The sequence below is a fragment of the Streptomyces sp. NRRL F-5123 genome, assembly GCF_000721495.1.
In the GTDB taxonomy this organism is placed as follows: Bacteria; Actinomycetota; Actinomycetes; order Streptomycetales; family Streptomycetaceae; genus Actinacidiphila.
Genome location: NZ_JOHY01000028.1, coordinates 1 through 80,892, shown reverse-complemented (window position 1 = coordinate 80,892; position 80,892 = coordinate 1). Strand labels below are relative to the sequence as shown.

The following is an 80,892-nucleotide window of genomic DNA, read 5'->3' as shown; positions in this document are numbered from 1 at the left end:
AACGGAAGCTTCCTTCGAGACCGTTTCACCGGCCCCTCCGGGCTTTCCCTTCGTTGTGTTCCGACTCTATCAGAAGACTTTCGGTCGGAATTACCACCCGGCTTCCGAGGACACGACTGTCCCGCTCGGGATTCCTCCCGACTCGGAACGTGGGTGTCTTCATCTGGCCTAATGGCAAGGTTCTACATTGTTCACGGCTGGACGGGCCAGCTCCTGACAACCGTTCTAATCTACCTCCCACCCCCACACGCGTCAAATCAGGGGAAGGTGGACGGCGGGGTGTCGAGGTCTTCCAGTTCGATGCCGGGGGCCGCGAGCACGACGTCGCCGGCGAGGTGGACCTCGTGCTGCTCGCCGGTGGCGAGGTCGGACACCAGGAAGTTGTCCACAGGCAGGAACCCGGTGTCGGCCGGATGTGCTGTCCTGGACACCAGGGACCAGGACTGGTCGACGTTCAGAGGTGCGAGCACGGGGGGCCGGAATGACACGAGACGGACGCGCTTGGCGGGGCCGCCCGGAGCGAGGCGGAGCAGTCTCGCGGTGGCGATCAGGAACGCGGGCGAGGCACCGGTGAACGCGTGCGCGGGAGCGTTGCCCTCCTGCGCGTGCTCGCCGGAGGGGTCGCTGCGGACCCAGGTGACGCCGTCGAGGGCGGCGGCGCGCACCTGCCACGACGCGGCGTGGAGTTCGAGGCGGACGGGTCGGCCGAGGTCGTCGACGGTCAGGTCGACGGAACCGGCGTGGCTGCCGTCCGGGCGCGTGGTCTGAGCGGTGTAGCGCCAGCCGGAGGGGCCGGTGGCGCAGTGGAAGTGCTCTTCTCCCAAGGAGGTGTGGTCATGGGTGTCGTGGAACGAGTAGCGGCCGCGGGGCATGGTGGGTTCTCTGGATCTGGCGAGGCCCCCGCCTCCAGGTGGAGGCGGGGGCCCGCGTGGTGCGGTCCGCCCGGGCGGGGCCGGGCGGCGGGGTGCCGTGGATCAGTAGCGGTAGTGGTCGGACTTGTAGGGGCCCTCGACCTTGACGCCGATGTAGGCGGCCTGCTCCGGGCGCAGGGTGGTGAGCCTGACGCCGAGGGCGTCGAGGTGGAGGCGGGCGACCTTCTCGTCGAGGTGCTTGGGGAGCACGTAGACGCCGATCGGGTATTCCTCCGGCTTGGTGAAGAGCTCGACCTGGGCCAGCGTCTGGTCGGTGAAGGAGTTCGACATCACGAAGGACGGGTGTCCGGTGGCGTTGCCGAGGTTGAGCAGGCGGCCCTCGGACAGGACGATGAGCTTCTTGCCGTCCGGGAAGGTCCAGGTGTGGACCTGCGGCTTGACCTCGTCCTTGACGATGCCGGGGATCTTCGCCAGGCCCGCCATGTCGATCTCGTTGTCGAAGTGGCCGATGTTGCCCACGATGGCCTGGTGCTTCATCCGGCCCATGTCGGAGGCCATGATGATGTCGCGGTTGCCGGTCGTGGTGATGAAGATGTCGGCGGTCTCGACCACGTCGTCGAGAGTGGCGACCTGGTAGCCGTCCATCGCGGCCTGGAGGGCGCAGATGGGGTCGATCTCGGTGATGATCACGCGGGCACCCTGGCCGCGCAGGGATTCGGCGCAGCCCTTGCCGACGTCGCCGTAGCCGCAGACGACGGCGACCTTTCCGCCGATCAGGACGTCGGTGGCGCGGTTGATGCCGTCGACGAGGGAGTGCCGGCAGCCGTACTTGTTGTCGAACTTCGACTTCGTGACGGCGTCGTTGACGTTGATCGCCGGGAAGAGCAGCGTGCCTTCCTGCTGCATCTCGTACAGGCGGTGGACGCCGGTGGTGGTCTCCTCGGTGACACCGCGGATCTCGGAGGCGAGCTGCGTCCACTTCTGCGGGCTGTCGGCGAGGGTGCGGCGCAGCAGCGCGAGGATGTAGCCGTACTCCTCGCTGTCCTGCTCGGTCGTCGCGGGGACGGCTCCGGCCTTCTCGAACTCGACGCCCTTGTGGACGAGCAGGGTGGCGTCGCCGCCGTCGTCCAGGATCATGTTGGGGCCGCCGGTGGCGGTGCCCGGCCAGGTCAGGGCCTGCTCGGTGCACCACCAGTATTCTTCGAGGGATTCGCCCTTCCAGGCGAAGACGGGGACGCCCTGCGGGTTGTCGGGGGTGCCCTCGGGGCCGACCGCGATGGCGGCGGCGGCGTGGTCCTGGGTGGAGAAGATGTTGCAGGACGCCCAGCGGACCTGCGCGCCGAGCGCGACGAGGGTCTCGATGAGGACGGCGGTCTGCACGGTCATGTGCAGGGAGCCGGTGATGCGGGCGCCGGCCAGCGGCTGCGCGGGGCCGTACTCGGCGCGCAGCGCCATGAGACCGGGCATCTCGTGCTCGGCGAGGGTGATCTCCTTGCGGCCGAAGACGGCGAGGGAGAGGTCCGCGACCTTGAAGTCGGTGGCGGTGGTGGTCATTCGGGCTGCTCCTCGGTGCGATCGAGGTGGACAGGGACACGGCGCGGCCGCAGGGCGGCTGCGTGTCGCCCAGGTGCGGGCGCACGTGTCCCCTTGCGGCAGCGCAATCCGTCGGAGGCCCTCTCTCCCTCGGCCGGTCACCGTGGGGCGACCGCCCGACCGCCATCAGCAGCGACGTCTGGCTCCCCACGAATCTACACCGGTGACCCGTGCGCCCGCAGGTGCGCGTGGTCAGCGGCCGCCCGGGGTCTGGTCGGGGTCGGGACCGGCCGCGGCGGCGGCTTCGCTGTAGATGTCGGGTTCGAGGTAGATGACGCGGGCGAAGGGTTCGGCGGCGCGGATGCGTTCCTCGGCGGCGTCGATCGCGCGGGCGACCTCGGCGGCGGTGTCGTCGTGCCGGACGGCGACCTTGGCGGCGACCAGCAGCTCCTCCGGGCCGAGGTGCAGGGTGCGCATGTGGATGACGGCGGTGACGGTGTCGCCGTCCACGGCGGCGGCGCGGATGCGGGCGAGGGATTCGGGATTGGCGCCCTCGCCGACGAGCAGGGACTTGGTCTCGGCCGCCAGGACGAGGGCGATGCAGATCAGCAGGGCGCCGATGCACAGGGTGCCGACGCCGTCCCACACGCCGCTGTCGGTGGCCAGGGACAGGCCGACGCCGAGCAGGGCGAGCACCAGGCCGATGAGGGCGCCGAAGTCCTCCAGCAGGACCACGGGCAGCTCGGGCGCCTTGGCGCGGCGGATGTACTCGACCCAGGACATCGAGCCGCGGGTGTGGTTGGACTCCTTGACGGCGGTGCGGAAGGAGGTGCCCTCGGCGACGAGGGCGAAGATCAGCACGCCGACCGGCCAGTACCAGCGGTCGATGGTGTGCGGGTGGCGGACCTTCTCATAGCCCTCGTAGAGGGCGAACATGCCGCCGACGGAGAAGAGGACGATCGAGACGAGGAAGGCGTAGACGTAGCGTTCCCGGCCGTAGCCGAATGGGTGCTCCTCGTTGGCGGCGCGTTTGGCCTTCTTGCCTCCGATGAGCAGCAGGGCCTGGTTGCCGGAGTCGGCGAGGGAGTGCACGCCCTCGGCGAGCATCGACGAGGAGCCGCTGAACGCGAAGGCCACGAACTTGGACGCGGCGATCGCGAGGTTGGCGCTCAGTGCCGCGACGATCGCCCTGGTTCCGCCTGAGGCGCTCATGTGTGCTGGGTGTCCCTTCCGTCGGCCCTGGGCGGCTGGCTCGCCGTGCCGGGCGTGTGCGGTCGGACATTCTTGCAGCCCGCCCCGCCGTCGGGTGCGTCAGGCGGCCACGGTGGCACGGAAGACCGTGCCCTCGCCGCCGAGTTCGGTGTGCTCGCCGGCGCGGATCCAGCACGATTCGCCGGGGCCGAGGAGCAGTTCCGTACCGGGGCCGGCGGCGCCGGACGGGGTGGCGTCCGGGGTGCGCAGGCGTACCTGGCCGGCGGTGCACAGCAGGATCTGCGGGGCGTCGCGGTCGAGGGTGCGCGGGCCGGAGCCGGGGGCCAGGACGTAGCGGGAGAGCCGGAATTCGTCGATGGGCGCGGCGTACAGCTCCTCCCCGTCGGGGCCGGCCTCGGGGCGCAGGACAGCGGGGTCGTCGGCTTCGAAGCGGACGATGCGCAGGAGTTCGGGTACGTCGATGTGCTTGGGGGTGAGGCCGCAGCGCAGCACGTTGTCGGAGTTGGCCATGATCTCGACGCCGAGGCCGTCGAGGTAGGCGTGCGGGACGCCCGCGCCGAGGTAGAGGGCCTCGCCGGGCTGGAGGCGGACGTGGTTGAGCAGCATGGCGGCGACGAGGCCGCGGTCGCCGGGGAAGTGGCGGGCGGCCCCGGCGTACGCAGCGTAGTCGGCGGCGTACGGGGTGCCGGGGGTGGCGGCGAGGCGGGCAGCCGCCTCGGCCGCGGCGTGCACGGTGCCGGCCATCTCGGCGGGGTCGGCGCCGAGGACGGCGGCGAGGACCTCGCGCAGCGCCCCGTCCTCGGGGTGGGCGCGCAGGATGTCGGCGTAGGGCACGAGGGCGTCGACGCCGAGCGCGTCGATGAGGGCGGCGGCCTCGGTGGGGCGGCGGAAGCCGCACAGGCCCTCGAAGGGCGACAGGGCCACGAGCATCTCGGGCTTGTGGTTGGCGTCCTTGTAGTTGCGGTGCGGGGCGTCGAGGGGGACGCCGCGGGCCTCCTCGTCGGCGAACCCGGCCCTGGCCTGCGCGAGGTCGGGGTGGACCTGCACGGACAGCGGCGCGCCGGCGGCGAGCACCTTGAGCAGGAAGGGCAGGCGCGGTCCGAAGCGCTTGACGGTGGCATCGCCGAGTTCGGCCGCGGGGTCGGCGTCGATGAGGGCGTCGAGGGCCTCGGGCCCGGCGCCGCAGTCGAGCCGGGAGGGGGCGCCGGGGTGGGCGCCCATCCACAGTTCGGCCTGCGGCTCGCCGGTCGGCTCGGTGCCGAGCAGCGCGGGGATGGCCGTGGTGGAGCCCCAGGCGTAGGGGCGGACGGTGTTGAGGAGGCGGTTCATGCCGATCATGGTCTCTCGGTCGAGGCGACGGCCAGGTAAACGGCGGCGAAATCGGTCAGGGCGAGGATGTCCGCGGCAATGTGCAGGTCGCTGCCGCCGGGGGCGGCGATCTCGCTGAGCGGCGTGTCGTGCGCGTAGGCCTGCTCGCGGGCGGCCGGGGCGGCGGAGCCGGGCTGGTCGGGCGCCTCCTGGAGCAGCACGATGCGCAGCCGCAGCCCGTCGGCGTCCTCGACGCGGTCGCGGAAGAAGTCGTCGGCGTCGGCGGTGAGGGCGTGGGTGCCGGCCTGCAGCGGGCCGTGCAGGGCGAGGGCGGCGGGCAGTTCGGCGCTGAGGGCCGGCCGCCCGGCGCGGATGCCGAGGACGGCGGCGAAGCGGCGGGCGCAGGCCGCGGCGACCCGGCCCTGGCTCCACAGCAGCGGGAGGGCGTCGGCGAGTTCGGCGGCCAGCGTCTTGGCGGGGTTGGTGTACGTGGCGACTGCCGGGCCGCAGCGGGCGGCGGTCGCGTCGAGGGTGTCGGCGAGGGCGTGGAGTTCCGCGGCGGGCGCGGTGACCAGGCCGAGCCGGTCGGTGAGGGCGAGCAGCGGGGTGAGCAGCGCCCAGAAGGCGCCGGTGTCGGCGCCCGGGTCGGTGGCGGGGCCCTGGGCGGTGTCCCCCGGGGTGGTGGCCGCGAAGGGCAGCGCGAGGCCGCGGACCTGCGCGACGGCCTCGGCGAGCGGCGCCTTGGCCGGGGTGACGGCCACCGCCGTGCAGCCGCGCCGGTAGGCCTGCTCGACCAGGTCGGTGAGGCCCTGCTCGGTGCCCTGCGGGGAGATCAGCACGAGCAGGTCGAGGGAGCCGGCCCAGCCGGGCAGCGTCCAGCGGGAGCGCTCGGGGCCGGGTCCGGTGGCGGCGAGCTGCTGCACCGGGCAGTTGGCGGACGCGAGCGCGGTGAGGAGGTCGGCGGCGGCGGCGGCGTCGGGCCCGTTGCCGGCGACCAGGACCGTACGGGGCCGCCCGTCGGGCCGCAGCTCGCCCAGCCCGGCCTCGTCGGCGAGCCGCAGCGCGGTGCGGACCCGTGCGCCGGCCGCGGCGACCCCGCGGAGCAGCCCGTGGGTGTCGGCGCGGGCGAGGCTCTCGGGGTCCTCCAGCAGCGACTCGTCGAACAAGGCGATCTCCGTGGGTCGGGTGCGGGCGGGGCCGCCGGCCGGGTGCGCCCCGGGGCGCGCGGCCGGCGGTGCGCCACGGCCGTCCGACTGCTGCGGCGGCGCCCGGGGAACGGCGAGCGGGGCGGGTCAGCCGGGGCGGCGGGCCTCGTCGACCAGCAGCACCGGGATGTCGTCCTTGACCGGGTAGGCCAGACCGCAGTCGTCGGAGGTGCACACGAGTTCCGCGGCGTCCTCGTCCTCGCGGAGCGGGGCGTGGCAGGCCGGGCAGACGAGGATGTCCAGAAGGCTGGCTTCCACGAGCGGCATGGGCGGTGTCCTCCGGGCGGTGTGCGGCCGGCGGTGACCGGCCGGGCCGTGTGCGGGCGCGGGTGCGCGGGTCGGGCGCGTCCCCGCCGCCGGGTAGCTGCCCCGGCCTGTGTCCGCCAGCCTATAGCCGCGCCCCTGGCGGGGACACAGGACGGGTCGCCGACCGCACGGCGTGGCGGGCGGCGGCGGTCGGGTCAGCCGCGGACGAGGGCGAGGACCTGGTCGCGGATGCGGGCGACGGCGGCGGGATCGGCCGCTTCGACGTTGAGGCGCAGCAGCGGCTCGGTGTTGGAGGCGCGGAGGTTGAACCACCAGTCGGCGGCGCTGACGGTGAGGCCGTCGAGGTCGTCGAAGGTGACGCCCTCCTGGCCGGTGAAGGCGGCGCGGACGGCGGCGGTGCGGCCCGCCTGGTCGGCGACGGTGCTGTTGATCTCGCCGGAGGCCGCGTAGCGGTCGTACGCGCCGACCAGGGCGGACAGCGGGCCGTCCTGTCCCCCGAGGGCCGCGAGCAGGTGGAGGGCGGCGAGCATGCCGGTGTCGGCGTTCCAGAAGTCGCGGAAGTAGTAGTGCGCGGAGTGCTCGCCGCCGAAGACGGCCCCGGTGGAGGCCATCTCCTGCTTGATGAAGGAGTGGCCCACGCGGGTGCGCACGGGGACGCCGCCCTGCTCGGTGACGACCTCGGGAACGGTCCGCGAGGTGATCAGGTTGTGGATGATCGTGGCGCCGGGGTGGCGGGCCAGCTCGCGTGCGGCGACCAGGGCGGTGACGGCGGACGGTGAGACGCCCTCGCCGCGCTCGTCGACGGCGAAGCAGCGGTCGGCGTCGCCGTCGAAGGCGAGGCCGATGTCGGCGCCGGTCGCGCGGACGCGATGCTGGAGGTCGACGAGGTTCTTCGGGTCGAGCGGGTTGGCCTCGTGGTTCGGGAAGGTGCCGTCGAGCTCGAAGTACATGGGCACGAGGTCGACGGGCAGCCCCGCGAGCACGGTCGGCACGGTGTGGCCGCCCATGCCGTTGCCCGCGTCGACGACGACCTTCAGCGGGCGCATGCCGGACAGGTCGACGAGCGAGCGCAGGCAGTCGGCGTAGTCGCCGAGCACGTCGCGGTCGGTGACGGTGCCGGGGGTGGCGGCGCCCGCCGGGACACCGGTCTCCAGCCACCGCTCGGCGAGCGCGCGGATGTCGGCGAGTCCGGTGTCCTGGCCCACGGGCGCGGCGCCGGCACGGCACATCTTGATGCCGTTGTACTGCGCCGGGTTGTGGCTCGCGGTGAACATGGCGCCGGGCAGGCCGAGCCGACCGCTGGCGAAGTACAGCTCGTCGGTGGAGCACAGCCCGATGCGGGTGACGTCGGCGCCGCGGGAGGCGGCGCCGCGTGCGAAGGCGTCGGACAGCGCGGGGGACGAGGGCCGCATGTCGTGGCCGACGACGACCGCGTCCGCGCCGGTGACGGTGGCGAAGGCGGCGCCGAAGATCTCCGCGAGCGGGGTGTCCCACTGGTCGGGTACGACTCCGCGTACGTCGTAGGCCTTGACCAGCTGCGACAAATCGGCCACTGCACACCTCTGCTGTACGGGTCACGGACGGTGCGGGTCACGCACGTCGGGCGGCGCACCCGGCGCGGGGCCCGGACGGGCCGCGACGCTGTGCCGCGGTGGCCCCACAACCTACCCCGGCGGACCTGCGGAGGGCGGGTCAGGGGGCGGCGTGCGGGTCTTTGCGGAGCAACGAGCACGGCCCGGTGCTGCACCTGGGAGGTACCCCCAGGTGCAGGGCGGAGGAGGGAGGCAACGCGTGGGGCTCCCGGGCGAAGCCCCTGGGAGAGTTGTCGACCGACGACGACGCCGGGGCGCCTCCCGCCGGAGGCAGGGGGAAGATGCCCCTACCGGGGCACGTGGCGCCGCGGAGACCCGCACGCCGCCCCGTGGAGGGTGCTGGGGGCTATTCCGGCGAGCGCAGGACCCGCAGGTGGCCGCGCCGTGCGACCTCCAGCGGGTCGATGTCGCGGGCGCCGGGCCGGGTGCGCTCCTGCGGGCGGGCGGCCTCGCGCACGGCGTTGGCGAGCGCCTCCAGGTCGTCGCCGCTGGGCCGCACCGGGCCGGTGTCGACGGCGAGCCGGACGACCTCCCAGCCGCGCGGCGCGGTCAGCCGCTCGGAGTGCTCGGAGCACAGGTCGTAGCAGTGCGGCTCGGCGTAGGTGGCGAGGGGGCCGAGGACGGCCGTGGAGTCCGCGTAGACGTACGTCAGCGTCGCGACGGCGGGGCGGCCGCAAGCGGTGCGCGAACAGCGACGTACAGGGCTCACGACGTTGGACGGTACCGCACTCTTGAGCGGGCCGCGACGACTCTCCGCAGGCTCACCCGGTCGTGTCGTGGCGGCGGCCCTCGCCGGGGCACGGGTGCCGCCGCGGCACTGGCCTGCGGCGATACGGCGGCGGCAGGTGGCGGGCGGGGAGACTGCGCGGGGGGCGTGACGGCGGCACGTGCCACCGCGGGGCTCCGGCTGGCGCGTTTCCGTCACATTCATGGCCTGATGCGGTCTGATCCCCGGCGCCCGATGACGATATGAGGGCCGTGGCCGCCCGCGGTGTCCGCGGGCCGCGACACCGGTGCGGACCGGGAGCTAGGCTCACGCTGATGGACAGTACGGTTCCGCCTCCCTCCGACCCGCGTCCGCGGCATCGCGACCGGCACGGCCGCGGCATGCGCGGGCCCATCGCACCGCCGCAGGTGCCGCTCGCGGTGTCGCGCGCCGACGCGTTCGACGACCTGGTCAGGGACGCCGCCGACCGGCTGGAGCGGCGCTGGCCGCAGCTGGCGGACGTGGAGTTCGCTGTGCAGGAGGTGCCCTGGCCGCAGGACGTCCAGGGCAGCGACGGCGAGGCGGTGCCGCTGGGGCGGCTGATCGGCGCGGACAAGGGGCGGCCGAACCGGATCGTGGTCTACCGGCGCCCGGTGGAGATCCGCGCCAAGAGCCGCGACGAGCAGGCGCTGCTGGTGCACGAGGTGGTCGTGGAGCAGGTCGCGGAGCTGCTCGGGCTGTCCCCGGAGAACGTCGACCCGAAGTACGGCGAGGACTGAGGCGCCGCCGCGCGCGACGCGGCAATGTGCCACGACTCGGCTGTGTGCCACGACGTGGCAGTACACCGGGCCGCGGCAGTGCACCGGTCCGCGCGCCCCCTTCCGGGGTGCGCAGCGGGCTACTTGCCGAGGATCTTCAGGTCCGGCGCGGCCTGCGGCACCTGGACCGTGGAGCGGTCGTCCGCCATCGGCTGGACGGTGAACATGGGCACGCCGTCCAGCGGCAGCGCCAGCTCGCGCGAGGCGTAGAGGGTGCCGCCGGAGAGCCGTTCGACGGTCACCGGGAACGAGCCCTTGCCGGGGACGGGGGCGAGGGGCTGCAGGACCGTGGTGGTGCCGGCCTTGACGACGACGGTGCGGGATACCGGCGTGCCGCCCGCGGTGCCCGGCGACGAGGTGACCTTGACCCGGGTCTCCTTGTCGGGGGCGGTCAGCGCGAGCGTGGAGGCCTTGTCGCGGTTGTCGGCGGCGGTGGCGCGGGTGTCGACGGGGGCGGTCGCGGGCAGGAAGGCCAGCTCCTGCTTGCCCGCCTTGCCGCGGGTGATGAGCAGGCCCGCGACCACCGGCACGGGGGCGTGAACCTTGCTGGAGGTGATCACCAGCGAGCCGGCGTCGCCCTTGGTGACGTCGCCGAGGTCGGCGACGGCGGTCATGCCCGCCTTGACGTGCAGCGTCTCGTGGTCGGCCGGGGAGATCATGCCCGTGCTGGTGGCCAGCTTGAGTGTGAGGTCGGCGTCGTCGGTACCGGTCGCGTAGGCGACGAGGCGGACCGAGACGGCGTCGGCGGGGATGCCGGGCATGACCAGCGTGGTGGCGGGCTCGGCGGCGGGCTGCAGCCAGTCGGCGCCCTTGCCGGCGGAGGTGGCCTGGATCGCGGCGCCGACCCGGCCGCTGCGGACGACGACGTGGACAGTGAGGTCCTGGACCTTCTGGGCGATCAGCGTGGACAGCAGCACCGGCTCGGCGCCCTTGCCGGGCACCGTGATGCCGTCGCCGGAGGACGCCTTGACCAGGCCGTCGGGACCGTACAGCTCGACGTCCACGACGGCGGGGGCGTCGTCGGGGTCGACGAGGTGGAGGAAGTCCTGGCGGTCGTCGGCGGTGCTGGCGCCGGCGAACCAGAACTCGCTGTCGGGCGTGACGCAGGAGGTGCCGAGCAGGGCGCGGCCGGGTCCCGCGTCGACGACGGTGGTCTGGCCGACGCTCCAGCCGGGGGCGAGGGGCCCGTCGGCGGTGCCGATCAGGGCGGGCGCGTCGGGCTTGTCGGTGGTGTAGGCGACCGCCCTGCCGGTCTGCTTCAGCGCCGGGGACAGCGGTGCGGGCTTCGTCGCGGTGGTGAGCAGCTGGGCGCTCCCCGGGGTGCCGGCGGTGGTGCCGGCGGGCTGGTCGGACAGCGACGCCGCCTGCGGGGTGAAGGACGCGTAGGTGGTGTCGGCGAACTCCGACGGGGAGGGCGACGGGCACACCGTCGTGGTGCGCTGCACCGGCAGCCGGGTCGAGGCGCCCGCGGGGGCGGCCGCCGGGTCGTCGCCGCCGTTCAGCGAGGCGGCGCCGACGAGGACGGCGAGGACGAGGACGGCGCCGCCCAGGGAGAGGGTGCTGCGGTTCACTGCTGGTCGCTCCCGTCGCGGCGGTGATCGCCTTCTGCGTAGTACGTCCCGTCGTCGTGGTAGCCCGCCGGGTCGGCGCCGTAGCCGGGCTGCTGCCCGCCGTAGGGCGCCTGCTCGCCGTAGCCGCCGTCCGGCTGCTGCCCGTAGGCGTCGTAGCCGGGCTGCTGGGCGCCCTGCTGGGGGTAGCCGTACGGGTCGGCGCCGTAGCCGCCCTGCTGCTCGTAGCCGGCGCCCTGTCCCGCGGGGTAGGGCTGCTGCTCCCACTGCTGCCCGCCGGGGTAGCCGGGGTAGTACGGGTCGGCCTCGGTCGCGGCGCCGGGGGCGGGGACGGCGTACGGGTCGTACCCGGCCTCGGAGGGCTCGTAGCCGCCCTCGGCCCCCTCGTAGCCCTGGGCCGGCTCGTACGGGCCCTGGGCGGGGTCGTACGGCTCCTGCGTCCCGTCGTCGCCCGCGTTCGGGTCGGCGCCCTCCTGGGCGGCCGCGAGCGCGGCGGCCTCCGCCTCGGCGGCGGCCTGCAGGCGGCGGGCGCGGCGGCCGCCCTCGCCGCCCTGTGCGGGGATCTCCGCGGCGGCAGCCGCCGCCTCGGCCTCCGGCAGGTCGTCGTCGACCTCGCGGCGCCTTCCGGGAAGCGCGAGCACGAGCACGACGAGCAGCAGGAAGGCCTGGACGCCCAGCCAGCCGATGTGGGTGACCGGCTCCTTGAACGTGACGTCGAGGCGGCCGCCGGACGCGGGCAGTTCGAAGCCCTGCGCCCATCCGTCGACGGTGGTCGGCGTGAGGGAAGCGCCGTCCAGGGTGGCCCGCCAGCCGGACGACGCGGAGTCGGCCAGCCGCAGCACGCGTCCTTCCGGGCCCGCGGGCACCTTGGTGTGCGCCTCGACCAGGCCGGAGGGGACGGAGACCGGGGCGGCGCCCTTGGCGGTGATGGTCACGCGGGACACGGCGGTGTCGACGCGCCACAGTTCGCTGCCGTCGGCCTGGCTGACACGGGAGAGGCCCGGCGTGCCGTCGAGGACGCGGCCCACCTCGCGCGGGGTCTCCTTCTGCGCCAGGACGTACCGCACGGCGTACTTGGCGAGCCTGCTGCCCTGGTCGGCGCCGGAGCCGGCGACGAGGTTGGCGACGAGCGAGTCGAGGTCACGGTCGCGCGGGGCCTGGGCGGCGATCTCGGCGTCGCCGATGTGCACGCCGGAGCCGCGCACCAGCGCGTACGAGATGTGGCCGGGCGTTCCGGTGAGCACGAGGGTGCGGGCGTGGTCGCTGGTGGTGGACTCCTCGGCGACGAACGCGGGCACCTGCTGCGGGTCGCGGCGGGCCAGCGGTCCGTCGGCGCCGTGCGCGACCCACGTGCCGGCGGCCAGCAGCGGCGCGGCCACCGCGGCCAGCACGACGAGGCCCGCGACAGGCTGCCGCCAGCCGAAGCCGCTCGCGGCGATGCGCTCGTTGGCGCCCTCCGCGCCGACCACCGCGGCGGACAGCAGCGCGAGGCCGTAGACCAGCGTGGCGGGACCTGCCCAGCTGTGGCCGTTCTCGACGACGGCGAAGAGCAGACCGGTCACGGCGGCGGCCCACGCGGCGTGCACCGCGGTGCGGCGGCTGTCGCGCAGCAGCGCGGCGAGGGCGGCCAGCACGATGCCGACCAGCAGCAGGCCACCGGTCGCCTTGGGCCCGCCGGGGCCGAGCAGCGCCAGGTCGAGGCCGGAGACGCTCTTGGTGCCGTAGGGCAGCCCGGCCTCGTCGAGCATCCGCCCGGGGTGCGCGAGCAGCGTCAGCGACCAGGGCGCGAGCAGCACCATCGGGGTGACCAGCAGCGCGGCCGAGCGCAGGACGTGCGGGACGAGCAGCGCGCCGCGGCCCGTCGCCAGCCGCCACGCGAGGACGGCGGCGGCGAGAACCAGCGCGATGGGCCACGTGATCGGGGTGAAGGCCGTGGTGAAGGTGAGCATCAGGGCGAGCGCCCAGGTGGCCCGCCAGCTCGGCCGGGCCCCGCGGTCCAGGGCGGCGGCGCCGAGCTGCAGCCCGGCCGAGGCCACGGCGGCGCGCGCCATCAGCGGTAGCAGGATGGCCAGCACCGCGGTGCCGAGCCGGCCGGTGGCGAGCGCGCCGGTGGCGGCGGGCAGGAACGCGTACGCGACCGAGGCCCAGGCCCGGACCAGCCGGGATTCGGCCAGCGGGCGGGAGGCGAAGTAGGCGGCCACTCCGGCGAGCGGCACGGAGGCGACCAGCAGCAGCGTCAGCGTCAGGCTCGTGGAGCCGAACAGCACGGTCGAGAAGAGCCCGAGGACGGCGAGGTACGGCGGCGCGGACTCGGTGCCGCCGGTGCCGAGGGCGTGCCACGAACCGGCGTAGCTGCGCCACAGGTCGGATGCGCCGGAACCGGCGGGCAGCAGGGCGCCGCCGTAGAGGGTGCCGCCGCCGAGCAGAGAGCGGCAGGCGGCGAGGGAGACGACGAGCAGCACCACGAAGAGCATCGGCCCGGGTTTGCGGGCGATGCGCTTGAGGCGCGCGAACTGCTCGACCTCCAGGAAGTCGCCGTCCTCGTCGCCCGGCCCCGACTCGATGCCGCCGCCGTGCCGGCCGGCGGCCGCGGCGGAGGCGTCGGCCCGGCCGGCGATGTTGCTGACGACCTGGTCGACGGTGGCGCGCACGGTCGCGCCGGGCGGCGGGAAGAGCGGGCGCAGCTCGGCGGGTTCGACGGTGCCGCCGCCGCGCCTGCTGCGGGCGCCGAGCAGCCGTCCGGGGCGCAGCAGGACGCCGAGCAGGCCGACGATCTCGTCGACGGCCTGGCCGGGCACCTTGCCGACGAGGTAGGCGAGGGTGCGCAGCAGGGTGCCGACGACGATGCGCAGCGCCACGTAGGGCAGCAGCGGGCCGCGGGTGTTGGCCAGCAGGGTGTAGACGGCACCGGCCTTGTCGACACGGTGCGGGTTGACGGCCGAGCGCCCGGCGCAGTCGACCGGGCGGCGCTCGCGGGAGGCGGCCTCGGCGTGCCACAGCACGGCGTCGGGTGCGATGTAGACGCTGTGCCCGGCGGACTGGGCGCGCCAGCAGAAGTCGACGTCGTCGCGCATCAGGGGCAGCCGGCGGTCGAAGCCGCCCAGCGCCTCCCACACGTCGCGGCGCACCAGCATGCCCGCGGAGGACACCGAGAGCACCTGGCGGACCTGGTCGTGCTGGCCCTGGTCCTGCTCGCGGCGCTCCAGGGCCGTCCAGCGGCGGCCGCTGCGGGCGATGCTGACACCGACTTCGAGCAGTTGCCTGCGGTCGTACCAGCTGCGCAGCTTGGGGCCGACGACGGCGGCCGACGGGGTGCTGTCGGCGATCCGCAGCAGGGCGGACAGCGCGCCGGGGTCGGGCTCGCAGTCGTCGTGCAGCAGCCACAGCCACTGCACGGGCTCGCCGTGCCGCGGCTGCTCGGCCGCGCCGCCGTCGCCGAACGGGTCGTCGGCGTGGCCGGTGTAGGGGTCGTCGTTCCACTGCCGGCCGACGGGGTCCCAGCCGCTGCCGCGCGGGGCGAGGTAGGGCAGGTCGTCGGCGGTGAGCGGGACGGCGGTGCGGACGCACTCGTCGACGGCCGCGCCGAAGGAGGTGCGCCGGGCGAGGTGCAGGACGCGCTGGTCGCCGAGGGATTCGGCGAGCAGCCGGGCGGAGTCGTCGGCGCTGCCGGTGTCGGCAGCGACGACGTCCTGGACGGGACGGTCCTGGGCGAGCAGACCTGCGAGGGCCTTGGGCAGCCAGCGAGCCCCGTCGTGTGCGACCAGCACGGCGGTGACGACATGGCGCGGGAACTCAGGGGTGCCGGCCGGATGGACGGCCGGTGCTGGGCTGTTCACGGACATCGAGGTTTCGGCCCCGGTTCGCTGGACTGCGGTGGACGCCGGTGCCCGCGATGGCGGGGGTGGCGTCTCGGACGGCCCCCCACACTAACGGCTCACGCGGGCGCCACCGCCTGACGGGAGCCCGGTGTGAGAACAACGGCAGCCCGCCCGGCACGCGTGAGCGGGTGCCGGACGGGCTGCTGAGGGGGTGGTCCCGGCCGCCGGCCGGGGACGGCCCGCGGGCGTCCGGCCGCTGGTCAGGGGGCCGGGACGGGTGCGCGGGCGGGTGCGGGAGCCGTCAGACGACGCCCTTCTTCAGACGGCGGCGCTCGCGCTCGGACAAGCCGCCCCAGATGCCGAAGCGCTCGTCGTTGGCGAGGGCGTATTCAAGGCAGTCGGAACGGACTTCACACGCGAGGCAGACCTTCTTCGCCTCACGTGTGGAACCGCCCTTTTCGGGGAAGAACGACTCCGGGTCGGTCTGCGCACACAGGGCGCGCTCCTGCCAGCCGAGTTCCTCGTCGGCCTCCTCGGCCAGCAGCAACTGGAACTGCTCGGTCATGCGCGCCCCTCGTCTGTCGTGCTTCCCCGTGGTGTGGGCCGTCCGCGCGTGCGGCTGAACGACACGAGTGAAATTACAAGTGCGGCGATCCGGGCGAGTCAAGCCGAGATCTGCTATTGAGCCCGTTATTCACTCCGCTGAACCAAGGCGTGACGGTAAGTGCTGTAATCAGATCAAAAGCCCGGAACCGTCAACCGTCGTCCGGTCGCCCAACCACCACACCCCGTCAGACGCTGCGGCTGGGCGCCGCGTTCCGCCCGTACGGATGAAGGGGTGCGGATCACATTTCGATCACAGGAACACCCGCCCGAGGAGACCGTTCGACCGCGTGCGCGACGGCGTCACGACGGGCGGGCGAATTCCCCCGGGGCCGGTCCGTCCGACAATCGGAATGCCATGGGCGTACGGGGCCACGGTTGTCGCTCCACCTATCCGCGCACCCCCACGCACAAACCTTTCGGCAACACAGGGTGCCTGATCAGGTGAAAGAAGAGCGACAAACCGGACATTCATTTGACAGCGGGTCCCCCCGACAGGTCTCCTTGACGCATGCTTGCCGAGCCCCACGTGACGACCCGGACCCGCCGCCGCGCGTCCTGCCGTGTCGCGCTCGCGCAGAACTGCTGTTGTCCCTGCCGCTGTCGCTGAGCCCCCGCCCGGGGCCGCGCCGCCCGCACCCGCGGCTCAGGCGCCCCGCCCACGCCACTCGCGCACACCTCCAGGGACACCCGTCACATGTATGCCGCGCACCCCGCTCCTCTCCCGTCCGAGCGCCCTGCCCGCACCGCGCTCCCCGCACCCTCCGGTGCCGTTGACGCCGACGGTGCGTACGGCCCCGCGGTGTCCGACGTCGCCATCGCGGGCGACCCGCTCGCCCTGCCGCACCTGCTGCCGCCCGTGCCGGAGCACCCCGCCACGGTGGCCGAGTTCGCCGGGCTCGCCCGCGCCGTCGCCGCCGACCGCGCGCAGTGGGAGCCGCTGGTCCGCTACGACGCCACCACCCGCTGGTACGCCCGGCTGCGCACAGGCCCCGGCTACGAGGTGTGGCTGCTCAGCTGGCTCCCCGGCCAGGGCAGCGGCCGGCACGACCACGGCCCGTCCTCCGGCGTACTGACCGTGCTCGCCGGCAGCCTGCGCGAACGCGCGCGCGGCACGGCCGGCGAGACGGTCCGGGTGCTCGGCGCGGGCGCGCAGCGCGCCTTCGCGCCCGGCTACGTGCACGAGGTCGTCAACGACAGCCTGGAGCCCGCGGTCAGCCTGCACGTCTACTTCCCCGGCCTGACCGAGATGACCCCGCAGCGCTGCAACTCCCCGGCGGCGGCCGCCGTACCGCAGCCCGCCCGCTGAGCCGCGCACCCGGACAGGACGTCACCCGCGACGGTGAGCGCACCGGTGCCCGTCCGGCCGCCGGGCGCGGGCTGCAAGACTGGGGCCCATGCGAATCGTGGTTCTGGCCGGAGGAATCGGCGGGGCGCGCTTTCTGCGCGGTCTGCTGGCAGCGGCGCCGGAGGCGGAGATCACCGTCGTCGGCAACACCGGAGACGACATCCATCTGTTCGGCCTGAAGGTCTGTCCCGACCTCGACACCGTGATGTACACCCTCGGCGGCGGCATCCACGAGGAGCAGGGCTGGGGCCGGGCCGACGAGACCTTCACCGTCAAGGAGGAGCTGGCCGCCTACGGGGTCGGCCCGGAGTGGTTCGGTCTGGGCGACCGGGATTTCGCCACGCACATCGTGCGCACCCAGATGCTCTCCGCCGGCTACCCGCTCAGCGCCGTGACCGAGGCGCTGTGCGCCCGCTGGAAGCCGGGCGTGCGGCTCATCCCCATGTCCGACGACCGGGTCGAGACCCACGTCCTGGTCGAGACCGACGGCGAGCGCCGGGCCGTCCACTTCCAGGAGTACTGGGTACGGATGCGCGCCGCCGTCCCTGCGCACGCCGTCGTGCCGGTCGGCGCGGACGCCGCCAAGCCCGCGCCCGGCGTACTGGAGGCCATCGCCGACTCCGACGTCATCGTCTTCCCGCCGTCCAACCCGGTGGTGAGCATCGGCACGATCCTGGCCGTGCCCGGCATCCGGGAGGCCGTCGCGGAGGCCGGGGTGCCCGTCGTGGGCCTGTCCCCGATCGTCGGGGACGCGCCCGTGCGGGGCATGGCCGACAAGGTGCTGGCCGCGGTCGGCGTGGAGTCCACCGCCGCCGCGGTGGCCGCGCACTACGGTTCGGGCCTGCTCGACGGCTGGCTCGTCGACACCGTCGACGCCGGGGCCGTCGCCGAGGTCGAGGCGGCCGGCATCCGCTGCCGCGCCGTACCGCTCATGATGAGCAGCCTGGAAGCGACCACGCAGATGGCCCGCGAGGCCCTCGCGCTCGCCGCGGAGGTGCGGGCATGAGCGCCCCGCGGATCGAGGTCTTCGCCCTGGACGGCATCGGCGAGGTCAGGGCGGGCGCGGACATCGCCAAGCTCGTCGCCGCCACCGGCGTGCAGCTCGTGGACGGCGACATCGTGCTCGTCACGTCCAAGATCGTCAGCAAGGCGGAGGGGCGGCTGATCGCCGCGGAGGACCGCGAGGCGGCCATCGACGCGGAGATGGTGCGGCTCGTCGCCCGCCGCGGCAGCACGCGCATCGTGGAGAGCCGGCACGGCTTCGTCATGGCCGCGGCCGGGGTCGACGCGTCCAACACCGCGCCGGGCACCGTGCTGCTGCTGCCGGAGGACCCCGACGCCTCCGCCCGCCGCATCCGCGCCGGACTGCGCGCGGAGCTGGGCGTGAACGTCGGCGTCGTCGTGACCGACACCTTCGGCCGGCCCTGGCGGCAGGGCCTCACCGACGTCGCGATCGGCGCGGCGGGCGTCGCCGTCCTCGACGACCTGCGGGGCGCGCAGGACACGTACGGCAACCCACTCGCCGTGACCGTCACCGCGACCGCCGACGAACTCGCCGCCGCCGGCGACCTCGTGAAGGGCAAGGCGAGCGGCCGCCCGGTCGCCGTCGTCCGCGGGCTGGGCAGCGCGGTCCTCGCCGCCGCGCCGGACGACGCGGAGCCCGGCACGGACCCCGGGGCCCGCCCGCTGGTACGGGACGCCGCCAGCGACATGTTCCGGCTCGGCACCTCCGAGGCCGTACGCGAGGCGGTGTCGCTGCGGCGCACCGTGCGGGACTTCACCGACGAGCCCGTCGACCCCGCCGCCGTCCGCCGCGCCGTCGCCCTCGCCGTCACCGCGCCCGCCCCGCACCACACCACGCCCTGGCGCTTCGTCCTGCTGGAGACCCCGCAGGTGCGGACGCGGCTGCTCGACGCGATGCGCGCCGCCTGGGAGGCGGACCTGCGGCGCGACGGCTTCTCCGAGTCGAGCATCACCAGGCGGCTGCGCCGCGGCGACGTCCTGCGCCGGGCGCCCTACCTGGCCGTCCCCTGCCTCGTCGCCGACGGCGCCCACCCTTACCCCGACGCCCGGCGGGCCACCGCAGAACGCGAGATGTTCGTGGTCGCCACGGGCGCGGGCGTGCAGAACTTCCTGGTCGCCCTCGCGGGCGAACAGCTCGGGTCCGCTTGGGTGTCGTCCACGATGTTCTGCCGCGACGCGGTCCGCGAGGTGCTCGGGCTCCCGCCCGAGTGGGACCCGATGGGCGCGGTCGCGATCGGCCGCCCGGCGTCACTTCCTGCGCCGCGCCCGGCGCGGGGGGCGGAGGCGTTCATCGCCGTGCGGTGAGCTCGCCGCACGGCTCGGGGGGTGAGCTTGCGCGGCCGCGAGGTGGGCGTTGGGGGCCGCGTCCGCGGCGCAGGGCGCCCCGCCAGGGGCGCGTGGGGGTACCTCCCACGCGCCCCTGAAAACGCTCGCCCAGCGGCGCAGCCGCACCTTTGTGCCACTCGCCCGGCGTGGCAGAAGGAGCGGGGCCGGCAGGCATCAGGAGTGGCGGGTCGGCGGGTTCGGGGACAGGCGCGGGGCGTGGCGGGGCGGGGACGGGGAGGCCAGGAGGATGAGGCGGGCGGCACGGTGCCGCTGGCCCGCGTACGGCTCGAGAAGCGAGAGCATCGTCGCGTCGTCCGACCGCCGCGCTCCGGTGAGGGCGTACCCGATGTGATGCGGCAGGTGCAGGTCGCCGACGGTCACCGCGTCCGCCGCGCCGTGGCTGCGCTGCAAGGTCTCCGCCGCCGTCCAGGGCCCGATGCCGGGCACCGTCTGCAGGCGGGTGCCCGCCTCCTGCGCGGGCAGCGCGGCGAGCGCGTCGAGGCGGGCGCCGAGGCGTACGGCGCGCATGACGGTGGAGGCCCGCTTGTCGTCGACCCCGGCGCAGTGCCAGTCCCAGGACGGCACCCGCGCCCAGCCGCGCGCGTCCGGCATGACCCGCATGCGGTCGCCCGCGGGCCCCGGAGCGGGTTCGCCGTGCCGGTGGAGCAGCAGGCGCCAGGCGCGGTAGGCCTCGTCCGTCGTGACCTTCTGCTCCAGGACGGAGGGGATGAGCGACTCCAGGACGAGCCCGGTCCTGGTCAGCCGCAGACCAGGGTTCCGGCGGTGGGCGGCGTGCACGACGCGGTGCCGCGGGGTGAACGCCGAGGGGTCGTCGAGTCCGCCGAGCAGCGCGGGCAGCGCGTCCAGCAGCCAGGCCGCGCCGGGCCCCCACGCCTCCGCCTCCAGCAGGGCGGCGCTGCCGCGCAGCCGCAGGGTGCCGGGGCCCGCGGGCGTACGGCTGGCCCGCCACACCGTGCCGTCGCGGTCGATACGGAACGCCGGGTCGGCCGGGCCGCGGCGCAGCGGCATGAGCGTGCGGCGGACGTCGAGCGGGCCCTCCGGCGCCCATGTGCGGCGCAGCCCCGTTTCCTGCCGGGACGCGGGCACGGCGCCGCCGGGACGCGGGCGGGGGAAGGGCGAGGGCACCCGCCGAGGGTAACCGGCCGGGGCGCGGCGTACGGCCGGTAGCCTGGCCGGCGTGACGTCACCCACTCCGGACACCCCCGCCGGCCTGCTCACCGCCGCACTCCGTACGGACCCCGCGCGGCCCTTCCTCACCTTCTACGACGACGCGACCGGCGAGCGCGTCGAGCTGTCGGTCGCGACGTTCGCGAACTGGGTGGCCAAGACCGCGAACCTGATCCAGGACGATCTGGGCGCGCAGCCCGGCGACCGGCTCGCGCTGCTGCTGCCCGCGCACTGGCAGACGGCGGCGTGGGTGCTCGCGGGCTTCTCCACCGGGGTCGTCGTCGCGCCGGGCGCGGACCCCGCGGGCGCGGACCTGGTCGTCACCGGACCCGACACGCTCGACCAGGCGCGGGCCTGCGGCGGCGAGCGGGTGGCCCTCGCGCTGCGCCCGCTCGGAGGCCGCTTCCCGCAGCCGCCGGCCGGCTTCCTCGACTACGCGGCGGAGGTGCCGGGGCAGGGGGACCGCTTCGTGCCGTACGCGCCGGTGGGCGCGGATGCGGAGGCCCTCGAACTGCCCGGCGAGGGCACGCTCACCGCCGGTGAGGTGGTGGAGCGCTCCCTCGCGTACGGGCTCGCGCCCGGGGCCCGGGTCCTCTCCCGCCTGCCCTTCACCTCCTGGGAGGGCCTCGCCGCGGGCCTCCTCGCGCCCCTCGCCGCGGGCGGCTCCGCCGTCCTCTGCCGCCACGCCGCCGCGCTCACCCCGGACGCCCTCGCCGCCCGCGAGGCGAGCGAACGTACGACCCTCACGCTCTGACGAGGGCGCCCCTGACGATGGGCGGTCGGCTTCCCGCCGCGGGGCTGCCCGCACCCACCGCCCGTACGACAAGGACGTCGGCTGACGGCCACCTGTGGGGTGTCTCGCCGTCGGGGGGCGAACCGCAGCCTCTCCAACATCACCCCACCGGCAGGCAGCCGACGACGAGACGTCGGGAGGGGGCCACTCCGGGGGTGCCCCCGCAGGGATGCGCTTCCCAGCCCCTTGGCCATTTCGGGTGACGGTGAACGCGCATTCCGAGGAGGTACTCCCGGAGTGGCACCCGACCCACCCACCGGGCAAGGACCCGATCCCCCGCCGGGTACACCAGGGGCGCGAGGCTGCATCCGGTGTGCGGCCGGCGCCGCGGGGACGCGAGCAGCCCCCGCCGACGGCAGGGTCGCGCAGCACACCGCACCGCCCGCCCCCGAGCAGTTGTGAGTGCAACCAATTCCCGGATTCGACCGTCTGAACGAGTAGCGCGCGTGGATGCGGGCCCGGCATGCCGGTTGTGCGAGGGATGGGCGGGGACGTGACATCGTCAGCAGAGCCTCCGGAGGGAGACGCGGAGGACGCGGCGGAGGCGAAAGCGGAAGCCCGACCCACTGAGGCAGCCCCCGCGGACACCCCCGAAGCCCCGGCCGAAGCCCCGCCCGCGAAGCCGGAGAGCCCGGCGCACGCCGAAGCACCGGCGCACGCCGAGGTCCTGGCGAGCGCGGGCGGTCCCGAGGAGATACCCGCGGGCGCCGAACGCGCCGCGAAGCCCCGGGGGCGTTACCGCTGGCTCAAGGTCGTCGGCGCGGTCACCGCCTTCTTCGTCCTGCTCGGCGCCGCAGGCCTGTGGTATCTGTACCAGCAGCTCAACGGCAACATCACCACCGACCACGTCACCGAGAACGAGCTCCAGGCGCACGCGTCGGAGCGCCCCTCCCAGGGGCCGACGTCCGCCGAGAACATCCTGCTCATCGGTTCGGACAACCGCGGTGACGGCAACGGCAAGTACGGCGAGGACAGCGGCACGCAGCGCTCCGACACGGTCATCCTGCTGCACATCGCGGCGGACCGGCACAGCGCCACCGCGATGAGCATCCCGCGCGACCTGATGGCGCAGGTCCCGGCGTGCACGAAGCCGAAGGGCGGGGAGACCGAGCCGAAGTTCGAGCAGTTCAACTGGGCCTACCAGTTCGGCGGCGCCGCCTGCACCATCCGCACGGTCGAGGACATGACGGGCATCCGCATCGACCACCACCTGATCGTGGACTTCTCGGGCTTCAAGAAGATCGTGAACGCCATCCACGGCGTCGACGTGTGCCTGCCCGAGCCGGTGCACGACAAGCAGGCGCATCTGGACCTGCCCGCCGGGCGGCAGACCCTCAACGGCGAGCAGGCGCTCGGCTACGTACGCGCCCGGCACGGCCTGGGCGACGGCAGCGACACCGAGCGCATGGACCGCCAGCAGGGCTTCCTGGGCTCGCTGTTCTCGAAGGTGACGAGCAACGGCGTGCTGCTGAACCCCACGAAGGTCTACCCCGTGCTGAACGCGGCGACCTCCTCGCTGACCGCGGACCCGGGGCTGGACTCGCTCCCCGAGCTGTACGACCTGGCGCGCGAGGTGCAGGGGATACCGGCCGACAAGCTGAAATTCCTGACGCTGCCGAGGGAGCAGTACGTCCTCGACCGCAACCGCGACCAGCTCCAGCAGCCCGCCGCCAACGAGCTGTTCGCGACGCTGCGCGACGACCTCCCGGTGACGGTGACCGCGGACGGCCACGCGGAAAGCGGCTCCGCGAAGGACTCCCCGACCACGCCCGGCTCGCCCTCTGCCACTCCCACCGGCACCGCCACCACCGCGCCCACCTACCGCGGTACGACCGCGGCCGCCGACATCTGCGGCAAAACCACGAAGTGAGGCGATGAACTAAGGTGAGCGCTCAGCCGGCCGTGGAGGGAGGACCCGACGACCGTGAGCACCGAGGAGTCCGGGTACGTCGACCCGGCTGACCAGTGGGTGCTGGACCCGGAGACGGGGACGTACCAGCTACGGCTCGACGTACCGCAGCAGCCGTACCAGCCGCCGGAGCAGCAGGGGTTCGCGCCCGGCGGCGACACCTACGGGGGCGGCGGCCACGACGGCTACGGCTACGGCTACGGCGGGCAGCCGGTGGCCGCGGGGTACGGCGGCATGGCCGAGCCCCCCGCGCAGGACGCCTACCGTTCCCCCGAGCCGCCCGGCTACACCCCGTACGAGGTACCCGACGGGCCCGCGGCGTACGACGGCTACAGCGGCTACGACACCCCCGACGCCCCACCGGCGTACGGGGATTACCAGGCCCCCGGCGCCCCGGACGCCCCCGACGCGTACGACACCGGCACGCAGCCCCCCGCACCGGAGCGGACCGCGCCCACACCCGCACCGGCACCCGGCGGCAGGCGGGCGGCACGGGAGGCGCAGCGGCGCAGGCCCGCCGGACTGCCGCTCAAGGGCCGGCCCATGGTGTGGGGCGCGGCCGCGGCGGGCGCCGTGCTGCTGGTCGGCGGCATCGTCGGCGTCGCCACGCTCGGCGGCGGGGGCGGCGGCGCCATGCACACCGTCGACGTCGGCTCGGCCGGCAGCAAGGCCCCGACGCACACCGGTGCGATGAACGTCCTGCTGCTGAGCGCGCACCCCGCGGCGGGCTCCGCGGACTCCGCCGTGCTCGTGCACCTCGCGGCGGACCGCGGCAGCGCGACGGCGCTGGCGATCCCGTCCACCCTGCGCACGGACATCCCGGACTGCTCCGGCTCCGGCGGCACGGGCACGGTCGGCGGCGCCAAGGGCCAGCCGTTCTCGGCGGCCCTCGGCGGCGGGCGGGACGCGGGCTGCGCGCTGCTGACCGTACGGCAGCTCACCAAGCTCGCGGTCGACCACGTCGTGATGGTCGACTACACGGCGGCCAAGGGCGTGAAGGGTGTGGCCGCCGGCGACACCTGCGTCGACCGAACGGTCACGGTGCCGCGCACGCTGACCGCGCTCGCGAACCGCAAGCCCGGCGCCCTCACCGCGGACACCCCGATCGGCACCCCGGAGACGCTCAGCAACGTGGCCGCGGCGCTCGGCGCGATCGACCCGAAGAACACCACGTTCCTCACGCTGCCGGTCGTGAACGGCACGCCGGACCCGGACAGGGCACCGCAGGTCTACGCGCTGCTGGCCAACGACGTCTCGCTGACGGCGGCGCCGAAGCCGGCGGCGCCGGACCCGAAGCTGGTGGGGCCGAAGGCGGTGCCGCACGAGACCCGGGTGATCATCTACAACGGCACGGGCGTCTTCGGCGCGTCCCAGGACGTGCTGGCCTGGCTGCAGACCACCCAGGGCGTGGACCGCTCCACCAACGGCGGTGACGCGCACTCCAAGGCGGCGAGGACGACGCTGCAGTACGCCCCCAACCAGGCGGACCAGGCGCGGTCGCTCGCCGCGATGATGGGTCTGCCGGCCTCGGCCCTCGTCGAGGGGACGAAGGACGCGGCGCCGAAGGCCAACATGACGCTCACGCTCGGCGCCGACTACAGCGCGCCCGGCGTCCCGGTCGGCCCACCGACCTCGGCGCCCAAGGGCGTGACCACGACCCCGGGGACCTCCGCGCGCTGCTGAACGCGCCGGTCGCCGGGCGGCCGCGTCCTGGCGGGCACCGCAAGAGGTAGGCCTCGGACGCGAGTTCGGACATCCGGGTAAAGTCTGATGAAAAGCTCCCGAAAAGCCCTACCAATTGCGGCTACATTGCGGGCATTTGCCCGTTTCTTCGGGTAACGGATCTTCCCGTACACCCTGTTCGCGTCACCACAGGCGGCTACTGTAAGCGACTTGGCGGTTACCGGATGGAGGGCCCGAGCGACCGTGGACACGCAAGACCTGGGTGAGATCGATCCGGCGGACCACTGGCGGGCCGACCCGTCAGCGGGCCCCTACCGGCGGCGCCCCGCCGCCCCTGTGCCGGGCAGGCCGCGGGCCCGAGGCCTGCCGCGGCAGACCGGCCGGGCCGCGGGCGTCCCCGCGCGGCCCGCGGCGCCACCGGACCGGCTGCCGGGCCCGCGCGACCGCGGCCCGGCGGCGGCACCGCCCCGGCGCGGCGGACCGCGGCGGGGCAGGGGCGCGGCCGGCCGGGCCCGGTCCGGGCGGCTGTCGCGGCGCAGGAAGGCCCTCCTGTGGGTCGCCGCCTCGATGGGGCTGGTCCTGGTGATCGTCGGCGTCGGCGGCTACCTGGTCTACGAGCACTTCAACGCCAATCTGACCACCGTCGACGTCGGGGACGCGGGCAGCAAGGACGTACTCGGTGACGGCCCGCTCAACCTGCTGGTCATCGGCACCGACAGCCGCCAGGGCCTCGGCGGCAGGTACGGCGACCCGGACGACACCGGGCACGCGGACACCACGATCCTCTTCCACGTCTCGGCGGACCGCAGCAACGCGACGGCCATGAGCATCCCGCGCGACATCGTCACGTCCATCCCCGACTGCCCGACGCGGCAGCCGGACGGCACGGTCCGGACGATCCCCGGCGTCCCCGCGGGGCTGACCACGCCGAAGTTCAACGAGAGCCTGGGCGTCGCCGGCCGGGACCCGGGCTGCACGATGCGGGCCGTACGGCAGCTCACCGGCATCGCCGTCGACCACTTCATGATGGTGGACTTCGAGGCGGTCAAAACGCTGTCGACCGCGGTCGGCGGGGTGGACGTGTGCCTGGCCCGGCCGCTGGTGGACCCCAAGTCGCATCTGGACCTGACAGCGGGCAGGCACCGTATCGAGGGCGAGCAGGCGCTCCAGTTCGTCCGGACGCGGCACGCGCTGCGCAACCAGAGCGACCTGGACCGCATCAAGCTGCAGCAGCGCTTCCTGGCGGCCATGATCCGCAAGATCAAGTCCGGCGGCAGCCTGACCGACCCGCGCAAGCTCTTCACCCTCGCGGACGCCGCGACCAAGGCGCTCACCGTGGACAGGGCGATCGGCAGCGTCTCCCGGCTGACCAGCCTGGCCAGGGGGCTGTCCGGGCTGGACGCCAAGCACATCACATTCGTCACGCTGCCGGTCGTCGACAACCCCAACGAGCGCGTGCACGCCACCGTCGTCGTCGACCGCCCGCGCGCGCAGCGGCTGCTCACCCTCGTCAAGGACGACGTCTCGCTGAGCGGCCACAAGAAGAAGAGGCACCGGACCGACCCGAAGCTCGTGGGCCCCAAGGCCCCGGCGTCCGACGTCCGGGTGCGGGTCTACAACGGCAGCGGCATCCTCGGCGCCGCCCGCGGCACGGTTGACTGGCTGCGCGGCACCCAGGGCGTCGGCGGCCCCGCGAACGGCGGCAACGCCCCCGCCCCCGCCGCCCGCACCACGCTCGTCTACTCCCCCGAGCAGGCCGACCAGGCCCGTACGCTCGCGGCGCTGCTCGGGCTGCCCGGCTCGGCGCTGCGGCCCTCGCCGGGGACGTCCGCGGGCACGGACATGTCGCTCACCCTGGGCGCGGACTTCACCAGGGCCGGCGTGCCCGTCCCCGATCCGGACGCCGACGACCCGGACGACGACGCAGCCATGGACAGGACGCAGGCGGACGACGCGGCCTGCGTGAAATAGCTGCGCTCGGCCGGTGCAGCCCCTCTGCGGGACGGGTGACGTACCCCACGGCACCCCCGCGAAACCCTTCCGTGATCCATGTCGTGTTAACTCAGGGCCCGCGGATGCAACTCCGTACGCCCGGTCGCCGTCTGAGAGGAGGACGACCGAGTTCCGACCGGACAGGGATAGGGGGAGGGTTCACTCATGCGAGACGGGGGAATGGGTGGTGGCGGCCAGGGGGCCGTGCCGAACCCCGGTGACCTCGGCTGGGACGAGGGACTGTACCGGGACGGCCCGCAGCCGTACCCGCCGCAGCAGCCCGCGCCCGGCCGGCAGCAAGGGCAGGTGCCGGGCCCGCGCGGCCCGTACGGCCCCGGTCAGGGTCACGCCCCCGGCCAGGCGCCCGGCCGCATACCCGGCCAGGGCCCCGGCCCCGGCCGTATACCCGGCGGCATACCCGGCAGCCGCGACGGGCGTGACGGCTACGACGACGGCTACCGCGGCCCCGGCGGGGACGACGACGGCTACGGGGGCCACGGCGGCGACGGCCCCGGCGGCATCCCGGAGGAATCCCCCGCGGGGCCCGGCCACCGCGGCAGCGGCCACCGCAGGGGCGGCCCGCGGCGCAAGCAGCGCAGCCGCAAGCGCAAGGTGCTGCGCTGGACGGCGATCGGCCTCGCGGTCGTGGTGCTCGGCACCGCGGGCGCGGCGTACGGCTACTACGAGTACCTGTCCTCCAAGATCCGCAAGGGTGAGCGGATCAGCGGCAAGACGACCGTGAAGAAGCCCAAGGCCAACGCCAACGGCACCTCCGCGATGAACATCCTGATCCTCGGCTCCGACAGCCGGCTCAGCGACGAGGACAAGAAGCTCGGCGGCGCCGCCGACAGCTCGGGCGCCCGCGCGGACGTGATCATGATCGCGCACCTGTCGGCGGACCGCAGCAACATGTCGGTCGTGAGCATCCCGCGCGACACCCGGGTGAACATCCCCGAGTGCGAGGACTCCAAGACCCACAAGAAGTACCCGCCGGTCAACACGATCATCAACGCGTCGCTGGGCCGCGGCGGCCCGGGCTGCACGCTCGCGACCGTGCAGAACCTGACGAACATCTACATCGACCACTGGCTGACGATCGACTTCGGCGGCGTGGTGAAGATGGCGGACGTGGTCGGCGGCGTCGAGGTGTGCGTCCAGCACAGTGTCTGGGACCGCCCCACCAAGTACATCAAGCACGGCGGCTCGGGCCTGAAGCTCACCAAGGGCAAGCACGTCATCCAGGGCAAGCAGGCCCTGCAGTGGCTGCGCACGCGTGACGCCTTCGGCTCCGACGCCGGCCGCGCCGAGGCCCAGCACATGTACATGAGCTCGCTCATCCGCACGCTGCGCGGCCAGAGCCTCTTCACCAACCCGGGCCGGCTCAACAAGATCGCCAGCACGGCGATGGACGCCTTCCAGGTCTCCGACGAGATCGGCACCCCGAAGAAGCTCTACGACCTCGGCATGGAACTCAAGAGCATTCCGCCGGACCGGATGACGATGCTGACCATGCCGCACATCGCCGACCCCGAGGCCCCGGAGGCGCACTACCTCCCGGCCGAGAACGCGAGCACGGTGTGGACGCTGGTGCGCAACGACGTCGCCATGGACGCCAACGGCAAGGCCAAGACGCCCGGCACCGCGAGCGCGAGCCCGAAGCCGACGACCGAGTCCGGGCCTCCCGCGGCGGCGCCGGCGGCCGTCCCGGTCTCGGTGGTCAACGGCACGGCGGGCACCGAGGGCAAGCAGGCGGTCGACCACCGCGCGACCGACATCGCGACGGCGCTCAAGACGGCGGGCTTCACCCAGGCCGCGCCGAGCAAGCACGCGGTCCCGAGCCCCGGCACCTCGGTCGTCTACCCGGCGGCCGACGGCGACCAGGGCAAGGCGGACGCCACGTCGGTCGCCAAGGCGCTGAAGATCCCGGTCAGCAACGTCAAGCCCTCCCCCACCGCGCAGACGGTCACCGTCACGGTGGGCGCGGACTGGACCAAGGGCACGGACTACAGCGCGACGCTGCCGAAGGCGGGCGGCGTGCCCGACAACGCCGACGCGGTGAACGGTGCCGACGACAGCAAGTGCATGCCGATCCAGCCGATCTACCGCTGGGCCGGCTGAGCCGGCCGTACGCGCATGTGCGGGGGGCCCGCCGGAAGCTTCCGGCGGGCCCCCCGCACATGCGCGTACGGTGTCACGCGTCCGCGGGCGCGGACTCCTGCGCGGCGGCCCGGACGGCGGGGCGGCGGCTCGCGATGACCCGGCGGGCCAGCGAGCGCGGGCTGGTCAGGAAGCCGTAGCCCCAGCACATGTGCATGGTGGCCAGCGCGAGCGGGATGCGCAGCCGGGCAGCCGCGGACAGGCCCTTCCCGGCCGGCAGCGAGCCGACGGTGATCGCGGCGAGGTAGCCGGCGGGCACCACGAGCGCCCACGGGGTGAGTGCGGCGCCGACGACGATCCCCGCGGCGTTGGCCAGCAGCGCGGCGGGCGCGGCCAGGTAGCGCAGGTTGACCGAGCCGCGGTGGTAGCGGGCGACCACCCGGCGCCACCGCCCGTAGTCCTTGTACTGCTTGGCCAGGGCGCGCACGCTGGGCCGCGGCCGGTAGGAGACGCGCAGCTCGGGCGAGAACCAGATGAGGTGGCCGGCCTCCCGGATGCGGTAGTTCAGCTCCCAGTCCTGGGCGCGGACGAACTCCACGTTGTAGCCGTCCTGCTGCTCCAGCACCTCGCGCCGGAAGACGCCGAGGTAGACGGTGTCCGCGGGGGCGGCTGCGCCGCCGGTGTGGAAGGCTGCGTTGCCGACGCCGATCTTCGCGGTCATGGCCGCGGCGACGGCCTCCTCCCAGGCGTTCTCGCCCTCGGCGTGCATGATGCCGCCGACGTTGGCCGCGCCCGTCTCGTCGAGCAGCCGGACGGCGGTGGCGATGTAGTCGGGCGAGAGCATGCCGTGCCCGTCGACGCGCACCACGACCGGGTGACGGGAGGCCTTGATCGCGGCGTTCAGCGCGGCGGGGGTGCGCCCGGTCGGGTTGGGCACCGTGTGGACCCGCAGGTCCTCGGCGACCAGCTCGGCGGCGATGGCGTCGGTCCGGTCGGTCGACGGGCCCAGCGCGATGACGACCTCCAGCTCCCCCGGGTAGTCCTGCTCCAGGATGTGCCGCACGGAGTTCCGCAGATGCCGCTCCTCGTTGAGGACCGGCATGATCACGGACACTGCCGGGAGCGCGGGGTCGGGGGACGTGTTCACGGCGTTCATGGCGGCAAACGTTACCGCCAACGGGGGACCCCAGCGCGTGGGGGCAAGGCTTACTGTCCTATTTATCCCTAGCCTGAACGGGTCCTGCCGCCCGTATCGCTGGGGAGGGATTCCCGTGCCGCCGACCAGCCGACACCCCGCCACCGTCCTACGGCCGCAGCCAGGACGGGGGGACGGGCGGGGGGCGGCGCCCGGAGCGCCCCGGAGGCCCACGGCGCGGGGCGGAAGGCCCGCGCGGCGCGGGCGCCCCGGCCGGCGGCCGCCGATCCGGCTCAGCACCCGGATCGTGGGCGGGCTCGCGGTGCTGGTCATCACCGTGAGCGGGGTGGGCCACACGGTCGCCGCCTCGGTGAGCGGTGCGATCGGCCGGGTGGACGCGTTCGGCGGCATGCAGGGCCGGCCGAACGGCAGCAAGGGCACGAACTTCCTGCTGGTCGGCACCGACGGGCGGGACGGCCTCGCGCCGGGCCAGAAGCAGGCCTATCACCTGGGCGGAGCGCCCTGCCACTGCACCGACACGATCATGCTCGTGCACCTGTCGCAGGACCGCTCGCGGGCCGGCGTGGTGAGCATCCCGCGCGACACCTACGTCCTGCTCCCCTCCCCCGCCACCGCCTCCGGCACCGGCCCGCCGCGCGACCCGGCCCGGGCGGCGCGGTCCGGAGACGCCGGCGACCCGCGGCCGCCCGCCGCCCCCGCCGCGACGCACCCCGCCAAGCTCAACCAGGCCTACGCGCAGGGCGGCCCCAAGCTCACCGTGCAGACCGTGGAGCAGCTCACCGGCGTGCACGTCGACCACTACCTGGAAGTGGACTTCACGAGCTTCATGAAGACCGTGGACGTGCTCGGCGGCGTCCCGGTGTGCACCTCCAAGCCGCTCAAGGACGCCTACTCGGGCCTGAACCTGCCGGCGGGCACCACCGTCCTCAACGGCGGGCAGGCGCTCCAGTACGTGCGCTCCCGGCACACCGACCCGGCCGCCGACCTCGGGCGGATGCAGCGCCAGCAGCGTTTCGTCGCCCAGGTGGTGGGCAAGATCACCAGCGAAGGCGTGCTCACCGACCCGCTGCGGCTGAGCAAGGTCGTCTCCACGGTGCTCGGCTCGGTACGCGCCGACCAGGGCCTGGACACCGGTGACATGGTCGGGCTGGCCCGCGCGATGAAGGGCTTCTCGCCGCGCTCGTCGGAATTCGCCACCGTTCCGCTGAGCAGCAGCAGCGTCGAGGTCCCCGGCCTGGGCTCCACGGTGCGCTGGGACGCCGCGAGGGCCGGAAAGCTCTGGGCCGACATCCGGGCGGACCGGCCGCTCACCGCGCCCCGCCCGGCGCATCCCGCCACGCCCGCCGGGACACCCGTCGCGGTGGACCCGGCGACGGTACGGGTCGCGGTGGAGAACGGCACCGATGTGCCGGGCCTTGCCGGGGACACGCAGCGGGCTCTGCACGCCACCGGCTTCGCCACCACCGGCACGCCGACGACGGCGCACAGCCACGTGGCGCACACGGTCGTCCGCTTCGACCCGCGGTGGGGCGACTCGGCGAAGGCGCTCGCCGTGGCGCTGCCCGGCACGCAGCTGGTGCCCGTGCCGAAGCTGGGCCAGGTGCTGAGGGTGACGCTGGGGCCGGACTTCGCGCTGGCCCGGGTGCGGCCGGTCACCGCCCCCCCGCCGGACCCGGGGACGCGCCCGCAGGACGGCGCGCTCACCGGCGACCGGGTGGGGTGCGCGTGACGGGCTGAGGGCGAGGCCCGCGGCCTCGGCGGTACGCCGGGAGCCCCGGTCGGCCGCCCGGGTCGGTCGCCGGCGCGGGTACGCCAGGAGCCCGGCTCGGACGCCCGGCTCAGTCGTCCAGCGCGTCCGCGGCGGCACGCTCGCGGCGCAGCTCCAGGATGGCCTCGCGGCGGGCCAGCCGGTGGGTGCGCCGGATCTCGGCCTCCTGGCAGCGGCGCCGGTCGTCCGCCGTCTCGGGCAGCACGGGCGGTACGAGGCGCGGGCGGCCCTCGGCGTCCACCGCCACGAAGACCAGATACGCGCTCGCGACCTGCTTGGCGGGCCGCCCCGCCTCGTTCCAGCGCTCGGCGACGACCCGGACGCCGACCTCCATGGAGGTCCTGCCGGACCAGTTGACCTGGGCCTTCACCTGGAGCAGGTCACCGACCCTGACGGGTTCGAGGAAGGCCATCTCGTCCATCGCGCCGGTGACCGCGGGACCCTCGGAATGCCGCCCGGCGACCGCGCCCGCCGCGTCGTCGACGAGCTTCATCACGACCCCGCCGTGCACGGTGCCCAGCAGGTTGGTGTCGTGCGCGCTCATGATGTGCGACAGGGTGATGCGGGCGGCGGACGTCGGCTTGCCGGGCAGGACCGGGAGCGGCGGTATGCCTGCGGTCCCCCCGGCACCCCGCGCGACCTGCGGCGGGGCGGGCGGCTCGGGGGTTCCGGAGCCCTCGGATACGTGGATCATGCCACCACTGTATGTCCGTCACGAAACGGCTGCGGCTCGTGGCCGAATGCATCGGGTCTGCTACAGAACCGCCCTGGATTCAGGGTCCCACGCCGCTCCCGGGCACACTGGCCGACATGAGTGGGATGAACGGTTGGAGCGATGAGACCGAGCAGCGCCGGCGCAGCGAGCCGCCGCTGCCGCCCGAACTGTCGCCGCGCCGGGCCGCCGCCGCGGGCGGGGTCCCGCCGCAGCCGACCCGCACCCCGCAGCGCGGCGACCGGCTGCCGCCGGGCGCGATCCCGCGGCCGTCAGGACCGCCGGACGGCGGCGGCTACGGCCCGCCGTCCACCGGTGACGGCGGCTCGGGGAGCGGGCCGCGCGGCCGGCTGGGCTGGATAACCAGGCGCCGGGTCGGCTACACCGCACTCGGCCTGGTCGTGGTGCTGATCGTGGTGTCGGTGTCCACCTACTTCTGGGCCGACGGCAAGGTGCGGCGCGAGGTCGACCTGAGCAAGGTCGAGGACCGGCCGGCCGCGGGCAAGGGCACCAATTACCTGATCGTCGGCTCGGACAGCCGGGAGGGGCTGACCAAGGCGGACGAGAAGGACCTGCACACCGGCGCCGCCGAGGGCCGGCGCACCGACTCGATGATGATCCTGCACACCGGCAGCAACGGCACCACGATGCTCAGCCTGCCGCGCGACTCCTACGTGACCATCCCCGCCTTCACCGGCCAGCGCACCCACAAGCGCTACCCCGCCTCGCAGCACAAGCTCAACAAGGCCTACGCCGACGGCGGCCCCGAGCTGCTGACCCGGACCGTCGAGTACAACACCGGCATCCACATCGACCACTACGCCGAGATCGGCTTCGCGGGCTTCGTCAACCTGGTCGACGCGCTCGGCGGGGTGACGATCCACCTGGACAAGCCGCTGGTCGACAAGGCGTCGGGCGCCGACTTCCCGGAGGCCGGCGACGTCAGGATGAACGGCAAGCAGGCGCTGACCTTCGTCCGCGAGCGGCACCAGGAGGCCGACCAGGACCTCGGCCGGATGCGGCACCAGCAGCAGTTCCTGTCGGCGATCGCCCACCAGGCGGCCTCGCCGTGGACGATCCTCAACCCGTTCAAGCTCTACCCGGTGATCGGCTCCGGCCTGGACACCCTCATCGTCGACAAGGACATGAGCCTGCGGAACCTCGCGTCGATGTTCTTCGCGATGAAGGGCGTCAGCGGCGGCGACGGCCAGTCCCTGACCGTGCCGATATCCAACGCGAACTTCCAGACCGCGAGCGACGGCGACGCCGTGAAGTGGGACATGACGAAGGCCAAGGCCCTCTTCGGCGAGCTGCAGAACGACGACAAGGTGACCGTCACCAAGTAGCACCGCGCCGCGCCCGCGAGCGGCCCGGCGACCGTACGCGACAGCCCCGGACCCCGTCCTGCGACGGAGGGTCCGGGGCTGCGGCGTGTGCTGCCGGGTGGCGTCAGTTGTGCGCGGCGGGCTTGCGGCGGCGCATGAAGAAGACGGTGCCACCGCCGGCCACGACGAGCGCGGCGGCGACGCCGGCGATCATGCCGGTGTTGCTGCCGCCACCGGTCTCGGCCAGGTTGGACTGGCCGCCCGCGGCCGGCTTCGGCGCGTTGGTGTCGTCGACCGCGGCGGCCGGCGCGGTGGTGGTCGCGGTCGGCGCGGCCGAGGCACTGTCGGTCGGCGTGGGCGCGGCGCTGGTCGAGGGCGACGGGTTGCCGCCGCCCTGCTCGGGCGCGGTGCAGGCCTCGGCCGGTGCCGTCACGCCGCCCTGGACGTCCTGGTCGAGGACGTACTTGGGAGCGGTGCCGGCCTTCACGTGCACCGTGTAGGTCGTACCCGCCTTCCAGTCGAACGGGACGTTGACGGTGTTCTCGGTGTGCCTGGCCTCGAACGTCGTCGTGGCGACCACGGTGCCGTTGTCCAGGACGGTGACCGTCGCAGGCTGCGAGTGGTCGAGGTCGGTGATGTCGAAGGAGGCCTTGCCGGTCCCCTTGTCACAGCTGGCCTTGGCGCTGAACTCGCCGATGTTGCACGCGAACGCGCTGCCTGCAACGCCGAGCGCCAGAGCGGCTGCGGCGGAGGCGACGCCGATGGATCGCACCGCTATGGCGGTGCGGCGGTTTATGGACACGTCTTCCCTTCACGGGATCGGATCACAAGCGCGGTGTGAGGCCGGTCAGCTGCTACGACGGCCCCCCGTCCGGCTGATGGCTTCCACAGCTCTACAAGTCCTCGCACAGCCTTGTCAATTGATCGCAAACCGACCACAACTCGACCCCAGACGCACAAAGAGCACCCGGGCAGGGTGCTCTTCACGCCTCTCACGCAACGGCTGTTACAGAGTTGCTACGCGGGCAGGTTCCGCGCCATGACGATCCGCTGGACCTGGTTGGTGCCCTCGTAGATCTGGGTGATCTTGGCGTCGCGCATCATGCGCTCGACCGGGTAGTCGCGTGTGTAGCCGTATCCGCCGAGGAGCTGGACCGCGTCGGTGGTGATCGACATGGCCACGTCGGAGGCGTAGCACTTGGCGGCGGCGCCGAAGAAGGTGAGGTCCTCGTCCTTGCTGCCTGCCGAGGCACGCTCGGAGCGGGCCGCGGCGGAGTAGGTGAGCTGGCGGGCGGCCTCGAGCTTCATGGCCATGTCGGCGAGCATGAACTGGATGCCCTGGAATTCGGCGATCGCCTTGCCGAACTGCTTGCGCTCGGCCACGTAGCCCTTGGCGTAGTCGAGGGCGCCCTGGGCGATGCCGAGGGCCTGGGCGGCGATGGTGATGCGGGTGTGGTCCAGGGTGCGCATCGCGGTCGCGAACCCGGTGCCCTCGGCGCCGATCATGCGGTCGGCTGGGATGCGGACGTTGTCGAGGTAGACCTCGCGGGTCGGCGAGCCCTTGATGCCGAGCTTCTTCTCCGGGGCACCGAAGGAGACGCCCTCGTCGCCCTTCTCCACCACGAAGGCGGAGATACCCTTGGAGCGCTTGTCGGGGTCGGTCACGGCCATGACCGTGTAGAAGTCGGAGACCCCGGCGTTGGTGATCCAGCGCTTGACGCCGTTGAGGACGTAACTGTCGCCGTCGCGCACCGCGCGGGTCTTCATGCCCGCCGCGTCCGAGCCCGCCTCGGGCTCCGACAGGGCGTAGGAGAACATGCCCTCCTTGCGGGCGAGCGCGCCGAGGTAGCGCGCCTTCAGCTCCTCGGAGCCGGACAGCTGCACGGGCAGCGAGCCGAGCTTGTTGACCGCCGGGATGAGTGAGGAGGACGCGCAGACCCGCGCCACCTCCTCGATCACGATGACGGTCGACAGCGCGTCGGCGCCGGCCCCGTCGTACTCCTCGGGCACATGGACGGCGTGCAGGTCGTTGGCCTCCAGCGCGTCCCTGGCCTCCTGCGGGAAGCGGCCCTGCTCGTCCACCTCCGCGGCGAAGGGCGCGATCTTCGCCTCGGCCAGCGAGCGCACGGCGTCCCGCAGCATGTCGTGCTCTTCGGAGGTCCGGAAAAGGTCGAAGTCGGAGGATCCGGCCACAGAGTCTCACTCCCCGAGTGCTAATTACCGTTAAGTAACCTGATTGGTCCTACGATCCTAGGGCCGGGCCCGCAGCCCGGCGTACGTGACCTTCACGACAGCACAAGGCCACCACCGCGCCACTTACCCGTTCCTGGCTCGCGCCACTCGGGGCGCTGGAGTGAGGAAGCAGGAAGGAGGGCCGGTCACACCCCTCTTTCGGCCGGGGCGGTGCCGACTATGCTCGGCCCATGCCTCTCAAGCTGACCGTGATCGGCACCGGATATCTCGGTGCCACGCATGCCGCGGCCATGGCCGAACTCGGTTTCGACGTACTCGCGCTCGACATCGACCCGCGCAAGATCGAGCTGCTCGCGCAGGGCCGGGTACCGATGTTCGAGCCCGGCCTGGAGGACATGCTGGCCCGGCACGTGGCCGGTATCGAGGGGTCCAGCGGGCGGCTGCGCTTCACCATGTCGTGGGAGGAGGTCGCCGACTTCGGCGACGTGCACTTCGTGTGCGTCAACACCCCGCAGAAGCAGGGCGAGTACGCGTGCGACATGAGCTACGTGGAGAGCGCCTTCGGGCAGCTGGCGCCGCTGCTGCGGCGGCCCGCGCTGGTGGTGGGCAAGTCCACGGTGCCGGTGGGCAGCGCGGAACGGCTCGCGGAGACGCTGACCGCCCTCGCGCCGGCCGGCGAGGACGTCGAGCTCGCCTGGAACCCGGAATTCCTCCGTGAGGGCTTCGCGGTGCAGGACACCCTGCACCCGGACCGGATCGTGGTCGGGGTGCGCAGCGAGCGCGCGGAGAATCTGCTGCGGGAGGTTTACGCGACGCCCGTGGCAGAAGGCACGCCGTTCGTCGTCGCGGACTATCCCACCGCGGAACTGGTCAAGACCGCGGCCAACGCCTTCCTCGCCACCAAGATCTCCTTCATCAACGCGATGGCCGAGGTCAGCGAGGCGGCCGGGGGCGACGTGGCCGTGCTCGCCGAGGCGATCGGCTACGACGACCGGATCGGCGCCAAGTTCCTGCGGGCCGGCATCGGCTTCGGCGGCGGCTGCCTGCCCAAGGACATCCGCGCCTTCATGGCCCGGGCCGGCGAGCTGGGCGCCGACCAGGCGCTGACCTTCCTGCGCGAGGTCGACTCGACCAACATGCGGCGCCGCACCCAGATGGTGGACATGGCCCGCGAGGCGCTGGGCGGCGGCTTCCTGGGCCGCCGGGTCGCGGTGCTCGGCGCCACCTTCAAGCCGGACTCCGACGACGTGCGGGATTCGCCCGCGCTCAACGTCGCCGGCCAGATCCACCTCCAGGGCGGCCAGGTCACGGTCTACGACCCCAAGGGCATGGAGAACGCCCGTCTGCACTTCCCCACCCTCGGCTACGCCCCCAGCGCGCAGGACGCGGTCCGCGGCGCCGACGTGGTGCTGCACCTGACCGAGTGGCGGGAATTCCGCGAGCTGGACCCGGCCGCGCTCGCCGAGCTGGCGCGCGGCCTCGTCGTGCTGGACGGCCGCAACACCCTGGACGCCGCGCTGTGGCGCAAGGCCGGCTGGACGTACCGCGCGATGGGCCGCCCGAACGCGTAGTGCCGCACGGCCTTCGCAGGCTGTCGGTGGGTGCCGGTGGGTGCCGTCATGATGGTTCGGGTCGGCGCCGCCCGGGCCCGGGCGGCGACACCTGATGAAAGGACCCGCCATGATCGGCCGGCTGATCTCCGTCGTCCTGGACTGTCCCGACCCCGCCGCGCTCGCCGCCTTCTACGCCGAGGTGCTCGGCGGCGAGGTGGAGGCCGAGGACGAGACGTGGGTCGACCTAAAGAACGCGGACGGCGCGGACCTGTCCTTCCAGCGCGCGACGGACTTCCGGCCGCCGGCCTGGCCCGACCCGGAGCGCCCGCAGCAGTTCCACCTGGACGTGCGGGTGCCGCGTGCCGAGATGGACGAGGCCGAGCGCAAGGTCCTCGCACTCGGCGCCACCCTGCTGCAGGACGACCTCGGCGGCTCCCGCAACTGGCGCGTCTACGCCGACCCCGCCGGGCACCCGTTCTGCCTCTGCGCGGCCGGCTGAGCGGCGCGCGAGGGGGCGCGGGCCGTTGCCCCGTACCCCCTCCGCCGCCGGCGGTCAGCCGTCGAGCTGGGCCGGGGTCGCCGCGGAGGGGCCGCGGCGGGCCTGGATCGAGGTCGCGGCGGATTCCGCGTCGCGCAGCACCCGCACCGCGTTGCCCCAGGTCAGCTTGGCGAGGTCGGCCTCGGACCAGCCGCGCCGCAGCAGCTCGGCGACGAGCCGCGGGTAGCCGCTGACGTCGGCCATGTCCTGCGGGGTGAAGGCGGTGCCGTCGTAGTCGCCGCCGAGACCGATGTGGTCGACGCCGGCGACCTCGCGCATGTGGTCCAGATGGTCGGCGACGGTCGCCGCGGTCGCCATGGGCCGCGGGTGCGCGGCCTCGAAGGCGTGCTGCACGGCCATTCCCGCGGGGGTGGTGTCCAGGTGGTGCAGGCCGTGGTCGCGCATGTTGGCGTCGGCCGCGAGCGTCCACTCGATGGCCGCGGGCAGCACGAACTTCGGCACGAACGTGGCCATGGCCACGCCGCCGTTGCCGGGCAGGGCCGCGAGGACGTCGTCGGGGATGTTGCGGACGTGGTCGCACACCGCACGGGCCGAGGAGTGCGAGAAGATCACCGGCGCCTCGGCCACGCGCAGCGCGGCGTGCATGGTGTCGGCGGAGACATGGCTGAGGTCCACCAGCATGCCCAGCCGGTTCATCTCCCGGACGACCTCCTCGCCGAAGGCGGTCAGGCCCCCCGCGGCGGGCTCGTCGGTCGCCGAGTCCGCCCACGCGGTGTTGGTGTTGTGGGTGAGCGTCATGTAGCGCACCCCGAGCGCGTGGAAGGCCCGCAGGACGCCCAGCGAGTTGTCGATACTGTGCCCGCCCTCGGCGCCCATCAGCGACGCGACACGACCCTGCGCGCGGGCCTTCTCCATGTCGTCGGCGGTCAGCGCGAGGGCCAGGTCCTCGGGGTAGCGCTCGGTCAGCCGCCGGACGACGTCGATCTGCTCCAGCGTCGCGGTGACGGCGTCCGCCCCGGCCAGCTCGACCGACACGTACACCGACCAGAACTGCCCGCCCACGCCGCCGGCCCGCAGCCGCGGCAGGTCGGTGTGCAGCAGGCCGCTCTGGTCGGCCGAGACGTCCAGCCGGTCCAGGTCGTAGGCGACGTGCTCGCGCAGTGCCCACGGCAGGTCGTTGTGCCCGTCGACGACGGGGTGGGCGGCGAGCAGGTCACGGGCGCGGGCGAGGTAGTCCATACCGGCACCTTATGCGGGGCGGTGCCGTACGACCCGGGAAGGCCCCGGCCGCCGGCCGCCTGCTCCTGCTCCCGTCCGCGCCCCCCGCTGCTACTGCCCGAAGCCGAAGCCGCCCGTGCCCTGTACCTTGCCGCGCAGCCGGCGGCCCTTCTCGGTGGCCTGGTCGTTGAGGGACTGCTGGAAGTCGCGCATCCGGTCCTGCAGCTCCGCGTCGTGCGCGGCCAGGATGCGGACGGCGAGCAGTCCGGCGTTGCGGGCGCCGGCCACCGAGACGGTCGCGACGGGCACACCGGCCGGCATCTGCACGATCGACATCAGCGAGTCCATGCCGTCCAGGTACTTCAGCGGCACCGGCACGCCGATGACCGGCAGCGGGGTGACGGACGCGAGCATGCCCGGCAGGTGGGCGGCACCGCCCGCGCCCGCGATGATCGCCTTGAGCCCGCGCCCGGCGGCCTGCTCGCCGTACGCGATCATCTCGCGCGGCATGCGGTGCGCCGAGACGACGTCGACCTCGAAGGGGACGCCGAACTCCTCGAGCGCCCCGGCGGCGGCCTCCATGACCGGCCAGTCGGAGTCCGAGCCCATGACGATGCCGACCGCGGGCCCCGCGGTGCTCCGGCCGGGCGTGGCGGGCGCTTCACTCATCGATCGTCCCTCGCAGGTAGTCGGCCGCGTGCCGCGCGCGCTCGCGCACCGCGCGCAGGTCGGTGCCGTAAGCGGTGACGTGGCCCACCTTGCGGCCGGGCTTCACGTCCTTGCCGTACATGTGGATCTTCAGGCCCGGGTCGCGGGCCATGCAGTGCAGGTAGCCCGCGTACATGTCGGGGTAGTCGCCGCCCAGGACGTTGGCCATGACCGTCCAGCGGGCGCGCGGGCGCGGGTCGCCCAGCGGCAGGTCGAGCACCGCGCGCAGGTGGTTGGCGAACTGCGAGGTGGCGGCGCCGTCGATGGTCCAGTGGCCGCTGTTGTGCGGGCGCATCGCGAGCTCGTTGACGAGGATCGCGGGCTTCCCGTCCGGGCCGCGGGTCTCGAACAGCTCGACCGCGAGGTGGCCGACGACGCCCAGCTCGCGCGCAACCGTCAGCGCGAGCTGCTGCGCCTGCGCCGACAGCTCCTCCGGCAGGTCGGGCGCGGGCGCGACCACGGTGTCGCACACGCCGTCCACCTGCACCGACTCCACCACCGGATAGGCCACGGCCTGCCCGTGCGGGGAGCGCACGACGTTCGCGGCCAGCTCGCGCACGAAGTCGACGCGCTCCTCGGCGAGCACCGCGACGCCCGCCTTGAAGGCGTCCGCCGCGTCGGCCTCGGAGCGCACGAACCACACGCCCTTGCCGTCGTAGCCGCCGACCACGGTCTTCAGCACCACCGGGTAGCCGCTGCCCTCCGCGGCGAAGCGGGTGACGTCCGCGGGGGCGGCGACGATGCGGTTGCGCGGGCAGGGGACGCCGATCTCGGCGAGCCGGGTGCGCATCACGCCCTTGTCGTGCGCGTGCAGCAGCGCGTCCGGGCCGGGCCGGACGACGACGCCCTCCGCCTCCAGCACCCGCAGGTGCTCGCCGGGGACGTGCTCGTGGTCGAAGGTGATCACGTCGCAGCCGCGGGCGAACGCGCGCAGGGTGTCGAGGTCGCGGTAATCACCGACCGTGACGTCGGAGACGACCTGCGCCGCCGAGTCCTGCGGGGTGTCACTGAGGATCCGGAACCTGATGCCGAGCGGGATTCCCGCCTCGTGCGTCATACGGGCGAGCTGGCCGCCGCCGACCATGCCGACTACGGGGAATGTCACGATGCGTCCTGCCGTGGTGCGCGGGGGCGGATCCCCCGGGGTGGGCTCTACCAGGGTATCTGCCGTGCGACGGGCGCCCGCACGCCGGACGGCCCCCCGGTGGCCCGAGGTCGCCCGTTAGCATGAGGACACACACCCGTCACCACGACCCCCACAGACAGGGCCGAGCGATCACCATGACCGGAATCAACGCCCTGCGCGCCCAGCTGGCGCTGATGTACCGCGAGATCGTGAAGTTCGGCGCGGTGGGCGGGGCCGGCCTGCTCGTGAACTTCGGCGTGTACAACCTGCTGCGGCATCTCACCGGCCTGCAGACCGTGCGCGCGAGCGTCCTCGCGACCCTGGTGTCGATCGTCTTCAACTACGTGGGGTTCCGCTACTTCACCTACCGCGACCGCGACCGCGAGGGCCGCGCCCGCGAGATGGCGCTCTTCCTCGCCTTCAGCTGCGTGGGCCTGGTGATCGAGAACGGCATCCTGTACGTGGCGACGTACGGCTTCCACTGGGACAGCACGCTGCAGAGCAACATCTTCAAGTTCCTCGGTGTGGGCCTGGCCACGCTCTTCCGCTTCTGGTCCTACCGCACCTGGGTCTTCCGGGCCGTGCCCGCGAAGAAGGCGATGGCCGAGACGGTGGAGGAGGCCGAGTCGCTGCTGGCCGAGGGCACCGAGGGCGGGGCGCGCTCGGCGCGCTGACCGCCGCGGCCCCGGGGCTCAGCTCACGATGTCCTCACGCGGCGGCGGGGGCTGCATCTCGCGGGCCAGGAAGAGCGCGAAGACCGGCGGGCGCTGCTGGAGCAGTTCGAGCCGCCCGCCGTCCGCCTCGGCGAGGTCGCGGGCCAGGGCGAGGCCGAGGCCGGTGGAGTTGCGGCCGCTGACGGTGCGCTCGAAGACCCGCGCTCCCAGGTCCGGCGGCACCCCGCGGCCCTCGTCGGTGACCTCGACGACGGCCTGGTTGCCGGTCACCCGGGTGCGCAGGGCGACCGTGCCCGCGCCGTGCATGAGGGAGTTCTCGATGAGGGTGGCCAGCACCTGCGCCACCGCGCCGGGCGTGCCGACCGCCCGCAGCCCCGGGGTGCCGGAGCGGACGATGGTGCGCCCCTCGCTGCGGTAGGCCGGACGCCACTCCTCCAGCTGCTGCTTGATGACCTCGTCGAGGTCGAAGTAGACCGCCGAGCCGGTACGCGGGTCGCGGGCGTTGGTGAGCAGCCGCTGCACCACGTCGGTCAGCCGCTCGACCTGGCCGAGCGCGATCGACGCCTCCTCCTTGACCGTCCCCTGGTCGTCGGTGGCGATGATCTCCTCCAGCCGCATCGACAGCGCCGTCAGCGGCGTGCGCAGCTGGTGCGAGGCGTCGGAGGCGAGCCGCCGCTCGGCGGTGAGCATCCGCCCGATGCGCTCGGCGCTGGCGTCCAGCACGTCGGCGATACGGTCCAGCTCCGGCACCCCGTAGCGGCGGTGGCGAGGGCGCGGGTCACCCGAGCCGAGGCGCTCCGCGGTCGCGGCCAGGTCGCTGAGCGGGCTCGCGAGCCGCCGCGCCTGCCACACGGCGAGTCCGACCGCGGCCAGCACGGCGAGCAGCGCGACGGCCAGTATCACCAGCACGTTGCGCCAGATCTCGCGGGTCACCGTGGTACGCGACTGCTCCACGGTGACGGACTCACCGTGGTCGCCGCGCTGGGTGGACGCGATGGCGTCGCCGCGCGGGCGCTTGCCGAGCGGGACGGGCGGGCGGCCCGGCACCCGTACGACGGCGTAGCGGTCCGCGGCGATCTGCCGGTCCAGGCCCTTGGCGTCGATGCTCTCGCCGGCCAGGATGCGGTTCTCCACGATCCCGACCAGCCGCACCGCCTCGGACTCGACGCCGTCCCGCGCGCTGCTCTCGATGGTGCGCGTCTCCACCAGGACCAGGGACAGCCCGAAGACGGCGATGACGGCCAGCACCACGGCGAGCGTGGAGGAGATGAGACGGCGGCGCACGGGTGCCGCGCGTCAGTTCTTCTCGAACCGGAAACCGACCCCGCGCACCGTGGAGATGTACCGCGGGTTCGCCGCGTCGTCGCCGAGTTTCTTGCGCAGCCAGGAGATGTGCATGTCCAGCGTCTTGGTGGACGACCACCACGTGGTGTCCCACACCTCGCGCATCAGCTGCTCGCGGGTCACCACCCGGCCGGCGTCCCGGACCAGCACCCGCAGCAGGTCGAACTCCTTGGCGGTGAGCTGGAGTTCGTCGTCGCCCATCCAGGCGCGGTGCGACTCGACGTCGATCCGCACGCCGTGCGTCGGGGCCTGCGCGGGCTCGGTCGTGCCGCGCCGCAGCAGCGCCCGGACGCGGGCCAGCAGTTCGGCGAGGCGGAAGGGCTTGGTCACGTAGTCGTCCGCGCCGGCGTCGAGCCCGACGACGGTGTCGACCTCGTCGGCGCGCGCGGTCAGGACCAGCACCGGAAAGGTGTGGCCCTCGGTACGCAGCCGCCGGCACACCTCCAGGCCGTCCATCCCGGGCAGGCCCAGATCGAGCACCACCAGGTCGACGGCGCCCAGCAGCGCCGTCTCCAGCGCGCCGGGTCCGTCCTCGCGCACCTCGACCTCGTAGCCCTCGCGGCGCAGGGCGCGCGCGAGGGGTTCCGAGATGGATGCGTCGTCCTCGGCCAGAAGTACGCGGGTCATGGGCTTGATGGTAGTCCGCACCCCGGGGGCGCGAGGGGGTGGTACACCGGCCGCCCCGCCCGCCCGGCGCACGGTCCCCGTACCGTCCCCGCGCCGGGCGTGGCAGCGGCCCCGGAGGTACCGGGGTCAGGCACCCAGCGGCCAGGGGCGTGCGGTGGCGCCGAGCCTGTTCCAGGCGTTGATGACGGTGACGGCCCAGATCAGTTCGGCGAGCTGGGTCTCCTCGAACTCGGCGGCCGCGCGCGCGAAGACCTCGTCGGAGACATGGCCGTCGGCGAGCCGGGTGACCGCCTCGGTCAGCTCCAGCGCGGCCCGCTCGCGCGCGGTGAAGAACGGCGTCTCTCGCCACACCGGCAGCGCGTACAGCCGCCGCTCGCTCTCGCCGCCCTCCCGGGCGTCCTTCGCGTGCGTGTCGACGCAGTAGGCGCAACCGTTGAGCTGCGAGGCGCGGGCCCGCACCAGCTCCAGCAGCGGGGCCTCCAGGCTGACCTCGCGGGCGGCGGCGTCCAGCGCGTTCATGGCGCGGTTGACGTGCGGGACGAGGCTGTCGACGGCGAGCCGGACAGCGGGGACGACGGGCGCGGACGCGGGGGTGGTGGCGGGGGTGGTGGCGGGGGTGACGGTCTCAGTGCTCATGACGTCGACGGTAGGCGTGCAGTGGATCCAGGATAAGGTCCACTTCCATGAACGAATCCTGGCCCACTTCGGGGTTTGAGAAGGAATCCGGCGCAGAGGCGGAGCCGGGCGCGGGACGCGGTACGGGCCGGGGAGCGGGCGCCGGTGAGGCGTGGGCGGCCGGGGTCGATCTGCACCTGGACCTTGCGGCGGGCGGCGGGGCGTACGGGCGGCGCGCGGCGCTGGAGCGGGCACTGCGCGAGGCGGTGCGCGCGGGGCGGCTCGGGCCGGGGAGCCGGCTGCCGTCGAGCCGCCGGCTGGCCGCGGAGACGGGGCTGTCGCGCGGCACGGTCAAGGCCGCGTACGACCAGCTGACCGCCGAGGGCTATCTGACCGCCCGGCAGGGCTCGGGCACGGTGGTCGCGGGCCGCCCGCAGGGCCCGCGGGACGCGCCGCCAGGGCGCTCCGCGGCGGCGCCCCGGCCGCGCCACGACCTGCGGCCGGGCAGCCCCGACGTGACCGCCTTCCCGACCGCGGCCTGGCTGCGCGCCACCCGCCGCGCCCTGGCCGCCGCCCCGTCCACGGGCTACGACTACGGCGACCCGCGCGGCGCCGCGGAGCTGCGCACCGCGCTGGCCGGCTACCTCGGGCGGACCCGCGGGGTCGCCGCGGACCCGGAGCGGATCGTGGTCGTCTCCGGCTACGTGCAGGGGCTCGCGCTGCTGACCCGGGTGCTGGGTGCGGTCGACGGGCGGGCCGGCGGGCCCGCGGTGGGCATGGAGGACCCGGGGCTGCCCTTCCACCGTGAGGTGGTGCGGCGCTCCGGCGGGCGGGTGGTGCCGCTGCCGGTCGACGCGTCGGGCGCGCGGCTGCCGGACGGCGCGGACGCGCTCGACGCGGTGGTGGTCACGCCCGCGCACCAGTACCCGACGGGCGTCCCCCTGCACCCGGACCGGCGGCACGCGCTGACCGCCTGGGCGCGGCGGACCGGCGGCCTGGTCGTGGAGGACGACTACGACGGCGAATTCCGCTTCGACCGGCAGCCCGTGGGCGCCGTGCAGGGCACCGCACCCGAGCAGGTGGTCTACCTGGGCACGGCGTCCAAGACGCTCGGACCCGCCCTGCGGCTCGGCTGGATGGTGCTGCCCGCGCACCTGGTGGAGACGGTCGCGCAGGCCAAGCTCTACAGCGACTACCACACCGGCACGGTCGGCCAGTTGGCGCTCGCGGACATGATCACCGGTCATTCCTACGACCGGCACGTGCGCGCCGCCCGGCTGCGCTACCGGCGCCGCCGGGATCTGCTGGTGGCCCGGCTCGCGGGCGGCGCGGCGGGCGGGGTCCGCGGGGGCATCGAGGTGCGCGGGGTCGCGGCGGGCCTGCACGCGCTGGTGGGCCTGCCGCCGCAGGGCCCCGGCGAGGCGGAGGTGCTGCGCGCGGCGGCCGCGCAGGGGCTCGCGGTCGGCGCGCTGGGCGAGCACTGGCACACCCCTGAGGTCCCGGGCCGCCCGCAGGGCCTGGTCGTCGGCTACGGCACGCCCGGCGAGGGCGGCTACCCCGCGGCCCTGGACGCCCTGGCCCGCGCGCTGCGGGTGTGACGGCGCGGCATATTGCCACGCCGTGGCACACGGCAACGCCGTGGCAGACGGCCGGGTCGGGGCCGCAGCCCCGGGGGCGTGACGGCGGTACGGGCAGCGGCGCGGTGGACGGGCGCGGACCGGGAACGTAAAAAAGCCGCGGGACGGCGGGGGCCGGCGGTGGCGGGGGGATGGAAACCCGGGTATTGCCGCGTCGAGGGTCAGTCGGGGGCGGCGAGTTCGGCCCAGACGGTCTTGCCGGGGCGGTCGGCGTTGCGGATGACGCCCCAGTCGAGGCACAGGCGCTGGACGATGAACATGCCGTGGCCGCCGGGGCGGCCGGCGCGGTGCGGGGTGCGCGGGGCGGGGTCGCCGGGGCCGCCGTCGACGACCTCCAGGCGCAGCGACTTGAGGCTCCGGCGCAGCAGCAGTTCCTCGGGGCCGCCGGCGTGCAGGCAGGCGTTGGTGACCAGTTCGGACACCACGAGGAGGACGTCCTCGGCGGCTGCCCTGCGGTCGCCGGTGGCGGCGGGCAGCCAGCCCCAGTCGTGCAGCGCCTGCCGGGTGAAGTCCCTGGCCCGGGGTACGATCCCGCTCTCGTCGGTCAGCGGCAACCGCCGCGCGTTGTCGGGGTCCACGGTGCCCGTACCCCCGTCCCGGCCGGTTGTGCCCGTCTCCGGACCGTGGTCACCCGCGGCGTAGGGCCGGGTCGTGCTCATCAAGGCCTCACCTCACGGATGTACGTCTGGGTCCGTCCTGTCTTCTGCCCGAAGGATCTCCCGGAACACGTCCGGGGTCCAGGAAAGCTCGGGTGCCGTACGGCAACCCGTCGCGCCCGTCGTCCTCGGCCGCCCCGCCCTACTCGCGGAGCGCCTGGTCCAGTGTCTCGTGCAACGTGAACACCACGTCGGCGCCGGTGATCTCCAGCACCCGGGCGACGGTCGGCCGCATCGCGGCCAGGTGCACCGCGCCGCCCTGCGCCTCGGCCTTCAGCCGCGCGCTCAGCAGCACGTTGAGCCCCGTCGAGTCGCAGAACTCCAGCTGCGAGCAGTCGACCACCAGGCGCCGGGCACCTGCGTCGATGGCCGCGTCGAGCGGCTCGCTGAGCAGGTCCGCGGTGTGGTGGTCCAGCTCGCCCGCAGGCGTGAAGACCGCCGTGCGGTCATGCTGCGCGACCTCGACCCGCAACCGGCCGAGACCTGCGGTGCCGACCGCTTCGCGGTCCATGTGCGCTCCTTCGCCCTACGTGGTGACGCGGTTGACGACCCTACGCGTTTCCCCGGTGGTACGGTAGTCGGCCGTCCTCGCGGGCGCACCACCGTACGGGACGGCACGGGGGGTTTACGCACGATGACGTGGTACATGCACAGCGTGCGCACCCAGAGTCGGACAAAACGCCCGGGACGGACGTAGAACTTGCGACGCCCCGGACAACAGGCGTAGGGGTGGAGGTACGGCAGAGGCACAGCCGACCGCCGCACGCAAGGAGGAGCAGATGGCACCCCGGCTCGGCCTGGATCACGAGAACCCTGCGCTGGAGCAAAGCGAGGGGCTTGAGGGGCTCCCGGACATCCCCCCCTACGACGAGATCGGACCGGTCGACGCGCGCGCCCTGTCCAAGACCCTCTTCGCCCGCCTGCACGGCCTGGAGGAAGGCACGCAGGAATACGCATACGTCCGCAACACCCTGGTCGAACTCAACCTCGCGCTGGTCAAGTTCGCCGCGGCGCGCTTCCGCACCCGCAGCGAGCCGATGGAGGACATCATCCAGGTCGGCACGATCGGTCTGATCAAGGCGATCGACCGCTTCGAGCTGAGCCGCGGGGTGGAGTTCCCGACCTTCGCGATGCCGACGATCGTCGGCGAGATCAAGCGCTTCTTCCGCGACACCAGCTGGTCGGTGCGCGTCCCGCGGCGCCTCCAGGAGCTGCGGCTCGACCTCGCGAAGGCGGGCGACGAGCTGGCCCAGCGGCTGGACCGCACGCCCACCGTGCGCGAGCTCGCCGAGCGGCTGGACCTCCCCGAGGAGGAGGTCATCGAGGGCATGGCGGCGAGCAACGCCTACACGGCCAGCTCGCTGGACGCCCAGCCCGCCGAGGACGACCCGGAGGGCGCGCTCGCCGACCGGATCGGCTACGAGGACCACGACCTGGAGGGCGTCGAGTACGTCGAGTCGCTCAAGCCGCTGATCGCCGGGCTGCCGCAGCGCGACCGGGCCATCCTGGCACTGCGCTTCGTCGGCAACCTCACGCAGGCCGAGATCGGCGAGGAGCTGGGCATCTCGCAGATGCACGTGTCGCGGCTGCTCACGCGCACGCTGTCACGGCTGCGCCGCGGGCTGCTCGTCGAGGAGTAACCGGCCCGTCGGGGAGTGACCGGCCGGACCGTCTGCGTGATCGCGTCCTGTCGCGTCAGGTCGCCTTGGCGCGCGTCGTGCACACGACGGGTACGACGCGCGTCACGTCCTGCGTCGTACCCGTCACGTCACGCGTCGGGCGCGTCACGCACGGAATCCCGTGCCGCCGAGCGCGGGCGAGACGTACCGCAGTGCGCCCGCTTTCCACACCGCCGCCGCCAGCGGTACCCCGGGGCGGTAGGCGAGGTGCACGTGGCTGGGCGCGTCGAGCAGCAGCAGGTCGGCGCGCGCGCCGACGGCGATCCGGCCGACGTCGGTACGCCGCAGGGCGCGCGCGCCGCCGTACGTCGCCGCGTGCACCGCCTCGTCCGGGGTCATGCCCATGTCCCGCACCGCGACCGCGACGCAGAAGGGCATGGACGTGGTGAAGGACGAGCCCGGGTTGCAGTCCGTGGAGAGCGCCACGGCCACGCCCGCGTCCAGCAGCCGCCGCGCGTCCGGGTAGCGGGCGCGGGTGGAGAACTCGGCGCCCGGCAGCAGCGTGGCCACGGTGGTGTCCGCGGCGCTCGCGAGCGCGTCCACGTCGGCGTCCGTCAGGTGCGTGCAGTGGTCGGCCGAGGCCGCGCCCAGCTCCACCGCCAGCCGCACGCCGGGGCCGGGGCCCAGCTGGTTGGCGTGCACGCGCGGGACCAGGCCGCGCGCGGCGCCCGCGGTGAGCACCGCGCGGGCCTGGTCGCCGTCGAAGGCGCCGCGCTCGCAGAAGACGTCGATCCAGCGGGCGTGCGGCGCGCACGCGTCCAGCATCTCGCCGGTGACCAGGGCGACGTAGCCGTCCGGGTCGGCGGCGAACTCCGGCGGGACGACGTGCGCGCCCAAGTACGTGACCTCGTCGGTGTGCCGGGCGGCGACCGCGAGCGCGCGCGCCTCGTCACGGGTCGTCAGGCCGTAGCCGGACTTGGTCTCCTGGGTCGTCGTGCCCTGCCGCAGCGCCTCGCCGAGGAGGCGTTCGAGGGTTGCGGCGAGCTCGGCGTCGTCGGCCGCGCGGGTCGCGGCGACGGTCGTGCGGATGCCGCCAGCGGTGTAGGGGCGGCCGGCCGTCCGGGCCGCGAACTCCGCGCCCCGGTCGCCCGCGAAGAGCAGGTGGGAGTGGGAGTCGACGAAGCCCGGGAGCAGGGCCCGGCCGCCCGCGTCGAGGCGGTTGTCGGTGGGGGGTGCTTTGCTGGAGGGACCGAGCCAGGCGATGCGGCCGCCGTCGATCACGACCGCCGCCGGGCCGGGGAGGAGTCCGAGGGCGGCGAGCGAGCCGTCGCCCGTGGCCGCGGCGAGGGAGGGATCGTTGGTGAGCAGGCTGCCGATGCCGGTGACGAGCGTGCTGGGCGCGGATGCCGGGGCGGGCGCGGCCCCGGGTGCCGCCGGGTGGGCGCTGCTCGCGGGGGTGGCCGCGTGCGCCGGCGTCGCCGGGTCCTCCGCGGTGCCGCTGCTGGTCATCGTGGGTGCTCTCGCCGTCGTCGGGGGCCCGGGTGCCGCCCGGGCCGCGGGGGTTCGGGCCGTACGGGCCGCGGTCAGTGGCGCAGGGCGCCGATCGCCGCGGCGAGGGAGCCGGGTACGTCCTGGACGAGCTGGTGCCGCCCGTCGCGTACGACGTGCCGGCCGCCCACCACGGTGTGCCGTACGTCGGCGGCCGTGGCTGCGAATACGGCCGCCTCGCCGGCCAGCCGGGGCGGCGGGCCCGCGGTCCGCACGGTGTCCAGCGCGATCGTCGTGAAGTCGGCGAGCGCGCCCGGCTCCAGCCGGCCCGCGTCGGGCCAGCCCAGGCTCGCGTGACCGTCGTCGGTCGCCGCGCGGAGCAACTGGGCCGCGGTCCAGTGGCCGCGGGTGCGGGCCTGCAGGCGCTCGTTCATCTCGACCGCGCGCGCCTCCTCGAAGAGGTCGATCACGGCGTGGCTGTCGCTGCCCAGGCTCATCCGGCAGCCGGCGCGGCGCAGTTGCGGCGCCGGGCCGATGCCGTCGGCGAGGTCCCGTTCGGTGGTGGGGCACATGCACACGGTGCCGCCGCCGGTGCCGAGCAGCGCGATGTCGCCCGCGGTCAGGTGCGTGGCGTGGACGGCGGTGGTGTTGGGGCGCCAGAAGCCGTTGTCGGCGAGCAGCCGGGCCGGGGTGCGGCCGTGCAGCAGCGTGCAGGCCTGGTTCTCCGCGGTCTGCTCGGACAGGTGGATGTGCACGGGCACGTCCGCGGTGCGCTCGGCGAAGAGCCGGTAGCCGTCGCGGTCGGAGAAGGCGCGCACCGAGTGCACCGCGGCGCCGACCTTGGCGTGGCCCTCGCCCTTGAGCCGCGACCAGCGGTCGTACCAGCGGTCGGCGGTGCCGTCGCCGAAGCGCCGCTGCACGCCCTCCAGCGGGCGGTATCCGGTGCGGGTGAAGCCGCCGTGCAGGTAGGCGGTGTCGAGCAGGGTGATCCGGATGCCCGCCTCGCCCGCGGCGGCGATCAGCGCCTCGCCCATGGCGTTGGGGTTGGCGTACGGGGTGCCGTCGGGCTGGTGGTGGAGGTAGTGGAATTCGCCGACGCAGGTGATGCCGGCGAGGGCCATCTCGGCGTAGACGGCGCGGGCGAGGGCGAAGTAGCTGTCGGGGTCGAGCGCGCCCGCGACGTCGTACATGACGTCGCGCCAGCTCCAGAAGGAGGTGGGCGCCGAGCGCGCTCCCGTAACGCCCGAGCCGCTGCCCGCGCCGCCGCCGGGTGCCGTGCCGGGGCGGGCGCCGATCTGGGCGACGCCGCGCAGGGCGCGGTGGAAGGCGTGGCTGTGGGCGTTGGCCAGGCCCGGCAGGGTCAGGCCGCGCAGCGCCGTCGCGCCGGCCGGCGGGTGGTCGACGCCGGTGCGGACCTCGGCGATCCGGTCGTCGGCCACGGTCAGGAGGATGGCGGGCGCGGTGTGTGTGCCGAGCCAGGCGTTTTCCAGCCAGTACGTCACCTGCACGCGAGACCTTCCCATACGTCGGCGAGGGCGGACACTCCGGCGGCGCAGTCGTCCTCGGCGGCGTGTTCGGCCGGGGAGTGCGAGACGCCTGTGGGGTTGCGTACGAACAGCATGGCGGTCGGAAGGGCCGCGGAGAGGATTCCGGCGTCGTGTCCCGCGCCGGTGGGCAGAACGGGTACCGGCGCACCCCCTCCGAGCAGGGCGGCAAGCCGGTCGCGCAGCTCGTGTGCGAATTCCACCACGGGGGTGAACGATTCGCGGGTGACGCCCACCCGCACCCCGTCGCGCGCCCCGCGCTCCGCCGCCGCCTGCTCGATCGCGGCGACGACGGCGGCCAGGGTCTCCTCGTCGGGGGCGCGCGAGTCGAGCCAGCCGCGGACGAGCGAGGCGACGGCGTTGACGCCGTTCGGCTCGACGGCGACCTTGCCGAAGGTCGCGAGCGCGCCCGCCAGCCGGGCCTTCTTGCGCGCGGCGAGCACGGTGGTGGCGTACGTCAGCATCGGGTCGCGGCGGTCCTCCAGTCGGGTGGTACCCGCATGGTTGGCCTCGCCTCGGAAGTCGAAGCGCCAGCGGCCGTGCGGCCAGATCGCCGAAGCCACCCCGACCGGCTCGCCCACCAGGTCCAGCGCCCGGCCCTGCTCGACGTGCAGTTCGACGAAGGCGCCGATGCGGGCGAGGCGTTCGGGGTCGGCCCCGATCGCGTCCGGGTCCTGCCCGGCGCGCTCCATCGCCTGCGCGAGCGTCACGCCGTCCGCGCCGGTGAGCGCGCGGGCGTCGGCCGGGGCCAGCTGACCGGCCGCCAGCCGGGAGCCGACGCAGGCGAGCCCGAAGCGGGCGCCCTCCTCGTCGGTGAAGTTGACGATCCCCAGCGGGCGCCGCGGCCGGGCGCCGCGGGCGTGCAGCGCGTCGAGGGCGGCGAAGGCGGAGACCACGCCGAGTGGGCCGTCGAAGGCGCCGCCGTCCGGCACGGAGTCCAGGTGCGAGCCGGTGACGACGGCGTCGCCCGCGGCCGGGTCGCCGAGCCAGGCCCACTGGTTGCCGTTGCGGTCGGTCTCGTACGCCAGCCCGCGCGCGGCTGCCTGCGCGCGGAACCAGGCGCGGCAGTCGGCGTCGGCGGGCGTCCAGGCGTGCCGCCGGTAGCCGCCGGAGGGGGCGTGCCGGCCGATCCGGGCGAGGTCGCGCCACATGGTCTGGAAGCCGTCGCCGGTGCGCGGGCCCGCGTCCGTGCCGCCCGGCGCTGCGTCAGCCCCGCCCGGCGCCGGGTCCGCGCCCGGCTCCCGCGGTCCGCCGGTCACGCGGACGCCTCGCGCATCGGGACGCGCACCCCGCGCTGCCCGGCGACGTCCTCGGCCTGCTCGTACCCGGCGTCGACATGGCGGATGACACCCATGCCGGGGTCGTTGGTGAGCACCCGGCGGATCTTCTCGCCGGCCAGCGCGGTGCCGTCGGCGACGGTGACCTGCCCGGCGTGGATGCTGCGGCCGATGCCGACGCCGCCGCCGTGGTGGATCGACACCCAGGACGCGCCGGAGGCGACGTTGACCATGGCGTTGAGCAGCGGCCAGTCGGCGACGGCGTCGGAGCCGTCGCGCATCGCCTCGGTCTCCCGGTAGGGGGAGGCGACCGAACCGCAGTCCAGGTGGTCGCGGCCGATCACGACCGGGGCCTTGAGGGTGCCGTCGGCGACCATCTCGTTGAAGCGCTCGCCGGCCTTGTCGCGCTCGCCGTAGCCGAGCCAGCAGATGCGGGCGGGCAGGCCCTGGAAGTGGACGCGCTCGCCGGCCAGCCGGATCCAGCGGGCCAGCGACTCGTTCTCCGGGAAGAGGTCGAGGATCGCGCGGTCGGTGGCGTGGATGTCGGCCGGGTCGCCGGACAGCGCCGCCCAGCGGAAGGGGCCCTTGCCCTCGCAGAAGAGCGGGCGGATGTAGGCGGGGACGAAGCCGGGGAAGGCGAAGGCCCGCTCGTACCCGGCGAGTTTCGCCTCGCCGCGGATGGAGTTGCCGTAGTCGAAGACCTCGGCGCCCGCGTCCTGGAAGCCGACCATGGCCTCGACGTGCCGGGCCATCGACGTACGGGCGCGCTCGGTGAACTCGGCGGGCTTCTCGGCGGCGTAGTCCGCCATGTCGGCGAGGTCCACGCCGAGCGGCAGGTACGCCAGCGGGTCGTGGGCGGAGGTCTGGTCGGTGACGATGTCGATCGGCGCGTTCATGGCCAGCAGCCGCGGCAGCACGTCGGCGGCGTTGCCGAGCAGGCCGATCGACAGCGGCCGGCGCGCGTCGCGGGCCTCGGTGGCGAGCCGCAGCGCGTGGTCGAGGTCGTCGGCGCGGACGTCGAGGTAGCGGTGGGCGATTCGCCGCTCGACGGCCCACGGGTCGCAGTCGACGCACAGGGCGACGCCGCCGTTCATGGTGACGGCGAGCGGCTGCGCGCCGCCCATGCCGCCGAGCCCCGCGGTGAGGGTGACGGTGCCGGCCAGGGTGCCGCCGAAGCGCTTGGCCGCGACCGCGGCGAAGGTCTCGTAGGTGCCCTGGAGGATGCCCTGGGTGCCGATGTAGATCCACGAACCGGCGGTCATCTGCCCGTACATGGTCAGGCCGAGGGCTTCGAGGCGGCGGAACTCCTCCCAGGTGGCCCAGTCGCCGACCAGGTTGGAGTTGGCGATCAGCACGCGCGGCGCCCACTCGTGGGTCTGCATGACGCCGACCGGACGGCCGGACTGCACGAGCATCGTCTCGTCCTCTTTGAGGCCGCGCAGGGTGCGGACCATCGCGTCGAACGACGCCCAGTCGCGCGCGGCCTTGCCGCTGCCGCCGTAGACGACCAGCCGGTCGGGGTGCTCGGCCACCTCGGGGTCGAGGTTGTTCTGCAGCATGCGCAGCGCGGCTTCCTGCTGCCAGCCCAGCGCGCTCATCTCCGTACCGCGCGGTGCGCGTACCGGCCTCGGTCCCGTCATCGGTGCGGCCTCCTCGTCACGACACTGCCCACGTCATTGAATATTCACATCCTCGGGTGCTGAATAGCCCTAGTCAACAAGGCGGCGGGGCGCTGGCGGCGGCGGGCCCGGGGGTGGTGGGATGGCGCCCATGACGGACGAGGCGAGGCAGGCCGCCGAACAGGCGGCGGAACGGCGGAGCGGGGCGCTGCGGGCGGCGGTGGCGCGCCGGCTGGTGAGCGAGGAGCAGCCGGTGGTCGGGCTGCTGGACACCGCGGGCGTCCGGCGGTCGGCGACCGCGCTGCACGCGGCCTTCGCCACGCCCGGGGTGGCCGTGCAGCACACCTTCGCGGTCAAGGCGGCGTCCCTGGTGCCGGTTCTGGGCCTGCTGCGGGAGTACGGGCTCGGCGCGGAGGTGGCCAGCCCCGGAGAGCTCGCCCTCGCCCGGGCCGCGGGCATCCCGCCGGCGATGACCGTGCTGGACTCCCCGGCCAAGAGCACCGCCGAGCTGCGCGAGGCGCTGGCGCTCGGCATCGCCGTCAACGCCGACAACCCCGAGGAACTCGCCCGCATCGACGCGCTGCTGGCCGCCGCCCCGTCCGCCTCGCCCCTGGGCCTGCGGGTCAACCCGCAGGTCGGCGGCGGCAGCATCGACGCGATGAGCACCGCGACAGCCACCTCCAAGTTCGGCGTGGCGCTGCGCGACCCGGGCGCCGAGGAGTGGGTGCTGCGCAGCTACGCCGAGCGGCCGTGGCTGACCCGGCTGCACACCCACACCGGCTCCCAGGGCGTGCCGCTGCCGCTCATGGCGGCGGGCGTGCGGGCGGCGTACGACCTCGCCGAGCGCATCAACGCCGCCGCCGGACGGCAGCAGGTCACGACCCTCGACATCGGCGGCGGGCTGCCCGTCGACTTCACCTCGGATGCGACCGACCCCACCTTCGGCGCCTACGCGGACCTGCTGCGCGCCGAGGTGCCGGGCCTCTTCGACGGGCGCTACGGCATCGTCACCGAGTTCGGCCGCTCGCTGCTGGCCAAGCACGGCACGGTGCTGGCCCGCGTCGAATACGCCAAGTCCGCCGGCGGGCGGCCCATCGCCGTCACACACGCGGGCGCCCAGGTCGCCACCCGGACGGTCTTCGCGCCGGACGCGTGGCCGCTGCGCGTCCTCGCCCTCGACCCGCAGGGGCGGCCCAAGACCGGCGAGCCCGTCGTCCAGGACGTCGCCGGGCCCTGCTGCTTCGCGGGCGACCTGGTCGCCCGCGGCCGCGCCCTGCCGCTGCTGGCCGCGGGCGACCACGTCGCGCTGCTGGACACCGGGGCCTACTACTTCTCGACCCACTTCGCCTACAACGCGCTCCCCCGCCCCGCCGTCTGGGCCTACGCCGGCGAGCCCGGCGCCGAGCCCGGCTTCGCACCGGTCCGCGCCGCGCAGACCCTGGACGAGCTACTCGCCGAGAGCGGCGCCGCCCTCCCGCCGCTCCAGCCCTGAGCCCGGCCCGGCCTCAGCGGCGGCGGCCGCCGCCGGGCAGGGCGTCGCCCGCCGCGAGACCGGTCAGCTGGTAGGCGGCGGGGTCGCCGTCGGGCCGCACCCACAGCAGCGCGTCCCGGCCCCGCTCGACCCGGGCTATTCGCAGCGCCCGCGCGAGGAGCCCCGCGCCCGCCCCTGCCAGCAGCATCCCGCCCGCGCAGGGCAGCCCCGCCGACGAGCCCAGCGCGACCACGAAGGCGAGCAGCAGCCACCGGCGGCGGTGCCGCAGCCAGGCCCGCGCGGTCACCTTGCGGTCCTGGAGGAAGACCGTCTTCGCCGCCCGGCTCGCCGCCCGCGCCCGCGCCTCGGCCCGGCCGCCGCGTACGAAGAACACGGCGAACGCGGCCACGACGAACAGCGCCGCCCCGGCCATCACCCCGATCCGCCGCCCGGTGGGGCTGAAGGTCACCGCCGTGCCGGGCGCCGCCGCGACGACCCCCAGCCACCACAGCCACACCCCCGCGGTCCGCACCGTCACGGCCACCCGCGCCAATGTGTAGGCCCCGCGCACCACGTCACACCTCCTCTTCCGCCGGCCCGTCCGCCACGCGCCGTCCGCCGCGGCCGGCCCACGGCGTCGCATGCCAGGTGGACGGGAGATTACTTCGGGATTCTCAGATTTTCGTTAAGACGGATGTTTACGCCCGCGACAGCCACCCCCACCCGGCCGTCCGCACCGCACCGCACCGCACCGCACCGCACCGCACCGCACCGCACCGCACCGCACCGCACCGCACCGCACCGCACCGCACCGGCGAATGGTGCGGCCGGGGTCACTCCACGAACACCCCGCGCGCGGCGGCCCGCGCGTCGAACTCCTCCAGCCGCGCCTGCGCCTCCGGCAGCTCGTCGCACATCGCCTCCAGCAGCGCCCGGCCGAGCAGCATCGGCGCGCACGCGGTGTCGAAGGCCAGGCCCGTCCCGACCGCCGCCGGCAGCAGCAGGTCGCTGTGCGCGGCGACGGGCGCGAACGCGCTGTCCGCCACGGTCACGACGGTGAGCCCCGCCCCGCCGGCGTACGCCAGCGCCTCGACGACCTCCCGCGGATGCCGCGGCAGCGCGAAGCACAGCAGCGCGCTCGCCCCTGCCCGCACGGCCGCGTCGATGCGGTCGGCGAGCACCGTGCCGCCCTCGTCCAGCAGCCGCACGTCCGGGTGCACCTTGGCGGCGAAGTACGCGAAGCCTCCCGCCTGCGCACCCGCCGCGCGCAGCCCCAGCACGGGCAGCGGGACCGACGCGGCCAGCAGCGCCCCGGCCCGGGCGACCGGTGCGGGATCGGCGAGCAGCGCCGCGAGATGCCGCAGGTTCTCGATCTCGGCGTGCACGGCCTGCTGGTACTCGTTGCCGCCCGCCGCGTCCTGCGCGGTGGAGGAGGCCGGCGGCACCTCCCGCAGATGCCGCCGCAGCGCGGGGTAGCCGTCGAAGCCCAGAGCCACCGCGAAGCGCGTCACGGACGGCTGGCTGACGCCCGCGAGTTCGGCTACCTCCACGCTGGACAGGAAGGGCGCGTCCACCGCCCGCCGCACCAGGCAGTGCGCGATCCGCCGCTGGGTCGGTGTCAGCCGGTGCGCCTCGAAGAGCTTCAGCAGCCGGCCCGCCGCGCTCTCGCCGCCCGCCCCCGCCGTGCCCGCGAGGCCGCCGTCGCCCGCGGCCGTGCCGCCGCTCATGCTCCGCCGCTCATCTGCCGCCGCTCGTCATGTCGCCACTGCCCATCCCCGACCCCTTCGCCGGCCTCCTATTCACCGATCCCTGACTTTGCATGACCGTATGCATTCCGGCAAGGCCCGCGCCCGCCCCACCCGGTCTCTCCGGCGCCGGTGCCACCGCCGGCTCCCTCCTCGTCTCACCCCCTTCGCACGACCGACCACCCTCTCCCTCGCTCTCCGTCATCGATCGACCACTGCCTGCTGCCTCAGCGTAACCGAAAGGGCCGGACAGGTGATCGACACCTGTCCGGCCCTGTGGATAACTCGGCTACCGCCGTTGAAACCCGCAGCTCAGCGCCTCCCGGGCGCGTCAAGCTCCGCGTCCTCGCGGCCGCCGGAGCCGCCCGGACCGCCCGATCCGCCGAGGCCCCCGGAACCGGTCCCCGTCCCCGCGGACTTCGCGGCCCGGTCGGCGTGCCCCGGCCACCACGCCGCGTGCCCGATGAGCGCCGTGAGGCTCGGCGTGAAGAACATCGCCATCACGAAGGCGGCCATCACGATGCCGAAGGCGACCGTGAAGCCCATCTGCGTGAGGAAGGAGTTCCCGGAGAGCATCAGCGTCGCGAAGGTCGCCGCGAGGATCACGCCCGCCGCGCCGACCGTCGGGCCGGCGTGCTTGAGCGCCTCGGCCGCCGCTTCACGCGGGTTGCGGCCCTCGCGGGCCTCCTCCCTGAGCCGGGCGATCATCAGGATGTTGTAGTCCGTGCCGATGGCGACGACGAACAGGTACATGATGATCGGCAGCATGAAGATCAGCCCGTCGCCCCGCCCGAACAGCAGCACCGTCGTTCCGAGGGTGGCGCCGAAGCCGAGGCCGACGGACGCGATCAGGTACCAGGGCGCGACCACGCTGCGCAGCAGCAGACCCAGGATCACCATGATCAGGATGGCGGCCACCGGGAAGACCGTGCGGTAGTCGTGGTTGACGGCCGCGTTGATGTCCTTGAAGACCGACGAGGTGCCGCCGACGAAGGCCTGCGTCCCGGGCGGCGCGTTGTCGTGCGCGACGCTCCGGATGCCGTCGACCGCGTCGATCGCCTTGTCGCTGGCCGCCTCGTACTTCAGCGTGACCGTGAAGTTGGCGGTGGTGCCCGCCTTGTTCAGGTCGCTCGCCTTGTCGAAGCTGACGGCCGCGACACCCTCGGCCTTGCTCAGCTCGTCGCTGTACGCGGAGAGGTCCGCGGGCAGCGGCTTGCCGTTCGTGCTGTTGAGGTAGACGTTGGTCGGCTCGGCCGCACCGGCGGAGTAGGCCTTGGCCAGGGTGTCCTGGACGACCATCGACTCCTTGGTCTTCGGGATCGAGCCGGAGGCCAGGTCGTAGGACGCCTTGTAGCCCAGCGTGCCGATCGTCAGCAGCAGCATCACCAGGCCGGACACGAGCGCGACCATGCCGGACTTGCGCCCGACGAGCCGGCCGACCGCCGCGAAGCGGGTGCCCGTGGGCTCGTGCTGCCACTTCTGGCCGGGCCAGAACAGCACGCGGACCGGGATCAGCGAGCACACCGCGGGGAAGAGCGTCAGACCGGCGATCAGCGTGACCGCGACGAGGATGGCCAGGGCCGGGCCGAGCTGGGTGAGGAAGCCCAGCGTCGACAGGGCCAGGGCGCAGAAGGCGATGATCACCGCGCCGGCCGCGGAGGCGATGGCCTCACCGACCCTGGTGACGCTGTTGATCATCGCTTCCTTGGGTTCGTCACCCGCCCTCAGCCGCTCCCGGTAGCGGAACATCAGGAAGAGGAAGTAGTCGGTACCGACCCCCAGCACCACCACGATGAGCAGTGCCGAGATCGAGCTGTTGGCCTGGAGCCCGAAGATCTTGGTGGCGTCGGCGATCAGTGCGTTGGAGACGGTGAAGACGACGCCGATGAGCAGCACCAGCGGCATGATCGCGATCAGCGGCGAGCGGAAGATGATCGACAGCGTGACGATGATGATCAGCAGCGAGCCGAACAGCGCGACCGCGTCGGACGTCTTCCCGGCGTCCTGCTGGTCCAGGTTCTGCGCGGCCTGACCGCCCACCTGGACCTTGAGCGCGGTGCCCTTGGCCAGGTCGGTGGAGTCCGCGCGCAGCGCCTTCGCGGCGTCGGCCTGCTTGGGCTGGCCCGCCGACTTCTTGTCCATCTGGACGTAGGCGGTGGTGTACTTGCCGTCCTTGGACGAGGTGCCGGCGACGACCTTCTGGACCTGGTCGATCTTCTTGCCGCCCAGGTCCTTGGTGATCCGGGAGATGTCGGCCTGGTCGGTCCTGGTCAGCTTGCCGCCGTCCTCGCGCTGGTAGAGCACGATCGCGGCAGGGGTGAAGGCCTGGGGAAATGCCTTCTCCTGGAGGTCCATGGCCTTGATGGACTCGTAGCTGCTCGGCAGGAAGCTGCTCTCGTCGCTGTTGGACGGAAGGCTCGGGGCCGTCGCGATGATCGCGACGGCCGCGATGACCCACGCGACGACGGTCCATACGGGATGGCGGACGACTGTGCGTCCGATGCGGTGGAACATGCGGTGCTGCCTCCATGGCAGGACGTATCACCGCCACCCTTCGGAGCGGGACCGGGGTATCGGCGACCCGGACGGCCCAGGGAGGCCGTCCGGTGGAACGGGCAACGTTGTCTGTGGACTGAGCTTACTTGCCGCCCGGCAAGTGACAGGCACCGGGTGCCGGTCCGGACGCGCTCCCGGGTCGTCCGGCCGCAGCCGGACGGAGCGCGCCCTTCCGCTCGATCCGTCCCCCACGTCTACCTGGTCAGGCCGGGGGCAGCAAGCGCTTTTGGGGCTTGCCCATCGCGTTGCGCGGCAGTTCGGCGAGGAAGCACACCGTTCGCGGCCGCTTGTGCACCGACAGCCGCGCGGCCACGAAGTCCGTGAGCTCCGTGGCGCTCACGCCGTCCGCCACGACATAGGCCACGATCTGCTGCCCCAGGTCCGGGTGCGGGGCGCCGACGACGGCCGCCTCGCGTACAGCGGGGTGGTCCAGCAGCGCGTTCTCCACCTCGCCCGCGCCGATCCGGTAGCCGCCGGACTTGATGAGGTCGGTCGAGGCGCGGCCGACGATGCGGTGCGTGCCGTCCTCGCCGACCGCGGCGATGTCACCGGTGCGGAACCAGCCGTCGTCGGTGTACGAGGCCGCGGTCGCCTCGGGGCGGCCCAGGTAGCCGTCGAAGAGCGTGGGGCCCTGCACCTGGAGTTCGCCGATCCCGTCGGCGGACTCCGCCACCCGGGTGCGGATCCCGGCGACCGGGGTGCCGACCGCGCCCGGGGCACGCGGGCCGTCCGCCCGCGCGCTCACCGTGATCAGCGTCTCCGTCATGCCGTAGCGCTCCACCGGCTCGTGGCCGGTCAGCGCGCGCAAGGACCGGAAGACCGGCTCCGGCAACGGCGCGCTGCCTGACACCAGCAGCCGGGCGCCCGCCAGGGCGCGGGCCGCTTCCTCGTCGCGCGCCACGCGGTGCCAGACCGTCGGTACCCCGAAGTAGAGGCTGCCGCCCGCCGCCGCGTACGCCCCCGGAGCGGGCCGGCCGGTGTGCACCAGGCGGCTTCCGGTGCGCAGTGCCCCGAGCACCCCCAGCACCAGCCCGTGCACGTGGAAGAGCGGCAGCCCGTGCACCAGGGTGTCGTCCGCGGTCCATTGCCACGCCTGCGCAAGGGCGTCGAGATCCGCGGCAATGGCGCCGCGCGGGACCAGCACGCCCTTGGGCGGCCCGGTCGTCCCCGAGGTGTAGAGCACCAGGGCTGCCCCGCGGTACGGCGACGGGTCCGCGTCCGTGCGGGCCGCCGCGGCACCGGCGGCGGGGGCGAAGTCGGCGCGCTCGGCGAAGTCGACCGGCACCACTTCGGCGCCGGAGTCGCGCAGGATGTGCTCGCTCTCGGCGGGGCCCGCGTCGGGGGCGAGCGGGACGACCGGCACCCCGGCGAGCAGCCCGCCGACGACCGCGGCCACCGTCTCCAGCGACGCGGTGGCCCGCACCGCGAAGGCCGGGGCCCCCGCGACCCGCCGGGCGACCGCACCCGCCGCGCCGAGCAGCTCCTCGTACGAGCTGCTGCGCCCGTCGACGGTCACCGCGTCCGCCCGGTCCGTACCGCCGTGCAGGGCGGTCAGCAGCGGTGCGTCGGCCATGGCGGATCCTCCTGCGGGACGGCTTGCCCCCGGCGGATCCGGGGGCTAACCCCAGTGTGGCCCACGGCGCCCGCCGCCTACCGTGGGCACATGGACACCCGCGACCCGGAATTGACCAAGGAACTCTCCGCGACCTTGCAGGCCCGCAAGGACCTCGGAGCGGAGTACGAATCCGCGCTCGTCGACTCCTTCATCGAGAAGGTGTCGGACAGTATCGACAGCCGAGTCGAGCAGCGGGTCCGCCGCGAGCTGGCGCAGCAGCAGACGTCGTTCGCCCGCGCCGACCGCCGCCCGATCGGCCCGCCGCAGACCGGCCAGGCCTTCGCGCGCTACGGGTTCGCGGGCTTCACGCTGATCCTGGCGATCCCGCTGTCCGCGATCGCCGCGACGCAGGCCGGCACGGCGGGCCTGTTCATCAGCTGGGCGGGCATCGTGGGCGTGAACGTGGCGCAGGGTCTGGCGAGCGCGTGGACGAAGGCGAAGCCGTCGGGGGACGACGACTAGCCCGACCGGACGACTGCGCGAGGGGGTAGTCGCGGGGACCGCCGCACCCCCGGAGCGAGTCCGGAGGGCGGGACGACGGCGGTCCCCGCGAGGGACGCGAGCCGGGTCAGGACCGGGCTGTACGCGTCCGGGTCACCATGGAGTCCGGGAGCCGCTCCGGAAGTCCTTGGCGCCGTCTGGTGCCGTCCGGGTGGGGTGGCCGCCCGCCCTTCCGACATCCACCAATGTGCCGGACGCTTGTTAAGCGCGTGCTGCGCGGACGTGTCGCGGGTGTACCAGTTCCGCGAATCCCCGCCCCGGTCCGCCGGGACGGCCCCGCGGAGCCGTCCCGCACAGCCGTCCGCCACGGCCCCGGCCCGGCCGACGCCGGCCCGCCCCCGGGTCAGGCGGTGCCGTGCAGGGCGAGGAAGGCCAGCAGGTCCTGGCGGCTCACGACGCCCGTCGGCTTGCCCTCGACCAGCACGATCGCCGCGTCGGCCGCCTCCAGCACGGTCATCAGGTCGCCGACCGGCTCCCCTGAGCCCACCTGCGGCAGCGGCCGGCACATGTGCTTGTCCAGCGGGTCGTCCAGGTTCGCGGCCTTGGTGAACAGCGCGTGCAGCAGGTCGCGCTCCACGACCGAGCCGACCACCTCCGCGGCCATCACGTCCGGGTGGCCCGCGCCCGGCTTGACCACCGGCATCTGCGACACGCCGTATTCGCGCAGGACCTCGATGGCCTGGCCGACCGTCTCGTCCGGGTGCATGTGCACCAGCTGCGGCATGCCGCCCTCCTTGTGCGCCAGGACGTCGGCGACGCGCGCCTCGCCCTCGCCCTCGTCGAGGAAGCCGTGCGAGCTCATCCACTCGTCGCTGAAGATCTTCGAGAGGTAGCCGCGCCCGCTGTCCGGCAGCAGTACCACCACGACGTCGTCGGGGCCGAGCCGTTCGGCGACCTTCAGGGCCGCGACGACCGCCATCCCGCACGAGCCGCCGACCAGCAGCCCCTCCTCGCGGGCCAGCCGCCGGGTCATCTGGAAGGAGTCCTTGTCGGAGACGGCCACGATCTCGTCGGCCACCCCCCGGTCGTATGCCTCGGGCCAGAAGTCCTCGCCCACCCCCTCGACCAGGTACGGCCGCCCGGAGCCGCCGCTGTAGACCGAGCCCTCCGGGTCGGCGCCGACCACCTGCACCCGGCCCTCGCTGACCTCCTTGAGGTAGCGGCCGGTGCCGGAGATGGTGCCGCCGGTGCCGACGCCCGCCACGAAGTGCGTGATCCGGCCGTCGGTCTGCCGCCACAGCTCGGGCCCGGTGGACTCGTAGTGCGACAGCGGGTTGTTGGGGTTGCTGTACTGGTCGGGCTTCCAGGCGTTCGGGGTCTCGCGCACCAGGCGGTCGGACACGTTGTAGTACGAGTCCGGGTGCTCGGGGTCGACGGCCGTCGGGCACACGACGACCTCGGCGCCGTACGCCCGCAGTACGTTGATCTTGTCGGTCGACACCTTGTCCGGGCAGACGAAGATGCAGCGGTAGCCCTTGCGCTGCGCGACCATGGCGAGGCCCACGCCCGTGTTGCCGGAGGTCGGCTCCACGATGGTGCCGCCCGGCTTCAGGTCGCCGCTGCGCTCGGCGGCCTCGATCATGCGCAGGGCGATGCGGTCCTTCACCGAACCGCCGGGGTTGAAGTACTCGACCTTCGCCAGGACGGTGGCCCTGACGCCTTCGGTCACGCTGCCGAGCCTCACCAGCGGGGTGTTGCCGACGAGGCTGATCATCGAGTCGTGAAACTGCACCGTAGTGTCTCCGGGTTCTCCGTCGTGGTGGAGGCCAGCCTAGGGGGCGGGACGCGCCCCGCCGGAGGTGAAACGTCGAAACGGCGCAACGGCGGCACGACCGGACGGCGGGGAAGGGCGCAACACGCACGGCGCGGACACCGTTGACGTTGCCGGAGGTGTCCTGCGGGGCAACACGTGAATGTACCGGCGAGTGGACAGGTGGTGAGCGGGCTCGATGTCGAGGGCGAGGGTGGCACGGCGGATCGCGGCGGCGGCAGCGGTCGGCGGGGGCGGGATCAGCCTGCTGGGCGGGGCGGCGGTCGGACTGGTGCTGGCGGAGGTCAGGCTGGCCAGACGGGTGGTCGGCGGCTCGGGGGACGTGCCCCCGCGGGCCGACGGCAGATACGGGTCGGCATTCGCGCGCCCCGGCGCCGAGCCGCCGCTGCGGCTGGTCCTGGCGGGCGACTCCACGGCCGCCGGGCAGGGCGTGCACCGCGCCGGCCAGACCCCGGGCGCGCTGCTCGCCTCGGGCCTGGCCGCGGTCGCCGAGCGGCCGGTGCGGCTGGTCACGGTCGCCCAGCCGGGCGCGCAGTCCGACGACCTGCCGCGCCAGGTGGAGCTGGTCCTCGAGTCCGGCACGGCGCCGCCGGACGTGGCGGTGATCATGATCGGCGCCAACGACGTCACCCACCGGATGCCGCTCGCCACCTCGGTGCGGCTGCTGGCGGACGCGGTACGGCAGTTGCGCGCCGCCGGCGTCGAGGTCGTGGTCGGCACCTGCCCGGACCTCGGCTCCGTCGAACCCGTCTACCAGCCGCTGCGCTGGCTGGCGCGCCGGCTGAGCCGGCAGCTGGCCGCGGCGCAGACCATCGCCGTGGTGGAGGCGGGCGGGCGTACGGTCTCGCTCGGCGACCTGCTGGGGCCGGAGTTCGAGGCGCGGCCGCGCGAGCTGTTCGGTCCGGACAACTACCACCCCTCCGCCGAGGGCTACGCGACCGCCGCGATGGCGGTGCTGCCGACGATGTGCGCGGCGCTGGGGATGTGGCCGCTGGCCGACGAGCGGCCGGACGCGCGGCGCGGCGAGGGCTTCCTGCCGGTGGCCCAGGCAGCGGCCGAGGCGGCCGGTACGGGCGGGACGGAGGTCACGGCGGCGCGGGACACGGCCGCGGGTCCCCGCGGGCGCTGGGCGCTCGTCAAACGGCGCCGGCGGCGGCCGCTGGAGCAGGAGCGGGAGGACGTTGCCGCGTCGGGCGGCGGGGGCGGGGACGGCGGGAACACCGGAGCCACCGCAACCGGCGGAGACGCAGCGGATGCCGCGGACCGGTCGGCGTAACCGCGGGCGCCGCGGGGTAGGGGTGGGGCGTCGGCGGGTAAGCAAGCGCTCAGAAAGTAGCCCGCATCACAGCGCCCGGCGGATGACGCATCGCGCTACGCACGGGTAACTTTCCAGTCGGCCCCCGCGTCCGGGACGCCGCACCGCCCGTACCGGCCCAGTCCGCGAAGTCCACAGCCGCAGCCCCGTCGAGGAGTGCCCGCGATGCCCGAAGCCGTCATCGTCTCCACCGCCCGTTCGCCCATCGGGCGCGCCTTCAAGGGATCGCTCAAGGAGCTGCGCCCCGACGACCTGGCCGCGACGATCATCCGTACCGCGCTGGACCGGATCCCGCAGCTGGACCCGCACGACATCGACGACCTGATGCTGGGCTGCGGCCTGCCCGGCGGCGAGCAGGGCTTCAACCTGGCAAGGATCGTCGCCGTCCAGATGGGCATGGACCACCTGCCGGGCTGCACCGTCACCCGCTACTGCTCCTCGTCGCTGCAGACCACCAGGATGGCGCTGCACGCCATCAGGGCGGGCGAGGGCGACGTCTTCGTCTCGGCGGGCGTGGAGATGGTCTCGCGCTTCGCGAAGGGCAACTCCGACTCCCTGCCCGACACCATGAACCCGGTCTTCGACGAGGCGATCGCCCGCACCGCCGAGCGCGCCGGGCAGAGCGGGGCCGGCTGGCACGACCCGCGCGAGGACGGCCTGCTGCCCGACGCGTACATCGCGATGGGGCAGACGGCGGAGAACCTGGCGGCGCTCAAGGGCATCACGCGCCGCGAGCAGGACGAATTCGGCGTCCGCTCGCAGAATCTGGCGGAAGAGGCCCTCAAGAACGGCTTCTGGGAGCGCGAGATCACCCCCGTGACGCTCCCTGACGGCACCGTGGTGGCCGCGGACGACGGCCCGCGGGCGGGAGTGACCATGGAGGGCGTCGCGGGCCTCAAGCCGGTCTTCCGGCCCGACGGCACCGTGACCGCGGGCAACTGCTGCCCGCTCAACGACGGCGCGGCGGCGCTGGTGGTCATGTCCGACACCAAGGCGCGCGAGCTGGGCATCACCCCGCTGGCCCGGGTCGTCTCCACCGGCGTCTCGGCGCTCTCCCCCGAGATCATGGGCTACGGCCCGGTGGAGGCCTCGCGGCAGGCGCTGCGGCGGGCCGGGATGTCCGTCGGCGACATCGACCTGGTCGAGATCAACGAGGCCTTCGCCGCCCAGGTCATCCCCTCCTACCGGGACCTGGGCATCGACCTGGACCGGCTCAACGTCAACGGCGGCGCCATCGCCGTCGGCCACCCCTTCGGCATGACCGGCGCCCGCATCACCGGCACGCTCGTCAACAGCCTGCAGTTCCACGACAAGCAGTTCGGCCTGGAGACCATGTGCGTGGGCGGCGGTCAGGGAATGGCCATGGTGATCGAGCGGCTTTCGTGACGCTCCGCAGCCGTCCGGCTCCGTAGCGCCCAGTTGTGACGTATGTCGCAGGCACCTTGCCCCCGGGATGTAATTTGTCCCGGGGGCATCGCGTTTACCCAGGTCAGACCGCCCCCGCCAAACCCGGACAGATCCCAGGAATCGCCCAAGTCATGACTTTCCGCACTGCAAGGGCCAGGGGTTTACCGGCACAGTGATGTGAGGGGAAAGTTTCGTCCACCGGACAAGTGGGCAATTGCTCGGGTCGCGTCAGTCGGGAGAACGTCAGTGAGTGCCAACTTCACCGTCCTGCTGGTCGCCGCGGGTCTCGCCGTGGCGGCGGGTTCCGCCGCTCTGGTCTCCGCCCGCGGGATGCGGCGCGAACTGGCTGCCCTGCGCCAGGACCTGGCCGGGCTCGGCGTGCCCGGGCAGCGCGACGACGCCGACGGCATCAGGGCCGCCGTCGCGGGCGCCCTCGCCGACGAGCGCGAGCGTGAACTGGCCGAGGCCCGCGCCTTCTGGGCCGAGCAGGAGGCCCGCGAGAGCGCGGGCGAGGCACCTCTCTTCCGCGGCCTGTACGGCGGCGCCTCCGACGGGCCGCTGCCCGGCTGCGACTACGAGGTGCCGCCGGTTCTGCCCTACCTGCCTCGGCAGGCCGACTTCGCGGGCCTCGACGCGGCCGCCGAGGGCTTCCTGGAGGGCGGCCGGGAGTCCGAGGGCACGGGCGCCGGCGAGGCGCCCGACGCCGTCCTTCCCGCGCCCGGCGCGATCCCGCACCCGTCGGGCCCGGACTTCGCGCCCTCGCCGGTCGTCGCCTCGCCGGACCAGACCGCCGACCGGCTCGCCGACCTGGCCGACGGCCGCATCCCGCTCTCCGACGTCCGCCCCGGCCCGCTGGGCACGCTGGACGTGTACGTCTTCGCGGACGGCACCACGCTGTGCATGACGCCGGGCCACCGGGAGACCGCGCTGCGGCTGTCGGAGGCGCTGGACCGCGGCGACGTCCCCGTACTACGCGGCGGCTCGGCAATAGCCGGGGCCTACGCGCTGACCTTCGCCTTCGGCGAGGAGAGCGTCTACGTGCTCGCAGACCGCGTCGTCGCCTCGCTCTGACCCCTCGGGTCCGGCCGCGCGCAGGCCGACTCCCGCACGCCGTCTGCGCACCGGGCCCCGCACACCCTCACCCGGCGGTCAGCCGACCGCCCGTGCCGCCTGCACGACCTTCTCGCGCGCAGCGGCCAGCAGCGCTTCGTGCCCGGGCTGCGCCGCCACCGCGAGCAACTCCCGCCCGGCGAGGGAGAGCTGGTCACCGACCACGAAGACGCCCTCGTCCGCCATCACGTACGGCTCGCGCCCGGGGAATTCCAGCAGCTGGGCCTCGCGGTCCAGCCAGCGCGCCAGGTCCAGTCCGGCCGCCGCGGCGCCGGACTGGAGCCGCCGCTGCGACAGCGAGCGCAGCCGCCCCGCGAGGCGTTCCACCGCGGCGCTCAGCTCGTCCGGTCGTGTCTGCTCGGGCATGACCCGACATTACCGGGGTATGGAAGACGGCCTCGCACCCATGTCCGTACCCGGTGGTTCCCCGCACGATGGTTGCCAACGCACCACCACTCGGGCACGGTGGGGTGACCGGACCACATACCGGAGGCGCCGATGTCCCAGCCGCACTTCTCCGAGGAAACCCACCGGAATCTGATCGACCGTATCCCGCACTGCACCGGCCGCGAGGTCAGCGAGTGGCTGTCCGCCCTCGACGAAGGACCCGCACTCTTCCGCTTCGACGAGAAGGTGAGCTGGCTGCGAGGCGAGCACGACCTCTCCTACGGCCACGCCAAGGCCCTCGTCCACGAGTACGACCTGCGACGGGCCGCCCGCAACCTGCGCTGACCCGGCCCCGTTCACCGCTGCCGTTCCCACACGCCTGCGGGCTGCCGGGAAGCGGTACTTCCCGGCAGCCCCGCGCGTGCGCGGCAACCGTCCCCGCGAGAGCAGAACCCTTCAGGGCGCCGGTCGCGCAGGACCGCGGCCGGCCGCCGCGGCTCCGGACGGATCCACACCGGCGAGAGGTCCGGCCCGCACCACGACCGACCCGAACGCGACCGGCGCGGCACCCGCCGCCGGACCCCCGCGTGTGATGCCGGTACGCGTCACGGCGCCGTCGATCGCCGTCCGCCCGGCCCGCGCCGGGCCCCGTACGCCTCCCCCTGCCGCTCGGCGGCCGAAACCGGCCTTCCCCCGGATCGACCACTCGAACACGCCCCCCGCACGGGCCGCGCGCCCTTCCGGTGGGTTTACCCGGTGGACGGCCGGGCCCCGGCGCGGTATCACTGAAGGGTGCAGACGAACACGCGTTCGAAATCCAGAGAGCAGGCCATGGCACGCCCCGACCACACCCGCGCCCTGCACGCCGCCCTGCTCGCCGCTGCCCGCGGCCTGCCCGTCTTCCCGCTCTCGCGCAGCAAGCTGCCCGCCGTCCGCTCCCCGCACCGCCACGAGCCGCGCACGGCGGCGCTGTGCCGCGGCGCCTGCGGCCGGCCGGGCCACGGGGTGCACGACGCCAGCACCGACCCGGCCCGGATACGCGCGCTCTTCGCGGTGGCGCCCTGGGCGACCGGCTACGGCGTCGCGTGCGGGCGTGCCCCGCACCACCTCGTCGGCGTGGACCTGGACGTCAAGCACGGCGCGGACGGCATCGCCGCGCTGCGCGCGCTCGCCGTGGAGCACGGCTTCACGGTGCCCGAGACACTCACCGTGCTGACCCCCTCCGGCGGCCGCCACCTGTGGCTCACCGCGCCCGGGCCCGTCCCCAACTCGGTGGGCCGGCTGGCCCGCGGCATCGACATACGCGGGGAGGGCGGGTACGTCGTCGGCCCGGGCTCGCGCACCCTGGCGGGCCGCTACCTGCCCGACCCCGGCTCGGCCGGTGCCGTGCTCGCCCCCGCTCCCCGGGCACTGCTGCGACTGGCCGCCCCGCAGGCGCCGCCCGCGGAGCAGCAGCCCCGGCACGCGGCAGGGCCGCGGCATCCCGCCGAGAAGCGGGCCGCGGCCCTGGTGCGCTTCGTGCTCGACTCGCAGGAGGGCGAGCGCAACGGCCGGCTCTTCTGGGCCGCCTGCCGTGCCTACGACGCCGGTATCGGCGACACCCTCGCGCCCGCCCTGGTGACCGCGGCCGTGCACACCGGGCTCAGCGAGCGGGAGGCCGCCGCCACGGTGGCGTCCGCGGGCCGGCTGCGCACCGCCCCGCATCCGTGACGCGGGGCGGTGACGGCAGGCGCAGGCGGCAACCGTGGGGCCGCGGCGGGACCCGTCAGCCCCATGGACCCGGCGGCCCGCAGTCCGTCAGGCCGTCGCCCGTCAGGCCAGGACGCGCTGGTGGATCGCGGTGACGGCGCTGCGGGCCGAGCTGAACGCCCCGTGCTGCCAGGCGTCCATGTAGCTGAGCCAGTCGCCCGCGAAGAGCACGCGGCCCGCCGGCTCGGTCAGCGGCTTGTAGCGGGGGTGGTCGGGACCGCCGGGAGTGCTGTGCCAGGCGGCCTCCTGGTAGGGGAACTGCCGCCAGTGGTGCGAGAAGGACGTGGCCAGTTCGCTGCGGTACTTCTCACCGTAGATCTTCACGCCCGCCGCCACGGCGCGCGCCTCACGCTCCTTGGGGGTGAGGGGGGCGTAGGAGTCGGCGTTGGCGCCGGTGTTGTAGTAGCCGATGAGCACACCGCGCTCGCCGTGGAAACCGTAGGACGGGTGCCAGATGTGGGTGACGTCGAGGTCGGTCTCGGTGATGCCGCCGTAGATCCGGTGGTCCGTCTCCCACCAGCGCGAACGGTACTCCAGGCCGATCTTGCCCGCCGAGGACGGCGTGATGGCCTCCAGGGCCGTCTGCACCCCGCTGCCGAGGTTGTGCGGCACCTTGGCGAGGATGTTCGGCGGCATGGCGGCGACGCAGTAGTCCGCCTCTACGGACCGGGTCCGCCCGCCCTGGGTGTACGTCACGCGGACGCCGTCGCCCTTGTCCGTCACCTGCGTGACGGCGCAGCCGGTGCGGATCTTCTGGTTGCCGATCGCGCCGGCCAGCGCGTGCGGTATGCGGTCCATACCGCCGACCGGCTGGAACATCAGCATGGCCTGGTCGAATTCGAATTCGAAGGCGAAGTAGCGGCCCACCCCGGTGGCGAAGATCTCGGAGGCGGTGGGCACGTCGCTCGCGACGACGCCGGGCGTGCCGGCGGCGGCGGGCCAGACGGAGTAGCCCCGGCGGGAACTGCCGGTGTATTGCAGGTTGCTTCCGAGGTCTCCGTAGTCCTTGAGGAATTCCGTCAGCCGCTCGCGGTCGTCACCGGTCAGCGCCTGGTCGAGGGCGCCCTGGTCGGAGGCCTTGGCGAGCAGTTCCGTGACATAGCCGAAGACGTCCGCCTTGGCTGCGCGGTAGCGCATGGGCGAGGTCATGCCGGCCGACTCGTTGTAGAGGTAGCTGTCGGCGTTGACGTTGGTGAAGACCTCGATCGGGACGCCGAGTTCGCGGCAGTAGTCGAGGGTGATCATCCACTGGGCGATGCGGGCGGGCCCGGCGTTCATGTACTGGCCGTCGGAGAAGCGGGCGGTCTGCCGGTGGCCGTAGAGGTCGGTGGTGGTGTCGCCCCCGCGCACGGTGAAGTTGCGGCCGCCGGGGCGGTCGCGGGCCTCCAGGATCGTGCAGCGGTAGCCGGCCTTGCCGAGCTCGTAGGCGGTGGTGAGGCCGGCTATGCCGCCGCCGAGCACGACCACCGAGGCCGCGGATCTGCCGGTGAGGGTGAAGTCCCCGGTGCGAGGCGCGCGGTAGGCCGCCTCGCGGGCGGCCGCGGCCTGTGCGGTGGGCGTGAGGCCGAGCGCTCCCATGGTGGCGAGCATCGCGCCGGCGCCGCCTGTCGCGCCGACGGCACGCAGAAACGCACGTCGATTGAGCTGGGTCATCTACCATGTCCCCTTTCGCTGCTGGCGCAGCGGACTTTCGCAAGCGCGGGTTACGCGTGATCGCGTCGCGCGTGTCGCGGGAGTAAGGGGAAGCTCCGCTTCATATGCTCAGGACCAGTTCAGCGCGGGTTCAGCAGCGCGGTTCAGCAGCGCGCGCCGCCCCGGCCGTATGCGACGGCGCGGCAGTATGCGACGGGTTCGGCAATAAGTGCGTGACGGCGCGTGATGCGCGGAAAGGCCGGACAAGGCGGTATACGCGTCCGGGCACGGTGGCATATACCCCCGCCGGAACCACATATTCCGGTCGGCTCGCAGGCCTGCCACCCGAAGGGTGAAGTGCCCGGAGCCGGACTTGAACCGGCACGCCCACATGGGGCAGCGAGGTTTAAGCTCGCCGTGTCTGCGTTCCACCATCCGGGCCGGCGGGGCGCAGAGAAAAGCGTATCGGGGTCGGCGGATCCCAACAGGGCGCCTAACTAGTCATGTTGTCTGATTTTAGAGGCTACTGACGGTGCTTCATCGGCTTCGGCGCGACACATCGCCAGGACAGCGCAGCACTTACGGGGCCATGGTTGCCCCGCACAAGTGACGCGAAATCGCCCTTGGCCCGCCTTGCGCCGCCTTACGAGAGCCAATTCGTGCGGGTGCGCGGCATTTCGGAGCCACCGTCCTCCGCGGTGCGTACTGCGAGCACCTGGTTGACGCCGATCCGGTTGCGTTCGAAGGACACCGCGGACGCGGCCATGTACAGCTGCCACACCTTGGCACGCCCCGGCGTGACCAGGTGCACCGCCTGGCGCCAGTTCGCCTCCAGATTCGCCACCCAGGCCCGCAGCGTGCGCCCGTAGTGCTCACGCAGCGCCTCCACGTCGCGTACCTCGAAGCCGGCCTCCTCCAGCCGGGAGACGGTGGCACCGACCGGTGCCAGCTCGCCGTCCGGAAAGACGTAGCGGTCGATGAACTCGTCGACGTGGTAGGCCTCCTCGTCGCGCAGCGGGCGGCGGGCGATCTGGTGGTTCAGCAGTCGGCCGCCCGGCCGCAGCAGCCCGTGCAGGATGCGCGCGTACTCCAGGTAGCGCTCCCTGCCGACGTGCTCCGCCATGCCGATGGAGGAGATCGCGTCGTAGGGGCCGTCGGCGACCTCCCGGTAGTCCTGCACCCGGATCTCGACCAGGTTGTCCAGTCCGGCGTCGGCGACGCGCTTGCGGGCGAACTCCGCCTGCTCCACGGAGAGCGTGACGCCCGTGGCCCGTACGCCGTAGTGCGCGGCGGCGTGCATGACCATCGAGCCCCAGCCGCAGCCGACGTCCAGCAGCCGCTGACCCTCGCGCAGGCCCAGCTTGCGGCACACCAGGTCGAGCTTGGCGGACTGCGCCTGCTCCAGGGTGGTGTCCTCGTCCGGCCAGACCGCGCACGAGTAGACCATGCTCGGGCCCAGGACCAGGGCGTAGAAGTCGTTGCCGACGTCGTAGTGGTGCGAGATGGCGGCGCGGTCGCGGCGCTTGGTGTGCGCAGGGCCCGAGCGCGGGCCCACCTCCTCGGGCGGCGGCGCCGGCGGCAGCCCCGGCCCGGCGAGGGCCAGGACCTCGCGGGCCAGCCGGTAGGTGGCCGGGTCGCGCAGCGCCTCCAGCACCCGGCGGACCCCGGCGCCGGCCGGGGCTCCCGGGTCCGGTTCCGGGCGCTCCCAGAGCACGCCGGAGAGGCGGTCGAGCGCCTCGTGCAGGTCGCCGTCGACGGTCAGCTCACCGGCCACCCAGGCACGGACCAGGCCGAGTTCACCGGGCCGCCACAGGATACGGCGCAGCGCGCGGCGGCGGCGGAAGACGAGGACGGGGGCGCCGGGCGGCCCTGCCTCGCTGCCGTCCCAGGCACGCACGCGCAGCGGGAACGGCCGGGAGAGGGCGTGTTCGGCGATGTCGACGATTCTCGGAGCCGCGTCAGCCATGCGTCCGAGCGTACGACTGCGGCGACCAGAAATCGTCGTTCCTCCGCAAATCTACGTTGCGGATACACGCACTTAGCCCGGACGGCGGTCGCCGCCCGCCGGGAGGGCCGTCGACATGGCCGGGAGGCCGGCGCGGCGGGGGCGCGCGAAAACGCCGTGAGGGCGCCCGCACCACGGATGGCGAGCGCCCTCACGGCGTCTGCTGTGCGCCCGGCGGCGTCCGTTCCCGGAGCCGCCGAGGGGTGTCAGGCCGCGCCGGCCTTCTCGGCGGCGGGAGCGGCGGCCTTCGGCTGCTCGGGCACGGCGACGGGCGCCGGGGCCGGGCGGGCGGCCTCGTAGAACTCCTCGCGGGGGTTCTCGATGGCGCCCAGGGAGACGACCTCGCGCTTGAGGAACATCCCCAGGGTCCAGTCGGCGAAGACCCGGATCTTGCGGTTCCAGGTCGGCACCGCCATGCCGTGGTAGCCGCGGTGCATGTACCAGGCGAGCCGGCCCTTGACCTTGATCCTGGCCTTGCCGAAGACGATCATCGCGACGCCCTTGTGGAGCCCGAGGCCCGCGACCGCACCCTTGTTGGCGTGCTTGTAGTCCTGCTGCGGGAAGCCGCGCATGCCGGACACCACGTTGTCGCCGAGCACCTTGGCCTGGCGCAGCGCGTGCTGCGCGTTCGGCGGGCACCAGGCGCCCTCGCCGGCGGCGAGGTCGGGGATCTGGGCGTTGTCGCCCGCGGCCCAGATGTAGTCGGTGCCGCGCACCTGGAGCGTCGGGGCGGTGTCCACGTGGCCGCGCGGGCCGAGCGGCAGGCCGAACTTCGCCAGCGCCGGGTTCGGCTTCACGCCGGCCGTCCACACGACGGTGGAGGCGTCTACCTCCAGGCCGTTGGCGAGCACCACGTGCTTGTCGACGCAGGACTTCATCGACGTCTGGAGGTAGATCTCGATACCGCGCTCCTGGAGGTGCTCCAGGCCCCACTTGCCGAGCTGCGGGCCGACCTCGGGGAGGATCTTGTCCGCGGCGTCGACGAGGATGAACCGCATGTCCTCGCGCTTGACGTTCGGGTAGTACTTGGCCGCGTCGCGCGCCATGTCCTCGACCTCGCCGACGGTCTCCGCGCCCGCGAAGCCGCCGCCGACGAAGACGAAGGTGAGCGCCTTGCGGCGGATCTCCTCGTCCGTGGTGGAGTCGGCCTTGTCGAGCTGCTCCAGCACGTGGTTGCGCAGCCCGATCGCCTCCTCGACACCCTTCATGCCGATGCCGTTCTCGGCCAGGCCCGGGATCGGGAAGGTCCGGGAGACCGCGCCGAGCGCCATCACCAGGTAGTCGAAGGGCAGCTCGTAGGACTCGCCGACGAGCGGCTCGACCGAGGCGACCTTGCGGTCCTGGTCGATGTCGACGACCCGCCCGGTCAGCACCTCGGCCCCGGGCAGCACGCGCCGCAGCGGGACGACGACGTGACGCGGGGAGATGCTGCCTGCTGCCGTCTCGGGGAGGAAGGGCTGGTACGTCATGTACGAGCGCGGGTCGACGACCGTGACGGTCGCCTCGCCGTACCGCATCTTCTTCAGGATGCGGCGCGCCGCGTACAGGCCGACATAACCGCCGCCTACTACGAGGATCCGTGGACGCTCCGTGGTGCTCATGCTTCGAGTATCCAGCACCCCGCGGGGGGTACCTCGTGAGCCCCTTCACAAGGGCCTCGACACCCTGTGCTACCCTGCGCGGTTTCGCGACCAGGCGCGACGCGCCCGCCGGCCCGTCCCCCGGCCCCCGCTTCCGCGTCCCGGGCCCTGATCAGCACCGATCGTGCGGCGTTCACCCCGCGACCCGGCGGTTGTCACACCGCTGAAACACGCCGCCACCAACGATTCCGGGGACTGCGGGCGCCCCCACCTTGGAAATTCGGGCCGCGGGACGGGAACTTCATGTGAAGAGTTTCACAAAGGTTTTCCGGCGTCCTGTTCCGCGGCTTTGAAGGCGATGCCGTCGAGGATGTCGTGCTCGCTCACCACGACCTCCGCGGCGCCCGTCCGCTCCATGATCCGCAGCAGCACCAGGGCCCCCGCGGCGATCACGTCGACCCGGCCCTCGTGGATGACGGCAAGGGCCGCGCGCTCGGCGTGGGTGGACCTCAGCAGCCGCTCGGTGACCGCCCTGACCTGCGCGAGCGTGATCCTGGAATGGTGGATCGCCGCCGAGTCGTACGCCGGGAGGCCGAGCGCGAGCGCCGCGACCGTGGTGACCGAGCCGGCCAGCCCGACCAGCGTACGGGCGCGCTCCAGCGGCACCGTGCGGGTCGCCTCGTCCAGGCCCGCGTCGATGTCGGCGGTCATCGCCGCGACGATCTCCGCGGACGGCGGGTCCACCGGCCGCCCGTCGCGCACGACGTGACGCTCCGTCATCCGCACACAGCCCACGTCGACCGAACGGGCCGCCTCCACGCGGTCCCCGCCGAGCACGAACTCGGTCGAGCCGCCGCCGATGTCGACCACCAGATACGGCGTCAGCAGCTCGTGCCCGCCGGTCAGTTCGCGGGTGGCACCGGTGAAGGACAGGGCCGCCTCCTGGTCGCCGGTGACGACCTCGGGGCCGACGCCCAGCAGCTCGCGCACGCCGCGCACGAAGTCGTCGCGGTTCTCCGCGTCGCGCGACGCGGAGGTGGCCACGAAACGGATCCGCTCGGCGGGCACACCGTGCTCGCGGATGACGCCGGCGTATTCGCGGCAGGCCGCGAACGTGCGCTCCAGCGCCTCGGGGGCGAGCCGTCCGGTGCGGTCGACGCCCTGGCCGAGGCGGACGATGCGCATCCGCCGGTCCAGGTCGCGCAGCGTGCCGGTGGCCGGGTCGACGTCCGCGACCAGCAGCCGGATCGAGTTGGTGCCGCAGTCGACGGCGGCGACCCGGGTCGTCGTGGGGGCGGTCATGAGGACGTCTCCTGCCGGTCGTCGTGGCCTTCCTGCGGGAGCGGCACGCACGGGCCCTTGGCCCACCACTCGGGGAGCATCGCGAGCGCCTCGTCGCCGAGCGGGTTGACGCCGGGCCCCGCGGCCAGCGAGTGGCCCACCAGCACGTGCAGGCACTTGACGCGGTCCGGCATGCCGCCCGCGCTGGGGAAGCCCTCCAGCACCTCGATCGCGTCACGGCGGGCGATGTAGTCCTCGTGCGCGGCGCGGTAGGCCGCGGCCAGCTCCGGATCCTCGGCCAGGCGCGCGGTCATGGTCTTCATCACGCCGTCCGCCTCCAGCGTGCCGATCGCCGAGGCGGCCCGCGGGCAGGTCAGGTAGTACAGCGTCGGGAAGGGCGTGCCGTCCTCCAGCCGCGGCTGGGTCTCGACCACGTCGGGGTTGCCGCACGGGCAGCGGTGCGCGACCGCGCGCAGGCCGCGCGGCGGGCGGCCGAGCTGCGCCTGGACGGCAGCGGCGTCCGCGGGGGTGGCGGGAGGGTGCTGTGAGGAGTTCATGTGCCGTTTCTCGTTTCGGAGCCGTGGGGGCCGTGGGACCGGCGGACGTGCGCGCCGCGCGGGGGCCGGACACGCCGGGCGGGCCGGGTGCGCCCGGTGGTTCGGGGCTCCCGGGAGGCCGGGCCGCACGGCCCTTCCCGGGCAGGCCTCAGCGCCCGGGCTCCCCGGCGGCGTCGGCGTGGTCCACGCCGTCCCAGAGGTTCGCGTACCACGGCCGGTGGGCGGCTGACGCCGCCTGCCCGTCCGCGTCGCCCGGGGTGCCCGCGCCGCGGCTGTGCCCGCCCGCCCCGCCGGCCGAGGGCGTGGGGGCGGCCACCGAGTAGCCGTCCTCGCCGGGCATCACGTAGTGCAGCTGCTTGCGGGCCTGGGTGCGGACGTACTCCGGGTCCTGCCAGCGCGCCTTCTCCTCGCGCAGCTGCTCGACCTTCTTCTTCGCCTGCTGCGCCTCACGGCGCTGGTCGGCGATGTCGGAGCGCTGCGCGATGTACTGCCGGGTCGGATAGGCGAGGGCGATCACCAGGGCGCACAGCACCAGCGCGAGCAGTGCCGCACGCCCGGTCAGCCTGTTGCGCCGGCCGGGTCTGCGCGCCGCCGCGGCGCGGTAGACCCGCGCATGCGCCTCCTGCCCGATGGCCTTGAGCCGGACAGCGGTGGAGAACCGATCCGACCCCACGCCGTCGCTCCCCTCGTACGTCCCTCGGACCCGCGAGCCTCGCACGTCCCTCGCACGGGACGGTACCGCCCCTGGGAGGAACATACTGTCCCGTCACCCGTACGCGTGTACGTCCCCGCCGGTGGGAGGGCACCGGACGGGGACGCGGCGCGTAACGGTGCGGTTCAGCCCTTGAAGCGCGGGAAGGCGCTGCGGCCGGCGTAGACCGCGGCGTCGTCCAGGATCTCCTCGATGCGCAGCAGCTGGTTGTACTTGGCGACGCGCTCGGAGCGGGCCGGGGCGCCGGTCTTGATCTGGCCGCAGTTGGTGGCGACGGCCAGGTCGGCGATGGTGACGTCCTCGGTCTCGCCGGAGCGGTGCGACATCATGCACTTGTAGCCGCTGCGCTGGGCCAGCTCGACGGCGTCCATCGTCTCGGTGAGCGAGCCGATCTGGTTGACCTTCACCAGCAGCGCGTTGGCGGTGCCGCTGTCGATGCCCTTCTGCAGGCGCTCCGGGTTGGTGACGAACAGGTCGTCGCCCACCAGCTGCACCTTGGCGCCGAGCTTGTCGGTGATGGTCTTCCAGCCGTCCCAGTCGTCCTCGAACAGCGGGTCCTCGATGGAGACCAGCGGGTAGGAGTCGACGAGCTCCGCGTAGTAGTCGGTCATCTCGGCGGCCGAGCGCGACTTGCCCTCGAACGCGTACGAGCCGTCCTTGTAGAACTCGGACGCGGCGACGTCCAGCGCGAGCGCGATGTCCTGGCCGGGCGTGTAGCCGGCCTGCTTGACGGCCTCGATGATCAGGTCGAGCGCCTCGCGGTTGGAGCCGAGGTTCGGCGCGAAACCGCCCTCGTCGCCCAGACCCGTGGACAGGCCGCGGGCCTTGAGCACGCCCTTGAGGGTGTGGTAGACCTCGGCGCCCCAGCGCAGCGCCTCGGAGAAGGACTCCGCGCCGATCGGCGCGATCATGAACTCCTGGATGTCGACGTTGGAGTCCGCGTGCGAGCCGCCGTTGAGGATGTTCATCATCGGGACGGGCAGGACGTGCGCGTTCGGACCGCCGAGGTAGCGGAAGAGCGGCAGGTCGGAGGCCTCGGAGGCGGCGTGCGCGACGGCCAGCGACACGCCGAGGATGGCGTTGGCGCCGAGCGAGGACTTGTCGGGGGTGGCGTCCAGGTCGAACATCGCCTGGTCGATCAGCCGCTGCTCGGTGGCGTCGTAGCCGACGAGCTCCGGGCCGATCTGCTCGATCACGGCGAGGACGGCCTTCTCGACGCCCTTGCCCTGGTAGCGGTTCTTGTCGCCGTCGCGGAGTTCGAGGGCCTCGAAGGCGCCGGTGGAGGCGCCGGACGGCACTGCGGCCCGGCCGGTGCTGCCGTCGTCGAGGCCGACCTCGACCTCGACGGTGGGGTTGCCTCGCGAGTCGAGGATTTCCCGGGCTACGACGACGTCGATGGACGGCACGTTGTCTCCTTCAGAGATGTCTTCTCGTTTTTCCGGGACGAGCCTAACCGGCTCGCGTCCCCGGGCCGGTCGTCGGCCCGGCCCCTGAGACGGAAAACCGGCCGGACGCGCGGGCGCCACGAGGCGCGCCGCGCGTCCGGCCGGCCGGTGAGGGCGTGCGGGGCCTGCTCGCCCCGCGTCCCGGATCAGCCCAGGCGCAGGTGCTGGCCCGGGTAGATCAGGTCGGCGTCCTTGACGACGTCCTTGTTGAGCTGGAAGAGCTTGTGCCAGCCGCCCTTGACGTGGTGGCTCGCGGCGATCTCGGAGAGCGTGTCGCCGGAGACGACGGTGTACGAGCCCTTGGCGCCGTGCCGCTGCCAGTCGGTGGCGGTGTGCTTCGCCGGCTTGGCGGCCTTCTTGGCCGGGGCGCTCTTCGCGGCGGTGGTCTTCGTGGTGGTCTTCGCCGCCGTGGAGCTGCTGGAGCTGCCGGCCGACGAGGACGAGCCGCCGGGGTTGATGTCGGGGGCCGGGCCACCCGCGGTCAGGCCGCCGGCCGAGGCGCACGCCCAGGCACCGGGGCCCTGCAGGGCGAGCAGCTTCTCGGCGACCGCGATCTGCTGGTCCTTGGTGGCCAGGTCGGCGCGCTGCGCGTACTGCAGGCCGCCCGCCGCCTCCCAGCTGGACTGCGAGAACTGCAGGCCACCGTAGTAGCCGTTGCCGGTGTTGATGTGCCAGTCGCCGCCGGACTCGCACTGCGCGACGGCGTCCCAGGTGGCCACGGAGGCGGCCGAGGAGGAGGTGGCGCCGATCAGCGGCGCGGCGACGGCGACGCCGGCAACACCGGCGAATGTGGCGAATCGGACCATCTTCGAGGCACGACGGTGCTTACCCATGTATCTGTCCCTCACCGACGCCTACGAGGTCAGCTGTCGGGTTCGGACGTGAGTTGCCCGGCCGGCACCGCTGTCAGGCGGATGCCCTGCTTCACCCCGAGCCGGACCCGTGACGGCGGCTGCTTCGCGGCGGCGCAGCGGGCTGCGCGGCACGATGCCGTCCGTTTCCGTGGGTCCGGCGGAAAGACCGTGGGTCCCCCGCTCCTGCCTGCGGCGCTTTCGCGTCGGTTGCTCCCGTCGGGCGCGGCGGCAGGACTCGGCGTTCCGCTCCGACAGGGCCCGCTGTGGCGAGCGCTTAGACGTTAAGCACACCGGACCGGATTGAACAAACACTCGCGTTTCGGACGCCAAGTGCGGCCGCGATCACGACCACTGGACGAATGTGCAGGTCGGACGGCCGCAGCGGGGCGGGACGCGGGTGAACGGTCACAGGCCCGGAGAGAGGCTTGTCACATCACCGCATGGAACGGAAATCCCGTACGTCCTTTTTGTTACCGGGCATACATAGCAGGGGATTTCACCCCGACGGGCCGTTCTCTTCATCCGAGGTCGATGATCTGTCCGGGTTTGATGAGGTTTGGATCGTCGCCGATCGCTTGGCGGTTGACGTCGTAGAGGTGGAGCCAGCCACCGGGGACGTCGTGCGCGGCAGCGATCCCGGAGAGCGAGTCCCCGGAGCCGACCTTGTAGGTGTCCGTGGCCTCGTGCGAGGCGGTGTCCGAATTGCCGCCGTTGCCCTGGGTGTTGTCGCCGGTGCCGCTGCCGGTGCCCCGGCCCGTGCCCGCGTCCCCGTCCGTGAGGCCCGGAACGACGGCGGTGGTGCGGGTGCGGCTCGCCCGGTCGGCCGCGGCCAGCTCCTCGTCGGTGGGGCTGTACGGGCGTGCGTGGCGGCCGGTGCCGGTCGTGGGCGTGCCGGGGGTGGCGGGGGTGGCGGACGTCGCGGGCTGTCTCTTATACACATCTGACGCTGCCGACGACTCCTTACGTGTAGATCTCGGTGG

The 80,892-nt window shown here is 73.8% G+C and carries 66 protein-coding genes, 1 tRNA gene and 1 riboswitch; of the genes, 23 read left to right on the top strand and 44 right to left on the bottom strand.

Annotation, left to right across the window (positions count from 1 at the left end; all coding sequences use genetic code 11):
* Window positions 1–257: 257 nt before the first annotated feature.
* The 8 genes from IH54_RS0122265 to IH54_RS0122230 form a co-directional block, all read right to left on the bottom strand.
* The gene (locus IH54_RS0122265; protein ID WP_031519544.1) at window positions 258–872 is read right to left on the bottom strand and encodes a hypothetical protein; all 615 of its coding nucleotides are present in this window, start codon (window positions 870–872) and stop codon (window positions 258–260) included.
* Between the two features lie 102 nt (window positions 873–974).
* Window positions 975–2,426: an adenosylhomocysteinase gene (ahcY, locus tag IH54_RS0122260; protein WP_031519542.1), complete on the bottom strand. Its 1,452-nt coding sequence runs from the start codon at window positions 2,424–2,426 to the stop codon at window positions 975–977.
* Between the two features lie 231 nt (window positions 2,427–2,657).
* Window positions 2,658–3,617: a cation diffusion facilitator family transporter gene (locus IH54_RS0122255; RefSeq protein ID WP_031519540.1), complete on the bottom strand. Its 960-nt coding sequence runs from the start codon at window positions 3,615–3,617 to the stop codon at window positions 2,658–2,660.
* A 99-nt stretch (window positions 3,618–3,716) separates the two neighbouring features.
* Window positions 3,717–4,946, bottom strand: a complete 1,230-nt coding sequence (gene manA / locus IH54_RS0122250; RefSeq protein ID WP_031519537.1) for a mannose-6-phosphate isomerase, class I — start codon at window positions 4,944–4,946, stop codon at window positions 3,717–3,719.
* A 5-nt stretch (window positions 4,947–4,951) separates the two neighbouring features.
* Window positions 4,952–6,091 (bottom strand): SIS domain-containing protein, encoded by a 1,140-nt coding sequence (locus tag IH54_RS0122245; protein ID WP_031519535.1) that lies wholly within the window; start codon window positions 6,089–6,091, stop codon window positions 4,952–4,954.
* A gap of 126 nt (window positions 6,092–6,217) precedes the next feature.
* Window positions 6,218–6,397 (bottom strand): Trm112 family protein, encoded by a 180-nt coding sequence (locus IH54_RS0122240; protein WP_031519533.1) that lies wholly within the window; start codon window positions 6,395–6,397, stop codon window positions 6,218–6,220.
* A 194-nt stretch (window positions 6,398–6,591) separates the two neighbouring features.
* Window positions 6,592–7,950, bottom strand: coding sequence for a phosphomannomutase/phosphoglucomutase (locus tag IH54_RS0122235; RefSeq protein WP_031519530.1), 1,359 nt, complete (start codon window positions 7,948–7,950; stop codon window positions 6,592–6,594).
* 385 nt (window positions 7,951–8,335) lie between these two features.
* The gene (locus IH54_RS0122230) at window positions 8,336–8,698 is read right to left on the bottom strand and encodes a DUF3499 domain-containing protein (RefSeq protein ID WP_031519528.1); all 363 of its coding nucleotides are present in this window, start codon (window positions 8,696–8,698) and stop codon (window positions 8,336–8,338) included.
* 332 nt (window positions 8,699–9,030) lie between these two features.
* Here IH54_RS0122230 and IH54_RS0122225 point away from each other — a divergent pair, with 332 nt between their 5' ends.
* Entirely contained in the window at window positions 9,031–9,474 is a 444-nt protein-coding gene (locus tag IH54_RS0122225) for a metallopeptidase family protein (protein ID WP_031519525.1), read from the top strand.
* Window positions 9,475–9,593: 119 nt separating this feature from the next.
* Here the strand turns inward: IH54_RS0122225 and IH54_RS0122220 are convergent, their stop codons facing one another.
* From IH54_RS0122220 to IH54_RS0122210, 3 genes are all read right to left on the bottom strand, one after another.
* Window positions 9,594–11,084 (bottom strand): DUF5719 family protein, encoded by a 1,491-nt coding sequence (locus tag IH54_RS0122220; RefSeq protein WP_031519523.1) that lies wholly within the window; start codon window positions 11,082–11,084, stop codon window positions 9,594–9,596.
* Window positions 11,081–14,923 (bottom strand): glycosyltransferase family 2 protein, encoded by a 3,843-nt coding sequence (locus tag IH54_RS0122215; protein WP_031519521.1) that lies wholly within the window; start codon window positions 14,921–14,923, stop codon window positions 11,081–11,083. Before IH54_RS0122215 ends, IH54_RS0122220 begins: the two co-directional genes overlap by 4 nt.
* A 277-nt stretch (window positions 14,924–15,200) precedes the next feature.
* Window positions 15,201–15,464: a WhiB family transcriptional regulator gene (locus tag IH54_RS0122210; RefSeq protein WP_031519519.1), complete on the bottom strand. Its 264-nt coding sequence runs from the start codon at window positions 15,462–15,464 to the stop codon at window positions 15,201–15,203.
* Between the two features lie 840 nt (window positions 15,465–16,304).
* Between IH54_RS0122210 and IH54_RS0122205 the strand changes: the two genes are divergently transcribed.
* The 3 genes from IH54_RS0122205 to IH54_RS0122195 all read left to right on the top strand — a co-directional run bounded on the left by IH54_RS0122205 (window position 16,305) and on the right by IH54_RS0122195 (window position 19,178).
* Window positions 16,305–16,811: a cysteine dioxygenase gene (locus tag IH54_RS0122205; RefSeq protein WP_043181874.1), complete on the top strand. Its 507-nt coding sequence runs from the start codon at window positions 16,305–16,307 to the stop codon at window positions 16,809–16,811.
* Window positions 16,812–16,899: 88 nt separating this feature from the next.
* A complete protein-coding gene (gene cofD, locus IH54_RS0122200; RefSeq protein WP_031519514.1) occupies window positions 16,900–17,856 on the top strand; it encodes a 2-phospho-L-lactate transferase in 957 nt (318 codons plus the stop codon).
* On the top strand, window positions 17,853–19,178 hold the full coding sequence (locus IH54_RS0122195) for a coenzyme F420-0:L-glutamate ligase (RefSeq protein WP_031519511.1): 1,326 nt from the start codon (window positions 17,853–17,855) through the stop codon (window positions 19,176–19,178). Before cofD ends, IH54_RS0122195 begins: the two co-directional genes overlap by 4 nt.
* A 195-nt stretch (window positions 19,179–19,373) precedes the next feature.
* Here the strand turns inward: IH54_RS0122195 and IH54_RS0122190 are convergent, their stop codons facing one another.
* A complete protein-coding gene (locus IH54_RS0122190; protein ID WP_063762348.1) occupies window positions 19,374–20,345 on the bottom strand; it encodes a DNA-3-methyladenine glycosylase family protein in 972 nt (323 codons plus the stop codon).
* Window positions 20,346–20,397: 52 nt separating this feature from the next.
* Here IH54_RS0122190 and IH54_RS0122185 point away from each other — a divergent pair, with 52 nt between their 5' ends.
* The 5 genes from IH54_RS0122185 (at window position 20,398) to IH54_RS0122165 (ending at window position 28,882) form a co-directional block, all read left to right on the top strand.
* On the top strand, window positions 20,398–21,141 hold the full coding sequence (locus tag IH54_RS0122185; RefSeq protein ID WP_031519546.1) for a TIGR03089 family protein: 744 nt from the start codon (window positions 20,398–20,400) through the stop codon (window positions 21,139–21,141).
* Between the two features lie 532 nt (window positions 21,142–21,673).
* Window positions 21,674–23,050, top strand: a complete 1,377-nt coding sequence (locus IH54_RS0122180) for an LCP family protein (RefSeq protein ID WP_031519507.1) — start codon at window positions 21,674–21,676, stop codon at window positions 23,048–23,050.
* 54 nt (window positions 23,051–23,104) lie between these two features.
* The gene (locus IH54_RS0122175) at window positions 23,105–24,772 is read left to right on the top strand and encodes an LCP family protein (protein WP_031519505.1); all 1,668 of its coding nucleotides are present in this window, start codon (window positions 23,105–23,107) and stop codon (window positions 24,770–24,772) included.
* A 243-nt stretch (window positions 24,773–25,015) separates the two neighbouring features.
* Window positions 25,016–26,743, top strand: a complete 1,728-nt coding sequence (locus IH54_RS0122170; protein ID WP_031519502.1) for an LCP family protein — start codon at window positions 25,016–25,018, stop codon at window positions 26,741–26,743.
* A 186-nt stretch (window positions 26,744–26,929) separates the two neighbouring features.
* Window positions 26,930–28,882, top strand: coding sequence for an LCP family protein (locus IH54_RS0122165; RefSeq protein WP_234343701.1), 1,953 nt, complete (start codon window positions 26,930–26,932; stop codon window positions 28,880–28,882).
* Window positions 28,883–28,955: 73 nt separating this feature from the next.
* Here IH54_RS0122165 and IH54_RS0122160 read toward each other — a convergent pair whose 3' ends face one another.
* Window positions 28,956–30,017 carry a glycosyltransferase family 2 protein gene (locus tag IH54_RS0122160; RefSeq protein ID WP_052397737.1) on the bottom strand — a complete coding sequence of 354 codons (1,062 nt, stop codon included), beginning with the start codon at window positions 30,015–30,017 and terminating at the stop codon, window positions 28,956–28,958.
* Between the two features lie 286 nt (window positions 30,018–30,303).
* Between IH54_RS0122160 and IH54_RS0122155 the strand changes: the two genes are divergently transcribed.
* A complete protein-coding gene (locus IH54_RS0122155) occupies window positions 30,304–31,746 on the top strand; it encodes an LCP family protein (protein WP_234343699.1) in 1,443 nt (480 codons plus the stop codon).
* A 109-nt stretch (window positions 31,747–31,855) separates the two neighbouring features.
* On the opposite strand, the gene IH54_RS0122150 is transcribed toward IH54_RS0122155, so the two are convergent.
* The gene (locus IH54_RS0122150; RefSeq protein WP_052397741.1) at window positions 31,856–32,329 is read right to left on the bottom strand and encodes an acyl-CoA thioesterase; all 474 of its coding nucleotides are present in this window, start codon (window positions 32,327–32,329) and stop codon (window positions 31,856–31,858) included.
* A 266-nt stretch (window positions 32,330–32,595) separates the two neighbouring features.
* Between IH54_RS0122150 and IH54_RS0122145 the strand changes: the two genes are divergently transcribed.
* A complete protein-coding gene (locus IH54_RS0122145; protein WP_420711793.1) occupies window positions 32,596–33,843 on the top strand; it encodes an LCP family protein in 1,248 nt (415 codons plus the stop codon).
* Window positions 33,844–33,946: 103 nt separating this feature from the next.
* Here the strand turns inward: IH54_RS0122145 and IH54_RS0122140 are convergent, their stop codons facing one another.
* Complete coding sequence (locus IH54_RS0122140; RefSeq protein ID WP_031519488.1) at window positions 33,947–34,624, bottom strand: LAETG motif-containing sortase-dependent surface protein; 678 nt, start codon at window positions 34,622–34,624, stop codon at window positions 33,947–33,949.
* Window positions 34,625–34,839: 215 nt separating this feature from the next.
* Window positions 34,840–36,015 carry an acyl-CoA dehydrogenase family protein gene (locus IH54_RS0122135; RefSeq protein ID WP_031519486.1) on the bottom strand — a complete coding sequence of 392 codons (1,176 nt, stop codon included), beginning with the start codon at window positions 36,013–36,015 and terminating at the stop codon, window positions 34,840–34,842.
* Between the two features lie 230 nt (window positions 36,016–36,245).
* On the opposite strand from IH54_RS0122135, the gene IH54_RS0122130 reads away from it, so the two are divergent.
* Together IH54_RS0122130 and IH54_RS0122125 are read left to right on the top strand one after the other, a co-directional pair.
* Window positions 36,246–37,586 (top strand): UDP-glucose dehydrogenase family protein, encoded by a 1,341-nt coding sequence (locus IH54_RS0122130; RefSeq protein WP_031519484.1) that lies wholly within the window; start codon window positions 36,246–36,248, stop codon window positions 37,584–37,586.
* 109 nt (window positions 37,587–37,695) lie between these two features.
* A complete protein-coding gene (locus IH54_RS0122125; RefSeq protein ID WP_031519481.1) occupies window positions 37,696–38,067 on the top strand; it encodes a VOC family protein in 372 nt (123 codons plus the stop codon).
* A 54-nt stretch (window positions 38,068–38,121) separates the two neighbouring features.
* Here IH54_RS0122125 and IH54_RS0122120 read toward each other — a convergent pair whose 3' ends face one another.
* From IH54_RS0122120 to IH54_RS0122110, 3 genes are all read right to left on the bottom strand, one after another.
* The gene (locus IH54_RS0122120; protein ID WP_031519479.1) at window positions 38,122–39,306 is read right to left on the bottom strand and encodes a dipeptidase; all 1,185 of its coding nucleotides are present in this window, start codon (window positions 39,304–39,306) and stop codon (window positions 38,122–38,124) included.
* 90 nt (window positions 39,307–39,396) lie between these two features.
* The gene (purE, locus tag IH54_RS0122115; RefSeq protein ID WP_031519477.1) at window positions 39,397–39,954 is read right to left on the bottom strand and encodes a 5-(carboxyamino)imidazole ribonucleotide mutase; all 558 of its coding nucleotides are present in this window, start codon (window positions 39,952–39,954) and stop codon (window positions 39,397–39,399) included.
* Window positions 39,947–41,077, bottom strand: a complete 1,131-nt coding sequence (locus tag IH54_RS0122110) for a 5-(carboxyamino)imidazole ribonucleotide synthase (RefSeq protein ID WP_031519475.1) — start codon at window positions 41,075–41,077, stop codon at window positions 39,947–39,949. Before IH54_RS0122110 ends, purE begins: the two co-directional genes overlap by 8 nt.
* A gap of 197 nt (window positions 41,078–41,274) precedes the next feature.
* Between IH54_RS0122110 and IH54_RS0122105 the strand changes: the two genes are divergently transcribed.
* Window positions 41,275–41,793, top strand: a complete 519-nt coding sequence (locus IH54_RS0122105; RefSeq protein WP_043181851.1) for a GtrA family protein — start codon at window positions 41,275–41,277, stop codon at window positions 41,791–41,793.
* A gap of 18 nt (window positions 41,794–41,811) precedes the next feature.
* Here the strand turns inward: IH54_RS0122105 and IH54_RS0122100 are convergent, their stop codons facing one another.
* From IH54_RS0122100 to IH54_RS0122090, 3 genes are all read right to left on the bottom strand, one after another.
* A complete protein-coding gene (locus IH54_RS0122100) occupies window positions 41,812–43,077 on the bottom strand; it encodes an ATP-binding protein (protein WP_031519471.1) in 1,266 nt (421 codons plus the stop codon).
* Window positions 43,078–43,089: 12 nt separating this feature from the next.
* The gene (locus IH54_RS0122095) at window positions 43,090–43,764 is read right to left on the bottom strand and encodes a response regulator transcription factor (RefSeq protein ID WP_031519470.1); all 675 of its coding nucleotides are present in this window, start codon (window positions 43,762–43,764) and stop codon (window positions 43,090–43,092) included.
* Window positions 43,765–43,890: 126 nt separating this feature from the next.
* On the bottom strand, window positions 43,891–44,400 hold the full coding sequence (locus IH54_RS0122090; protein ID WP_078862430.1) for a carboxymuconolactone decarboxylase family protein: 510 nt from the start codon (window positions 44,398–44,400) through the stop codon (window positions 43,891–43,893).
* A 47-nt stretch (window positions 44,401–44,447) separates the two neighbouring features.
* Between IH54_RS0122090 and IH54_RS0122085 the strand changes: the two genes are divergently transcribed.
* Window positions 44,448–45,977 (top strand): PLP-dependent aminotransferase family protein, encoded by a 1,530-nt coding sequence (locus IH54_RS0122085; RefSeq protein WP_078862429.1) that lies wholly within the window; start codon window positions 44,448–44,450, stop codon window positions 45,975–45,977.
* Window positions 45,978–46,177: 200 nt separating this feature from the next.
* Here IH54_RS0122085 and IH54_RS0122080 read toward each other — a convergent pair whose 3' ends face one another.
* Entirely contained in the window at window positions 46,178–46,675 is a 498-nt protein-coding gene (locus IH54_RS0122080) for an ATP-binding protein (RefSeq protein ID WP_031519467.1), read from the bottom strand.
* A gap of 139 nt (window positions 46,676–46,814) precedes the next feature.
* The gene (locus IH54_RS0122075; protein WP_031519465.1) at window positions 46,815–47,183 is read right to left on the bottom strand and encodes an STAS domain-containing protein; all 369 of its coding nucleotides are present in this window, start codon (window positions 47,181–47,183) and stop codon (window positions 46,815–46,817) included.
* 268 nt (window positions 47,184–47,451) lie between these two features.
* Between IH54_RS0122075 and IH54_RS0122070 the strand changes: the two genes are divergently transcribed.
* Window positions 47,452–48,312, top strand: coding sequence for an RNA polymerase sigma factor SigF (locus IH54_RS0122070; protein WP_031519462.1), 861 nt, complete (start codon window positions 47,452–47,454; stop codon window positions 48,310–48,312).
* Window positions 48,313–48,456: 144 nt separating this feature from the next.
* Here IH54_RS0122070 and hutI read toward each other — a convergent pair whose 3' ends face one another.
* The 4 genes from hutI to hutU all read right to left on the bottom strand — a co-directional run bounded on the left by hutI (window position 48,457) and on the right by hutU (window position 54,240).
* Complete coding sequence (hutI, locus tag IH54_RS0122065; RefSeq protein WP_078862428.1) at window positions 48,457–49,800, bottom strand: imidazolonepropionase; 1,344 nt, start codon at window positions 49,798–49,800, stop codon at window positions 48,457–48,459.
* 74 nt (window positions 49,801–49,874) lie between these two features.
* Window positions 49,875–51,302 carry a formimidoylglutamate deiminase gene (locus tag IH54_RS0122060; protein WP_031519458.1) on the bottom strand — a complete coding sequence of 476 codons (1,428 nt, stop codon included), beginning with the start codon at window positions 51,300–51,302 and terminating at the stop codon, window positions 49,875–49,877.
* Window positions 51,278–52,474 carry an allantoate amidohydrolase gene (locus IH54_RS0122055; RefSeq protein ID WP_031519456.1) on the bottom strand — a complete coding sequence of 399 codons (1,197 nt, stop codon included), beginning with the start codon at window positions 52,472–52,474 and terminating at the stop codon, window positions 51,278–51,280. Before IH54_RS0122055 ends, IH54_RS0122060 begins: the two co-directional genes overlap by 25 nt.
* Before the next feature lie 104 nt (window positions 52,475–52,578).
* Window positions 52,579–54,240, bottom strand: a complete 1,662-nt coding sequence (hutU, locus tag IH54_RS0122050; protein WP_031519454.1) for a urocanate hydratase — start codon at window positions 54,238–54,240, stop codon at window positions 52,579–52,581.
* Window positions 54,241–54,370: 130 nt separating this feature from the next.
* Here hutU and IH54_RS0122045 point away from each other — a divergent pair, with 130 nt between their 5' ends.
* Window positions 54,371–55,711 carry a diaminopimelate decarboxylase gene (locus IH54_RS0122045; protein WP_234343697.1) on the top strand — a complete coding sequence of 447 codons (1,341 nt, stop codon included), beginning with the start codon at window positions 54,371–54,373 and terminating at the stop codon, window positions 55,709–55,711.
* Window positions 55,712–55,724: 13 nt separating this feature from the next.
* Here the strand turns inward: IH54_RS0122045 and IH54_RS0122040 are convergent, their stop codons facing one another.
* The 4 genes from IH54_RS0122040 to IH54_RS0122025 form a co-directional block, all read right to left on the bottom strand.
* Window positions 55,725–56,264 (bottom strand): hypothetical protein, encoded by a 540-nt coding sequence (locus tag IH54_RS0122040; RefSeq protein WP_031519450.1) that lies wholly within the window; start codon window positions 56,262–56,264, stop codon window positions 55,725–55,727.
* Window positions 56,265–56,523: 259 nt separating this feature from the next.
* Window positions 56,524–57,417: a MurR/RpiR family transcriptional regulator gene (locus IH54_RS0122035; RefSeq protein WP_052397736.1), complete on the bottom strand. Its 894-nt coding sequence runs from the start codon at window positions 57,415–57,417 to the stop codon at window positions 56,524–56,526.
* 330 nt (window positions 57,418–57,747) lie between these two features.
* Window positions 57,748–59,949 (bottom strand): MMPL family transporter, encoded by a 2,202-nt coding sequence (locus IH54_RS0122030; protein ID WP_043181849.1) that lies wholly within the window; start codon window positions 59,947–59,949, stop codon window positions 57,748–57,750.
* A gap of 244 nt (window positions 59,950–60,193) precedes the next feature.
* Window positions 60,194–61,564, bottom strand: coding sequence for an AMP-binding protein (locus IH54_RS0122025; RefSeq protein ID WP_031519444.1), 1,371 nt, complete (start codon window positions 61,562–61,564; stop codon window positions 60,194–60,196).
* Between the two features lie 90 nt (window positions 61,565–61,654).
* Here IH54_RS0122025 and IH54_RS0122020 point away from each other — a divergent pair, with 90 nt between their 5' ends.
* Window positions 61,655–62,068, top strand: coding sequence for a hypothetical protein (locus tag IH54_RS0122020; RefSeq protein WP_031519442.1), 414 nt, complete (start codon window positions 61,655–61,657; stop codon window positions 62,066–62,068).
* A gap of 382 nt (window positions 62,069–62,450) precedes the next feature.
* Here the strand turns inward: IH54_RS0122020 and IH54_RS0122015 are convergent, their stop codons facing one another.
* A complete protein-coding gene (locus IH54_RS0122015; RefSeq protein WP_031519439.1) occupies window positions 62,451–63,839 on the bottom strand; it encodes a cystathionine beta-synthase in 1,389 nt (462 codons plus the stop codon).
* Window positions 63,840–64,056: 217 nt separating this feature from the next.
* On the opposite strand from IH54_RS0122015, the gene IH54_RS0122010 reads away from it, so the two are divergent.
* From IH54_RS0122010 to IH54_RS0122000, 3 genes are all read left to right on the top strand, one after another.
* Window positions 64,057–65,154, top strand: coding sequence for an SGNH/GDSL hydrolase family protein (locus tag IH54_RS0122010; RefSeq protein WP_078862427.1), 1,098 nt, complete (start codon window positions 64,057–64,059; stop codon window positions 65,152–65,154).
* Between the two features lie 204 nt (window positions 65,155–65,358).
* Window positions 65,359–66,579, top strand: coding sequence for an acetyl-CoA C-acetyltransferase (locus IH54_RS0122005; protein WP_031519436.1), 1,221 nt, complete (start codon window positions 65,359–65,361; stop codon window positions 66,577–66,579).
* A gap of 291 nt (window positions 66,580–66,870) precedes the next feature.
* On the top strand, window positions 66,871–67,671 hold the full coding sequence (locus tag IH54_RS0122000; protein ID WP_031519434.1) for a hypothetical protein: 801 nt from the start codon (window positions 66,871–66,873) through the stop codon (window positions 67,669–67,671).
* Window positions 67,672–67,749: 78 nt separating this feature from the next.
* Here the strand turns inward: IH54_RS0122000 and IH54_RS0121995 are convergent, their stop codons facing one another.
* Window positions 67,750–68,076, bottom strand: coding sequence for a hypothetical protein (locus tag IH54_RS0121995; protein ID WP_052397735.1), 327 nt, complete (start codon window positions 68,074–68,076; stop codon window positions 67,750–67,752).
* Between the two features lie 132 nt (window positions 68,077–68,208).
* Between IH54_RS0121995 and IH54_RS0121990 the strand changes: the two genes are divergently transcribed.
* Together IH54_RS0121990 and IH54_RS0121985 are read left to right on the top strand one after the other, a co-directional pair.
* On the top strand, window positions 68,209–68,442 hold the full coding sequence (locus IH54_RS0121990; protein ID WP_031519430.1) for a DUF4287 domain-containing protein: 234 nt from the start codon (window positions 68,209–68,211) through the stop codon (window positions 68,440–68,442).
* 486 nt (window positions 68,443–68,928) lie between these two features.
* Window positions 68,929–69,807: a bifunctional DNA primase/polymerase gene (locus IH54_RS0121985; RefSeq protein ID WP_031519427.1), complete on the top strand. Its 879-nt coding sequence runs from the start codon at window positions 68,929–68,931 to the stop codon at window positions 69,805–69,807.
* 102 nt (window positions 69,808–69,909) lie between these two features.
* Here IH54_RS0121985 and IH54_RS0121980 read toward each other — a convergent pair whose 3' ends face one another.
* The 10 genes from IH54_RS0121980 to IH54_RS47950 form a co-directional block, all read right to left on the bottom strand.
* Window positions 69,910–71,436, bottom strand: coding sequence for a flavin monoamine oxidase family protein (locus IH54_RS0121980; RefSeq protein WP_031519425.1), 1,527 nt, complete (start codon window positions 71,434–71,436; stop codon window positions 69,910–69,912).
* A 400-nt stretch (window positions 71,437–71,836) separates the two neighbouring features.
* Window positions 71,837–71,919, bottom strand: a tRNA-Leu gene (locus IH54_RS0121975).
* Between the two features lie 202 nt (window positions 71,920–72,121).
* A complete protein-coding gene (locus tag IH54_RS0121970) occupies window positions 72,122–73,444 on the bottom strand; it encodes an SAM-dependent methyltransferase (RefSeq protein ID WP_031519423.1) in 1,323 nt (440 codons plus the stop codon).
* Between the two features lie 245 nt (window positions 73,445–73,689).
* Entirely contained in the window at window positions 73,690–75,084 is a 1,395-nt protein-coding gene (locus IH54_RS0121965; protein WP_031519420.1) for an NAD(P)/FAD-dependent oxidoreductase, read from the bottom strand.
* A 294-nt stretch (window positions 75,085–75,378) separates the two neighbouring features.
* Window positions 75,379–76,365, bottom strand: a complete 987-nt coding sequence (locus IH54_RS0121960; RefSeq protein ID WP_031519418.1) for a Ppx/GppA phosphatase family protein — start codon at window positions 76,363–76,365, stop codon at window positions 75,379–75,381.
* A complete protein-coding gene (locus tag IH54_RS0121955) occupies window positions 76,362–76,901 on the bottom strand; it encodes a DUF501 domain-containing protein (protein ID WP_031519416.1) in 540 nt (179 codons plus the stop codon). The genes IH54_RS0121960 and IH54_RS0121955 overlap by 4 nt, the downstream gene beginning before the upstream one ends.
* A gap of 148 nt (window positions 76,902–77,049) precedes the next feature.
* Window positions 77,050–77,574, bottom strand: coding sequence for an FtsB family cell division protein (locus tag IH54_RS0121950; protein ID WP_031519414.1), 525 nt, complete (start codon window positions 77,572–77,574; stop codon window positions 77,050–77,052).
* Window positions 77,575–77,738: 164 nt separating this feature from the next.
* The gene (gene eno / locus IH54_RS0121945) at window positions 77,739–79,019 is read right to left on the bottom strand and encodes a phosphopyruvate hydratase (RefSeq protein ID WP_031519411.1); all 1,281 of its coding nucleotides are present in this window, start codon (window positions 79,017–79,019) and stop codon (window positions 77,739–77,741) included.
* A 185-nt stretch (window positions 79,020–79,204) separates the two neighbouring features.
* Window positions 79,205–79,891, bottom strand: a complete 687-nt coding sequence (locus tag IH54_RS0121940; protein ID WP_031519409.1) for a transglycosylase family protein — start codon at window positions 79,889–79,891, stop codon at window positions 79,205–79,207.
* Window positions 79,892–79,894: 3 nt separating this feature from the next.
* Window positions 79,895–80,019, bottom strand: a riboswitch (cyclic di-AMP (ydaO/yuaA leader).
* A 411-nt stretch (window positions 80,020–80,430) separates the two neighbouring features.
* The coding region (locus IH54_RS47950; RefSeq protein WP_159011991.1) for a LysM peptidoglycan-binding domain-containing protein at window positions 80,431–80,892 on the bottom strand (462 nt) is incomplete at its 5' end.

Bases quoted from the DNA above. Each gene is read 5' to 3' on its own strand.
- IH54_RS0122265 (WP_031519544.1), bottom strand. From the start codon at position 872: ATGCCCCGCGGCCGCTACTCGTTCCACGACACCCATGACCACACCTCC.
- ahcY (WP_031519542.1), bottom strand. From the start codon at position 2,426: ATGACCACCACCGCCACCGACTTCAAGGTCGCGGACCTCTCCCTCGCC.
- IH54_RS0122255 (WP_031519540.1), bottom strand. From the start codon at position 3,617: ATGAGCGCCTCAGGCGGAACCAGGGCGATCGTCGCGGCACTGAGCGCC.
- manA (WP_031519537.1), bottom strand. From the start codon at position 4,946: ATGAACCGCCTCCTCAACACCGTCCGCCCCTACGCCTGGGGCTCCACC.
- IH54_RS0122240 (WP_031519533.1), bottom strand. From the start codon at position 6,397: ATGCCGCTCGTGGAAGCCAGCCTTCTGGACATCCTCGTCTGCCCGGCC.
- IH54_RS0122225 (WP_031519525.1), top strand. From the start codon at position 9,031: ATGGACAGTACGGTTCCGCCTCCCTCCGACCCGCGTCCGCGGCATCGC.
- IH54_RS0122215 (WP_031519521.1), bottom strand. From the start codon at position 14,923: ATGTCCGTGAACAGCCCAGCACCGGCCGTCCATCCGGCCGGCACCCCT.
- IH54_RS0122210 (WP_031519519.1), bottom strand. From the start codon at position 15,464: ATGACCGAGCAGTTCCAGTTGCTGCTGGCCGAGGAGGCCGACGAGGAA.
- cofD (WP_031519514.1), top strand. From the start codon at position 16,900: ATGCGAATCGTGGTTCTGGCCGGAGGAATCGGCGGGGCGCGCTTTCTG.
- IH54_RS0122195 (WP_031519511.1), top strand. From the start codon at position 17,853: ATGAGCGCCCCGCGGATCGAGGTCTTCGCCCTGGACGGCATCGGCGAG.
- IH54_RS0122165 (WP_234343701.1), top strand. From the start codon at position 26,930: ATGCGAGACGGGGGAATGGGTGGTGGCGGCCAGGGGGCCGTGCCGAAC.
- IH54_RS0122160 (WP_052397737.1), bottom strand. From the start codon at position 30,017: ATGAACGCCGTGAACACGTCCCCCGACCCCGCGCTCCCGGCAGTGTCC.
- IH54_RS0122150 (WP_052397741.1), bottom strand. From the start codon at position 32,329: ATGAGCGCGCACGACACCAACCTGCTGGGCACCGTGCACGGCGGGGTC.
- IH54_RS0122145 (WP_420711793.1), top strand. From the start codon at position 32,596: ATGAGTGGGATGAACGGTTGGAGCGATGAGACCGAGCAGCGCCGGCGC.
- IH54_RS0122130 (WP_031519484.1), top strand. From the start codon at position 36,246: ATGCCTCTCAAGCTGACCGTGATCGGCACCGGATATCTCGGTGCCACG.
- IH54_RS0122125 (WP_031519481.1), top strand. From the start codon at position 37,696: ATGATCGGCCGGCTGATCTCCGTCGTCCTGGACTGTCCCGACCCCGCC.
- IH54_RS0122120 (WP_031519479.1), bottom strand. From the start codon at position 39,306: ATGGACTACCTCGCCCGCGCCCGTGACCTGCTCGCCGCCCACCCCGTC.
- purE (WP_031519477.1), bottom strand. From the start codon at position 39,954: ATGAGTGAAGCGCCCGCCACGCCCGGCCGGAGCACCGCGGGGCCCGCG.
- IH54_RS0122110 (WP_031519475.1), bottom strand. From the start codon at position 41,077: ATGGTCGGCGGCGGCCAGCTCGCCCGTATGACGCACGAGGCGGGAATC.
- IH54_RS0122105 (WP_043181851.1), top strand. From the start codon at position 41,275: ATGACCGGAATCAACGCCCTGCGCGCCCAGCTGGCGCTGATGTACCGC.
- IH54_RS0122095 (WP_031519470.1), bottom strand. From the start codon at position 43,764: ATGACCCGCGTACTTCTGGCCGAGGACGACGCATCCATCTCGGAACCC.
- IH54_RS0122090 (WP_078862430.1), bottom strand. From the start codon at position 44,400: ATGAGCACTGAGACCGTCACCCCCGCCACCACCCCCGCCACCACCCCC.
- IH54_RS0122085 (WP_078862429.1), top strand. From the start codon at position 44,448: ATGAACGAATCCTGGCCCACTTCGGGGTTTGAGAAGGAATCCGGCGCA.
- IH54_RS0122080 (WP_031519467.1), bottom strand. From the start codon at position 46,675: ATGAGCACGACCCGGCCCTACGCCGCGGGTGACCACGGTCCGGAGACG.
- IH54_RS0122075 (WP_031519465.1), bottom strand. From the start codon at position 47,183: ATGGACCGCGAAGCGGTCGGCACCGCAGGTCTCGGCCGGTTGCGGGTC.
- IH54_RS0122070 (WP_031519462.1), top strand. From the start codon at position 47,452: ATGGCACCCCGGCTCGGCCTGGATCACGAGAACCCTGCGCTGGAGCAA.
- hutI (WP_078862428.1), bottom strand. From the start codon at position 49,800: ATGACCAGCAGCGGCACCGCGGAGGACCCGGCGACGCCGGCGCACGCG.
- IH54_RS0122060 (WP_031519458.1), bottom strand. From the start codon at position 51,302: ATGGGAAGGTCTCGCGTGCAGGTGACGTACTGGCTGGAAAACGCCTGG.
- IH54_RS0122055 (WP_031519456.1), bottom strand. From the start codon at position 52,474: ATGTGGCGCGACCTCGCCCGGATCGGCCGGCACGCCCCCTCCGGCGGC.
- hutU (WP_031519454.1), bottom strand. From the start codon at position 54,240: ATGACGGGACCGAGGCCGGTACGCGCACCGCGCGGTACGGAGATGAGC.
- IH54_RS0122045 (WP_234343697.1), top strand. From the start codon at position 54,371: ATGACGGACGAGGCGAGGCAGGCCGCCGAACAGGCGGCGGAACGGCGG.
- IH54_RS0122035 (WP_052397736.1), bottom strand. From the start codon at position 57,417: ATGAGCGGCGGCACGGCCGCGGGCGACGGCGGCCTCGCGGGCACGGCG.
- IH54_RS0122030 (WP_043181849.1), bottom strand. From the start codon at position 59,949: ATGTTCCACCGCATCGGACGCACAGTCGTCCGCCATCCCGTATGGACC.
- IH54_RS0122025 (WP_031519444.1), bottom strand. From the start codon at position 61,564: ATGGCCGACGCACCGCTGCTGACCGCCCTGCACGGCGGTACGGACCGG.
- IH54_RS0122020 (WP_031519442.1), top strand. From the start codon at position 61,655: ATGGACACCCGCGACCCGGAATTGACCAAGGAACTCTCCGCGACCTTG.
- IH54_RS0122010 (WP_078862427.1), top strand. From the start codon at position 64,057: ATGTCGAGGGCGAGGGTGGCACGGCGGATCGCGGCGGCGGCAGCGGTC.
- IH54_RS0122005 (WP_031519436.1), top strand. From the start codon at position 65,359: ATGCCCGAAGCCGTCATCGTCTCCACCGCCCGTTCGCCCATCGGGCGC.
- IH54_RS0121995 (WP_052397735.1), bottom strand. From the start codon at position 68,076: ATGCCCGAGCAGACACGACCGGACGAGCTGAGCGCCGCGGTGGAACGC.
- IH54_RS0121990 (WP_031519430.1), top strand. From the start codon at position 68,209: ATGTCCCAGCCGCACTTCTCCGAGGAAACCCACCGGAATCTGATCGAC.
- IH54_RS0121985 (WP_031519427.1), top strand. From the start codon at position 68,929: ATGGCACGCCCCGACCACACCCGCGCCCTGCACGCCGCCCTGCTCGCC.
- IH54_RS0121980 (WP_031519425.1), bottom strand. From the start codon at position 71,436: ATGCTCGCCACCATGGGAGCGCTCGGCCTCACGCCCACCGCACAGGCC.
- IH54_RS0121970 (WP_031519423.1), bottom strand. From the start codon at position 73,444: ATGGCTGACGCGGCTCCGAGAATCGTCGACATCGCCGAACACGCCCTC.
- IH54_RS0121965 (WP_031519420.1), bottom strand. From the start codon at position 75,084: ATGAGCACCACGGAGCGTCCACGGATCCTCGTAGTAGGCGGCGGTTAT.
- IH54_RS0121960 (WP_031519418.1), bottom strand. From the start codon at position 76,365: ATGACCGCCCCCACGACGACCCGGGTCGCCGCCGTCGACTGCGGCACC.
- IH54_RS0121955 (WP_031519416.1), bottom strand. From the start codon at position 76,901: ATGAACTCCTCACAGCACCCTCCCGCCACCCCCGCGGACGCCGCTGCC.
- IH54_RS0121940 (WP_031519409.1), bottom strand. From the start codon at position 79,891: ATGGGTAAGCACCGTCGTGCCTCGAAGATGGTCCGATTCGCCACATTC.